The sequence below is a fragment of the Marinobacter alkalisoli genome (assembly GCF_045449795.1).
In the GTDB taxonomy this organism is placed as follows: domain Bacteria; phylum Pseudomonadota; class Gammaproteobacteria; order Pseudomonadales; family Oleiphilaceae; genus Marinobacter.
The window spans coordinates 1-112,738 of sequence record NZ_JBJJLB010000019.1; the positions used below are offsets into that span (position 1 = coordinate 1).

The 112,738-nt window shown below is 59.1% G+C and carries 105 protein-coding genes and 2 tRNA genes (1 of these 107 cut by a window edge); 80 read left to right on the forward strand and 27 right to left on the reverse strand.

Annotated elements, in window-relative coordinates:
• Positions 1–76 (forward strand) — tRNA-Val (locus tag ACJO3M_RS08690).
• 124 nt (positions 77–200) lie between these two features.
• Here ACJO3M_RS08690 and ACJO3M_RS08695 read toward each other — a convergent pair.
• A complete protein-coding gene (locus tag ACJO3M_RS08695) occupies positions 201–1,607 on the reverse strand; it encodes a 3-oxoacyl-ACP reductase (RefSeq protein ID WP_407001005.1) in 1,407 nt (468 codons plus the stop codon).
• Between the two features lie 210 nt (positions 1,608–1,817).
• Between ACJO3M_RS08695 and ACJO3M_RS08700 the strand changes: the two genes are divergently transcribed.
• The 6 genes from ACJO3M_RS08700 to oadA all read left to right on the forward strand — a co-directional run bounded on the left by ACJO3M_RS08700 (position 1,818) and on the right by oadA (position 7,930).
• Positions 1,818–3,161: an acetyl-CoA C-acetyltransferase gene (locus ACJO3M_RS08700; RefSeq protein ID WP_407001006.1), complete on the forward strand. Its 1,344-nt coding sequence runs from the start codon at positions 1,818–1,820 to the stop codon at positions 3,159–3,161.
• Positions 3,162–3,271: 110 nt separating this feature from the next.
• Positions 3,272–3,348 (forward strand) — tRNA-Met (locus ACJO3M_RS08705).
• Positions 3,349–3,613: 265 nt separating this feature from the next.
• Positions 3,614–3,943, forward strand: a complete 330-nt coding sequence (locus ACJO3M_RS08710; protein WP_407001007.1) for a hypothetical protein — start codon at positions 3,614–3,616, stop codon at positions 3,941–3,943.
• Between the two features lie 88 nt (positions 3,944–4,031).
• Complete coding sequence (locus ACJO3M_RS08715; protein WP_407001008.1) at positions 4,032–4,625, forward strand: CBS domain-containing protein; 594 nt, start codon at positions 4,032–4,034, stop codon at positions 4,623–4,625.
• A gap of 64 nt (positions 4,626–4,689) precedes the next feature.
• Positions 4,690–6,111: an acetyl-CoA carboxylase biotin carboxylase subunit gene (locus ACJO3M_RS08720; RefSeq protein ID WP_407001009.1), complete on the forward strand. Its 1,422-nt coding sequence runs from the start codon at positions 4,690–4,692 to the stop codon at positions 6,109–6,111.
• Positions 6,112–6,133: 22 nt separating this feature from the next.
• Positions 6,134–7,930, forward strand: a complete 1,797-nt coding sequence (gene oadA, locus ACJO3M_RS08725; protein ID WP_407001010.1) for a sodium-extruding oxaloacetate decarboxylase subunit alpha — start codon at positions 6,134–6,136, stop codon at positions 7,928–7,930.
• Here the strand turns inward: oadA and ACJO3M_RS08730 are convergent.
• A complete protein-coding gene (locus tag ACJO3M_RS08730; RefSeq protein WP_407001012.1) occupies positions 7,875–9,305 on the reverse strand; it encodes an ATP-binding protein in 1,431 nt (476 codons plus the stop codon). The genes oadA and ACJO3M_RS08730 overlap by 56 nt on opposite strands.
• Positions 9,296–10,000, reverse strand: coding sequence for a response regulator transcription factor (locus ACJO3M_RS08735; protein ID WP_407001013.1), 705 nt, complete (start codon positions 9,998–10,000; stop codon positions 9,296–9,298). Before ACJO3M_RS08735 ends, ACJO3M_RS08730 begins: the two co-directional genes overlap by 10 nt.
• 141 nt (positions 10,001–10,141) lie before the next feature.
• Here ACJO3M_RS08735 and ACJO3M_RS08740 point away from each other — a divergent pair, with 141 nt between their 5' ends.
• Genes ACJO3M_RS08740 through ACJO3M_RS08755 form a run of 4 tightly spaced genes read left to right on the forward strand, consistent with a single transcriptional unit; the run spans position 10,142 to position 14,426 of the window.
• The gene (locus ACJO3M_RS08740; protein ID WP_407001014.1) at positions 10,142–10,861 is read left to right on the forward strand and encodes a thermostable hemolysin; all 720 of its coding nucleotides are present in this window, start codon (positions 10,142–10,144) and stop codon (positions 10,859–10,861) included.
• On the forward strand, positions 10,845–13,019 hold the full coding sequence (locus ACJO3M_RS08745) for an AMP-binding protein (RefSeq protein ID WP_407001015.1): 2,175 nt from the start codon (positions 10,845–10,847) through the stop codon (positions 13,017–13,019). Before ACJO3M_RS08740 ends, ACJO3M_RS08745 begins: the two co-directional genes overlap by 17 nt.
• A complete protein-coding gene (locus tag ACJO3M_RS08750; RefSeq protein WP_407001016.1) occupies positions 13,006–13,788 on the forward strand; it encodes an SDR family oxidoreductase in 783 nt (260 codons plus the stop codon). Before ACJO3M_RS08745 ends, ACJO3M_RS08750 begins: the two co-directional genes overlap by 14 nt.
• 14 nt (positions 13,789–13,802) lie before the next feature.
• The gene (locus tag ACJO3M_RS08755) at positions 13,803–14,426 is read left to right on the forward strand and encodes a tetratricopeptide repeat protein (RefSeq protein ID WP_407001145.1); all 624 of its coding nucleotides are present in this window, start codon (positions 13,803–13,805) and stop codon (positions 14,424–14,426) included.
• 25 nt (positions 14,427–14,451) lie between these two features.
• Here ACJO3M_RS08755 and ACJO3M_RS08760 read toward each other — a convergent pair whose 3' ends face one another.
• Genes ACJO3M_RS08760 through ACJO3M_RS08775 form a run of 4 tightly spaced genes read right to left on the reverse strand, consistent with a single transcriptional unit; the run spans position 14,452 to position 19,552 of the window.
• Positions 14,452–15,939, reverse strand: coding sequence for an amidase (locus ACJO3M_RS08760; protein ID WP_407001017.1), 1,488 nt, complete (start codon positions 15,937–15,939; stop codon positions 14,452–14,454).
• Positions 15,940–15,962: 23 nt separating this feature from the next.
• A complete protein-coding gene (locus tag ACJO3M_RS08765; protein ID WP_407001018.1) occupies positions 15,963–16,970 on the reverse strand; it encodes a hypothetical protein in 1,008 nt (335 codons plus the stop codon).
• Between the two features lie 40 nt (positions 16,971–17,010).
• A complete protein-coding gene (locus tag ACJO3M_RS08770) occupies positions 17,011–18,222 on the reverse strand; it encodes an acyl-CoA dehydrogenase family protein (protein ID WP_407001019.1) in 1,212 nt (403 codons plus the stop codon).
• Between the two features lie 25 nt (positions 18,223–18,247).
• A complete protein-coding gene (locus ACJO3M_RS08775; protein WP_407001020.1) occupies positions 18,248–19,552 on the reverse strand; it encodes an acyl-CoA dehydrogenase family protein in 1,305 nt (434 codons plus the stop codon).
• A gap of 209 nt (positions 19,553–19,761) precedes the next feature.
• On the opposite strand from ACJO3M_RS08775, the gene ACJO3M_RS08780 reads away from it, so the two are divergent.
• Positions 19,762–21,516, forward strand: coding sequence for an autotransporter assembly complex protein TamA (locus ACJO3M_RS08780; RefSeq protein ID WP_407001146.1), 1,755 nt, complete (start codon positions 19,762–19,764; stop codon positions 21,514–21,516).
• 5 nt (positions 21,517–21,521) lie between these two features.
• A complete protein-coding gene (locus ACJO3M_RS08785) occupies positions 21,522–25,286 on the forward strand; it encodes a translocation/assembly module TamB domain-containing protein (protein ID WP_407001021.1) in 3,765 nt (1,254 codons plus the stop codon).
• Here the strand turns inward: ACJO3M_RS08785 and ACJO3M_RS08790 are convergent.
• The 3 genes from ACJO3M_RS08790 to ACJO3M_RS08800 are packed head-to-tail and all read right to left on the reverse strand — an operon-like array spanning position 25,283 to position 27,726.
• A complete protein-coding gene (locus ACJO3M_RS08790; protein WP_407001022.1) occupies positions 25,283–25,969 on the reverse strand; it encodes an SIMPL domain-containing protein in 687 nt (228 codons plus the stop codon). The genes ACJO3M_RS08785 and ACJO3M_RS08790 overlap by 4 nt on opposite strands.
• A gap of 28 nt (positions 25,970–25,997) precedes the next feature.
• Entirely contained in the window at positions 25,998–26,732 is a 735-nt protein-coding gene (locus ACJO3M_RS08795) for a gamma-glutamyl-gamma-aminobutyrate hydrolase family protein (protein WP_407001023.1), read from the reverse strand.
• Positions 26,725–27,726 (reverse strand): amidoligase family protein, encoded by a 1,002-nt coding sequence (locus tag ACJO3M_RS08800; RefSeq protein WP_407001024.1) that lies wholly within the window; start codon positions 27,724–27,726, stop codon positions 26,725–26,727. The genes ACJO3M_RS08795 and ACJO3M_RS08800 overlap by 8 nt, the downstream gene beginning before the upstream one ends.
• 162 nt (positions 27,727–27,888) lie before the next feature.
• Here ACJO3M_RS08800 and lexA point away from each other — a divergent pair, with 162 nt between their 5' ends.
• Both lexA and ACJO3M_RS08810 read left to right on the forward strand, forming a co-directional pair.
• Positions 27,889–28,497 carry a transcriptional repressor LexA gene (gene lexA / locus ACJO3M_RS08805; RefSeq protein ID WP_407001025.1) on the forward strand — a complete coding sequence of 203 codons (609 nt, stop codon included), beginning with the start codon at positions 27,889–27,891 and terminating at the stop codon, positions 28,495–28,497.
• Between the two features lie 33 nt (positions 28,498–28,530).
• Entirely contained in the window at positions 28,531–29,031 is a 501-nt protein-coding gene (locus ACJO3M_RS08810) for a cell division inhibitor SulA (protein ID WP_407001026.1), read from the forward strand.
• A gap of 23 nt (positions 29,032–29,054) precedes the next feature.
• Here ACJO3M_RS08810 and ACJO3M_RS08815 read toward each other — a convergent pair whose 3' ends face one another.
• Positions 29,055–29,315 (reverse strand): hypothetical protein, encoded by a 261-nt coding sequence (locus ACJO3M_RS08815; RefSeq protein WP_406988203.1) that lies wholly within the window; start codon positions 29,313–29,315, stop codon positions 29,055–29,057.
• A gap of 45 nt (positions 29,316–29,360) precedes the next feature.
• Positions 29,361–29,855, reverse strand: coding sequence for a DUF6586 family protein (locus ACJO3M_RS08820; protein WP_407001027.1), 495 nt, complete (start codon positions 29,853–29,855; stop codon positions 29,361–29,363).
• A 275-nt stretch (positions 29,856–30,130) separates the two neighbouring features.
• Here ACJO3M_RS08820 and ACJO3M_RS08825 point away from each other — a divergent pair, with 275 nt between their 5' ends.
• The 23 genes from ACJO3M_RS08825 (at position 30,131) to flhB (ending at position 51,932) form a co-directional block, all read left to right on the forward strand.
• On the forward strand, positions 30,131–31,489 hold the full coding sequence (locus ACJO3M_RS08825; RefSeq protein ID WP_407001028.1) for a DUF1329 domain-containing protein: 1,359 nt from the start codon (positions 30,131–30,133) through the stop codon (positions 31,487–31,489).
• Positions 31,490–31,561: 72 nt separating this feature from the next.
• Positions 31,562–31,891 (forward strand): SOS cell division inhibitor, encoded by a 330-nt coding sequence (locus ACJO3M_RS08830; RefSeq protein ID WP_407001029.1) that lies wholly within the window; start codon positions 31,562–31,564, stop codon positions 31,889–31,891.
• A gap of 71 nt (positions 31,892–31,962) precedes the next feature.
• Positions 31,963–33,414, forward strand: a complete 1,452-nt coding sequence (locus ACJO3M_RS08835; protein ID WP_407001030.1) for a sigma-54 dependent transcriptional regulator — start codon at positions 31,963–31,965, stop codon at positions 33,412–33,414.
• 244 nt (positions 33,415–33,658) lie between these two features.
• Positions 33,659–34,885, forward strand: coding sequence for a sensor histidine kinase (locus tag ACJO3M_RS08840; protein WP_407001031.1), 1,227 nt, complete (start codon positions 33,659–33,661; stop codon positions 34,883–34,885).
• A gap of 25 nt (positions 34,886–34,910) precedes the next feature.
• Entirely contained in the window at positions 34,911–36,362 is a 1,452-nt protein-coding gene (locus ACJO3M_RS08845) for a sigma-54-dependent transcriptional regulator (RefSeq protein ID WP_407001032.1), read from the forward strand.
• A 216-nt stretch (positions 36,363–36,578) separates the two neighbouring features.
• The gene (gene fliE, locus ACJO3M_RS08850; RefSeq protein WP_407001033.1) at positions 36,579–36,947 is read left to right on the forward strand and encodes a flagellar hook-basal body complex protein FliE; all 369 of its coding nucleotides are present in this window, start codon (positions 36,579–36,581) and stop codon (positions 36,945–36,947) included.
• A gap of 15 nt (positions 36,948–36,962) precedes the next feature.
• On the forward strand, positions 36,963–38,672 hold the full coding sequence (gene fliF, locus ACJO3M_RS08855; protein WP_407001034.1) for a flagellar basal-body MS-ring/collar protein FliF: 1,710 nt from the start codon (positions 36,963–36,965) through the stop codon (positions 38,670–38,672).
• Entirely contained in the window at positions 38,665–39,717 is a 1,053-nt protein-coding gene (gene fliG / locus ACJO3M_RS08860; RefSeq protein WP_406988186.1) for a flagellar motor switch protein FliG, read from the forward strand. The genes fliF and fliG overlap by 8 nt, the downstream gene beginning before the upstream one ends.
• A complete protein-coding gene (locus tag ACJO3M_RS08865; protein ID WP_407001035.1) occupies positions 39,717–40,583 on the forward strand; it encodes a flagellar assembly protein FliH in 867 nt (288 codons plus the stop codon). The genes fliG and ACJO3M_RS08865 overlap by 1 nt, the downstream gene beginning before the upstream one ends.
• A complete protein-coding gene (gene fliI, locus ACJO3M_RS08870; protein WP_407001036.1) occupies positions 40,564–41,949 on the forward strand; it encodes a flagellar protein export ATPase FliI in 1,386 nt (461 codons plus the stop codon). The genes ACJO3M_RS08865 and fliI overlap by 20 nt, the downstream gene beginning before the upstream one ends.
• Positions 41,949–42,392, forward strand: coding sequence for a flagellar export protein FliJ (gene fliJ / locus ACJO3M_RS08875; RefSeq protein ID WP_407001147.1), 444 nt, complete (start codon positions 41,949–41,951; stop codon positions 42,390–42,392). Before fliI ends, fliJ begins: the two co-directional genes overlap by 1 nt.
• Positions 42,393–42,493: 101 nt before the next feature.
• Positions 42,494–42,799 (forward strand): STAS domain-containing protein, encoded by a 306-nt coding sequence (locus ACJO3M_RS08880; RefSeq protein ID WP_297792136.1) that lies wholly within the window; start codon positions 42,494–42,496, stop codon positions 42,797–42,799.
• Positions 42,800–42,832: 33 nt separating this feature from the next.
• Positions 42,833–44,599: an ATP-binding SpoIIE family protein phosphatase gene (locus ACJO3M_RS08885; RefSeq protein WP_407001037.1), complete on the forward strand. Its 1,767-nt coding sequence runs from the start codon at positions 42,833–42,835 to the stop codon at positions 44,597–44,599.
• A complete protein-coding gene (locus tag ACJO3M_RS08890; protein ID WP_407001038.1) occupies positions 44,596–44,943 on the forward strand; it encodes an Hpt domain-containing protein in 348 nt (115 codons plus the stop codon). The genes ACJO3M_RS08885 and ACJO3M_RS08890 overlap by 4 nt, the downstream gene beginning before the upstream one ends.
• A gap of 95 nt (positions 44,944–45,038) precedes the next feature.
• Entirely contained in the window at positions 45,039–46,256 is a 1,218-nt protein-coding gene (locus tag ACJO3M_RS08895) for a flagellar hook-length control protein FliK (protein ID WP_407001039.1), read from the forward strand.
• Between the two features lie 176 nt (positions 46,257–46,432).
• Positions 46,433–46,945 (forward strand): flagellar basal body-associated FliL family protein, encoded by a 513-nt coding sequence (locus ACJO3M_RS08900; protein WP_407001041.1) that lies wholly within the window; start codon positions 46,433–46,435, stop codon positions 46,943–46,945.
• A 38-nt stretch (positions 46,946–46,983) separates the two neighbouring features.
• Positions 46,984–47,982, forward strand: coding sequence for a flagellar motor switch protein FliM (gene fliM / locus ACJO3M_RS08905; protein ID WP_407001042.1), 999 nt, complete (start codon positions 46,984–46,986; stop codon positions 47,980–47,982).
• On the forward strand, positions 47,975–48,481 hold the full coding sequence (gene fliN / locus ACJO3M_RS08910) for a flagellar motor switch protein FliN (protein WP_407001043.1): 507 nt from the start codon (positions 47,975–47,977) through the stop codon (positions 48,479–48,481). The genes fliM and fliN overlap by 8 nt, the downstream gene beginning before the upstream one ends.
• A 10-nt stretch (positions 48,482–48,491) precedes the next feature.
• Positions 48,492–48,959 (forward strand): flagellar biosynthetic protein FliO, encoded by a 468-nt coding sequence (gene fliO / locus ACJO3M_RS08915; protein ID WP_407001044.1) that lies wholly within the window; start codon positions 48,492–48,494, stop codon positions 48,957–48,959.
• 4 nt (positions 48,960–48,963) lie between these two features.
• Complete coding sequence (gene fliP, locus ACJO3M_RS08920; RefSeq protein WP_407001045.1) at positions 48,964–49,728, forward strand: flagellar type III secretion system pore protein FliP; 765 nt, start codon at positions 48,964–48,966, stop codon at positions 49,726–49,728.
• Between the two features lie 9 nt (positions 49,729–49,737).
• Complete coding sequence (gene fliQ / locus ACJO3M_RS08925; RefSeq protein ID WP_407001047.1) at positions 49,738–50,007, forward strand: flagellar biosynthesis protein FliQ; 270 nt, start codon at positions 49,738–49,740, stop codon at positions 50,005–50,007.
• A gap of 3 nt (positions 50,008–50,010) precedes the next feature.
• Entirely contained in the window at positions 50,011–50,796 is a 786-nt protein-coding gene (fliR, locus tag ACJO3M_RS08930; protein ID WP_406988193.1) for a flagellar biosynthetic protein FliR, read from the forward strand.
• Complete coding sequence (gene flhB, locus ACJO3M_RS08935; protein ID WP_407001048.1) at positions 50,796–51,932, forward strand: flagellar biosynthesis protein FlhB; 1,137 nt, start codon at positions 50,796–50,798, stop codon at positions 51,930–51,932. Before fliR ends, flhB begins: the two co-directional genes overlap by 1 nt.
• Positions 51,933–52,164: 232 nt before the next feature.
• Here the strand turns inward: flhB and ACJO3M_RS08940 are convergent, their stop codons facing one another.
• From ACJO3M_RS08940 to upp, 3 genes are read right to left on the reverse strand one after another with little or no spacing between them, the layout of a single operon-like run.
• Positions 52,165–53,019, reverse strand: coding sequence for a class I SAM-dependent methyltransferase (locus tag ACJO3M_RS08940; protein ID WP_407001049.1), 855 nt, complete (start codon positions 53,017–53,019; stop codon positions 52,165–52,167).
• Entirely contained in the window at positions 53,000–54,256 is a 1,257-nt protein-coding gene (locus ACJO3M_RS08945; protein WP_407001050.1) for a uracil-xanthine permease family protein, read from the reverse strand. Before ACJO3M_RS08945 ends, ACJO3M_RS08940 begins: the two co-directional genes overlap by 20 nt.
• Positions 54,257–54,258: 2 nt before the next feature.
• Positions 54,259–54,897 carry a uracil phosphoribosyltransferase gene (gene upp / locus ACJO3M_RS08950; RefSeq protein WP_406984736.1) on the reverse strand — a complete coding sequence of 213 codons (639 nt, stop codon included), beginning with the start codon at positions 54,895–54,897 and terminating at the stop codon, positions 54,259–54,261.
• A 198-nt stretch (positions 54,898–55,095) separates the two neighbouring features.
• Here upp and flhA point away from each other — a divergent pair, with 198 nt between their 5' ends.
• The 14 genes from flhA (at position 55,096) to ACJO3M_RS09020 (ending at position 69,273) form a co-directional block, all read left to right on the forward strand.
• Positions 55,096–57,261, forward strand: a complete 2,166-nt coding sequence (gene flhA / locus ACJO3M_RS08955) for a flagellar biosynthesis protein FlhA (RefSeq protein WP_407001051.1) — start codon at positions 55,096–55,098, stop codon at positions 57,259–57,261.
• A 60-nt stretch (positions 57,262–57,321) separates the two neighbouring features.
• Positions 57,322–58,623, forward strand: a complete 1,302-nt coding sequence (gene flhF / locus ACJO3M_RS08960) for a flagellar biosynthesis GTPase FlhF (RefSeq protein ID WP_407001052.1) — start codon at positions 57,322–57,324, stop codon at positions 58,621–58,623.
• Between the two features lie 103 nt (positions 58,624–58,726).
• Positions 58,727–59,539, forward strand: coding sequence for a MinD/ParA family protein (locus ACJO3M_RS08965; RefSeq protein ID WP_407001053.1), 813 nt, complete (start codon positions 58,727–58,729; stop codon positions 59,537–59,539).
• Positions 59,540–59,569: 30 nt separating this feature from the next.
• Positions 59,570–60,316 carry an RNA polymerase sigma factor FliA gene (locus ACJO3M_RS08970; protein ID WP_407001054.1) on the forward strand — a complete coding sequence of 249 codons (747 nt, stop codon included), beginning with the start codon at positions 59,570–59,572 and terminating at the stop codon, positions 60,314–60,316.
• A 140-nt stretch (positions 60,317–60,456) separates the two neighbouring features.
• Positions 60,457–60,840 carry a chemotaxis response regulator CheY gene (gene cheY, locus ACJO3M_RS08975; RefSeq protein ID WP_012136125.1) on the forward strand — a complete coding sequence of 128 codons (384 nt, stop codon included), beginning with the start codon at positions 60,457–60,459 and terminating at the stop codon, positions 60,838–60,840.
• Between the two features lie 21 nt (positions 60,841–60,861).
• Positions 60,862–61,647: a protein phosphatase CheZ gene (locus ACJO3M_RS08980; protein WP_407001056.1), complete on the forward strand. Its 786-nt coding sequence runs from the start codon at positions 60,862–60,864 to the stop codon at positions 61,645–61,647.
• A gap of 16 nt (positions 61,648–61,663) precedes the next feature.
• The gene (locus tag ACJO3M_RS08985; RefSeq protein ID WP_407001057.1) at positions 61,664–63,742 is read left to right on the forward strand and encodes a chemotaxis protein CheW; all 2,079 of its coding nucleotides are present in this window, start codon (positions 61,664–61,666) and stop codon (positions 63,740–63,742) included.
• Positions 63,743–63,774: 32 nt separating this feature from the next.
• Positions 63,775–64,938, forward strand: coding sequence for a protein-glutamate methylesterase/protein-glutamine glutaminase (locus ACJO3M_RS08990; RefSeq protein WP_407001058.1), 1,164 nt, complete (start codon positions 63,775–63,777; stop codon positions 64,936–64,938).
• Entirely contained in the window at positions 64,938–65,678 is a 741-nt protein-coding gene (locus ACJO3M_RS08995; protein WP_406984744.1) for a flagellar motor protein, read from the forward strand. The genes ACJO3M_RS08990 and ACJO3M_RS08995 overlap by 1 nt, the downstream gene beginning before the upstream one ends.
• Positions 65,679–65,693: 15 nt before the next feature.
• Positions 65,694–66,479, forward strand: a complete 786-nt coding sequence (motD, locus tag ACJO3M_RS09000; RefSeq protein WP_407001059.1) for a flagellar motor protein MotD — start codon at positions 65,694–65,696, stop codon at positions 66,477–66,479.
• A 170-nt stretch (positions 66,480–66,649) separates the two neighbouring features.
• On the forward strand, positions 66,650–67,447 hold the full coding sequence (locus ACJO3M_RS09005; protein WP_406985028.1) for a ParA family protein: 798 nt from the start codon (positions 66,650–66,652) through the stop codon (positions 67,445–67,447).
• Positions 67,440–68,189 (forward strand): chemotaxis protein CheW, encoded by a 750-nt coding sequence (locus tag ACJO3M_RS09010; protein WP_407001060.1) that lies wholly within the window; start codon positions 67,440–67,442, stop codon positions 68,187–68,189. Before ACJO3M_RS09005 ends, ACJO3M_RS09010 begins: the two co-directional genes overlap by 8 nt.
• Positions 68,190–68,318: 129 nt before the next feature.
• Positions 68,319–68,807, forward strand: coding sequence for a chemotaxis protein CheW (locus ACJO3M_RS09015; protein WP_406984747.1), 489 nt, complete (start codon positions 68,319–68,321; stop codon positions 68,805–68,807).
• Positions 68,808–68,880: 73 nt separating this feature from the next.
• The gene (locus tag ACJO3M_RS09020; RefSeq protein ID WP_407001061.1) at positions 68,881–69,273 is read left to right on the forward strand and encodes a DUF2802 domain-containing protein; all 393 of its coding nucleotides are present in this window, start codon (positions 68,881–68,883) and stop codon (positions 69,271–69,273) included.
• Between the two features lie 18 nt (positions 69,274–69,291).
• Here the strand turns inward: ACJO3M_RS09020 and ACJO3M_RS09025 are convergent, their stop codons facing one another.
• Both ACJO3M_RS09025 and fliK read right to left on the reverse strand, forming a co-directional pair.
• Positions 69,292–69,597, reverse strand: coding sequence for an EscU/YscU/HrcU family type III secretion system export apparatus switch protein (locus tag ACJO3M_RS09025; RefSeq protein WP_407001062.1), 306 nt, complete (start codon positions 69,595–69,597; stop codon positions 69,292–69,294).
• Positions 69,594–70,940 carry a flagellar hook-length control protein FliK gene (gene fliK / locus ACJO3M_RS09030; RefSeq protein ID WP_407001063.1) on the reverse strand — a complete coding sequence of 449 codons (1,347 nt, stop codon included), beginning with the start codon at positions 70,938–70,940 and terminating at the stop codon, positions 69,594–69,596. The genes ACJO3M_RS09025 and fliK overlap by 4 nt, the downstream gene beginning before the upstream one ends.
• 184 nt (positions 70,941–71,124) lie before the next feature.
• Here fliK and ccmA point away from each other — a divergent pair, with 184 nt between their 5' ends.
• Genes ccmA through ccmI form a run of 9 tightly spaced genes read left to right on the forward strand, consistent with a single transcriptional unit; the run spans position 71,125 to position 78,289 of the window.
• The gene (gene ccmA, locus ACJO3M_RS09035) at positions 71,125–71,760 is read left to right on the forward strand and encodes a cytochrome c biogenesis heme-transporting ATPase CcmA (protein ID WP_407001064.1); all 636 of its coding nucleotides are present in this window, start codon (positions 71,125–71,127) and stop codon (positions 71,758–71,760) included.
• The gene (ccmB, locus tag ACJO3M_RS09040; RefSeq protein ID WP_407001065.1) at positions 71,750–72,475 is read left to right on the forward strand and encodes a heme exporter protein CcmB; all 726 of its coding nucleotides are present in this window, start codon (positions 71,750–71,752) and stop codon (positions 72,473–72,475) included. Before ccmA ends, ccmB begins: the two co-directional genes overlap by 11 nt.
• A gap of 20 nt (positions 72,476–72,495) precedes the next feature.
• A complete protein-coding gene (gene ccmC / locus ACJO3M_RS09045; protein ID WP_407001066.1) occupies positions 72,496–73,239 on the forward strand; it encodes a heme ABC transporter permease CcmC in 744 nt (247 codons plus the stop codon).
• Positions 73,240–73,243: 4 nt separating this feature from the next.
• The gene (gene ccmD / locus ACJO3M_RS09050) at positions 73,244–73,483 is read left to right on the forward strand and encodes a heme exporter protein CcmD (RefSeq protein WP_407001067.1); all 240 of its coding nucleotides are present in this window, start codon (positions 73,244–73,246) and stop codon (positions 73,481–73,483) included.
• 15 nt (positions 73,484–73,498) lie between these two features.
• Complete coding sequence (ccmE, locus tag ACJO3M_RS09055) at positions 73,499–73,930, forward strand: cytochrome c maturation protein CcmE (protein ID WP_407001148.1); 432 nt, start codon at positions 73,499–73,501, stop codon at positions 73,928–73,930.
• A 24-nt stretch (positions 73,931–73,954) separates the two neighbouring features.
• Positions 73,955–75,958 (forward strand): heme lyase CcmF/NrfE family subunit, encoded by a 2,004-nt coding sequence (locus ACJO3M_RS09060; protein WP_407001068.1) that lies wholly within the window; start codon positions 73,955–73,957, stop codon positions 75,956–75,958.
• Positions 75,955–76,491 carry a DsbE family thiol:disulfide interchange protein gene (locus tag ACJO3M_RS09065; protein ID WP_407001069.1) on the forward strand — a complete coding sequence of 179 codons (537 nt, stop codon included), beginning with the start codon at positions 75,955–75,957 and terminating at the stop codon, positions 76,489–76,491. The genes ACJO3M_RS09060 and ACJO3M_RS09065 overlap by 4 nt, the downstream gene beginning before the upstream one ends.
• Positions 76,491–76,970 carry a cytochrome c-type biogenesis protein gene (locus ACJO3M_RS09070; RefSeq protein ID WP_407001070.1) on the forward strand — a complete coding sequence of 160 codons (480 nt, stop codon included), beginning with the start codon at positions 76,491–76,493 and terminating at the stop codon, positions 76,968–76,970. The genes ACJO3M_RS09065 and ACJO3M_RS09070 overlap by 1 nt, the downstream gene beginning before the upstream one ends.
• A 41-nt stretch (positions 76,971–77,011) precedes the next feature.
• Positions 77,012–78,289 (forward strand): c-type cytochrome biogenesis protein CcmI, encoded by a 1,278-nt coding sequence (gene ccmI, locus ACJO3M_RS09075; RefSeq protein WP_407001071.1) that lies wholly within the window; start codon positions 77,012–77,014, stop codon positions 78,287–78,289.
• 27 nt (positions 78,290–78,316) lie between these two features.
• Here ccmI and ACJO3M_RS09080 read toward each other — a convergent pair whose 3' ends face one another.
• The 6 genes from ACJO3M_RS09080 to ACJO3M_RS09105 are packed head-to-tail and all read right to left on the reverse strand — an operon-like array spanning position 78,317 to position 85,271.
• A complete protein-coding gene (locus ACJO3M_RS09080) occupies positions 78,317–80,056 on the reverse strand; it encodes a BatD family protein (protein ID WP_407001073.1) in 1,740 nt (579 codons plus the stop codon).
• On the reverse strand, positions 80,050–81,852 hold the full coding sequence (locus ACJO3M_RS09085) for a VWA domain-containing protein (RefSeq protein WP_407001074.1): 1,803 nt from the start codon (positions 81,850–81,852) through the stop codon (positions 80,050–80,052). Before ACJO3M_RS09085 ends, ACJO3M_RS09080 begins: the two co-directional genes overlap by 7 nt.
• Entirely contained in the window at positions 81,845–82,891 is a 1,047-nt protein-coding gene (locus tag ACJO3M_RS09090; RefSeq protein WP_407001075.1) for a vWA domain-containing protein, read from the reverse strand. The genes ACJO3M_RS09085 and ACJO3M_RS09090 overlap by 8 nt, the downstream gene beginning before the upstream one ends.
• Complete coding sequence (locus tag ACJO3M_RS09095) at positions 82,885–83,352, reverse strand: DUF4381 domain-containing protein (protein WP_407001076.1); 468 nt, start codon at positions 83,350–83,352, stop codon at positions 82,885–82,887. Before ACJO3M_RS09095 ends, ACJO3M_RS09090 begins: the two co-directional genes overlap by 7 nt.
• Positions 83,352–84,299 (reverse strand): DUF58 domain-containing protein, encoded by a 948-nt coding sequence (locus ACJO3M_RS09100; protein WP_407001077.1) that lies wholly within the window; start codon positions 84,297–84,299, stop codon positions 83,352–83,354. The genes ACJO3M_RS09095 and ACJO3M_RS09100 overlap by 1 nt, the downstream gene beginning before the upstream one ends.
• A gap of 9 nt (positions 84,300–84,308) precedes the next feature.
• Positions 84,309–85,271: an AAA family ATPase gene (locus ACJO3M_RS09105; protein WP_407001078.1), complete on the reverse strand. Its 963-nt coding sequence runs from the start codon at positions 85,269–85,271 to the stop codon at positions 84,309–84,311.
• 143 nt (positions 85,272–85,414) lie between these two features.
• On the opposite strand from ACJO3M_RS09105, the gene ACJO3M_RS09110 reads away from it, so the two are divergent.
• From ACJO3M_RS09110 to ACJO3M_RS09125, 4 genes are all read left to right on the forward strand, one after another.
• Positions 85,415–90,298, forward strand: coding sequence for an NAD-glutamate dehydrogenase (locus tag ACJO3M_RS09110; protein ID WP_407001079.1), 4,884 nt, complete (start codon positions 85,415–85,417; stop codon positions 90,296–90,298).
• A 66-nt stretch (positions 90,299–90,364) separates the two neighbouring features.
• Positions 90,365–91,042, forward strand: coding sequence for a carbonate dehydratase (gene can / locus ACJO3M_RS09115; protein ID WP_407001080.1), 678 nt, complete (start codon positions 90,365–90,367; stop codon positions 91,040–91,042).
• 124 nt (positions 91,043–91,166) lie between these two features.
• Complete coding sequence (locus ACJO3M_RS09120; RefSeq protein WP_407001081.1) at positions 91,167–91,340, forward strand: hypothetical protein; 174 nt, start codon at positions 91,167–91,169, stop codon at positions 91,338–91,340.
• 109 nt (positions 91,341–91,449) lie between these two features.
• Positions 91,450–92,496: a methyltransferase gene (locus ACJO3M_RS09125; RefSeq protein WP_407001082.1), complete on the forward strand. Its 1,047-nt coding sequence runs from the start codon at positions 91,450–91,452 to the stop codon at positions 92,494–92,496.
• An 87-nt stretch (positions 92,497–92,583) separates the two neighbouring features.
• On the opposite strand, the gene ACJO3M_RS09130 is transcribed toward ACJO3M_RS09125, so the two are convergent.
• Positions 92,584–93,030 (reverse strand): hypothetical protein, encoded by a 447-nt coding sequence (locus ACJO3M_RS09130; protein WP_407001083.1) that lies wholly within the window; start codon positions 93,028–93,030, stop codon positions 92,584–92,586.
• Between the two features lie 119 nt (positions 93,031–93,149).
• Between ACJO3M_RS09130 and ACJO3M_RS09135 the strand changes: the two genes are divergently transcribed.
• Entirely contained in the window at positions 93,150–94,307 is a 1,158-nt protein-coding gene (locus ACJO3M_RS09135; RefSeq protein WP_407001084.1) for a class I SAM-dependent methyltransferase, read from the forward strand.
• Here the strand turns inward: ACJO3M_RS09135 and ACJO3M_RS09140 are convergent.
• Positions 94,280–94,900, reverse strand: coding sequence for a riboflavin synthase subunit alpha (locus ACJO3M_RS09140; RefSeq protein ID WP_407001085.1), 621 nt, complete (start codon positions 94,898–94,900; stop codon positions 94,280–94,282). The two genes, ACJO3M_RS09135 and ACJO3M_RS09140, sit on opposite strands and share 28 nt — an antisense overlap.
• Positions 94,901–95,078: 178 nt before the next feature.
• Here ACJO3M_RS09140 and ACJO3M_RS09145 point away from each other — a divergent pair, with 178 nt between their 5' ends.
• The 5 genes from ACJO3M_RS09145 to ACJO3M_RS09165 are packed head-to-tail and all read left to right on the forward strand — an operon-like array spanning position 95,079 to position 99,393.
• A complete protein-coding gene (locus tag ACJO3M_RS09145) occupies positions 95,079–95,990 on the forward strand; it encodes a hypothetical protein (RefSeq protein WP_407001086.1) in 912 nt (303 codons plus the stop codon).
• A 60-nt stretch (positions 95,991–96,050) separates the two neighbouring features.
• Complete coding sequence (locus ACJO3M_RS09150) at positions 96,051–96,725, forward strand: TetR/AcrR family transcriptional regulator (RefSeq protein WP_407001087.1); 675 nt, start codon at positions 96,051–96,053, stop codon at positions 96,723–96,725.
• A gap of 59 nt (positions 96,726–96,784) precedes the next feature.
• Positions 96,785–97,291, forward strand: a complete 507-nt coding sequence (locus ACJO3M_RS09155) for a L,D-transpeptidase family protein (protein WP_407001088.1) — start codon at positions 96,785–96,787, stop codon at positions 97,289–97,291.
• A 56-nt stretch (positions 97,292–97,347) separates the two neighbouring features.
• On the forward strand, positions 97,348–98,598 hold the full coding sequence (locus ACJO3M_RS09160) for a mechanosensitive ion channel family protein (protein ID WP_407001089.1): 1,251 nt from the start codon (positions 97,348–97,350) through the stop codon (positions 98,596–98,598).
• A 12-nt stretch (positions 98,599–98,610) separates the two neighbouring features.
• The gene (locus tag ACJO3M_RS09165) at positions 98,611–99,393 is read left to right on the forward strand and encodes an S-methyl-5'-thioinosine phosphorylase (RefSeq protein ID WP_407001090.1); all 783 of its coding nucleotides are present in this window, start codon (positions 98,611–98,613) and stop codon (positions 99,391–99,393) included.
• Here ACJO3M_RS09165 and ACJO3M_RS09170 read toward each other — a convergent pair.
• Both ACJO3M_RS09170 and mfd read right to left on the reverse strand, forming a co-directional pair.
• Complete coding sequence (locus ACJO3M_RS09170; protein WP_407001091.1) at positions 99,374–100,057, reverse strand: CsiV family protein; 684 nt, start codon at positions 100,055–100,057, stop codon at positions 99,374–99,376. The genes ACJO3M_RS09165 and ACJO3M_RS09170 overlap by 20 nt on opposite strands.
• Positions 100,058–100,115: 58 nt before the next feature.
• Complete coding sequence (gene mfd, locus ACJO3M_RS09175; RefSeq protein WP_407001092.1) at positions 100,116–103,625, reverse strand: transcription-repair coupling factor; 3,510 nt, start codon at positions 103,623–103,625, stop codon at positions 100,116–100,118.
• 126 nt (positions 103,626–103,751) lie between these two features.
• Here mfd and ACJO3M_RS09180 point away from each other — a divergent pair, with 126 nt between their 5' ends.
• From ACJO3M_RS09180 to nqrM, 9 genes are all read left to right on the forward strand, one after another.
• Positions 103,752–105,263 carry a glyceraldehyde-3-phosphate dehydrogenase gene (locus ACJO3M_RS09180; protein ID WP_407001093.1) on the forward strand — a complete coding sequence of 504 codons (1,512 nt, stop codon included), beginning with the start codon at positions 103,752–103,754 and terminating at the stop codon, positions 105,261–105,263.
• Positions 105,264–105,627: 364 nt separating this feature from the next.
• Positions 105,628–106,974 (forward strand): Na(+)-translocating NADH-quinone reductase subunit A, encoded by a 1,347-nt coding sequence (locus ACJO3M_RS09185; RefSeq protein ID WP_407001094.1) that lies wholly within the window; start codon positions 105,628–105,630, stop codon positions 106,972–106,974.
• Between the two features lie 4 nt (positions 106,975–106,978).
• Complete coding sequence (locus ACJO3M_RS09190; RefSeq protein WP_407001095.1) at positions 106,979–108,184, forward strand: NADH:ubiquinone reductase (Na(+)-transporting) subunit B; 1,206 nt, start codon at positions 106,979–106,981, stop codon at positions 108,182–108,184.
• Positions 108,177–108,980 (forward strand): Na(+)-translocating NADH-quinone reductase subunit C, encoded by an 804-nt coding sequence (locus ACJO3M_RS09195; RefSeq protein ID WP_407001096.1) that lies wholly within the window; start codon positions 108,177–108,179, stop codon positions 108,978–108,980. Before ACJO3M_RS09190 ends, ACJO3M_RS09195 begins: the two co-directional genes overlap by 8 nt.
• 2 nt (positions 108,981–108,982) lie before the next feature.
• Complete coding sequence (locus tag ACJO3M_RS09200; protein ID WP_407001097.1) at positions 108,983–109,648, forward strand: NADH:ubiquinone reductase (Na(+)-transporting) subunit D; 666 nt, start codon at positions 108,983–108,985, stop codon at positions 109,646–109,648.
• Entirely contained in the window at positions 109,648–110,256 is a 609-nt protein-coding gene (nqrE, locus tag ACJO3M_RS09205; RefSeq protein WP_407001098.1) for an NADH:ubiquinone reductase (Na(+)-transporting) subunit E, read from the forward strand. The genes ACJO3M_RS09200 and nqrE overlap by 1 nt, the downstream gene beginning before the upstream one ends.
• A gap of 37 nt (positions 110,257–110,293) precedes the next feature.
• Positions 110,294–111,520, forward strand: coding sequence for an NADH:ubiquinone reductase (Na(+)-transporting) subunit F (nqrF, locus tag ACJO3M_RS09210; RefSeq protein WP_407001099.1), 1,227 nt, complete (start codon positions 110,294–110,296; stop codon positions 111,518–111,520).
• Between the two features lie 10 nt (positions 111,521–111,530).
• Positions 111,531–112,580 carry an FAD:protein FMN transferase gene (locus ACJO3M_RS09215; protein ID WP_407001100.1) on the forward strand — a complete coding sequence of 350 codons (1,050 nt, stop codon included), beginning with the start codon at positions 111,531–111,533 and terminating at the stop codon, positions 112,578–112,580.
• Between the two features lie 10 nt (positions 112,581–112,590).
• Positions 112,591–112,738, forward strand: the 5' portion of a protein-coding gene (nqrM, locus tag ACJO3M_RS09220) for a (Na+)-NQR maturation NqrM (protein WP_407001101.1). 101 nt of this gene lie beyond the right edge of the window; 148 of the gene's 249 nt are visible here — the first part of the coding sequence; it begins with the start codon at positions 112,591–112,593; its stop codon lies off the right edge, out of view.

The window sequence follows — 112,738 nt, forward strand, 5'->3', positions numbered from 1 at the left end:
GGGTGGTTAGCTCAGCTGGGAGAGCATCGCCCTTACAAGGCGAGGGTCACTGGTTCGATCCCAGTACCACCCACCATTTTCTCCCCCATGAATGCGCGTAGGAACCGAGCCATTTGGCTGTCGGTGTTTTTGCGTGCCTGTGTGGTTTGTAGGTCGGATTAGGCCCGGAGGGCCGTAATCCGACACCACTTATACCGGCGTTACTTACCAATCAACGACTGCCCACATACCCGCACAACGTTCCCGTTCACGCCGTTCGAGCCAGGGTTGCAATACCACGCGATGGCCTCGGCCACGTCGACCGGCTGGCCGCCCTGGGACAGGCTGTTCATGCGACGGCCCGCTTCTCGGATGGTCAGGGGCATGGCGGCTGTCATTTGCGTCTCAATAAAGCCAGGCGCGATGGCATTAATGGTGATGCCGTTCTTCAGCTGCTTTGCTATGGCTTCGACATAACCGATCACGCCGGACTTGGCCGTGGAGTAGTTGGTCTGGCCGAAGTTGCCGGCGATGCCGCTGATGGAAGAGATGCACACGATACGGCCATTCTCGCGCAGAAGCTCGCGATGCATCAGCTCTTCATCGATCAGTTCTTCGGCGGTGAGGTTTACCGCGATGGTCATGTCCCAGAAGTGCTCCGGCATATTGCCCAGGGTTTTGTCGCGGGTGATGCCGGCGTTGTGGACGACCAGATCGATGCCGCCAAAATGCTCTTCCGCGAAATCGGCAATCAGCTTTGGTGCGCCAGCATCGGTAATGTCACAGGCCAGGGCCTTGCCCTTGATGGCGTCGGTGACTTTCTGCAGCTCTTCCATGGCTGGCGGAATATCCAGGCCAATCACGGTGGCTCCGTCCCGGGCCAGGGTTTCAGCAATGGACGCGCCGATACCACGGGAAGCGCCGGTGACCAGGGCAACTTTACCGGACAGCGGAGCAACCGGATTGGTGGCCGGGGCCGCGGTGCTCTTGCCGATGCGGGCCACCTGGCCGGAGACATAGGCCGAGCGGGCAGACAGGAAGAAGCGGATGCTGGAATCCAGTTGTTTGTCCGCACCTGGAGCCATCCACAGCAGGTTTGCGGTCGCCCCTTTCTTGCCGATTTCCTTGCCGACGGCGCGAACGAAGCCTTCAAGCGCCTGCTGTGCAGCGGCCTGGGCCGGTTTGCGGCAGGTAGCGGGGTCCTGGCCAATGACCAGTACGCGGGCGTTGCCGCCGAGTTTCTTGATGGTCGGATGGTAGAAATCGTACAGCGCACGCAGATCGTCAGGCGATTTCATGCCCGTGGCATCAAACACCAGGGCCGAGAATTTTTCATTGATTTCGCCGCCGACATTCAGGGGCTGGGCCTTGTTGCCAGCCTTGGCGGAATCCTTCAAAGTATCCGGACCATCCGCATGATGCACCTTGGCAGCGCTGGCTCCCAGCACGCTGCCGATGGCGCTGATGGCCTTGGCGCCACTGGCGGCGCCGACCAATACATTGCCTTCGATGAATGGCTGGTCGCTGCGCTTCCAGCGATTGAGGGGAACCGGGGACGGCAAGCCAAGGGATTGGGCCGCCGTTTTGCCCACCGGCGTGTTGACGAATTTGAGGTAGATGTCAGACATAAGAGCGTTCCTTCATAGTGTGTTCAACGGTGGCCATGCAATCGGATTCACCGTGAGCAATGGTTTTGAGTCGTTGTACAGGTTAAGGATTCAGGCGGCATTTGGATTGACTCAATGCCCTGACCGGATTGTCAGGCATGCCAATGAGCCAGACCCCGTTAGCGCTAGACTGCTCCGCAATGGATACACACGTTAATACAGGATCACATCATGGCACAGGCACAGAAAACCACACAGAAGAAAACCACATCGGCCCCGCGCAAGCCAAAAACCAATGCGCCGGCCGGCGTTCGCCGCGTTGCGATTATCGGTGGTAACCGGGTTCCGTTTGCTCGCTCCAACACCGCCTACAGCAAAATCAGCAACCAGGAGCTGCTGACGTCCGCGCTGCGGGGGCTGGTGGACCGTTTTGGCCTGCAGGGCCAGCGTATGGGGGAGGTGGTTGCCGGTGCGGTGATCAAGCATTCCCGCGATTTCAACCTGACCCGTGAATCCGTGCTCAGCTCCGGCCTGGCACCCGAAACTTCCGCCTATGATGTCCAGCAGGCGTGTGGCACCGGTCTGGAGGCTGCCATCCTGGTGGCTAACAAGATTGCACTGGGACAGATTGAATGCGGCATCGCCGGAGGCACAGACACTACGTCTGACGCGCCGATTGGAGTAGGTGAGGGGTTGCGTGAAATTCTTCTCGACCTCAACCGCGCCAAAACCACCAAGGACCGTCTGAAGATTCTGGGTCGTTTCCGCCCGGGCCACTTGGTGCCGGAAATTCCGGAAAATGGTGAGCCTCGCACGGGTATGTCCATGGGCGATCACTGCCAGGTGACGGCTCACGAGTGGAAGATTCCCCGCGATGAGCAGGATCAGTTGACCTTTGATAGCCATCAGAAGCTGGCCAAGGCCTATGAAGAAGGTTTCTTTGATGACCTGATCACCCCGCTGGCGGGTCTCGACAAGGACAATATCCTGCGTCCGGACACCACGCTGGAGAAGCTGGCGACCCTGAAGCCTTGCTTTGACCGTGAAAACGGCACCATGACTGCCGCCAACAGCACCGCCCTGACCGATGGCGCCTCCTGTGTGCTACTGGCCAGCGAAGAGTGGGCCAAGGCCAATAACATGGAAGTGCAGGCCTACCTGACCTTCTCCGAAGTGGCCGCCGTGGATTTCGTGGACAAGAAAGAAGGCCTGCTGATGGCCCCGGCCTACGCCGTGCCCCGGATGCTGGAAAAGGCAGGGCTGACCCTGCAGGATTTCGATTTTTACGAAATTCACGAGGCGTTTGCCGCTCAGGTTCTGTCGACCCTGAAAGCCTGGGAAGACCCCGCTTTCTGCAAGGACCGTCTGGGCCTCGACAAGCCGCTGGGCAGCATCGATCGCAGCAAGATGAACATCAAGGGCAGTAGCCTGGCAACGGGGCACCCGTTTGCCGCCACCGGTGGCCGTATCGTCGCTACCCTGGCGAAGCTGCTGGAACAGAAAGGCAGCGGCCGTGGCCTGATTTCCATCTGCGCTGCAGGTGGTCAGGGTGTGACGGCGATCCTCGAGCGATAAGTTTTGGGCTCCAAAGGGAAAAACTGAACTTTCCCTTTGACAGACGCGGGTCCGACCCTTATCATGCGCACCTCGTTGATCGGGGGTTCCCCGGTAAACAACCAGTTTGATGCGGGGTGGAGCAGTCTGGTAGCTCGTCGGGCTCATAACCCGAAGGTCGTTGGTTCGAATCCAGCCCCCGCTACCATATTAAGAAAAGCCGGTCTTTGACCGGCTTTTCTTGTTTCTGAAGAGGGCTTTTGTGTCGCTCTCATAATCTACCCGCACTAACATTGCTATCTGCTTGCATTGTCGCTTCTTTCTGACCACATTCTTACCGTCAGATCCTCTCCCCAGCTCGTCTGCATCATGTGTTTTATTTAATTTGCATGATAAGAATTCTTCTTTCGGCGCCCTCCGGGAATGTGTTAAAACTAAAAGCGCTCTGATTAATATCAAAACCGGATATCTCTATGTCATCGACCACACGTTATAAGGGACTGTTACAGTTGGGGCTTTGCCTCCTGCTGATGACGGGCTTTACGCTGTGGTCGGCGTCCTGGAGCGCGCCCGCCTTCCACGAAGGCCAGGTTGACCAGCTCGGGGACAGCTCCCCATCGTTCCTGGTGGACAGCGGTGACAATCCTTCCGGCGATGATCCGTATTCCGCCACGCCCCAATCCTCCTCAGACGCACCTGTTGACGCAACGTCATTGCTGGTCGGGATGGGCGTGGGCGTTGTCCGGCGCATCCGTATTGTCAGCTACCCGGTACTGCCCCAGGCGCCACCCGCACTCACCTGATTCCGCTTCCATACACGCCAGTATTTGATGATCCTCGGTTGAGGACCTGCTGCGTGTGCCTGCAAGAATTAACGTGAGAACGTCCATTATGAGCAACCAATTTCAGTCCCTGCGCCTGCGCAGCCTCAATGGCACCTATTCCATTCATGGTCTCGAACCCTCGTTGAATCTGGATGTCCAAGATTCTGCAATCCATTTGCTGACGGATTTCCTGACCCGGAAACCTCCGGTCATGGATTCGCAACTGAGCGTTCCCGAAGCCCGGTCGCGAATGAACCAGGCGGATACCGCGATCAAGCTGGTGGTGAATGCGGAGGGCGACTATGTTGGGGTTATCAGCCTGGATGTCCTTAACGGTGAGGTGCCGCTGGGGCTCGCCGCTCGTCGGGGCGTCGCTGCAAGCGATATCCTGGTCCAGGACATCATGATTCGGATAAACGACCTGCCCGCCATTCACTACCGCGACCTGATAGAGGCGTCGGTGGGCGAATTGGTGTCAACATTTGATAAGACCCACAAACCCTGTCTGTTGATTATGGATGATGACCAGGAGGGCAGAGCGGCGCTCCGGGGCATGGTTCTGGCGGCAGACCTTGCCGCCCGTTCGCGGATTTCGCTGGATCTGAAGCCCCGTGCTACGTCGTTCTCGGAGATCGTCAACGCCGTGCAGGGACGGTTCTGAAGGCCTGTTCACCGGCGGCGCCGCGTGATCGCGGCGCCGTTTCATGCACTACAGGAGGTACCCAATGGCCATAAGCAAATTGCTGATTGCCAATCGTGGGGAGATCGCCGTCAGGATTGCCCGGGCCTGCAAGGAGCTGGGCATCCGTTCGGTGGCTATTTTTTCCGAGGCGGATCGTTACGCCTTGCACGTCAAGAAGGCCGATGAGTCCCATCGCATCGGCAGTGATCCGCTCGCGGGCTATCTGAACCCGCACCACATCGTGAACCTGGCGGTGGAAACCGGTTGTGATGCGCTGCATCCCGGTTACGGTTTTCTGTCCGAGAACGCCGAGCTGGCGGCAATCTGCCGGCAGCGTGGTATCACGTTTGTGGGACCATCCGCCGAGGCCATTGCTGCCATGGGTGACAAAACCCGGGCACGGCAAACGGCGCTGGCCGCCGGTGTTCCGGTAACGCCCGGTTCGGATGGCAATTTATCCGATGTGGAAGACGCGGTGAACCAGGCCGCCGCCATCGGCTATCCGGTGATGCTGAAAGCCACGTCAGGAGGCGGCGGCCGGGGGATTCGCCGCTGCGATAATGAGAAGGAACTGCGCCAGAACTACGAGCGGGTTATCTCGGAGGCCACCAAAGCCTTTGGCAGTGCCGAGGTGTTTCTGGAGAAATGCATCATCGAGCCCCGTCACATCGAGGTGCAGATTCTCGCGGACAGCCAGGGCTCCGTGGTTCATCTCTATGAACGGGACTGTTCCATCCAGCGGCGTAACCAGAAGCTGATTGAGGTGGCACCGTCACCCCAGCTGAACGACGAACAGCGTGAGTACATCGGACAACTGGCGGTGCGCGTGGCCCGGGAATGCGGTTACGTCAATGCCGGCACGGTGGAGTTCCTGTTGGATCATGACGGCAGCTTCTATTTCATGGAGATGAATACCCGGGTGCAGGTGGAGCACACCATCACCGAGGAAATCACCGGCATTGATATCATCAAGTCCCAGATTCGCATCGCCGCCGGGGAGCCGCTGGGGCTGAGCCAGGAAGACATCAGCTACCGTGGCTTTGCGGCCCAGTTCCGTATCAATGCGGAAGATCCGAAAAACGGGTTCCTGCCGAGCTTCGGACGCATCAGCCGCTACTACTCCGCCGGTGGCCCCGGGGTGCGGACCGACGCCGCCATGTACAGCGGCTACGAGATTCCACCGTACTACGATTCCATGTGCGCCAAGCTGATCGTCTGGGCCCGAGACTGGCCAGAACTGATTGAGCGTTCCCATCGGGCGCTGTCGGACATGGCCATTTACGGTGTGCAAACCACCATTCCCTATTACCAGCAGATCCTGGACCACCCGGATTTCCGGGCGGCCCGTTTTAACACCGGTTTCGTGGAACGCAACCCGCAACTGCTGGAATACAGCTCCAAGACCCGCCCTGAATCCGTTGCCGCCGCGATTGCGGCCGCTATTGCCTCCCAGGCGGGCCTGTAACTGAATATTGGAGAGAACGTTCATGAGTAAACGCAAGATTCATATTACCGACGTTATCCTGCGGGACGCCCATCAGTCCCTGATTGCCACCCGCCTGCGTACGGAGGATATGCTGCCGGCCTGCGAATGGCTGGACCAGGCCGGTTACTGGTCACTGGAATGCTGGGGTGGCGCTACTTTCGACGCCTGTGTGCGGTTCCTCAAGGAAGACCCCTGGGAACGCCTGCGCACCCTGCGCCAGGCTCTGCCCAATACCCGCCTGCAGATGCTGCTGCGCGGTCAGAACCTGCTGGGGTATCGTCACTACGGTGATGATGTGGTGGAAGCGTTTGTGGCGAAAGCCGCCGAAAACGGCATAGACGTGTTCCGGATCTTTGATGCCCTCAACGATGTGCGCAATCTGGAAACCAGCATCCGTGCCGTCAAACAGGGCGGTAAACACGCCCAGGGTACCCTGTGTTACACCGTCAGCCCGGTGCACAACACCGACACCTACCTGGAGCAGGCCAAAGCCATGGTGGATCTGGGCGTCGACAGTATTGCCATCAAGGACATGGCCGGACTGCTGACACCAGCGGCCACGGCGGATCTGGTAGGGCAACTCAAACAGCAGTTCACGGTGCCGGTGTTCCTGCATTCCCACACCACCTCCGGCATGTCGCAGATGTGTCAGTGGGCGGCAGTCGAGGCGGGGGTCGATCATATCGACACGGCGTTGTCCGCCTTTGCCGGTGGCACCAGCCATCCGCCCACCGAATCCCTGGTGGCGGCGCTGCACGATGCGGGCTATGAGACCGGGCTGGATCTGGCGTTGCTGGAGAAGGCCAACAACCATTTCCGCGACGTGCGCGGCAAATACCATCAGTTCGAGAGCGCCTATAACGGCGTTGATACCTCCGTACTGTTGTCCCAGGTGCCTGGCGGGATGATGTCGAACCTGGCCAACCAGCTCAAGGAGCAAGGCGCACTGGAGCGTATTCGTGACGTGTTCCAGGAGATCCCCAGGGTGCGGGAAGATCTTGGCTATCCGCCGCTGGTTACCCCCACTTCCCAGATCGTCGGTACCCAGGCGGTGTTCAATGTGTTGTCCGACAAGCGCTACGACACCATCACCAATGAAGTGAAGAAATACCTGCAGGGCTGGTATGGCAAGGCGCCGGCGCCGGTCAACGCCCAGCTGCAGCGCCGTGCGGTGGGCCAGGAGGAGCTGATTGATGATCGCCCCGCAGACCACATTGCCCATGAACTGGCCACGTTACAGAACGATATAGGCCAGCTTGCGGCGTCCGACGAAGACGTTCTGACCTATGCCATGTTCCCGGATCAGGGCCGCAGCTTCCTCCAGCAGCGTCAGGACGGCACGCTGAAACCGGAACCCCTGGAGCCGAAACCGACGGCGCAGTCCGCCGGTGGCGTGTCCAGCGAGTTCCGTATCACCGTGCACGGGGAAACCTATGACATCCATGTGACTGGAGCCAACCCGGTCAATGAAACCGAACGGCGCTTCTTCATGACCGTGGACGGCATGCCGGAGGAAATTCACCTGGAATCTGTCGGTGACGTTTCCGAAGGCTCTCCGAAAAAACGGCGGGCCAACGCCTCCCGCGAGGGGCAGGTCACCACAACCATGCCGGGCAACATCGTGGACGTGCTGGTACAGCCGGGAGATACCGTCAGTGCCGGCGATCCGGTACTGGTGATCGAAGCCATGAAAATGGAAACCGAGGTCAAGGCGACGGTTTCCGGCAAGGTCTCGGAAGTCTTTATTGCCAAGGGCGACCGAGTGGTTCCCGGCGAGGTGCTGATCGAGATCGAGTAGGGAACCAGATACTCACGCAAAGCCCCGTTTGATCGTCTGGGCGATTGAGCAGGGTAAGGCGGCCGCCGTGCATCTCGGCAATCCGGTGTGCGATGGCCAGGCCCAGACCAGCACCAGATCCCTGGCGCTGGTCCAGTCGAGTGAACCGACTAACGGCTTTCTCGCGCTCCTTTGTGGGAATGCCGGGGCCTTGATCGCAGATAAGTACTTGGTACCCGTTGTTGATAGGTTCCAACCGGGTATTCACGGATGTGCCCGGCGGGCTGTACTGTATGGCGTTGGCGAGTAGCGATCGCATAAGCGTGTTTACTAGCGGGGCTTGGCAACGAATCATGGCCTGCCCTACACGATCGTCCAGGGACGGTTCGATGTGTTTTTGAAGCGCGAGTGGGGCTACGTCGGCAATGCTCTGGGCGACGATGTCGGAAAGATTGCGGTCCTCCGGACTGAAGCCGGTGCCTGACTCCAGCCGGCTCAGCAACAGCATCTGTTCCACCAGATGCACCATGCGATCTACCGACGCGGTCAGGTCGCTGAACTCTCCCGGATTCTTTTCATCGATTTTTTCCAGGTTCAGGCGTAACGCCGTTAGTGGCGTGCGTAGTTCGTGTGCAGCATCGGCGGAAAAACGCCGCTCTCGCTCCAGTGCGTCGTCCAGTCGTTTCAGTAGGCCGTTTACCGCACCCACCAGACCACTGACCTCTTTGGGGGCATGACGGGTTTCCAGTGGATGTATACTCTCCGGATCCATGTGGCGGATTGGGTTTTCCAATTTGCGTAATGGGCGAAACCCAAACTGAATGGCAAAAGCGACTGCAATGACCAGCAATGGCAAAGCTGCAAGCAAAGGCAGTATGTTACTCAGCGCCAGTTCCTGGCTGAGCTCCTGGCGAATGTCCTCGCGCTGGGCTGTCCGAATCCAATAACCGGTCTGTGTATCCTGAAGCGTGAAGGTGCGCCACTTGAAACCGGTGGCCTCGGACCAGGCATAGCCCGGGTTCAGAGCCTGATCATCGTTGGCGGCGAGGGTGTCGAGTATCGGTTCGCCTGCGGCGGTCCAGACTTCAAAGGCGAGTTTTTTCTCATACTTGTGGCCGGTGCCATCGGGAAGAATTTCATCGTAGTCGCCTTCGTCCAGGGCGCCCTGTGGAAGTTGGAGGGTTTGTTTGAGCATGCCCGCCAGTTGCTCGGAAGACTGGGTAGCGGCCAGATGTTGCACCAGTCCCTGCACCACGCGGGTACTCTGGGCAAGCTCTGCATCAAACAACTCCTCCAGTTCGTGGTTGCTCTCGATGTAGCTCCACGTTGCCGCCGCTGAGGCAATCAGCATAACGATGGCGGCGACCAGCAGAATCAGCGTGCGGGTCAGGGACATTCCGACTCTCCGCAAAGGGCGGCCTGCTGGCTGTCCAACAGATAGCCCACACCCCGGATGGTACGAATCACGGTTTTACCCACACGCCTCCGCAAATGATGGATGTGGACCTCCAGGGAATTGCTCTCGGCGCCGTGGTCCCAGCCATAGAGCTGTTCTTCCAGCCGGCGGCGCGTCGCCACCTGGTCCGGGTTGCGCATCAGGTAGTGCAGTATCTGAGCCTCGCTGCGGGGCAGGTTGAAGGACTGTTCGCCGATAGTGAGCTGGCCGGAATCCGGATTCAGGCTGATGCTGCCCACACTGAGGTCTGAGGTGCCGGACTGGTTGCCGGCCAGGGCACCGCGGCGGGTCACTGCCCGAATGCGGGCTTTGAGTTCAGCCATGGCGAAGGGCTTGGTAAGGTAGTCGTCGGCGCCGGCGTCCAGCCCCTGCAGTTTTTCGTTCAGGCCCGGTCGAGCGGTGAGAATAATGATGGGGGTGGGCGTGCCCTGGTCACGCGCTCGTGCCAGCACATCCAGTCCGTCCAGTCGTGGTAGCGTCAGATCCAGAATGGCGAGATCAAAATGTTCTCCGGTCAACGCATTGAGCGCCTGCTGGCCGTCGTCCAACCAGTCAATCGTATGGTGTTCATCCCTCAGCATGGTGAGCATTGTGTTTGCCAGCATGTGATCGTCTTCCACAAGCAGAATGCGCATTCGATTGGTTCCGTGATCCGATTGGATTTCGCTTAATTCTGGCACAGAAAGCTTAACGTCGGCTTAAGAAAACAATCGGGTTCCGTTAAGCCAGTCTTAAGTCTTGCCCCTTAGTCTGGATGCCATTCAAGGGGGAATCTTATGACCGAATGTCTGACTATGCCCACCGGTATTGATCTTCGTTCCGGGGAAGCGCGACCGGTGGTGCGCTGCGGCAACCGCCATTTGTGCGAGATACGTTCACACACCGCCAGTGAGCAACGGGCCGCCGATTTTATTCGCCGGCGGTTCCAGCAAGCCTATGGCGCGCGACCGACACTGCATATGCCTCCATTGATGGCTCTATTGTCAGAACATGGCACTTTGCTGGCTGCGGTTGGACTGCGTCGAGCGGCAAGGGAACGGCTGTTTCTGGAGGATTATCTGGACCAGCCCGTTGAAATCTGCCTGCCAAACACTTTTGCCAGGCGGGACTCGGTGGTGGAAGTTGCACACCTGGCCGGTGTCGAAACCGGTATCAGCCGGCCACTGTTTGCGGCGCTGGCGGTTTGGCTGCAGCACTCGGGGGTCGAGTGGGTGGTCTGCACCGGCACCGTTCAGCTGCGGAATGGCTTCCAGCATCTGGGCATTGACGTTTTGGAGATTGGTGATGCTGACCCCGGTCGCCTGGCTGGTGCGGGCGCTGGTTGGGGCAGCTATTACCAGTGCCAGCCCCGGGTGCTGGCAATCAATGTCCGACAGGGTGTTGAAGGTTTGGGAGCCATTGGCCTGCTTCGGTATGTTCATCCTATTGAAGCCGACACGGCGGCTGTAGCGAACGCGCCCCGAATCACGGGAGGCGGCTATGGTCACTCTGCCTGAATTGTTCCAGCAGGTCGTCGCAGAGCGGCCGAACGCGACCGCGCTGGTTTCCGGCAACCTGCGGTACTCTTTTACGTCGCTCTTTCAGGCCGTGGAGGTAATTGCTGATCAGCTGCGGGCATGTGGGTTCACGCGATTGGGTCTGTGTGGCGACAATTCACCGGGTTGGGCTATTGCAGACCTGGCTTGCTTGAGTGCCGGCGTGGTGTGTGTGCCAGTTCCGCCATTTTTCTCCCCTCAGCAGCGAGACCACCTGGTTCGCTCGTCGGGCTTGCAGGCATTGTTATGGTCGGATGAGACAACAGGGCAAGTATCATTCGGACATGGCGTTTCCGCGAGCCCGTTGCAGAAATCCGAGGAGACGGTTGATCTGCCTGGGAACACTGTGAAAATCACCTTCACCTCCGGCAGCACCGGTACACCCAGAGGTGTCTGCCTCTCCCGGACGCACCTGGCTGCAACGGCAGTTGCACTGAGAGACCGGCTGCGAGCGAACGCCGGTAGCTATCATCTTTGTATCCTGCCCCTGGCCACTTTGCTGGAAAATGTCGCGGGGCTTTACCTTCCGCTGTTGCTGGGGGGCACGATTCGGGTTGAACCTCTTGCTGCGCTGGGGATGGCGGGAAGCAGTGGGGTCGACGTCAATCACCTGGCCACCTCACTGAACCATTGGCAACCCGAGTCACTGATTCTGGTGCCAGAGTTGGCGAGACTGCTTGTGCAGCTGGCAGAGAGCAGCACCCTTGACGCTCAAGGCTTCCGTTTTCTGGCCGTTGGTGGCGGCAAAGTGGCCCCGGAGCTTCTGTTGCGTGCACAGGCACTCGGGTTACCCATGTTCGAAGGTTATGGCTTGTCCGAGTGTGGCTCGGTGGTCTCGTTGAATACCCCAGCGGATAACCACCCGGGTTCCGCCGGACGTCCTCTGGATCATGTTGATGTTTGTGTTGATGAGCGGCACCGCATTCTGGTCCGTGGCAATACCTTTCTGGGGTATCTGGGCGACGCCGCGCCACAAAGCCCTTGGCTGGATACCGGGGATCTGGGGAGCCTGTCGGACGAGGGTTTTCTGACGGTGGATGGCCGCTCAAAGAACCTGCTAATCACCAGTTTTGGTCGCAACGTCAGCCCGGAATGGCTGGAAAGCGAGCTGCTTCAGGCCTTGGGTGCACAGCAGGTCGTCGTGTTCGGTGACGGTGAGGCTCAACCCCGCGCGCTGATTTTCAGGCAGCCTGACAGTTTCCCCGATTCGAGAGAGCATCTGGTCGCGATGTGTCGCCAGTTGAATGACCGGTTGCCGGATTATGCCCGGTTGGAGCACCTGTACCTGCTGCGTGCGCCGCTGTCCGTTAATAGCGGTCATCTGACGGCCAATGGCCGGCTGATGAGGCACCGCGTTCACTCCGATTTACCCCAAATCATTGCTCACAGTGACATGATTTCTACCACCCAGCCAGGAGAAACCACCATGGCATTTTTTGATCGGCTTCAGGCCGAAACCGCACAGGCCCGCACCCATGTGACCGGTGCCCCCGTTATTCAGGCTGTCCAGGGGGGACGGATGACGCTGGAGGGCTATACCTGGTTCCTGACTCAGGCCTTCCACCACGTAAAACATACGGTTCCGCTGATGATGGCGTGCGGCGGCCGCCTGCCGGAGCATCTTGAAGACGTTCGCAAGGCGCTGGTGGAGTACATTGAGGAGGAGTATGGCCACCACGAGTGGATTCTCAATGATCTGCACGCCTGTGGCGAGGACCGTGAAGAGCGCCGTGCCAGCCAGCCGGATCTGTCTATCGAGCTGATGGTGGCCTACCTCTATCACCAGATCGACCGGGGCAACCCGGCGGCGTTTTTCGGCATGGTGCAGGTGCTGGAGGGTACGTCCATTGAGTTGGCTACCCCCCTGGCTCAACAGATCCAACGGCAGTTGCAGTTGCCGGACACGGCATTCAGCTACCTGTACTCACACGGTGATTTGGATCAAGGGCATTTCGAGTTTTTCCGCGATCTGATGAGCAGCATTGCCGACCCCGGCGATCAACAGGCCATCATCGACTCTGCGCGAGTGGTCTACCGGTTGTACGGTGACATGCTTCATCGCATTCCGTTGCCGGCGGCGGTGGCAAAACACAAGGAGTCTGACCATGCAACTGCGTGACCGACGCTTCCTGTTGCTGGGCGGCACCGGTGGCATTGGTCGGGCACTGATGACCGAGCTGCTGGCGAAGGGCGCGAGGGTGCTGGTGGCTTCGCGGCAGTCTGAAGGATTGCAGTTACCCCAGGGTGCTTCTGCGGTAAAGCTGGATCTGGCGGCAACGGATCTGGAGCAGCAACTTCAGACCATCACTGACAGCTGGCCGGATATCTACGGGATTATTCACTGTGCCGGGCAGAATCAGTTTTCCGGGCTGTCGCAAACAGCGGTCTCTGCCATCGACAGTCAACTGGCGGTCAATCTGCGTAGCCCCATGCTGGTGGCTCGCCAGTTTGCCCCGCGATTCAGTGCGGCTGGCGAGGGGACGCTGGTGTTCGTCGGCTCAACCTTCGGCAGCATCGGCTATCCCGGCTACACCGCCTATTGCGCCACCAAGTTCGGGCTACGGGGATTCACCGAAGCCCTGCGCAGGGAGCTGGCAGACACCCCGGTTAAAGTGCTTTACGTAGCGCCCCGCGCCACAGCCACTGCAATGAACCCGGATGCGGTCAACCGCCTCAATCAGGCGCTTGGCAATTCGGTGGACTCACCCGAGCGGGTCGCGCGGACCATCGTTCATGCCATGGCCCGCGATCAGCGCCGTTGCTTCATGGGCTGGCCGGAGCGGCTGTTTGTGGTGATCAATGGTGTTCTGCCACGGCTGGTGGACAGGGCGATGTTCAAACAACTGCCGGTGATTCGGCGTTATCTGGAATCCGGAGCCTCCTCATGAATCGTCCTGGTTTAATGTTCGCATTGTTATTGATATTGCCGTGGGCCATGCCGCTCTGGGCCGATACCATGGAATCGGACCTTGTCCGCATCCAGCAACGCTGGGCCGAGATCCAGTATCAACTGCCGGGGGAAGAAAAGGCCAAGGCGTTCGAGGCTCTGGCCGACGACGCCGAGGCACTGGTGGCGGTCAACCCGGATCGCGCCGAGCCGCGCATCTGGCTGGCCATTGTGCTTAGCACCTGGGCAGGTGAGAAGGGCGGGCTAGGCGCACTGGGCCTGGTAAAGGATGCGCGCCGCCAGCTTGAAAAGGCGTTGGAAATTGACGCAATGGCCCTGGAAGGCTCAGCGTATACTTCCTTGGGATCACTGTATTATCAGGTCCCCGGCTGGCCGCTGGGCTTCGGTGACGATGACAAGGCGCGCCGGTATCTGCAGAAGGCTCTGGCTATCAATCCCGACGGCATTGATCCGAACTTTTTCTTTGGAGATTACCTGCTGGAGCAGGGGGAGAAGACCCGCGCCAGACAGTATCTGGAACGGGCCCTCGCGGCACCGGATCGCAACGGGCGTGAGGTCGCGGATCAGGGGCGCCGGGAGGAAATCCGGGAGAGGCTGGCGCGCCTGGCGAATTTCTGAAGGATGGACAAGCAAACCTGTATGGTCAGAAACCCACTGGTGGCGTAAAACCCGCCAGACCTTCCTGCTCCAGCAGTTCCGCAAAACGGAGCGTGGTCAGGTCTTTCCCCGGGGCGCCAATCACCTGCACGTTGAACGGCAGTCCGTCCTTGCTGCGGCCAACAGGCACCGATGTGGCAGGCAGGCCGAGGAGAGTGGCGAAGGCAATCCAGCAGAACTGGTCCATATAGGCCCTGGGCTGACCAGCGACGGAGATGCGACGCTTGAACACCGGGTGACTGTGATCATGGGGTATCGCCGTGGTGGGGGTGACCGGCGTGAGCAGCACGTCAAATTCCTCGAACAGGGTGTCGATCTCTGCGCGCGTTTTCTCCCGCGTTTCACTCACCGCTATCCACTGGTGGACTGGCTGGTTCACGCCTCGTCCGTATTCGCCGATAAACGGGGTGAGGGGGCCCAGTAATTTCAGCCACTTTTCCAGGCGCGCCACCCAGAGCATCTGCCGCCGTTGGGCGGGCTTGAGGGACGTACTCAACAGGCTGCCCAGCAAGTTGAAGTAGGGCGGCAGGATATGTTCCAGGTTGAGCAGGGGGTGCCGGGCTTGTGCAACCAGGGCGCCCCGTTGTTCGAGTTCCCGCCCCAGGGTGCGGTAACCGTTGGTCAGCTCTTCCTCCACCGGGCAAAGCGGATCTTCCAGCCAAAGGCCAACGCGGGCCTGGTCCAGGGATGAAAAGGCGGCGGGCGCCATGTTCACCGACCAGCTGCGGGTTTCGAGTGGCGTGGGGCCGGCGATGACGCTCAGCAACAGTTGCAGATCCCTGGCGGTGCGGGCCAGCGGACCCCCTTCGGCCAGGTCCGGGCGGGACTGTGTGCCGGGCGGCCCCGGAATATGGCCGCGGAAGGACACCAGCGCCCTGGACGGTTTGTGACCGAATACCCCGCAGAAGTGGGCTGGAGTGCGGATCGAGCCTGCCAGGTCGCTGCCCACCTCCAGCGGGGTCATGCCGGCGGCCAGCGCCGCGGCGGCGCCACCGGATGAACCGCCGGGGGTGTGATCGCGGTTAAAGGGGTTGTTGGTCACGCCAAACAGTTTGTTGTAGCTCTGCAGATCGGTGGCGTAGATAGGCACGTTGGTCTTGCCGATAATGATGGCGCCAGCGTCCTCAAGGCGCTGGACCACATCGGCATGGTGTTGTGGCTGATGTTCCCGCAGTGCCGGCGCGCCCGCGGTGCAGGTCATGCCCGCCACTTCCCAGGTGTCCTTCAGTGTCAGGGGCAGGCCGTGCAGCGGGCCAAGGCTGGCGCCGGATGCGCGTTTGTCATCCGCCGCTCTGGCTTTCTTCAGCGCCTGTTGTTCGTCCAGGGTAACCACGGCATTGATGGTGTCGTTGTGATGCCGGACCTGGTCCAGAAAATGTTGTGTTACGGCTTCGCTGGTGAGTGTGCCGTTGTTGAGTTCCTGTACAAGCTCATGAGCTGGCCGGTAATGCAGGGCCTGTTGTGATGAAGGCATGGATCTCGACTCTTTTGCTGTTGTTATGGCAATTCTTCGCGCCAGTGTTTGACTCGCACCTGGGTCTTGACCGCATCCAGGATTTCCAGGATCAGGTTGATCAGTGCTTCGTTTGCGACGGATTCTGCCCGGGCGTCGTCCGGATCAGGCATGAACACGTTGACGATGTCTTCAATGAAGGCGTGGTTGGACGCAGACGCCAGGTCCTCGAGGATCTGGTGAATAACGTTGGCCACGATATCGCCTACCGCTTCTTCGAGGGTTTCCTGGATGGTGGGGCCCACCACCGGCAGGTACTTCAGCCGTGACAGTTCAAGGTTTTGTTTGAGGGCGCTGTCCACCCGGTCTTCCAGATAGCTTCGCAGCGCCCCGCGGTTGGGTACATAACCTTCCTGGGCTGCCTGGGCCACCCGTTGTGAAATCCAGTCCGTCAGCATGTCCTTTCGCGGATAGACGATGTCGTGCTGGATGCGTTCAAACAGCGGCGAACCTCGCTTTACCTCCTGTTGCACGCCGGACAACACCTTGAGCACGATGCGGTCCGACAGCTCTTCCATGAAGGCCTCATAGTAGAAGTTCACGAACTGGTACACGCGCATGCTGGTGACGTCGATAATCTTGTACTGATGCAGCCGGTAAACAATAGAGATAACCCGCAGGATCCGCAGGAAGCGGAAGCTGCCGACCGGGATACAACCTACCAGGTCATACCAGTGGATGAAGGGGTAGAAATACCAGCGGTCGTAAACACTGGCCTTCACTGCGTATCCCCAGCGAAGGAAAAATTCGGTGAGGAAGATGCTGACGAAGATCAGGTCATAGAACAGGAAGTTTTCGTGGATCGGCTCGTAAAGGCCATGAAATCCTGGCGTATGTTCCGCGAAAAAGCCTTCAATGGCGCTGAAGGCGTAGACAGAATCAAAAATGATCAGGGACAGGTTGGCGATGAGCAGGCTCAGCATCAGGAAGTCGATGATGAGCCAGATCGTCTGGTGACTGGTTTTGAGGTTTTCCCGGTTGATTTTCAGCATTCAGGTGCCTGAATTCCTGTGAATTTTCACACAGGTTAGCCTATTTCAACTCTGCGGACGACTTCCCGAGCAACCGGCGGGCGATGATCAGCAACTGAATCTGCTGGGTGCCCTCGAAAATATCGAGAATTTTTGAGTCACGGGCCCATTTCTCAAGCAGTTCGGTTTCGCCATAGCCCAGGCTGCTGCACAGTTCCACACAGCGCAGGGTGATGGTGTTGCCTACGCGTCCGGCTTTGGCCTTTGCCATCGACGCTTCTTTGGAGTTGGGCAGGCCGTTGTCGGCCATCCAGGCGGCCCGCAGGGTGAGCAGCCGGGCGGCTTCCAGCTCTGCTTCAAGCCGGTGAAGCTCGCGGGTTACGGCAGGCTGGGTCCAGGTCTGGGAGCGGTAGCAGAGGTCGATGCCCGTCCGTTCCACGATATCCCGGGTGCGCTCGAGCGCGGCGCGGGCCACGCCAATGGCCATGCCGGCCACCACCGGGCGGGTGTTGTCAAAGGTCTGCATGGCGCCGGCAAACCCCTTGTCGACGCTGATTTCCGGATCCCCCAGCAGGTTTTCTTTTGGTACCCGACAGTTTTCGAAGCGGATGGCGGCGGTATCGGAAGCGCGGATGCCGAGCTTCTTCTCCAGACGCTCAACGGTCATGCCGGGAGTGCCTTTCTCAACCACGAAGGATTTGATCGCGGCCCGCCCCTTGTTGCGGTCAAGGCTGGCCCAGACCACGACGGCGTTGGCCCGCTCGCCGGCGGTCACGTAGATTTTCTCACCATTGATCACGTAGTGGTCGCCATCCTCCCTGGCCGTGGTGCGGATGGCGGCGGAGTCGGACCCGGCTCCGGGTTCGGTGATGGCCATGGCCGCCCAGGTGTCGCCCAGCCGCGCCAGTTGTTGTTCGCTGGCAACGGCGGCGATGGCGGAATTGCCCAGCCCCTGGCGCGGGATGGATAAGGCCAGGCCGACATCGCCCCAGCACAGTTCCGTCAATCCCAGTACGGTTTTCATATTAGTGCCATTGCGATTGCCCGATCCGCCACCGTTGTCACCGGAGCGCGCCAGCTTGCCGGCGCCGGCGCCGCCATCCGGCGCGCCGTCGTTCATGCCGTCCATAATGGAGGCAAACATGTCCAGTTCCTTCGGGTAGGCGTGTTCCGCCCGGTCGTATTTGCGGGAAATGGGGCGGAAGACTTCCTGGGCGACCTGCCGGGCCTGGTGAACAATCGGGGTAAATTTTTTCGGTATTTCCAGGTTCATGGTGCTACTCCAGTGTTGTTCAGGCTCAGGCGTGGACGCCGCCGGTGTGGGTGGCGACGGAGCGCAGGTCGCGATACCAGCGCTCAACCGGATGTTCTTTTACGAAGCCATGGCCACCGAGCAACTGGACGCCGTTGGTGCCGATTTCCATGGCTTTTTCACCGCACAGCAGTCTGGCCAGGCTGGCCTCCCGCTGGAAAGTCTGGCCGGTTTCCGCACGACTGGCAGCACGCCAGGCGAGCATGCGCATGCTGTCTGTCTCGATGGCCAGGTTGCTGATCATGAATGCCACCGACTGACGGTGGCTGATGGGTTCGCCAAACGCTTCCCGCTCATTGCAGTAAGGAATGACGTAATCCAGCACGGCCTGGCAGGTGCCGATGGCCAGCCCACAGCGCAACAGGGCACCGAGGTCCAGAAAAGCCTGGTAATCAAAGTCGTCATCGCCCAGCAGCGCGTCGGTGGACACTTCAACGTTGTTCAGGGTGAGCGTTACCGGCTGGGCTGCCCGCAGTCCCATGGTGGGGGCGGCCTGGTGTGTCATGCCCGGGGTATCGGCTTCCACAATAAACAGACGCGGTCGGCCGTTGAGCGCAGCGGCGATCAGCAGCAGATCGCTCTGGGCACCCAGGATGACACCGTTTTTCTCGCCATTCAGCCGGTATCCGCTGGCTGTGGTTTCGGCCGTGGTGGTCAGGTTGAGCGGGTCAAACAGCGCCCGTGGCTCGTCGATGGCGATGGTGGCGACCGGCGGACGTTCTTCGCAGAACGCCGGCAGGTAGCGTGACTGCTGTTCGCCTGTGCCCCAGCGGGTAATGGCCTGGGCAACACTGAATGGCGCCAGCAGGGCAATCGCCAGCCCCATGTCGCCCCACGCCAGTTGTTCTGCGATCAGAACGCTGGTGACGGGGGACCGGGTTTCGGCAACGCCGCCAAATTCCGTTGGTACGGCGTAAAGGGTTAATCCCAGTTCTGTTGTGGCGTCGAACACCTCGGCGGGCAGGGCTCCGGCCTCGTCGGCATCCGCAGCGGCCGGTTTCAGGGTATCCCGAGCCAGGCGGTGCAGGCTGTCCACGATCATCTGTTGGTCGTCATCCAGCGTAAGATCAAACAGCGCAGGTGCAGGTTTGCCGGGTAGGCGTTTCCTGGGCAGCCAGCTGGAGACCCGTTTGAATTCACGGCCAGCGAGAGCAAGGGTACGGAAACCGACCCGGGTGCCGTGATAGGCGGTTCTCTCGGTGGTGGTACGCAGGCCAAAGCGGTCCAGCAGCGGGTTGGCTGCAAGGCGGTTCATCATGGACAGGGCTAGTCCTATGGGATCCCTTGTCATCGTCAGTCTCCTGTGGAAGCGCGCGGGAACCCGGCGCTCCTGTTACTATCAGACAGATTGTTATTGGATAGAATCTGGTCTGATCATGGGCGTGTCGACGGCGGGAGCCATTGGCAAAACCCGCGTTGCTGGTGGTCGGTCCGGTCAATCCGTTAAACTTGCTCGTGCTGGCGCCTTCTTTCCTCATTCATAAGACGATTCAGAAACGGATGTTCTCTCATACCAGACAAGTTCGGTTTCCAGGCGCACTGCTAGGGTGTCTGCTGTGGTTGTTTCCGGTGCCGGTCCTGGCGAATCAGGTGGTGGTGAAAGTTGAAGGTGACTTTCCTCAATTGCAGGACAATGCCGACGTATTTGTCGGCGAAGTTGAAGGACGAAGTGCAGATAACCTGCGCCGTTACGCCAGTACTGCGAAGAAGCAGGTACAGCAGGCGCTGAAAGCGCTCGGCTACTACAGTCCCATCATTGAGTGGAGCGTGGCGGAAGGTGAGGGGGAGGACGCGCTGTCCGAACTGACGTTGAGGGTGGTACCCGGCGAGCCGGTGCGCATCGCCTCCCGCGAAGTGGTGATTGAAGGCCCGGCATCGGATGATGGCGGCTTTCTGGGCGCCATACCGGAGTCACCGGCGGAGGGGGACGTGCTGAACCACGGTCAATACAGCACCCTGCGGCAGTCGATCCAGAACCGCGCCCGGGTGCTGGGCTATTTTGACGGGGAGTTTGTCACCCGCAAGCTGGAGGTGGATCCGGAAAAAAGAACCGCGAACATTGTCATCCGTTTTCGCAGCGGAGAGCGGTACCGGCTTGGGGAGGTGAGCTTTGCAGAGGGGCATGGGTTTGAGAACGACCTCCTTGAACGGTTTGTCACCTTTGCTCCCGGGCAACCTTTCCATGCCGATGAAATTGCCAGGTTGAGCCGGGATCTGTCCAACAGCGGTTACTTTTCCGGAGTGGACATTGATGCGTCTCCCGGCAGTGCCGAGAACCGGGTCATTCCGGTCACGATCAACCTGAGGACCCGTCCGCCCAGGTCCGTTGCGGCCGGTGTGGGGTTCTCCACGGACGTTGGCCCGCGTCTCCGGGGCAACTGGCGAGAGCACTGGATCAACCCCATGGGCCATCGCCGGGGCGCGGAAACAGAATTGTCCGGCCCACGCCAGAGCCTCAGTACCTGGTATGAGCTGCCCCTGGATCCGCCGATGACAGATTCCATCCGCCTGAGCGCAGGGTATCAGCGTGAGGATATTGAGGATGTGGAATCCGAAAGGCTCACCTTCGGTCAGCAGTGGCAGCATCAGCTGGATTCCGAATGGATGCAGGTGGCCTCCCTGCGATGGGAGGGCGAACGCTTTCGGATCGGTGACGGTGAAGAGGACACGAGTAGCCTGTTACTGCCGGGGTTGGGCTATTCAAAACTGCACGCCAACTCGCCACTGGATCCTTCCCGGGGGTATCGGGTCCAGTTCGACGTGACCGGGGCGCACCGGGAAGTGTTGTCCGATGCGGATATTCTCCATGTGAACTTCCTGGTCCGGGGGCTGTATACCCTGGCGAATAAACACCGGTTCCTGGCGCGTTTCCAGATGGGAGCGGTGGCCACCAATCGCTTTGATGACGTGCCGCCGTCGTTGCGTTTCTTTGCAGGCGGGGACCAGAGCGTGCGGGGGTATGGCTACGAAACCCTGTCACCGGAAGATGAGGACGGCGTGGCCGTTGGTGGTCGTTACCTGATGGTGGGCAGTGTCGAATACCAGTATGAATTCATACAGAACTGGCGGGTGGCCGCTTTTGTCGATAGGGGCAACGCGGTGGACGACCTGCTCGATCCGCTGGCGACCGGGGCAGGCATGGGCATTCGCTGGGTGAGCCCGGTGGGGCCTTTGCGCCTGGATATCGCCAAGGGGTTGGATGATGAATTTGGTGGTGACTGGCGGATTCACTTCTCGATGGGGCCGGAGCTGTGACGGACGTGGAAAGGGAATCAACAACAGAGCCTGAGAGCCAGGGCACCGCCGATCACGGTAGCAAGCGTCGCAGTTGGCGTTTCTGGCTGTTGGTTGTGGTACTGACGGTTGTCCTGCTGCCGATTATCCTGGTCGCCATAGCGCTGGTGGTGCTGCGCTCTGAGGCTGGTACGGCGTGGGTGCTTGATCAGGTGCCAGGACTGCAGACCGAAGGAGACAGGGGGTCTCTGTTTGGTTACTGGGAAGCCGAATCGGTCCGGTGGCAGGGTTATGGTGTCGGACTTCGCCTGGATGCGGTGGTGGTGGACTGGTCCCCGGGCTGCCTGTTCAGCAAGGAATTGTGCCTGGACACCCTCCATGCCGATGCTATTGATCTGAAACTGCAACCTTCATCGGAACCGGAAGAGCCCCGGGAAGATATCGATCTGCCGCTGGTCAACCTGCCGTTGGGTGTGCGAATTGGCGACGTGCGTTTGGGCCCGTTCACCATGAATGACGGCAAGGTCTGGGACCGGCTGGAATTGCAAGCCGGCGGATCCGGGACCGACTGGGTGATCGACCGGGTGAATTACCGTCTGGACGAGATTGCCGTGGACGCCGCCGGACGCATGGAAACCCGTGGTGACTGGCCGCTGGACCTGAACGTGGATGTGTCGCTGCCGCCCCCCGGAGGCGATAACTGGCAACTGGCCCTGAACCTGACGGGCAGCGCCAGGGATCTCAGGGTGTCCGGACGCAGCAGCGGTTACCTCGCAGCCGCCATTGAAGGTCGGCTCGCGCCACTGGATAAACGTTTGCCCGCCAGGCTCAATCTCCAGTCGCCGTCGTTCCTCGTACTGGATACCCTGCCACCGACCCTGATCCTGGAAGACTGGCAACTGTCTGTTAATGGCAGCCTTGAAGAAGGCTTCGTTACCCGCTCCACGACCACATTGCCGGGTACGCGGGGGGGGATTGAAACCTCGCTCCGTGGCTTGCTGACGACCACCGGCGTATCGGACCTGGTGTTGGAGATGGCCGGGCCCGGTGAGGGTTCGGAACAAGGCACCCTGCAGGTTCAGGGGGATGTAAGCTGGGAGGAAACCCTGAGTGCGACTGCCAACATCGGTCTGGAGTCTTTCCCCTGGTACAGCCTGATTCCCGACTTCGAGGAGCCGCCGGTTGCTCTTCGTCGCCTGGAGGGCGAGGTCTCCTATAGTGATAACCGCTACAACGCCCGGCTGAACGCTGCCGTGTCTGGCCCCCTGGGGGATGCGGATCTTGAGACGGCCCTGGAGGGTGACCTGGAAACGGTGTCACTGACCAACCTGACGGTCAGGACCGGTGCCGGCTCTCTTACCGGTGATGCGGATATCGATTTTGCCGGGCAACTGGCCTGGAATGCCGGCCTGACCCTCGATGAGTTTAACCCCGGATACTGGGTGCCGATCCTCGAGGCCAACCTGAGCGGCGATCTCAACAGCCAGGGGAAACTGGCGGATGATGGGCTACCGGACATGGTAGCCGACTGGGAGATTTCCGGTACCTGGCAGGATAAGCCGGCCACGACCAGCGGCGAGCTGAAAGCTGTGGCGGGTGTCTGGGATGTCGCGGGCCTGAACCTTGAGGTTGGCAAAAACCGGATCCATGGTCGTGGCCGTTGGGGCTCCGAGATTGCCGGTAACCTGGATATCCAGGTGCCGGAGCCGGACATCCTGGTACCTGGGCTGGCGGGGGAGTTGAGGGCGTCTCTGACGGTCAGCGGAAGTCCCGAAGATCCCCAGGGCGAGGTGAGCGTTACCGCAAATGACCTGGTATGGCAGGACAAGGTGGCCATCTCGAATGCAGAGGTCAAAGCCAGTCTTGCCAGTGGCCTGGTTTTGGACGCCAGCGCAAGAGCGGATGCCATCCGCGCGGGTGGCCAAAGCCTGGAGCGAGTGGAGCTGGACCTGTCGGGCACGCAGCAGGAGCACCGGTTAACGGTTCGCGCGGTCCATGAAGAAGCTGACCTCAACCTGGCTCTGGCGGGCGGCGCTGGTGAAGCCTGGGACAGCTGGCGTGGTTTCCTCGACAGCGGTGAGCTCGACCTGCCGGGCCAGTCCCAGACCTGGACCCTGGAGCAGCCGGCGCAACTTGAGTATGACAACCAGGGCGCGCTGGCTCTGGGCGCCCATTGCTGGCGCTGGCAGGACAGCTCGATCTGTGGGGAAGACCAGACGCTGATGCCGAATCCGCAAGTGGCTTACCGGGTGAGTAACTTTCCGTCCCAGTCCCTTGCTTCGCTGCTCCCGGAAACCCTGCGCTGGCGTTCGCGGATCAACGCCAATATCAATCTGGCCATGACGGACCAGGGCCCGGATGGTTCGATCGCCCTCGACGCGGGGGCTGGCGAGTTCGAGGTGCTGGTTCAGGAGGACTGGGAAACATTGCGCCACGACATGTTCACAGTGGACGTGGATATGAAGCCGCAAGTGGCGGATGTGGCTGTGCGGCTGTCCGGGCCGGAACTCGGGGATTTTGCCGTCAACCTGTCGGTTGATCCGACTGCCGGGAACCGCACTGTCAGTGGTGATTTCAGTCTGGAGGGACTGGATATTGCGCTGGCTGGCGTTGTTGCCGGCCTGGACGAAGTCGAGGGCGAAATCAATGGGCAGGGGCAGCTGTCCGGACCGCTGATGAAACCGGCGGTCAATGGTGAAATCGCCCTCAGCGGTGGTCGTTTTGTGGATCCTTCGCTGCCTCTGCCACTGGAAGACGTGGTGCTCGCGCTGACGCTGAAGGGTTACTCAGCGGATCTGAGTGGTCGCTGGAAGAGCAATGACCGCAGCGAAGGCAGGTTGTCTGGCGAGCTGTCCTGGGAAACATCGCCGGCCGTGGAGGTGACCATCACCGGGGACCGCCTGCCAGTGACTTATGACCCCTATGCCCGGGTGGAGGTTGCGCCGGATATTACCCTGGCTTATCGGGACGGAGATTTGTCGGTCACCGGACGGGTGGACGTGCCCAGGGGTGAAATCGAAGTACAGGCGCTTCCGGAACAGGCGGTGTCGGTGTCAGAGGATGAGGTGATTGTGGGAGTGGAACAGGACGAACCCGCCGTTCGGTCCCTCAACATGGATGTCACCGTGGTGGTAGGGGAGGACCAGGTCACCTTCGCCGCGTTCGGGGTGACCGGCGACCTTGAGGGCACGCTGCGTATTGGCAATGACATGGATACCCGGGGATCTCTGCAGCTCAGGAACGGGCAGTACGAGGCCTACGGTCAGGAACTGGAGCTGCGCCGGGCACGGATAGTGTTTGTCGGGCCGCTTACCGAGCCATATCTGGATATTGAAGCGGTACGCCATGTGGATACCGTGGTTGCCGGGATTCGGCTCAGTGGGCCGGTCAGTGAACCGAAAACGGAAGTCTTCTCCGAGCCCTCAATGCCTCAAAGCGATGCCCTGTCTTACGTCATCCTCGGAAGACCGCCCCAGGGCCGGGGAGATGAAGGGCAAATGAGTCGTGCGGCGCTGTCGCTGGGACTTACCCAGGCCAGTAAACTCACTCAGGGAATCGGGGATGAACTGGGTATTCGCAACCTGATGCTGGAAGCGGAAGGCACGGGGGACGAGGCATCCGTTGTTGCCAGCGGTTACATCACCGATGAGCTCAGCCTGCGGTATGGGGTGGGTATCTTCGAGCCCATTACCACGGTGGCGTTGCGATATGATCTGGGCCGTTACTTCTATCTGGAAGCAGCCAGTGGCCTGGCTGCTTCCCTGGACATCTTCTACACCCGGGACTTTTAATCCAGCTCGAACGTGGCGCTGACGCTGGCCTGGAGTTCCCGGTCTCCAACACTGGACACCGCATCCGAGCGGGATTTGGCTTCCGCCATCATCATTGGCATGGGCCGGTGGCCGCCATTGACGCTGATGTTGACCACATCACCGCAGCTCTGGTCGAGCTGGCTGGCGACAAACTCACAACGGGATCTGGCATCGGCAATGGCTCGTGCCAGGGCCTCTTTTTCGAGTCCCTGCTCGTCGGAATGGTAAAAGTTCCCGGCGCCGAGGTGGTAGTCCAGCCCCAGTTTCTGGGCCTGTTCCAGCAATGGGTTGAGCAGCGTCAGGTCGTCAATCGTGAAGCTCACGGTTTGCGAGGCCACGGCCATTTTCCGGGGTTCCTGATCACGCTCCTGGACCGGCAGGGTGCGGGTGTACAGGTTGACGTCGGCATCGCTGTAATCGTTGAGCTGGTCCCGGTACTCACCGATGCTGTCACGCCACTGCCCCATCAACTCATTGACCTTGTCCGAGGCCTTGGCAGGCAGGTTGTGCTCGGCACTGGCCGTGAACTGGAGGCGGGCGCTATCGGGGGCGTATTTTACCGAACCCTCGCCGCTCAGGCTCACTTCCCCGGCCTGTGCGGCCAGCGGAATCAGGGTAGCGGCCAGGCCGGTTACGAAATGCCTTTTAAGTGCATAAAACATGGTCAGATCTCCGTTCTGGTTACAGTTGTCAGGTTGCTTCGTCGGTTTCTTCTTCCAGGCGCTCGAGCTTTCGTGCCCGGGCAGCATGGACAAAGTGGCTGAAGATGCGGCGATGGCCGCCGTGGTAAAGCAGGTATTCCGGGTGCCATTGCACGCCCATCAACCACTGGTGGCCGGTGTTTTCGATGGCCTGCACAAAGTGGTCATTGTCCAGGGCGACCACTCTCAGACCACGCCCCAGGCGTTTGATTGCCTGGCTGTGGATCCGGTTGGCGCCGATGACCGGGCTATGCATCAGGCGGCCGAGCCGGGAGTTCTTCACCAGCCTCACCGTTTGCATGGGTAGCAACAGTGGCCGGTGACGAGTGTTTATCCGCAGCGGGGTGACGTTCTGGCACAGCGAGCCGCCGTGGAACACGTTGATGAACTGTGCGCCCCGGCAGATGCCAAGCACCGGGATGTAGAGCTGTTCCGCCCTTGCCAGCAGCTTGTGATCGGTCTGGTCGCGCCGGTGGTCGTAACGGGCGGTCACGGTCGGCTGTTGGCCATAGAGCTCCGGGTGAACGTGAGTGCCGCCCGACAGTACCAGCCCATCCAGCAAGGCAACGTCTACCCTGGAGCCAGGGCGAATATAGTGGATCTTCGCCCCGTGCAAACGCAGCGCCAGACTGATCAGGCGGTGTGCGGTGCTGCGCCTTGCGGGCCCACTGATGCCGATGGTCAGCCCCGGCTGTTCGGGTGCTTCGTCGATAGGGTCAGACATAGTCCCTGTTACGCAGCCATTGCTCGCAGGTATCAAGCCAGCTCAGAGTGAGATTGCGAATGCTCAGTTTGCGGCTTTGCCGGAACATTTCTCTCAGCTCCGCCAGATCCTCGGCGTTATTGGCCAGTTGTTCCAGTACCACCCAGTCATTCCAGACGGTGGAAAAGTGCCACCGTGGATTGTCGATATCACAGTCCGGCAAGCGGTAGTGCAGGGTTGGCCGGCTCTTGATGCGCTCATCTTCGACAAATTCCGCCAGCACTGCTTTATCCAGGTGGGCGAACAGCGGCAGCAGATCCAGCGCCTTATTGCGGGTAGGGTTGTACTTCAGGTAGTCCCGCATCAGCTGTTTGATATCCGGAGCGTAGTCACCGGCAATCAGCATGTCCGTGTAGGTGCTGCTCCAGGGTTCAATATAGCTGGTGAACTTGCGACTGATGTCAATCTGATGTCTGGATTTCAGCCAGTCATACAGGATGGCGAACGCCTGGAGATAACGCACCAGGGTGTCTGCCCCGAGATCCGGAAGTTCCGGGTTAAGCTGCAGGCCAAAGGCATAGTAAAGGGTCTCTCGGCTGCCGAGGGCGCCAGCCTTTCTGAGTTCGTCGCACAGTGCTTCCACCCGCTCAAGTGACGTGAAAGGCAGCGGCGGGCTGACAATCTCCAGTGGAACGATCTTTTCCGCTGCGGCATCAATGAACTCCATGGCCTGACCGCCAAGTTCCCGCATGGACTGCGGCAGCCTCTCATCCTGAAGGTCCAGATCCTTGATAGGGTCGGAATCCAGCTCGATAGTGAACTTGCCCAGATCGGTGTCCAGCTCCGCCACATAGCGGGAGGCTTGGCGGGCTTGCCCGGACAGGAGTTTTTCGCTCAGTTGCACCAGGGTTTCGTAACTCAGTCCGGACAGTTCAATTTCAACGCCAACACGGCGTTCTTCGCCGGATTCGGTCCTGAGAATGTCTGGCATCCTGCATGCCTTTTGGTCGCTCATTCCTGTGCCTCCTCAATGGGTTGGCCTTACCATATCACAGACCGTATGTGGTGCATCCCGGCGCATGCTGACAAAAAATACAGGAACTGATCTTTACACTGGATAAAACACTGTATATAGTCAAATCACTGTATATAAAGACAGGGATAACGGGGCAACCGCATGAAGCTGACAGCAAGACAAACCCAGGTACTGGATATCATTCGGCGTTACGTTGACGAAACCGGGTATCCGCCTACCCGCGCGGAAATTGCAGCAGAACTCGGTTTTCGTTCCGCCAATGCTGCAGAGGAGCATCTCAGGGCCCTGGCCCGCAAGGGCGCCATCGAGATGGTGCCGGGGGCAAGCCGGGGTATTCGTCTGCCGGAAGCGGAGGAGGACCCCGGCCTGCCAGTGATCGGTCAGGTCGCAGCGGGCAGTCCGATCCTTGCCCAGGAGCACATAGAGGATCACTGCACCCTGCAGCCGGACTTCTTCTCTCCGTCGGCGGATTACCTGCTACGGGTTCGCGGTATGAGCATGAAGGACATTGGCATTCTTGACGGCGACCTGCTGGCGGTTCATCGCACCCAGGATGTGCATAACGGACAAGTGGTGGTGGCCCGGGTCGGGGAGGAAGTGACGGTCAAGCGCTTCCGCAAGGATGGTGCAAAGGTATACCTGATCGCAGAGAACGAGGAGTTTGAACCGATCGAGGTGGACCTCTCGGAACAGGAACTGTTCATCGAAGGGCTTGGTGTTGGTGTTATCCGTCGCTCGGACATGCACTGATCCGCAACGGTCAACTTGAAGGCGAGGCGTATCATGGAACAACTCAGTTTTAACCAGAATCTGGCTTATTCACCGGCAGCCTGTGGCTACCAGGCGTCTGCCAGGCATTCGGGGAAATCGTCCGTTGTTCGCACGGGACCTGCCCGGGGCCGGAGAGCAGACCCTGCGTCTGCGCCGGTGACTGGCAACGTAACCGAGATTATCCTGCCGGAAGGCCAGGTTGAGAATTTTCAGCTATTGTTGCCGATGCTGACTCAGCTCAACCAGGAAAAACGCTGGTTGGCCTGGATTGATCCGCCCCAGGCCCTGGTCAGTAAATGGCAGAAGATGCACGGTATTGTCGCTGGTGAATTGCTGGTACTGAGATCCACGCCGGATTACCCGGCGCGTGATCTGGCTGAGCGTGCGCTCAGCGCCGGTACCTGCCACGCGGTCGTGATGTGGACCCGGAAACTCAGCCGGGAAGCCCTGGAGACGCTGCAGAAGGCGTCCGCCCAGGGGAACAGTCACGGAGTGGTCTTGCGTCAGCGCTGATGATGCGCTGGCCGGGGGTGAAGTCAGTGAAGTGTGTAGGAAGGCTGGACGTCCTGGGTTTCCAGTTCATCCTCTTCCCAGTCGATATCGTGGGTGACGTTGCCAACCGCCTCGATGCCGGCGGCAATCATGGCTTTGGCTACCGCCATGTCGCGGTCTTCCATCATTTCGCGTGCTTCTGAAGAGAATGAAATGCGTACCAGCGGTGCGGCATCGTCATCAATGCGACGCAGGGCATAATCGCCATCGCTCAGTTGTACGATTTCAAAAAAAGATGGTGACATTCAAATAACCTTTCTGTTGATTCCTACCCTGCTGTGTCATGCGATTTACCACTCGCTGTGACGCTCTTCCAGGGTGTCAGCGAATTGTTTGAGCGCGTCGAGCAATGTGTTAAGTCCTTGTGACGACCGATCTGGTCCCGTTTCCGCAGAAACTGCAATAATGTTCTCCGCGCTGACCGTTTTCCGTGTGGCTGGCGGCTTGCCCTGGGCGGCATCCAGTTGATCCAGAAGATTCCACCAGCTTCCTGGTTGATGAGCCAATGCCAGCAGTTCCGCGATTTCCGGCAACTCGGTTCCCAGTAGTGATGCCAGGGCTGCCAGAGATTCCGGCTCTTCGTTTTTCTGCTGGTATATGCGGGCGATCATAACCAGCAACAGACTGCGGGCGCGCAACGCCAGCTCAATGGTTCCCTGGATCGCTGCTTCCCGTTGCAATGCCCGATGCGGGTCAGCGGTGTTCGCGTCGCTATCGACCTGGCGCAGCAAGGTCCTGGCCATAAACAGTTTTTGCGATACCAGTGAATGCCACTGTGATGCCATGGTTTCCTGCCAAACGGGTTGGGCGCGCAAAAGCGAGACAAGAGTGCGCTTCAGATTAATTTGACAGTCTACCATTTTCAGCGATGGATTTCCTCCCCCGTGTTGCTACCTATAGGTTTAACAAGAAAACACAAACATTAAGTTGAAACGATCGTTTGAATTTGGCAAAAAGGCTGCCCATTGAACGACATTTGCACGATTTTGATGTGTTGCCAGGGTGGGTCGCCTTGCAGAGTGTTGCGGGGTGTCATCGGTATAACGGAGGTAAGTGAGGGATGCGTAAGCAATTGGTTACAGGCGTTGCCTTATTGGCGTTGTTTGTAAGCGGCCAGGTGGCAGCGGCTGTCAGTGTGTCCGAGGCGCGGAAGCTGGACAGTGAACTGACCCCGGTGGGGGCCGAAAAGCAGGCGAACGCTTCTGGCAGCATTCCGGAGTGGACTGGTGGATTATCGCAACCACCAGCAGGCTGGGAGCCCGGTAGCGTCGAAATTAACCCTTTCCCGGAAGACGAGCCGTTGTTTGTGATTACCCGGGGGAATCTTGACCTGTACCGTGACAAGCTGACCGACGGCCATGTCCGTATGCTTGAACAGTACGGCCCGGATTTTTTCATGCCGGTCTACCAGACGCGTCGTACTGCCGCTTTTCCTGACCAGGTGTATGACAAGTTCCGCGAGAATGCAGTCTCCGCCGAGTTGCTGGACAACGGTAATGGCGTCAGGGACACCATCATGACGAGCCCGTTTCCGATTCCGAAGAATGGCCTGGAGGTGATCTGGAACCACATCCTGCGTTATCGCGGTGAGGAGATTTCGTTCCGTAGCGCCTCTGCAACGCCCCAGGTCAATGGTTCGTTCAATCAGGTGGTCAACGAGTACGATTATTTCTTCGCCTACAGCCGCAGCGGCGCGGACCTGGATGACATCGACAACAAAATCTTCTACCTGAAGACCGACACCATCGCGCCATCCAATCTGGCGGGAACCATTACGCTGGTCCACGAAACCCTCGACCAGATCCGCTCGCCCCGACTGGCCTGGCGCTACGATGCCGGATCCCGCCGCCTGCGCCGCTCTCCGAACCTGGCCTATGAAACCGACTTACCGAACTCTTCCTCCCTGCGCTCGGTTGACCAGAAGGACATGTACAACGGTGCGCCCAATCAGTACAACTGGGAGCTCAAGGGCAAGCGGGAAATCTTCGTTCCCTACAACGCCTACAAGCTGCACGATGGCGAGGTCCGCCCCGATGATGTGATTCGCCCTGGCCATATCAACCAGGAACTGACGCGTTACGAACTGCACCGGGTATGGGTGGTGGAAGCCGTCCTGCGTACGGGCATCAGCCATATATACGCCCGCCGGGTCTTTTATGTGGATGAAGACAGCTGGCAGATTCTGGCGTCCGAGGAGTACGATGCCGAGGGTAATCTGTGGCGCGTTTCCGAAGCGCACAATATCAGTTATTACAGTGAGCCGGCGTTCTGGACTACCATGGAGATGACGTACGATCTTAAAGCCAAACGCTACTACATTGACGGCCTGGATGACGGCTTCCCCGCGTACAACTTCAACCCGGGGTTCCGTGGCAACCAGTTCACCGCCTCTGCCGCCCGACGGGCTGCGCGCCGGTAGTGAGGGCGCCGGGCGGGAGAGCATCTTCCGCCCGCAGTCGGGGTCGCTCTGGTAAGCACAGGAGAATCATGAATGACAGGAACCCCGAACCATCTCAAGGTCATGGACCAACTGATCGAGGCGCTTGCCGGCGCATTGGCCGATAAGGACTGGGATCGACTGGCTGAGCTCAATAGCCAGGTAAAGGCTACGGTTGAGCCTGTGATGGCGCAACTGGAAGCGGGTGAGGTGTCGGTGGAGCCGGTCAGGGAGCGTCTGGAACGTCTCCAGACCTTCTGCGACGCCGCCAGCGCCGGGGCAGCGGAATCTCGTCAGGAGGCGGAACAGGCCCTGAAAGGAGTGAACCGTAACAAGAATGCAGCTCGCGCGTACCAAAGCGTTTCAACAAACCGCTCCAAATAGCGTCATAAAATTGACTCCCGGGCTCTTAGGGTCTTAAATACCGCACAAATCCTTCCAAGAGATTCATGTGGATGTCCAAAAATAACAAAGTGCTGGTGCTGAGCGAGGACGAATCCCGCCGCCACGATATTGTTACCGTTCTGGAGTTTATTGGCGAAGAACAGATATTTTCAGGCGAAGACGCTCGTACACTGCTGGCCAGCGGCGACTCTGAGGCGCTGGCTTCCATCAGCGTGGTCATCCTGAATGGCGAAGACCGGCAGATCAGTGAAACCGTGTCTGATCTGTGCAGCAAGCTTCAGGGTGTTCCCCTCCTGATGATAGGCGATCCGCCGCTGAAAGGCGTATCCGAAGATGATCGCGGGCGTATCATCGCCCGGATGTCATGGCCCCTTACGTACACCAAGTTCGTGGACTCGCTCTACCGCGCCCAGATCTACCACGACCAGTTCACCCGCTCCCAGAAGCGCGGCCAGCAGCGCGGCCTGCAACTGTTCCGTAGCCTCGTTGGCACCAGTCGTACCATTCAGTCAGTGCGCGAGCTGATGCAGCAGGTGGCCGATAAGGAAGTCAGTGTATTGATCACCGGCGAGTCCGGCACCGGCAAGGAAGTGGTTGCACGAAACCTGCACTACCACTCCAGTCGCCGTGAAAAGCCTTTTGTCCCGGTGAATTGCGGTGCGATCCCCGCCGAGTTGCTGGAAAGTGAACTGTTCGGTCACGAAAAAGGCGCCTTCACAGGCGCAATCACGGCACGGGTCGGGCGGTTCGAAATGGCCGAAGGGGGCACCCTGTTCCTGGATGAAATCGGCGACATGCCCCTGAATATGCAGGTGAAAATCCTGAGGGTGCTGCAGGAACGCACGTTTGAGCGCGTTGGCAGCAACCGCACCCTGTCTGCCGACGTCAGGGTGATTGCGGCCACCCACAAGAACCTCGAAGACATGATCGAAACCGGAGACTTCCGCGAAGACCTCTATTACCGTCTCAACGTCTTCCCCATTGAGATGCCATCGTTGCGGGATCGCGTCGAAGACATACCGTTGCTGATCAACGAACTGATCTCACGCATGGAAAAGGAGAAGCGCGGTTCGTTGCGATTGAATTCCGCCGCCATCATGAGTCTGTGCCGACATGAGTGGCCGGGCAACGTGCGGGAGCTGGCCAACCTGGTGGAGCGCCTGGCGATCATGCACCCTTATGGCGTCATCGGCGTTCAGGAGCTGCCCAAAAAGTTCCGCTACGTGGACGACTATGACGAAAACCGACCCATCGAGGATTCCGGCATGCCGTCCGGCATTCCGGGATTGGTGGGCCTGGATGCGCCGGCCTTGCTGCCGGTCAATGGCATCGACCTGAAGGACTACCTGTCGAACCTTGAAAAGCAGCTGATTCAGCAGGCGCTGGATGAGGCCAGTGGTGTGGTTGCCCGTGCGGCGGAGAAGCTGCGGATTCGGCGGACGACTCTGGTGGAGAAGGTTCGCAAGTATGGGCTTCGAGAGGGGGAGTCCGAGGACTCCTGACTCTCCACTCCCCAGTCAAATCATCCCGCAAAGTACACAGAATCGAAGGCGTCAAAGGTTTGTAACCCGAGGCGCCGTCGTCGTTTCTGGCCGACGTAAAATCGTCGTTTCCAGGCTGGTGATTTTTCTTTCCTGCTGAAATATAAACAAAAATTTAAGTTGGCATGATGCTGGCTTAAGTCCCCCGAAAAGAAATCATCCGTAGAGTTTGACCCGGTGTTCGGGTGAGTCAGGGGACGAGTTTATGAGTCAGCTACAGTTTGTTGTTCAGTCTTCCGCGAAGCAGGCGCAGACCAACGCCGCAGCGGATGTTAACGACAAGGTTACCGCTCTGTTTCCGGAACAGGACGACGAGGCTGTGGGTTCGGCCCTCGAACTGTTTAACCAGATGTCGCGACAGATTACCGACTCCTACCGCACGCTGGAATCCCGGGTGAACCAGCTGTCCGGAGAGCTGACCGCAGAATCGCTGCAGCGCCAGCAGGAGTTGGAAGAGAAGGAAGAACTCGCAGACCGGCTGTCGACGCTGTTGACTGCGCTACCTGCCGGCGTTGTCGTGCTGGACAGCCAGGGTGTGGTCACCCAGACCAACCCCGCGGCAATCAGCCTGCTGGGAGAGCCCTTGGATGGTGAACGCTGGGTGGATGTGATCCGCCGCTGTTTCGCGCCGCGCCGGGACGATGGTCACGAAGTGTCCCTGAAAGACGGCCGGCGGGTCAGTATCGAAATCCGGACCATGGAAAACCAGCCGGGGCAGCTGATACTGCTGACCGACCTGACAGAAACCCGTCACCTGCAATCACAGCTTGCTCACGCCCAGCGACTGTCGGCCATGGGTAAAATGGTGGCCTCCCTCGCGCACCAGATCCGCACGCCATTATCCGCCGCTATTCTCTATGGTGGCCATCTCAGCCAGGAAGACCTCGACGAAGAGATGCGCCAGCGCTGTGCGTCCCGCTTGATGTCACGGCTGACACATCTGGAACAGCAGGTGCGTGACATGCTGATCTTTGCCCGCGGGGAAACCCGGCTGGCAGAAGAGCTGTCTGCTGAGACGCTGGTCAGTGCCCTGGGGGCCGCGCTGGACGGATTGAAACTGGCGGCCGGCGTGAACGTTCATCTGGACAGCCAGGTCGACGACTGCCGGGTTATGTGTAATCGCGATGCTCTGGTCGGCGCCTGTACCAATCTGGTGAACAACAGCGTGGAAGCCGGTGCAACCCGGGTGGTGGTTCAGCTGGTTCCTGTGAAAGGCGAGTTGATGATTCGTGTTGCGGACAACGGTCCGGGGTTTGAAACCGGCCAGGCCGGACAGCTGATGGAAGCGTTCTACACCACCAAGTCTCACGGTACTGGCCTGGGGCTGGCCGTTGTTCAGGCGGTGGTAAAAGCGCACCAGGGGCGGTTTGCCATTGAATCCCCGGAGCAGGGGGGGGCGGTGGCGACCCTGACCCTGCCGCTCGTTGGTTAATCAAGAACAATCATTGGAGGCAACCATGGCCAAGGCCCAGATTCTGATCGTTGAGGACGACCATGACTTGCGGGAAGCGCTGGTTACAACCCTGGAGCTGGCAAAATTCCGGGTGCGTGAAGCTGCCAACGCCGAAGAAGCGCTGGCGCGGCTGGCGGAATCTCCAGTGGATATGGTGGTCAGCGACGTCAACATGCCTGGCATGTCCGGCCACGATCTTCTGGGGGAGGTGCAGCGGTTGTATCCCGGGCTGCCGATGATGCTGATCACCGCATACGGCCAGATCAGCCATGCGGTGTCCGCGATGCAGTCCGGCGCTATTGATTACCTGGTGAAACCCTTTGAGCCCCAGGTCCTGGTCGAAGCGGTCACCAAAGTGGTGGGCGGGCCCCGGGAGAAAGCCAGGGGGGACGAGCCGGTGGCCGAGGACCCGATCAGCAAACGCATGTTCCAGTTGGCGGCGAAAGTCGCTGCCAGTGATTCCACCGTCATGATTTCCGGCGAGAGTGGCACCGGTAAAGAGGTGCTGGCCCGCTACATTCATCAGCAATCGCCCCGCGCCGACCAGCCGTTTGTAGCGATTAACTGTGCAGCTATCCCCGAAAACATGCTTGAGGCCATCCTGTTTGGCCACGAAAAAGGCGCGTTTACCGGCGCGGTTGCTTCGTCGCCCGGTAAATTCGAGCAGGCCAATGGCGGCACCATCCTGCTTGATGAGATTTCTGAAATGGACCTGGGGCTTCAGTCCAAGTTGCTGCGTGTGCTGCAGGAGCGGGAGGTTGAGCGGGTCGGCGGTCGCAAGACCATTACCCTGGATGTACGGGTGGTTGCCACCACCAATCGTGATCTGAGTGAGTACGTCCGCGAGGGCAAGTTCCGGGAAGATCTCTATTACCGACTGACGGTGTTTCCAATGCACTGGCAACCGCTGCGGGATCGCTCCCTGGATATCATGCCACTGGCCACGGCGTTGCTGAAAAAGCACTGCCGCAAGATGAAGCTCACCGGCGTCAGCTTTGCCGGCGATGCCCGGCAGGCGTTGGTCAGCCACCCCTGGCCGGGGAACGTGCGGGAGCTGGATAATGCTATCCAGAGGGCGCTGGTGCTGCATCAGGGCAACGTGATTCATGCCAGTGACCTGTGCCTCGAACTGGGGATCAACGGTCGCGTGGATGGCAGTGCGCCGGTGATGGCTCAGGCTCCGGAGTCGGTATCTGCGCCAGCGGAGCAGGACGTCGTGTCTGCCAGTAATGCGGGCTCACCGGTCGCTGCCATAGAAGAAAGTGGCCAGGTTGCGCTTGGGGATGATCTGCGCCAGCGAGAGTTCCGTATCATCATAGACACGCTGAAAAAAGAGCGCGGTCGCCGTAATCGGGCGGCTGAGCAACTGGGTATCAGCCCCCGGACCCTTCGATACAAGCTGGCCCAGATGCGTGATGCAGGCATTGACCTGGACTCGGAGCTGGCTATGGCCTGATCCGGATTGTCTCCACTCCTTCCTCAGGGCGCCTCGCGGTGCCCTTTTTTTCTGTCAAATCCCCGTCGCTTTCCTGATTTTCATCTCAATGTGTGTCTGTAATTTAATGAAAAATAAGAAATAAATCTTGTTGGCCTGCTGTTTGCTTTCTACGGGGTAACAGAATCAGAGTTCAATGGGGTGTTGCTGAAGCAGCCAATCCCGGGGGAGTGAATAATGGTCGAACGTGCAGATATCAACAATGTGCTGTCGGAAATCCGCAACATGCGTTCGCAGATGATGCAGAACCAGCGTGTTGAACAGGACAATGACGTTCGCGGTAGAATTGATGGCCCCCAGCGTGTTGAGCAGGGCCGGGAAACCTCAAGTTTCAGCGATATGCTCAGTCAGGCCGTGGGGAGTGTGAATGAGCTGCAGCAAACCTCGAGCGACCTGAAGACGGCCTACGATATGGGTGATCCCAACGTGGACATTACCCGTGTGATGATTGCCTCCGAGAAAGCCTCGGTCTCCTTCGAAGCGCTGACCCAGGTTCGTAACCGGGTAGTGAAGGCTTACGAAGATATCATGAACATGCCGGTGTAATAGCGGAGCAGAGCCATGGCGAGCCTACCAGCAGAAACCTCCAGCGCCAACGTACCGGCAGCTTCGGATACCGATAACCGCGAGGGCCGCAGCGATCTGCTGTTCGGTTTCAATCGCCTGAATCTGCTGCGACAGATTGGCCTGATGGTAGGGCTGGCTGCCAGTGTCGCCCTCGGCGTCGCCGTCGTACTCTGGGCCCAGGAACCGAACTACCAGCCGGTGGTCGGCGATATGTCCGGTTACAATCCCCAGGACGTGACGTCCATTCTTGATCAGAGCGGCATTACCTATCGTATGGAACCCCGCACCGGCGCCCTGCTGGTACCTTCCGATGAAGTCTACAACGCCCGCCTGAAACTGGCGGCCGAGGGCGTGACCGACGAGCAGACCATAGGGTATGAGTTGCTCGATCAGGACCGTGGCCTGGGCACCTCGCAGTTTATGGAAACTGTCAGCTTCCGTCGCGGCCTGGAGGGTGAGTTGGCCCGCACCATCGCCGCCATGCGCGGGGTCCGGTCCGCCCGGGTTCATCTGGCGATTCCGGAGCGCTCGGTGTTTGTCCGTGACGCCCGCACCCCGACAGCGTCGGTATTCCTTGATGTGTTTGCCGGCCGTAAGCCGGAAAAAGAACATATCGCCGCCATCGTCAACCTGGTGGCGGGCAGTGTTCCCGAAATGAGCAAGGACAACGTGACTGTCGTCGACCAGAACGGCAACCTGCTGACCGGTCGTGAAGCAGACGGCGACAGTCGTCAGATCAAGGACCAGTTTGACTACACAACCCGTATTGAAGAGCGTCTGACCCGTCGTGTGGCCTCACTGGTGGGGCCGATTGTTGGGGATGGCCGTTTCCGGGCGGAAGTCACCGCGGATCTGGACTTCTCCTCCGTGGAGCAGGCGGAAGAGTTGTTCAACCCGGAACAACAGGCAGTTAGAAGCGAACGGGAAATGAGCGAGCAGCGCACCAACGGCGGGGCCGGTGGCGTGCCGGGTGCGTTGGCCAACCAGCCCCCGGGCGAGGCCCAGGTGCCGGAGCAGGCGGGCCAGGCCGGAGAAGGTGAAGACGGCGAGCCCGCGCCACAGCCGGTAAACGTACGACGCGAGTCCACTCGCAATTACGAGATCGACCGCACCGTCAGCTATGTCCGCCAGGAACTGGGCCGGGTAGAGCGGGTAACCGTTGCCCTGGCGGTGGATGATATGAAAGTGGTTGATCCGCAAACCGGTGAGGTCAGCTACGAACCCTGGCCGGAGCAGGAGTTGCAGCGGCTGAACATGCTGGTACGCGACGCCGTGGGCTACTCCGCCGCACGGGGTGACAGCGTCACAGTGATGAACACCGCCTTCGCCGCCGAGGAGGAAGTACAATTCGAGGCGCCGGGTTTCTGGGAGCAGCCCTGGTTCTGGGATCTGATGAAACAGGTACTGGCCGGTCTGGTTATCCTGGTGCTGGTACTCGGGCTGCTGCGCCCGACGCTCAAGAGTCTTTCCGGCGCTGGGAGGAATGAGCGTGGGGGCGATGCCGGCGGTGATTATGGTGGCGGTCTTGACGGGATTGACGGTGGCGATGAATTGCGCCAGGCCATGTCGTCACAGGATGAGCTGCTTTTGCCGGGCGCCACGGACAGCTATGATAGGCAGTTAAATGCACTGAAGGGCCTGATCGCAGAAGACCCGGCGAGGGTTGCCCAGGTGATGCGCCAGTGGGTGAATGTCGATGACTGAAGAAACCAACCGTCCGGTGGAAGGCGCCCAACAGGCGCCCCAGAAGCCGCAGCGCAAGATTCCCCGTGTTGAACAGGCTGCTATTCTGCTGATGTCACTGGGTGAGGCAGACGCCGCGGAAGTACTGAAACACATGGGCCCCAAGGAGGTTCAGCGTGTTGGTGTGGCCATGGCGCAGATGAAGGACGTCAGCAAGGACGACGTGACCTTTGTGCTGAATCAGTTTGTCGATGCGGTGGGGGGGCAGACCGGCCTCGGCGTTGGCAACGATGACTACATCCGGACCATGCTGACCCAGGCATTGGGAGACGATAAGGCATCAAGCCTGATTGACCGTATCCTGATCGGTGGCAATACCACGGGTCTGGATACTCTGAAATGGATGGAGCCCAGGGCAGTTGGCGATATCATCCGTTACGAGCACCCGCAGATTCAGGCCATCGTGATTTCCTACCTGGATCCGGACCAGGCCGCTGAAATTCTCCGTACACTGGATGACAAGGTGCGGCTGGACGTGATGATGCGGGTGGCCTCGCTGGAAAGTATTCAGCCCCAGGCCCTGCAGGAACTGAACAATATCCTCGAAAAGCAGTTCTCCGGTGGTTCCGCTGCCCAGACCAGCCGTATTGGCGGCGTCAAGCGCGCAGCCGATATCATGAACTTCATGGACCGCAGTGTTGAAGGCAACCTGATGGATTCCATCAAGGATATGGACCCGGACCTGGCCTCCACCATCGAGGATCTGATGTTTGTCTTCGACAACCTCAAGGATATCGATGACCGGGGTATCCAGGCGTTGCTGCGTGAAGTGTCATCCGAGGTATTGGTTGTTGCGCTGAAAGGCGCCGATGACGGGGTGCAGGACAAGATCTTCAAGAATATGTCCAAGCGGGCCGCCGAGCTGCTGCAGGACGATCTGGAAGCCAAGGGGCCGGTTCGCGTCAGTGAGGTCGAGGCTGCCCAGAAAGACATCATTACCATTGCCCGTCGTATGGCCGAAGCCGGTGAGATCACCTTGGGCGGAGCCGGCGAAGAAATGATGTGATGAAAGATTCCGACAAGAGCCTCAACCGGATTCCCAAGGAGCAACTGACGGCCTACGAGCGCTGGGAGTTGCCCCTGCTTGATGCCCGGGGAAACGAAGTTGCCCGGGAAGAGGAACGGGATGTCAAACCGTTGACGGCGGCGGACATCGAGGACATCCGCCAGGTTGCCCGGGAAGATGGCCACGCTGAAGGTCGCGATGCCGGCTACCAGGCCGGCTTCAACGAAGGCCGGGAGCAGGGCCATAAGGACGGTTACGATGCCGGCTTTGCGGAAGGCCGGGAGCAGGGCGCGGAACAGGGCCTGGAAGAAACCCGCAAGGAAATGGACTCCCGCATTGACCGGCTTGAACATTTGCTGGGAGAGCTGCTGATTCCGATCCGTCGTCACGAAGACGAACTGGAAACCGCCCTGGTCAACCTGACCACCATTCTTGCCCGCACTGTGGTTTACCGCGAACTGTCCATTGATTCTTCCCAGATCCGGCAGGTGGTCCGCCAGGCCATGGCTTCGCTGCCGTCCACCACAGACAATGTGCGCATTCTGGTGAATCCGGAGGACGCGGAATGGGTCAGGCAGGTGGCGGAGCGTTTTGAAGCGACCAACTCGGTAGTGGAGGATGACAGCATCCTGCGGGGTGGTTGCATGGTCGAAACCCGTCACAGCCTGGTAGACTTCACGGTGGAGAAGCGTTTTCAGAAAGCCGTTCAGGGCATGCTTGAACAGCAGCTCGGTAACGAGGAGGCTGGTGAAAGCGAAGAGCTGGATACCATGATGGGTGACCTGACCGATTTCCACCGGGACGTGCTGGACTCCGACAGTGATGACGCCAACGGGAGCGAGGACGATGACCGGGAACCTGGCTGACCGTCTGAAGCGACTTCAGGGATTTGTTGACCGCGAATCGGCCCCGGAACTGTCCGGACGCCTGACCCGCATGGTGGGCCTGACCCTGGAATGCGTGGGCTGCCCCATGGTGGTGGGCGACCGTTGCGTGATCCAGGGGCAGGGAAGCGGCAGTGTTGAAGCCGAAGTGGTCGGTTTTGAGGATGACCGGGTGTACCTGATGCCATTGACTGCCATTGAAGGTCTGCGCCCTGGTGCCAGGGTAGTGCCCTTGTCGGCGGCCAGTCGTGTGCCGGTTGGCCCCCAGATGCTGGGCCGCGTTGTGGATGGCAGCGGTGAGCCACTGGATGGCAAGGGGCCGCTGCAAGTGGAGTCCAGGGTATCCCTCAACGGCGATATTATTAACCCGCTGGACCGGGCGCCGGTGCGCGAATCCATGGATGTGGGCATCCGCGCGATCAATTCCCTGATGACCGTTGGCCAGGGTCAGCGCCTTGGTCTGTTCGCCGGCAGCGGTGTGGGCAAGAGTATGTTGCTGGGCATGATGACCCGCTTTACCGATGCGGATATCACCATCGTTGGTCTGATTGGTGAGCGGGGTCGGGAGGTCAAGGAATTTATCGAGGATATTCTGGGTGAAGAAGGCCTGGCCCGTTCCGTGGTTGTCGCTTCCCCGGCGGATGACTCCCCCCTGATGCGCCTGCGGGCCGCCATGTTGACTACGCGAATCGCCGAATATTACCGCGACAAGGGCAAGCGGGTACTGCTGCTGATGGACTCCCTGACCCGGTATGCCCAGGCCCAGCGCGAAATTGCGCTGGCAGTGGGAGAGCCGCCGGCCACCAAGGGCTATCCGCCATCGGTTTTTGCCAAACTGCCGCAACTGGTGGAGCGGACCGGTAACGGACGCCAGGGTGGTGGCTCTATTACCGCATTCTATACCGTGTTAACCGAAGGGGACGATCAGCAGGACCCCATTGCCGATGCCGCCAGGGCGATTCTGGATGGCCACATTGTGTTGTCCCGTCGGTTGGCCGAGGAGGGTCATTATCCGGCGATTGATGTGGAAGCTTCCATCAGCCGGGTCATGCCTCAGGTAACCGGGGAAGAGCACTTCGCCCGGGCACAGCGTTTCAAGCAGGTGTATTCCCGTTACCAACAGGCCAGGGATCTGATCAGTGTCGGGGCTTACGTCAAAGGTTCCGATTCCGAAACCGATTTTGCGATTACCCACATAGGCAACATGACCCAGTTCCTGAAGCAGGGGCTGAATGAGAGCGCCCCGCTGCAGGACAGTATTGACCAGTTGTTGGCGGTGGTTCCTGAGCGTCGTTCACCGGAACGCCGGAAATCCGGCGCCCCGGCACCGGCGAGAGGGGCTGAATGATGCTCCGGTCCCGGCGGCTGGCGGTGGTGCTGGACCTGGAAGAACGCAAAGAGCAGGAAGCGCTGGAAAAGATGGGTGAAGCGCGCAACCGGTATGAAGCTCAGCAGGAACAGATCGATAACCTGAACCGCTACCAGCAGGAATACCGGGAGCAGATCCGCCAGAACCAGCAGGGAGTGGTGCCGGTAGCCCGCCTCCAGGCCTGGCAGGCGTTTATCGCCCAGCTGGATCAGGTGCTCAGACAGCAACAACAGCAACTGGATATACTCGCGGAGCGGCTGGATGAATCCCGGCGGCAATGGCAGGAAGCCTGGGAGCGACGTCGCGGCATGGAAAAATACATAGAGACCTGCCGGCGGCAGGAACAACGCGAGCAAGACCTGAAAGAACAAAAACTTGCCGATGAAGCCGCCGGGCGCGCCTTTGTCCGGCGACGGCGATAATTCCACGGTTTTGTGCCGGTGTCGTGGGTGCAAAACGTCCCGACTACGCTATCCTTACCTGTACAATATCTTTTCGGAAAAATTCCCGCGGAGGATCAGGAATGCCTATTCACACGCGCCGCAGCGAGGATGGTCAGACGCTGATCATAAAGATTGACGGCCGGTTTGATTTCAGTACCCATCAGGCCTTCCGTGATGCCTATGAGCATGGTGACCAGGATATCAAGGGGTATGTGGTGGACCTGTCCGACACCACCTATCTGGACAGCTCGGCCCTCGGGATGTTACTGCTGCTTCGTGATTACGCCGGTGGCGACAGCGCCGCCATCAGTATTGAAAACTGTAACAGCGATGTTCGTCGAATCCTGGCCATTTCCAACTTCGAGCAGTTGTTTGCTATCCGCTGACAGAGGCTGGGTAAGCCCTTCGGGAGGTCCGATGTGGATGACGCACAAACCGGCAATCACTCCCTGCTGATCCTGATCGCTGATGATAGCGACAGCGATCGTCTGATCCTCAAGGCTTTGCTACGACGTCTTGGTCATGACGTTCTGGATGCTGCCAACGGTGTCGAGGCCGTTGAGCTGTTTCGTCAGGCGTCTCCCCAGCTTGTTTTTCTGGACGCCATGATGCCGCACATGGACGGCCTGGAAGCGGCGAAGAATATCAAGGCCCTGGCGGGTGAGCGTCTCGTACCCCTGATCTTTCTGACCTCCCTTTCCGATGCCGATGCGCTGGCCCGTTGCCTGGAAGCCGGTGGTGATGATTTCCTGACCAAGCCCTACAACCGGGTAATCATTGAAGCCAAGATCAATGCCTTCAATCGTATGCGCGTGATGCATCAGACCCTCAGTCACCAGCGGGATCTGATCCACGAACGCAACCGCAAGCTGACGGAGGAGCAGCACGTCGCCAAACGGGTCTTCGACAACATCGCCCACACCGGTTGTCTGGACGCTGACAGCATCCGTTTCCACGCCTCTCCGATGTCTATTTTCAATGGCGACATTCTGTTTGCCTGCCCGCGTCCCGCCGGCGGCCTGCAGATACTGATCGGTGATTTTACCGGACATGGGTTGCCGGCGGCGGTCGGGGCCATGCCGGTGGCGGAGATTTTCTATGGCATGACGGCCAAGGGGTTCAGTGGCAGCGATGTGCTGCGAGAGATCAACCAGAAACTCAAGCGTATTCTGCCGGGGGGCATGTTCTGTTGTGCGGCGATGATCCAGGCGGATTCTTCCCTTAACCAGGTGCAGGTGTGGAACGGCGGGTTGCCCGACGGCTGGTTGGTCCGTCAGGATGGTAGTCGCAGGGCGCTGCCATCGTCCCAGCTGCCACTGGGTGTGCTCGACTCCAATAGCTTCGAGGCCTCAATGACCATCATCCAGACCCGTCCCGGGGATACGCTGATGTTCATGACTGACGGCGTGCTGGAGACTGAAGGTTCCGGGGGTGACATGTTTGGCGATCGTCGGGTGATCCACGCACTGGATAAGGTCCTTGACGGTCTTCATCCTTTTGATGCGGTGATTGAGCAGGTGAAGACGTTTTCCGGCGGCCAGCTTGATCAGGATGACCTGACCCTGGTGACCCTGGATATGGCCGAAGGCGAAGACTTTGAAGCCATGTCGGAAGAGGTGCCGCTGTCAGCATTAGAGGGGCCGGCAGAATGGCGCTGCGTCTATGAGGTCAGGGACAGGACCCTCGGCCAGTTCAGTCCGTTGCCACTGTTGCTGCATATCTGCATGGAGGTGCCCGGGCTGAGACGCCGGAGTGGCGAGGTTTACACACTGCTGTCGGAGTTGTACACCAACGCCCTGGAGCACGGTATTCTCGGACTGCCGTCGGAATGGAAGAAAACCGCCGATGGGTTCGGCCATTACTACGCCGAGCGGGAACGCCGACTGAGTAACGTCAGGGAGCATTACATCAAGTTCCGATTAACCCATTCAATGACGGATTCGGGAGGACGTCTGATAGTGGTCTGTGAGGATAGCGGTCACGGATTCGACTACCAGGGTCACACCAATACCTGTGATGAAACGTCTGGTTACGCCGGTCGTGGGCTGATGTTGTTGCAGCGACTGGCGGACTCACTGACGTTCAGGGAGCGGGGCAATCACGTTGAAATCGTATATGATTGGCACTTTTCAGAGGCCGGAGACCGCAAAGTCGCGGCCATCACTCAATCCGGGGGTTCGTCATGAACGACAAGCCGCATCTTGACGAGGAAGCACTGGCGGAGCTTCAGGATGTTATGGAGGACGAGTTTGACGTATTGATCCGTACCTACATTAACGATTCTGTTGATCGGATCTCATCCATACGCCAGGCGCTTGATGCTGGTGATGCCGATGCACTCGTCAAAACCGCCCACAGTTTTAAAGGCAGTTGCGTTAATATTGGCGCGCCCCGTCTGGGCGCCCTGTGCCTGGAGATAGAGAATGCCGGGCGGGAGCAACGCTTTAACGAGGTTGCATCGCTCATGGAGGCGATTGATTCGGAATTCCGCAAGGTGCGGGAGATGCTGGAGGGCTTTCTGGTCGACTGATTGTCGACGCCCTCCAAGGATGGCATCGCTTTTGCTGTGTATCGGGTAACGAGGATTTCCTGAACTCCAACCCTGAAAAGCGGCAAGAGGTTGCCATGTCCCAGATGGTTTTACCACAAACCCAGGCCCCAGGGGGGCAGCCCGATACCGGCAGCAAAAAAGCGCCGGCGGGTCATGAAAAATCCGGCGACAGCCAGTTCGACTCGGTTTCCCGGGCGGAACAGCAGCGCCTGGACCGCAAACAGGCGGACCGGCGTGCACAGGCGGAACGTCGCGAGGATGCCCGCAACAGCCCTGACAAGCGAAAAGATGCTCCGGCAGACGCCAGGTCCCGGTCGGATGGTGCACGCGATAAGCGTACCGAAGACGGAGCACAGAGCCGTTCTTCCGGTACTGTCCGAGAGGCGGCAGTCTCAGAGGAATCCGTGACGCCAGCTGATGGCCTGGGGGAAAAACCGGCAGATGTGGACATTCCGGAAGAAATTGCATCTCTGACCTTTGCCAACCTGCAAGCGATGCTGGAGCCTGCAGGGGGGGCCTCAGGCATGGCAGGAAACTCAACGCAGTTACCAGGCAAGGCGACTGGCCAGGCACCCCTGATGCAGCGGTTTGCCGGCATTATCGCCGGGTTGCCGGGCATGCCTGGCGGCAAGCCTGGTGAGACATCGGGTTCAGGGCAGGGTATGTCAGCCAGCTTCCAGCTGACCGACGCCCTGGCGGCACTGACGCCGGAATCCGGTCGAGCTCAGGACAACACCGCTTTGTTGACCGCTGGCCGTCTGCAGACACTGGCTGATGTTCCGGGTCAGCAACTGGCCAATGCGGCTGCCAGGCTGCCAGCCGATGCCACTGGTCTCAAAGGGTATGCCACCTCGGTTGATGTGCCGGTCGGGCATGCGGAATGGGGCGATAAGATGGTGGGGAAACTGACCTGGCTGACCGCCAACAAACTGTCCGTCGCCGAAATTCATCTGACCCCGCCGGACATGGGGCCCATGGAAGTCCGCGTTCAGGTCCACCAGGAGCAGGCGAATATTACGGTACACGCGGCCAATCCGGCAGTTCGGGATCAGCTGGAACTTCACAGCCACCGCTTGCGGGATATGCTCAGTGAGCAGGGGCTGTCGCTGGAACAGTTCGATGTTGCTGACTCTGCCCAACGGCAGACCAACGGGCAGGATGCCGATGGTGAATCAGAGAACGCCGAAGGCCGGGCCCGTGATGAACTGGCTGGTGTGTCTCCCGAAGAGGCCGAGGCACACGTCAATGCCCTGGATCTCACCTGGAAAGGCGAAGTGGATATCTTCGCCTGATGTACTGTCCGGGGCCCCTGGGTCCCGGCTTTGATTCTTCTTTGCCGATCCCCTCCCACAACGCTAAACTGCTGTCCTGAATCGGGGTGTTGAGTCTGTTGGCCCGGCCTTTGCTTCATTCCCCGTATATACCCAAAAAACCATCCGGATGACGGATTTCTGGCGATTGGAAGGTTATGGCTGAAAACAACACACCTGCGGCCCCACCGGCCCAAAAGGGCAAGCTGAAGCTCATTATCCTGTTGGTTCTGGTGATTGTCCTGGCCGTGGGGCTGTCCGTGGTAGGCACCCTGTGGTTCCTCGGAGGAGGGCTGCCGGGCATGGGTGGCGGCGATGCGTCCTCTGAGGAAACCGAGGTCAGCACCTTCAGGCCCAGCGTCTACCTCGATATAGAGAAGGCAATGGTGACGACGATCCAGGCCGAAGGGGGCCGCCAGCGCTATGCCCAGGTCTTTCTTTCCCTGGAGGCGGATGGCGAACCAGCACTTGCGGCCGCCGAGCTGCATCTGCCGCTGATTCGCAGTCGGCTGGTAACCTTGCTGGGAAGCAGTGACTTCATGGAGCTGCAGACGCCGGACGGCCGGTCGGCATTGGCTGACAGCATGCTGCAGACCATTAACCAGGTGCTGGAAAATGAGGGGGAACCTCCTCTGAAACAGGTACTTTTCAGGAATTTTGTAGTGCAATAGGCCCCGGTAACGGGCGGCTTGTCAGGGCAGGAAAACGTATGCAGGACCTACTGTCACAGGATGAAATCGATGCCCTTCTCCACGGTGTGGACGATGGGGATATCGATACCTATGAAGAAACCGACGAAGCCGGTGTAAAGTCCTACGACCTTGCCAGCCAGGACCGGATCGTCCGTGGGCGAATGCCCACCCTCGAAATGATCAACGAGCGCTTTGCGCGCTATACCCGGATCAGCCTGTTCAATCTGCTCCGCCGTAACGCCGATGTGTCCACCGGTGGTGTCCAGATCATGAAGTTCGGTGAGTACATTCACACTCTGTATGTGCCCACCAGCCTTAACCTGTGCAAGATCCGCCCCTTGCGCGGTACCTCCCTGTTTGTGCTGGACGCCAAACTGGTGTTCAAGCTGGTGGACAACTTCTTTGGTGGCGAAGGCAGGCACGCAAAGATTGAAGGCCGGGAATTCACACCGACGGAAACCCGCATTGTGCAGATGGTGCTGGATCAGGTATTCCATGACATGAGGGAAGCCTGGCACGCTGTTCTTAAAGTGGATTTCGAATACCTCAGTTCGGAGGTGAATCCGGCGATGGCGAACATCGTCAGCCCCAGCGAAGTGGTGGTGGTGAGCACCTTTCATATTGAACTGGACGGCGGAGGCGGTGAGCTGCATATGGCACTGCCGTATTCCATGATCGAGCCTATTCGCGACGTACTCGATGCGGGGGTGCAGAGTGATATTGACGACATTGATGAGCGTTGGGTGAATGCTCTTCAGGAAGACATCAAGGAAGTCAATGTACCGGTCAATTCCACAGTGTGTCGGCGGCGGATATCCCTGCGCGACATTGCAAAGATGAAGGAAGGCGACATCATTCCGGTCGAGATCCCCGAGTTTCTGACGGTCACGGCCAACGGTATTCCCATTTATAAGGCCACCATGGGAACCCGTGACGGAAAACTGGCGCTGAGAATTCACGAACGGGCAACGCTGCCCAAGATCAAGAAACAACTGAAGGTGGGACGCAATGGCTGACGACGACAAAAAAGACGAGCAGGAACTCAGCGAGGACGAGAAACTGGCGGCTGAATGGGAATCCGCCATGGAAGAGTCCGGTGATGACGGCGATTCCCGCGAGGACGAGTGGGCAGCGGCGATGACAGAAGCGGAAGGCTCCGGGGAAAAAGAGGGCGCCGGCGGTGACAATGTCCGCGCAGCGCCAATGGAGGAATTCGAGGAATCTGCCGACGGTGCCCAGGGCTCGGGGATGTCGCCGGACCTGGACGTCATTATGGATATCCCGGTCACCATTTCCATGGAAGTGGGCAATACCCAGATTCCCATCCGCAACCTGCTGCAGCTGAACCAGGGCTCCGTCATTGAAATGGATCGCCTGGCAGGTGAACCGCTGGACGTGTTGGTCAACGGCACGTTGATTGCCCATGGCGAAGTGGTCATGGTGAACGAGAAATTCGGCATCCGCCTGACCGACGTTATCAGCCCGGGCGAGCGCATCAAACGGTTGCAGAAGTAACATGGCGCGAATGAGCGGAATCGTCAGCCTGCGCCGGTGTCGTCCTGCCGCGGTTGTCCTGATCGCGCTGGCGCCGCTGCTGGCACTGGCGGAAGAGGCCCCTGCAACGGAGGAAGGCAGCCGTGCCCCGGACACCCTCGTCACCATGCTGAGCCTTGGGGGCGGGTTGCTGGCGGTGATTGCTATTATCTACGGCTGTGCGTGGATTATCCGCCGCATGAACGGCATGACCGGAATGAACAACCAGGCCATGAAAGTGGTGTCGGTCATGGCGCTGGGGGCCCGGGAACGGATAGCCCTGATCGAAGTGGGCGGCAAGCAGATACTCGTGGGTGTTACCCCGTCAGCCATTCGCACCCTGCACGTATTCGAAGAACCGGTCGTGACCCCCGGACAGGGATCTTCCAGTGAATTCGCCCGCCGGTTGCAGGGCATGATCGGAAAGTCCTGGAACTCTCCGTCATCGAAGGAAGGCTGAGCCGATGATTGCGCTTTACCTGAAACGCGGCCTGGCGCTGATCCCTCTTCTTCTGCTGGCGGGCTGGAGCCCGGCGGCGCTGGCGGACCTTCCGGGCATTCCCGCCTTCACCATGACACCCGGCGAAGAACAGGGCGTCGAAGAATACTCCGTAACCCTGCAGATTGTCGCGCTGATGACCGCGCTGACGTTCCTGCCGGCCATGCTGATGATGATGACATCCTTTACCCGCATCATCATCGTCTTCTCCATCCTGCGCCAGGCCCTGGGTTTGCAGGCGACACCGTCCAACCAGATTCTTCTGGGGCTGGCCCTGTTCCTCAGTATCTTCATAATGAAGCCGGTTCTGGAAGAAGCAAACCAGGTGGGTCTGCAACCCTACATGTCGGAAGAAATTACCTCCCTGGAAGCGGTCGAACGCGCCAGCATGCCATTCCGCGAATTCATGCTGGGCCAGACCCGGGAAAGTGACCTCGGGTTGTTCATGCGCATCGCGGACGAACAGTATGACTCGCCGGAGGATGTGTCTTTCTGGGTACTGCTGCCCGCGTTCGTCACCAGCGAGCTGAAAACCGCCTTCCAGATAGGCTTTATACTGTTTATTCCTTTCCTGATCATAGACATGGTCGTGGCCAGCGTGCTGATGGCCATGGGTATGATGATGTTGTCACCGATCATCATCTCGCTGCCATTCAAGATCATGCTTTTCGTACTGGTGGACGGCTGGGCGCTGATCATGGGTACACTGGCCGCCAGTTACGGGATATAGGAGCCGCGTATGACCCCGGAAACCGTCATAGACATCGTCCGTGAAGCACTGTGGATGATCGTGTTGCTGGCTGGCGTCATCATCGGCCCTGGACTGGTGATCGGTCTGGTGGTCAGCACCTTCCAGGCCGCCACCCAGATCAACGAACAGACCCTCAGCTTTCTGCCGCGGCTGATGGTCACCCTGATCGTCATCATCGCCGCCGGCCCGTGGATGCTGACCAAACTGCTCGATCACGCGGAAGGCTTGATAACCAGCATTCCCTACCTGATTGGCTGATTGATGATACCCACCGAAATCAGTGCTGACCTGATCGGCCAGTGGGTTGGTCAGCACCTTTGGCCACTGTTCCGCATCGGCAGCTTCCTGATGGTCATCCCCATCTTCGGCACCCAGCTGGTACCGGCCAGAGCGCGCCTGGGCCTGGCCCTGCTTATCACCGTCCTCATCGTACCCCTGCTCCCGCCGGCGCCCCAGGTGGAAGCCTTCAGCGCCGACGCAGTAGTCATCACCCTGCAGCAGATCCTCATCGGCGTCGGCCTGGGGTTCGCCATGACCGCGCTGTGGCAACTCTTCGTCATCGCCGGCCAGATGATCGCCATGCAAATGGGCCTCGGCTTCGCCTCCATGGTCGACCCGGCCAACGGCGTCAACGTCCCGGTGCTGTCACAGATCTACACCATTACCATCACCCTGCTGTTCCTCGCCATGAACGGCCACCTGGTGATGTTCGAAGTCTTCATCGAAAGCTTCCGGACACTGCCCGTCGGCTTTGAAGGCCTGGGCCAAGTCGGGGTCTGGGAGTTGGCCCATCGCATCAGCTGGATGTTCGTGTCAGCCATGCTGCTGGCATTACCGGCAGTCTCCGCCGTTCTGATCGTCAGCATTGCCTTCGGCGTGATGACCCGCGCCGCGCCACAAATGAATATTTTCGCCCTGGGTTTTCCAATTGGCCTGATTTTTGGACTGTTCTCCATATGGGTGCTGCACGCCAATTTTCTGCCGCACTTTGAGCAGTACACGAGGGAAACCTTCGAGTTTATGCGGAACCTGCAGGGGCAGCCTTGATGGCTGAAGAAAACGACAACAGTCAGGAAAAAACGGAAGAGGCCACCCCCCGAAGGCTCGAAAAAGCCAAGGAGGATGGCCAGACCGCCCGTTCCAAAGAACTGGCCACCATGGCCGTGCTGATGGCCGGCGCCGGCGGCCTGCTGATGTTTGGCAGCAGCCTGGGCGCATCCCTCGAAGGCATCATGCGCGACAGCTTCGTGCTGGAACGCTCCGCCATCTTCGATACCCGCCACATGAGCATACAGCTCCTGGCATCCGCCAAAGAAGCGGCACTGGCCCTGTCACCCATCCTGATCCTGCTGCTGATCGCCGCCATCGCCGGCTCCATCGGCATCGGCGGCCTACTGTTCAGCGGCAAGGCCATAGCGCCAAAGCTCAACCGCATGGACCCGATCAAGGGCCTGAAACGCATGTTCTCCATGCGGTCCGTGATCGAACTGGTCAAAGCCATCCTGAAAGTCGGACTGGTACTGGCACTCGCCATCCTGGTTCTCAACCTGCGCACCGATGACTTGTTGAGTATCGCTGAAGAACCGGCTATACCGGCCATGGAACACGTACTCTGGACCCTCGGCTGGACCTTCTTCTTCCTGTCTGCGGCGACTATCATCATTGCTGCCATCGATGTGCCCTTCCAGATCTTCGACCACCAGAAGAAGCTGCGGATGACCAAGCAGGAGGTAAAAGACGAGTTCAAAGACACCGAAGGCAAGCCGGAGGTGAAAGGCCGAATCCGTCAGCTGCAACGCGAAATGGCCCAGCGCCGCATGATGCAGGACGTGCCTGGCGCCGATGTAGTGATCACCAACCCGACCCACTACGCGGTGGCCCTGAAGTACGATCAGACATCCATGGCGGCGCCGATCGTGGTGGCGAAGGGGGCTGATGAGATGGCCTTCAAGATCATGGAGATTGCCCGCGAGAACAAAGTCGAACTTCTGCGGACGCCGCCGCTGACCCGGGCGGTGTATCACAACACCGAGGTCGGCGGGGAGATTCCCGATGGTCTCTACATGGCCATCGCCCAGGTACTGGCCTACGTGTTCCAGCTTCGGCAGTTCCGCAAGGGGCGTGGTGACCGGCCTGGTATGCCGGACTTTCCGATTCCGCCTGATATGCGGAGGGATGTCTAAGTCTTTTTGTAGCCTGATGGTTTCGGGGGAGGGCATTTGTTGGTGGCCCTGCCAAAAAACCGCTACAAGCACGTCCGTGTGCGCTTCTCTCCGGCCATCCATGGCCTCCGAAATTTTTTGGCAGGGCCACCAACAAATGCCCCGGTAGCTCACGATATCTCGATAAAACGTAGGTCGGATTAGCGAAGCGTAATCCGAAACCGTCAGGCTACAAGACCAAAAAAACCAAAGCTCAAACCCGAGCACCAACAACCCGAACCATAGGATCATGGCGGCTTTCAGGAATCGGCAGTAAGCCGTAGAACTCACGGGGATTGTAGACGCGAACCGAAGGAAACCCGGAAGCCAGGAAATGGTCACGGGCCTGCTGATCGTCCTCGAAGTGGAAGCTGACCTGGCTGCGGGTCATGGTACCCAGGAGGCCGCCGAGGGTTTTCAGGGAGTTTCTTAGCAGCGGTTGCCTTGGCATCAGGTAGCTTTCGGACAGATATACCGAGCCGGTGCGGTCGGCCAGGATTTTGGCCAGGCGCTGCCAGAACTCGGAGATGACGTCCAGGGAGAAGTAGCTGGTCAGGCCCTCGGTGACCACCACGATGGGCTTGGTGTTGTCGAAGGCGCGGGCGACTACGGCTTCCAGGGTGTGGTCGCCGGATTCGGCCAGGATATCGATCGGGGTGACCTGGTGGTGCTCTCCGAGGTGACCTGCCGCCAGTAGACGGGCCGCTTTACGGGTGGCCATGTCGGGCAGGTCGGCTTCCACCATCTTCAGGGTGGGGTGCTTCTCCCGCAGACGGATACCTCTGGGGGACATGCCGCAGGCGATTTCCAGGACCTGGTCTACGCCGTCCTCCTGGACAGCCTGGTCAATCAGGTGGTCGATGATCAGGTGGCGTTGCAGCAGGAAAGTGCGGATGTTGCCGCCAATGGCCGCCTTGCTGGCGGTTTCGAAGGGGCTCATCAGGTGGTAGAGCCAGCGGCCCTGTTCGGTGGACAGGGCGTCGTCTGAAAGCCCGTGCCGGTGCCAGACGGCACCGGTGTAGAGGGCAGTAAAGCTGATGCCGGAACTGTCAGTCGGCTTTTTGCTCATAAATGGCCTTTCCCCAGGCTTCACGTGTGCCCGGCAGTATCAGGTTAAGGGCAATCGCCACCACGGCGCTCAGGGCGATGCCCTCGAACTGGCCGATAGCCATGCCGCCGATGCCGAACACCAGGGTGATGGCAACGATCACCAGGTTGCGCGACTGGGACAGGTCCACCTGGTGGCGAATCAGGGTGTTCAGGCCCACTACCGCGATGGAGCCGAACAGCAGGCAGAGGATGCCGCCCATGACCGGTACCGGGATGGTCTGCAGGGCCGCGCCAAATTTGCCGACAAAGGCCAGCACGATGGCAATGATCGCAGCCCACCACATCACTTTTGGGTTGAAATTGCGGGTCAGCACCACGGCGCCGGTGACTTCCGAATAGGTGGTGTTGGGCGGTCCGCCCAGCAGGGAGGCGGCGCTGGTGGCCAGGCCGTCACCCAGCAGGGTGCGATGCAGGCCAGGCTTTTCCAGGTAGTTCTTGCGGGTCACATTGCCGATGGCGAGGATGTCGCCAATGTGCTCAATGGCCGGTGCAATGGCCACCGGGATCATGAACAGGATGGCGCTCCAACTGAATGCCGGTGCGACAAAGTTCGGAATCGCAAGCCAGGGCGCTTCCTGAATGGGTGTCAGATCCACAATGCCGGCAAACGCGGAGAGGGTATAACCGACGATCACGCCAAACATGATGGGAATCAGCCGGAAAATGCCTTTTGCCCACACCGACATAATGACGGTCACCACCAGGGAAATCATCGCAATCCAGATGGCGGTGTCGTAGGGCACCAGCTCGGCGGCGCCATCGCCGCTACGGCCCGAGGCCATATGTACAGCGACTGGCGCCAGCCCCAGGCCGATCACCATGATCACCGGGCCGATCACCACAGGCGGCAGCAGGCGGGTAATGAATCCGGTACCGCGGAGTTTGACCGCGCCACTGAGGATAATATAGAGAATACCGGCAGCCATCAGGCCACCCAGGGTTTCTTCCAGGCCGAAGCGGCCCTTGGCGGCGATGACCGGGGCGATAAAGGCGAAGGAGGAGGCCAGGAAGATGGGGATCTGACCGCCGGTGACAATGTGGAAGATCAGCGTGCCGAGACCGGCGGTAAACAGCGCGACGTTGGGATCTAGGCCGGTGATCAGCGGCATCAGCACCAGTGCGCCAAAGGCCACCAGCAGCATTTGCGAGCCCGCGACAATCTGTTTCCAGGTCGGGTCGGTGGTGTGATCCTGCATGTTCAGACGTCCTTTTGCTTGGTGCCGAAAATTTTGTCGCCGGCATCACCAAGTCCGGGAAGGATATAGCCTTTTTCGTTCAGGCGCTCGTCAATTGAGGCCGTATAGATGGACACGTCTGGATGTTTCTCCAGAACCTTTTGCACGCCCTCCGGCGCGGCCACCAGAATCAGCGCGCGAATTTCGGTGCTGCCGGCCTTTTTCAGCAAATCAATGGTGGAGATCAGGGAACCGCCGGTGGCGAGCATGGGGTCGATGATCATAGCCATACGCTGGTCCAGCTCGCCCACCAGTTTTTCCAGGTAAGTGCTGGCTTCCAGGGTCTCCTCATTGCGGATCTGGCCGACCACGCTGACCCGAGCGCCGGGAATCAGGCTGAGGACACCGTCCAGCATGCCCATGCCGGCACGCAGGATCGGCACGATGGTGACTTTCTTGCCCTGGAGCTGTTCGATTTTCACCGGACCGGCCCAACCTTCGATGGTTTTTTCCTGCAGGGAGAAATCCTGGGTGGCTTCGTAAGTCAGCAGGGCGCCAACCTCCTGTGCCAGTTCACGAAAATTTTTGGTGCTGATGTCCGCGCGGCGCATCAGGCCGAGTTTGTGGCGGATCAGGGGGTGTTTAACCTCGTGGATTGGCATGGGGTCACCTTTCATCTGTCGGCTGTGGTCGGATTGGCGCAAGGATACCGTATCTGAAAGGTTGCGTCAGGCACTGAAAAGTGAAATCCCGTAAGGGCTGGTACGGATCTTGCGAAGACCCCTGCAAACGATGCGTCAGCGTCATAATTCCGACCCTTTGAATGCCGTCAGGCATGGCCACGCGGAGAGTTTCCTGGCATGGACAGAGCTTTAGTCCTGAACAACGTCAAATCCCTGACACGGGGAAACCTGGGCATACCCATCATGCTGATGGGGCTGCTGGGAATGATGATCCTGCCCATGCCGGCGTTCATGCTGGACGTTTTCTTTACCTTCAACATCACCCTGTCCATCGTGATCCTGCTGGTGTGCGTGTACGCCTTGCGGCCAATGGAGTTCGCCTCGTTCCCGACGGTGTTGCTGGTGGCTACGTTGTTGCGCCTGGCGTTGAACGTGGCCTCAACCCGGATCGTACTGCTGAACGGTCATGAGGGCGGAGATGCCGCCGGTAAGGTGATCGAATCCTTTGGTGCGGTGTTGATCGGCGGCAATTACGCCGTCGGCCTGGTGGTGTTCGCCATCCTGATGATCATCAACTTCCTGGTGGTGACCAAAGGCGCGGGCCGGGTTTCCGAGGTCAGCGCGCGTTTCACCCTGGACGCCATGCCCGGCAAGCAAATGGCCATTGACGCCGACCTGAACGCCGGGCTGATCAATCAGGAAGAGGCCAAGCACAGGCGTTCCGAGGTTGCCCAAGAGGCGGATTTCTACGGCTCGATGGACGGTGCCAGCAAGTTCGTGAAAGGTGATGCGGTTGCAGGCCTCCTTATCCTCGCCATCAACCTGATTGGTGGTATTGCTATCGGCATGTTGCAGCATGGCCTGGATTTCGGAACGGCGACACAGAATTACGCTTTGCTGACAATTGGTGATGGCCTGGTGGCGCAGATTCCTTCGCTGTTGCTGTCGACGTCAGCTGCGATCATGGTGACCCGGGTAACGTCCAGCCAGGATATGGGTGGCCAGATTCTGCAACAGATGTTCAGCGCGCCCAAGGCGCTGGCTATTGCTGCCGCTATCCTGATTATTCTCGGGCTCATCCCCGGTATGCCCCACGTTGCGTTTCTGGGGCTTGGCGGTATCGCTGCCACCGCAGCTTACCTGATCTGGCAACGTGACCGCCAGACGGTCGAGGAAGAGGGTGTATTCCCGGTACGCGGAGGCGCGCAGCCTGCGGGACGGGATATACCGCCCGGAGGGGATGGCGGAGATCAGGGGCAGGCTTTGCCTGCGCCGGGCGAAACCCGTGAACTGGGCTGGGACGACGTTGCCACCGTCGACATCGTGGGCCTGGAAGTGGGTTACCGTCTGATCCCGTTGGTGGACAAATCCCAGGGCGGTCAGTTGCTGAGTCGTATCAAGGGGGTGCGCAAGAAACTGTCCCAGGATCTGGGGTTCCTGATGCCGTCCGTCCATATTCGCGACAACCTGGACCTGATGCCGAATGTGTATCGCATCACCCTGATGGGCGTGACTCTGGCCGAGGCCGAGATTCACCCGGACCGGGAACTGGCCATCGACCCTGGCCAGGTGTTTGGCAAAATCGAGGGAATTGCAGGCAAGGATCCGGCGTTTGGCCTGGATGCCAGCTGGATTGAGCCCGAGAAGAAAGACCAGGCCCAGACCCTGGGGTATACAGTGGTGGATGCCAGTACCGTGGTGGCCACCCATCTGAACCAGATATTGCAGAAGCATGCCCACGAACTGCTTGGCCACGAAGAAACCCAGAAGTGGCTGGACCAGCTGGAGAAGGTGTCTCCCAAGCTGGCGGAAGAGCTGGTTCCAACCACCATTTCCATCAGCCTGCTGTTGAAGGTACTGCAGAATCTGCTCAAGGAAGAGGTGCCGATCCGCGATATGCGTTCCATCGCGGAGTCCATTGTGAACGTTCATCCGAAGAGTCAGGATCCGAAGCTGCTTACCACCGTTGCCCGTCAGGCCCTGCGCCGAATGATCATTCAGAGCATTTGTGGCAACGAGCAGGAGATCCCGGTGATCACCCTGGATCCAGACCTGGAACAGTTATTGCTGAAGTCAGTTCAACAGAGTCAACAATCCGGCGGTCAGGAAGACATCGGGCTGGTGCTGGAGCCGAACATGGTGGAGAAACTGCAGCGATCCCTTCAGGAGAGTGTCCAGCGCCAGGAGATGCTTGGCAAGCCAGCGATTCTGCTGGTGTCAGGCCCGTTGCGACCGGTGCTGGCGAAGTTTGCCAGTTATGGGGTGGAGCGATTGCACGTACTGTCTTACCAGGAAGTTCCGGATAACAAACAGATCACCATTGTGGCGTCCGTCGGGCAGTAAGGCCGCGGATGACAAAGCGGACAACGCAGGCACGGCGTTGCCGGTGGAGGATGAGGCATCATGAAAGTAAAACGTTTTTTTGCTCAGACCATGGCAGAGGCACTGAAGCAGGTTCGGGAACAGATGGGTCCGGACGCCGTGATACTCTCCAATCGCCGGGTGGACGGCGGTGTCGAAATTGTGACGGCGCTGGACTACGACGAAAACATGGCGCGTCAGCGTCTTGGTGATCAGGCCCGGGAGGCCACCAACGGGTCCCGTCTTGCGGAAATGCAGGCGGAACAACATCGCCGGTTGGAACAGGAACTGGGGCGTTCCCGGGACCGTATTCGCGAGGTTCGCGAGAAGCGGGCAAGCGTTGGCGCCGGGTATGCCAATAACTCGGCGTTCATCGACGATTCGGCGCTGGGGCTTGAGTCTGCCGCAACGGAGTCCGGATCGGCCGCCTCATCAGGCGCACCAGGTGGCTACTCCGATGAGCTTGCACAGATGCGGGCCGAGATCAGTTCATTACGGGACATGGTGGGGGCCCGGGCCGCCGAGCCGAAAAAGCCGGCGAACAACGCGGTTCAGCAGCGCCTGTCCGAACGTTTGCAGGAATTCGGCCTGAGCCTCGATCTGTCCGGCTCCCTGTCCCGCCGCCATAAGGGCGGGCGCCTTGACGATGGCTGGAAGCAGTCCCTGAAAATGCTGGCCACCGGGGTGAAAACCTCACGAACCGAGTGGCTGGATCAGGGGGGCGTATACGCGCTGGTTGGGCCCACCGGATCCGGTAAGACCACAACCATAGGCAAGCTTGCGGCGCGCCATGTCCTGCGCCATGGTGCGGATTCCCTGGCCCTGGTCACCACGGATCGTTATCGCGTGGCTGCCCATGAGCAGCTGTTTGTGTTCGGTCGTATCCTGAATGTGCCGGTGCGGGTGGTGGATGAGAGCCATTCCCTTGATGATATCCTCGACGAGTTGTCGGATCGCCACCTGGTGCTGATTGATACCGCCGGCCTGACCAGCACTGACAAGGGCTATGAGCAACAACTGTCAGAACTGGCCAGGAGCCATCACCGGATTCGTACGCACCTGGTAGTGTCAGCGACCAGCCAACCGCGTATTATGAAATCAGTGTGGCATTGCTATAAGATGGCTAACCTTGCGGGCTGTGTGATGACAAAAGTCGACGAAGCCCTGACCCTGGGTGAATCTTTGGGGTTTGTCATGGAGTCCGGTCTTCCCGTGGCGTATTACACGGATGGCCAGAAGATTCCCGAAGATCTGCACCACGCCGAAGCGGTGCCCCTGGTTCGACTGGCCGTGGAGCGGCTTAAAACACTCCAGCAACAGCAGGCGGTGGCAGAGGGGGCCTGAAACACTCCCCGGCCATACCGGATGACGGACTATCCGGCGTGAACAGGCGCCGTTGAAATACAACTGAGCCTTCGGTCAAACGTGGCGAGAGATAAAACCAAGTATGAGCAAACCACATCCGGTACAGGTGATTGCAGTTTCCGGCGGGAAGGGCGGCGTTGGTAAGAGCAACGTGTCAGTTAACCTGGGTATTGCCCTGGCCCAGAAAGGCCGTCGTGTCGTGTTGCTGGATGCTGACCTGGGTCTGGCCAACATAGATGTTCTGCTGGGTATCACCGCCAATCGCAACCTCTCGGATGTGCTGGCGGGTGATTGCGACTTGCGGGATGTCCTGGTCGATGGCCCGGGTGGTATCAAGATTGTCCCGGCCTCCTCGGGAACCCAGCGCATGACCCAGCTCACCTCCATGGAGCACGCTGGTCTGATCAATGCGTTCAGCGAGCTCGGTGACCAGATTGACGTCCTCATCGTCGATACCGCAGCGGGGATTTCCGAATCCGTCATCAGTTTCCTGAGAGCTTCTCAGGAGCTGCTGCTGGTGGTGTGTGACGAACCGACATCCATTACTGACGCATACGCTCTGATCAAGCTGATGAACCGTGAGTACGGCACCAACCGTTTCCGTATTCTTGCCAACCAGGTCCGGAACGAGCAGGAAGGGAAGCATCTTTTTGAAAAACTGACCCGGGTCACCGAGCGGTTTCTTGATGTGGCACTACAATACGTGGGTATGGTGCCTTACGACGAAGCCGTCCGGAAAGCGGTGCAGAGGCAGAAAGCGGTGCTGGATGCCTACCCCAGGGCCAAAGCGTCACTGGCGATCAGGGCTCTGGCTGAGAAGGTCGACAACTGGCCGCTGCCGTCATCTCCCCGCGGACACCTGGAATTCTTTGTGGAGCGGCTCGTCGAAGTCTGACATTGATCCTGTCACCAAAAAGCTGGATACATGACATTGACGAAAAACCTGGGAATCTACCAAAAAGCAGGCGTCGGGGGTGCTTCCCGGCTAGTGGAAGAGCATGCTCCGCTGGTGAAAAAGATCGCGTTGCACCTGATGGCCCGCTTGCCGGCCTCGGTGCAGCTGGAAGACCTGATGCAGGCCGGCATGATCGGGCTTCTTGAGGCTGCGCAGAGGTACAGCTCCACCAAGGGCGCAACCTTTGAAACCTACGCTGGTATCCGTATCCGGGGCGCCATGGTGGATGAAATCCGCAAGGGCGACTGGGTACCCCGTTCCGTTCATCGTAATGCCCGCCGTATCTCCCAGGCCATCAAGGCTGTTGAGGATCGTCTTGGTCGTGAGGCCCAGGACCAGGAAGTCGCTGAAGAGCTGGAGATGTCTCTTTCTGAATACCACTCCAGTCTGAGCGATGCCAACAGCGGCAAACTTTTTAGCCTGGATGAGCTCAATGAATCCGGCGACCTGCCGATAGAGGAAGCAGAGGCCAGTGATAATCCGCTGGACGATATTACGTCCGATGCTTTCAAGCGAAGTCTGGCGGAAGCGATTGGCGAGCTCCCCGAGAGAGAAAAACTGGTGCTCAGCCTGTACTACCAGGAGGAGCTGAACCTCAAGGAAATCGGTGCTGTCCTGGGGGTGAGTGAAAGCCGGGTCAGTCAGATCCACAGTCAGGCCGCGCTGAGGCTTCGGGGCAGGCTGACGGGCTGGCGACATGAGCCCAACGTGTATTGAGGTTGGCTGTCTGTAGCTTTTGGTAACCGGCGCTTTACAACGGGTTCAAACACCACACAATAAGCGGTTAAACCACCGGCCTGCCAGAGTCTGGCAGAAAGATAAAACGCATTCCGGGTGTGACAAAACTGGAGGTCCCATTGGACAAGAACATGAAAATCCTCATTGTGGACGACTTTTCCACAATGCGACGGATCATCAAGAACCTGCTGCGTGATCTGGGATTCACCAATACCGACGAAGCGGATGACGGCAACACCGCGTTGCCCATGTTGCAAAGCGGTAAATACGATTTCCTGGTGACTGACTGGAACATGCCGGGTATGTCCGGTTTTGATCTGCTAAAGGCTGTACGTGCCGATGAAAACCTGAAAACCCTTCCGGTTCTCATGGTCACCGCCGAAGCAAAGCGGGATCAGATTGTCGCCGCCGCGCAGGCAGGGGTGAATGGCTATGTCGTGAAGCCGTTTACCGCCGCAGTACTCAAGGAGAAGATTGAGAAAATCTTCGAACGAATCCAGTAACCAAAGGTCGGATGGGCTCTCATGAGCGATAGCAAAAAGAACCCGCAGGGCCTTGATCCGGAGGTGACGGAAAAGCTCCGCGCACAGGCCAACGAGCTGGTTGAACAGGTCAATGCCGGTGACTATGCAGGGGCTATGAACGTAATCAATGATCTCAGCGAAGTCCGGGATCAAAGCCTGTATCGGGAAGTCGGGCGGCTTACCCGCAGCCTCCACGAAGCGATTCGCAATTTCCAGATCGATCCCCGCAATGCCGAGCAGCAGGAAGCGCTGTCAAAAATGACCGATGCGTCCGATCGCCTGGAATACGTTGTGCAAATGACCGGTCAGGCTGCCAATCGCACCATGGACCTGGTCGAGGAAACCATGCCTCAGGCCCACGCTATCCGTGATGAGGCGGCGGTATTGAGAGACGAATGGCAGCGTCTGCGTCGGCGGGAAATGGAGCCGGCGGAATTCCGGGACCTCTACGGTCGGATTGACCAGTTCTTCGTAACGCTGACCCGGGATGCCGACACCATGTACAACAACCTCTCGGAAATCCTGCTGGCCCAGGATTTCCAGGACCTGACAGGGCAGGTGATCCAGAAGGTCACCGACCTGGTGAAGGAAGTGGAGGAACACCTGCTAGGCCTGGTGATGATGGCGAGTCATGTGGATCAGCTGACCGGCACCATACATGAGATTGAATCAAGCGAAGTGTCGGCAGAGCAGGGCGTTGGCCCGCAGATGAACGCCGATAAGCGTGAAGATGTGGTATCGGGTCAGGACGATGTTGACGATCTTTTGTCCAGTCTCGGTTTCTGAATTAAGAGGGTAACCCATGGCGTTTGATGCCGATGAAGAGATCCTGCAGGACTTTCTGGTTGAAGCAGGCGAGATACTTGAAAAGCTGTCTGAGCAGCTGGTGGATCTTGAACAGAATCCGGATGACAGTGATCTCCTCAACGCCATATTCCGTGGCTTCCATACCGTAAAGGGTGGCGCGGGTTTCCTTCAGCTGGAAGCCCTGGTGAACTGCTGTCACTCTGCAGAGAACGTCTTCGATATTCTCCGGAATCACAAGCGCAAAGTGGATTCGGAGTTGATGGATGTGGTGCTTGAGGTCCTGGACAACGTCAATGCGATGTTTGAGCAGGTGCGTAACCATGAGGAGCTGACGCCAGCTCCGGAAGCCCTGATTGCCGCCCTGGACGCCCTGGCTGAGCCGGAAGGTGCGTCCTCCGGGGGGACCGGTAAAGCCCCTGTGGAAACGACAAGTGACGCCGCCAGCGGTGATGATCATGGTGATATCACCGATGACGAATTCGAACAGCTGCTGGACGCGCTGGATGGTGAAAAAGCCGAAGCCGGTCCGGAAACTGCCTCTGACCCAGCAGGGGACGACAGCGCCGCCGGTGACGATGACATTACCGATGACGAGTTCGAAGCGCTGCTGGACGAGCTCCATGGCAAGGGGCAATTCGCCGGTGCGCCGGCCGGTGATGCTGATATCGAGCCACCGACCGAGTCCGGTGATCAGGCCAGCAAGGGCAATGACGATCTGATCACTGACGATGAATTCGAGAAGCTGTTGGATGACCTCCACGGCAAGGGCGGCGGCCCCACGGCTGAGAGCAGCCCGAAGGCGGCCAGCAAGCCCGCGCCCGATACTGCGAAGTCGGCGCCGGCCGCCAAAGCGGAGACGCCCGAGAAAGCCGAAACCCGAGCACCCGCGGCATCGAAAGAACAGGCGCCCGCAACTGAGACCTCTGTCCGGGTGGACACCAAGCGCCTCGACGACATCATGAATATGGTCGGCGAGCTGGTGCTGGTGCGTAACCGCTTGCAGCGTTTGGGCGCCGCAAGCGAAGACGAGCACATGCACAAGGCGGTGTCGAATCTCGATGTAGTCACCACGGACCTCCAGTCAGCGGTGATGCAGACGCGGATGCAGCCGATCAAGAAAGTCTTTGGCCGCTTTCCCCGGGTGGTGCGGGACCTTGCCCGGAGCCTCAAGAAAGAAGTCAGCCTGGTGATGCACGGGGAAGACACTGACCTGGACAAGAACCTGGTGGAAGCCCTCTCGGACCCCCTTGTCCACCTAGTTCGTAACTCGGTAGACCATGGTATCGAAGCGCCGGATGTCCGTGAAAAGGCTGGCAAACCCCGGTCCGGTACAGTGACCCTGAATGCCGAGCAGGAAGGGGATCATATCCTGTTGTCCATCGAGGATGACGGTGCCGGCATGGATCCCGAGGTGTTGCGTCGTAAGGCCGTTGAAAAAGGCTTATACGATCAGGACGCCGCGGACCGGCTTACCGAAAGCGAGTGTTTCAACCTGATCTTTGCCGCCGGCTTTTCAACCAAGGACCAGATTTCCGATGTGTCCGGCCGTGGTGTCGGCATGGACGTGGTAAAAACCAAGATCGGCCAACTGAACGGTCAACTGAACGTGGAATCGGAGCTTGGCAAAGGCTCGCGAATCGTCATTAAAGTGCCGCTGACCCTGGCCATCATGCCTACGCTGATGATCATGCTGGGTGAACAGTCGTTCGCGCTGCCACTGGTGAATGTGGTGGAGATCTTCCATCTGGATCTCAGCAAGACCAACATCGTCGATGGCCGCGAGTGCATCGTGGTGCGGGAGAAGGTCTTCCCGCTGTTCCACGTCAAGCGCTGGCTGGTGAAGGGCGCGTCCGCTGAACCGGAGCCGGAGAACGCCCACGTTGTCATCGTCGCGATGGGCACCCGAAAAGTTGGCTTCGTTGTGGACCAGTTGATCGGCCAGGAAGAGGTGGTGATCAAGCCCCTGGGCCGAGCACTCCAGGGCACGCCGGGTATGGCGGGGGCGACGATTACCGGGGATGGGCGTATTGCCTTGATTATTGACGTTCCCAGCCTGCTTCAGCAGTACGGTTGAGGCGCACGGACCGCACGGTTTAGGAGAATGGGATGACAGTTTCTGTCCTGGTTGTTGATGACTCGGGATTTTTCCGTAAGCGTCTGACGGAAATCCTGACGGCATCCGGTCAGATCAAAGTCGTTGGCGCGGCTACCAACGGCCGGGAAGGGGTGGAGCTGGCGGAAAAGCTGCGGCCGGACGTCATCACCATGGACTACGAAATGCCGATAATGGACGGCATTTCAGCCGTTCGCGAGATCATGAAGCGCCACCCGGTGCCGGTCTTGATGTTCTCGTCCCTGACCTACGAGGGTGCCCGGGTGACGCTCGATGCCCTGGAGGCCGGTGCGGTCGATTTCCTTCCCAAGAATTTTGAGGAAATCGCCCGGGATTCCAGCCAGCTCCAGAAGATCCTGATTGGTCGTATACTGGATGTCGCCGGTAGCAGCCCGGGCGCAAAAGCCGCACCTGCTGTACCACCGGCAACAAAATCGGCCACAGCGCCCGCGCCTCGTCAGGAAAGGGAGATGCCCCGTGGGCGTCCCCGTACCGATACGCCTGCGGCTCCGGCACGTTCCACGCAACCGGAGCCCCCCGCAGAAGAGGAATCCTCCAGGCGCGCCACCCGACGGGGGCCGGCCAGGCACTACAACGTGGTGGGCATCGGCACCTCCACTGGCGGTCCGGTTGCCCTTCAGAAAGTGTTAACCGCGTTGCCGGCCAGTTTCCCCGCGCCTATCGTGCTGGTTCAGCACATGCCGGCCAGCTTCACGCCTGCCTTCGCCGAGCGTCTGAACAAACTCTGCCGCATCGAAGTGCGCCAGGCCCAGGATGGCGATGTGCTTCGGCCCGGCCTGGCCCTGCTGGCGCCCGGAGGCCGGCAGATGATGATCGAGAATCGCAGTGGCCAGGCCCGGGTGCGCATATTGCCCGGCGACGACCGTCTCAATTACAAACCCTGTGTGGATGTCACTTTTGGCTCCCTGGCCCGCAGCTTTCCCGGCAAGACCCTGGGCGTCATTCTTACCGGCATGGGGTCTGATGGCAAAGAAGGTTGCCGTTTGATGAAGCAGGGCGGATCCGTGATCTGGTCCCAGGATGAAAAATCCTCCGTGATCTACGGCATGCCCATGGCCGTTGCCAGGGCCGGGTTGTCCGATGAGGTGCTGGCCCTCAACGACATCGGTCCGCGGCTGGTGGAAGGTGTGAGTTAATGGATATTCTCAGCCTACTTGGCATCATTCTGGCGTTTGCTGCCATCCTGGGCGGCAATCTGCTTGAGGGCGGCGCCCTTAGTTCTCTGTTTAATGCTCCGGCGGCGCTGATCGTCATCGGCGGTACACTGGCTGCCACCATCCTACAGACCTCCTGGCCACTGCTGAAGCGTGCGTTTGTACAGGTGCGGTGGGTATTTTTGCCGCCCTATGTCAGTCTGGAGGATGGCATTGGCAAAGTGATCGATTGGAGCGTCAAGGCCCGCAAGCAGGGGTTGCTGGGGCTGGAGGGGCTGGCGGAAAAGGAGCCGGAACGGTTTGCGCGCAAGGGCCTCCAGTTGCTGGTCGATGGCGCCGAGACCGAGACCATTCGCAGCATCATGGAGGTGGACCTGGATTCCCGCGAACAGCGGGACCTGGAATCGGCGCGGGTATATGAAGCCATGGGTGGCTATTCGCCGACCATAGGCATCATCGGTGCCGTCATGGGGCTGATTCAGGTGATGACCAACCTGGAGGACCCCCAGTCCCTCGGCAGCGGCATCGCAACGGCTTTCGTCGCCACCATCTACGGCGTAGCTCTGGCGAACCTGCTGTTTTTCCCGGTGGCCAACAAGTTGCGCGGAATTGTGCGGGAGCGTACCCGCTACGAAGACATGATGATTGACGGCATTATCGCTATCGCGGAAGGGGAGAACCCCAAATCCATCGAACTGCGGCTGCGGGGCTTCCTGCAGTGACCGCCGGGCGGGACTATGCGGCGTCGTAGGCAACCACCTCAGGATGACCTCCACAACAAGGAGCGGTGGCTGATCTCCTATGCGGATTTCATCACCCTCCTGTTTGCCTTTTTTGTGGTCATGTACTCCGTGTCTTCCGTCAACGAAGGCAAGTACAAGGTGCTGTCGGAAACCCTGACCGGCGTTTTCAATGCACCGCAACGGTCCTTTCAGCCCATAGAGGTGGGGGACCAGTCCCGGCGTTCAGATTCCTCGTCATCCGACAGTGTCATTGTGCCCGAAGTAACCGAAGCCCCGAGTAATCCGGAACTCAGTGAGCAGGGGCGGACCGAAGCGCTGCGGGCCATGGCTGACCAGCTCGCCCTGGAATTCGATGAGCTGATTAACCAGGGCGTGGTGTCCCTGGAAAGCAATGACCGTTGGCTGGAGTTGAATCTGCCCGACAGCCTGTTGTTCAGCAGTGGCGCCGCAGAACCCCACTACGACGGTTTCGCGGTGGTTGAAAAAATCGCCGGAGTTCTGCGTAACCGGGACAACGCGGTCAAGGTGGAAGGCTTCACCGATAACCGTCCGATTCGTACCAGTGCTTTTCCCTCTAACTGGGAATTATCGGCGGCCCGGGCTGCGGCGGTGGTTCGAATGCTGACCATGGAGGGCGTGGAACCTGAACGGCTGGCCGCTGTCGGATACGGGGCGCACCAGCCGGTGGCCCGTAACGATACCGAAGAAGGCCGCCGCCGGAACCGCCGGGTGGTTTTGCTGATTTCCCGTGATGCCAGCATCCGTGGGGTGATGCGGTAATCGCGCTGCTGTTGGTTGGCATGGTTTCTGTATTGATCTTCCCTGTACCGTCTTTCGCGGCAAACACTTGCCGATAGCGTTCAAGTTGGGCGGTCCGCTGCCGATAACGATGGGTAGGGACCGCTGTGGTGCCATGGCATATCCGGGGATAAATGAGTGGAGAGCGTAACGTGCGAATCTGGGCAGTAGCCAATCAAAAAGGCGGTGTCGGAAAGACCACATCGGTGGTGGCGCTGGCCGGGCTATTGGCAGAGCGCGGCAAGCGGGTGTTGGTGGTGGACCTGGATCCTCATGGCTCGCTGACCAGCTGGTTTGGCTATGATCCCGACACCATCGCCCAGAGTGTGTTCAATCTGTTCCAGCATCAGGGCAAGGTGCCAGATGGCCTCGCCGCCCAGTTGATTACTGAAACCAGCTGCAAAGGCGTGTCATTGCTGCCGGCCAGCACCGCACTGGCAACCCTTGAGCGCCGGATGGTGGGCGTGGAAGGCATGGGGTTGATCATCTCCCGCGCACTGGCTCAGCTCTGGGATGATTTTGATTATGTGATTCTCGACAACACGCCGTCCCTCGGTGTGTTGATGGTGAATGCACTGGCGGCCGCGCAGCACCTGATTATCCCGGTACAAACGGAATTCCTGGCGATCAAGGGCCTGGAGCGCATGCTGCACACCCTGCAGATGATCATGAAATCCCAGAAGAACGAGCTGGCTTACACCATTGTTCCGACGCTTTTTGACCGTCGTACCCAGGCGTCCGTAAAAAGCCTGAACCTGTTGCGTAAAACCTATCCGGATACACTCTGGCGTTTTGCCATTCCGGTGGACACCAAATTCCGCGACGCCAGCCAGGGCGGGGTGGTGCCCTCATCCCTGGATGCCGGCACCCACGGAGTCCGGGCATACAGCAGCCTGCTCGAGGATCTGATGGCCCGTACTGGCGTGGAGCGGGAGCGCAGGCATGGCTGACGAAAAATTGACTAAGCTGGCGGATCCCGCCAGTGCCATTGCCAGTTATCTCGATGAGCTGTTGCACACGGCGACGGATACGGCGCGCCAGGACGAGGTCGCTGTTAGTGCGCCGGAAGTGGAATCGGAACCGGAACCAACGGTTGAGCCTGCGCCTCGGATTGAAATCAGCCGACCCGCGCCGGAGCCCGTCACAAAAAAGGCAGCGGACATTCAGCAGACACCTGCCCCATCGGCGCCTCAACCGGAGGTGGAGCCTGAATCGCCCCCGTCGCGTCCTGAGTGGTCTGAACAGCCTTTTGAATGCCTGATCTTTACCGTGGCGGGCCTGCAGCTGGCGGTGCCGCTGATTCTGCTGGGCGCCATTCACCGCATCGAAGAAAACATCAAGCCGATTCCCGGCAGCCCCCGCTGGTACATGGGGATCCGTGCCGATCGCGATCATAACCTGCGGGTGGTGGACACTGCGGAGTGGATCATGGCGGGGCGGGCACCCGACAATGCCCGTGACAACTATCGTTTTGTGATCCGGCTGGATAACAGCGACTGGGGACTGGCCTGTGATGATGTGGCCCAGTCCTTCACCCTGAAGCCGGATGAGGTTCGCTGGCGGACAGCTCGCAGCAAACGCCCCTGGCTGGCGGGAACCGTGGTCAATCACATGTGCGCCCTGATTGACGTGCGCACCATGGCGGATTTGCTGGTCCGGGCGGAGCGGGAGCACCACCTGGATCTCAGTTAATAAGCCGTTACTGAATGAAACCGTGCGGTGCTGGCACGGTTTGTGCCCTTAACTATAGTATTGGGCACTGATGATGATTTTTTGACGATCAGGTTGCCCGCCGGGCAGCCAAAGAGGAGAGACAACGCTATGGCATCCCCGAGCGGACACCAACATCAGGCCCAGGACGATCAGGTACTGCAGTACGTGACCTTCCGCCTGGATGACGAGACTTATGGTCTGAACGTCATGCAGATTCAGGAAGTGCTGAGATACACCGAAATTGCACCGGTTCCGGGTGCGCCGGATTATGTACTCGGCATCATCAATCTGCGTGGTAACGTGGTCACGGTGATCGATACCCGTCGCCGATTCGGTCTGGCGGACTCGGAAGTCACTGACGCGACCCGGATCGTGGTGATGGAATCCGCGGACCAGGTAATGGGAATCCTGGTGGATTCCGTGGCCGAGGTGGTGTACCTGAAAGCCAGTGAAATTGAAACTGCACCGAACGTGGGTAACGAGGAAAGTGCCAAGTTTATCCAGGGCGTGTGCAATAAGGATGGCGAACTGATCATTCTGGTCGAGTTCGACAAGATGCTGTCTGACCACGAGTGGGCTGAAATCGCGGCACTGTAATCCCGGAAACGCTTTCCGGAACAGGCCGGCATGATGGACGCCCCGGTGGTTAATCTACTTGAGGGCGTTCATCATGTTTGCAGAGTACTCTTCCCTGATTCCCTGGCTGCTGACAACAGCGGCCCTTGGCCTGCTGGCGGTGCAGGCCATTGTGCAGCGTCGTGAGATCCGTCAGCTTCGAACCCGGCTCAAGGATCGTTGTGACACCCTTGGCCGCGAACTTCATGCCACCGCCAGCGGCAGCATGGGGGTCGGCCAGCGGCTGGTAGCCTGTGAGCGTCAGCTCCATGAACTCGCCGGCGCACTGGATGAAATGCGCCAGAACGATCCCCTGCGAATTTCCTACGATGAGGCCTCAAGGCTGGTTGACCTGGGGGCGGATATCGACGACCTGATGAACACCTGTGGCATCTCCCGGCCCGAAGCGGAGCTGGTCTCTGCGCTCAGGAAGCGTGAGGCGGCTTAAGCCGGGATTCGTCGGGAGTTACTCGCTCTCCGGGGTGGTCCTGCCGGCGTCCGCCGGTGTCTTACCCTGGAGGTTGAAGGCAAACGCCAGGATTTCCGCGATGATCTGGTACAGGGTTTCCGGAATTTCCTCGTTCAGTTCCAGTCGCGCCAGGACACTGGCCAGTTCCGGATTCTCGTAGAGAGGGACGTTGTGTTCCCGGGCGATCCGGACGATTTCCTCCGCCAGTTCGTGAGTGCCCGTGGCGGCAATGGTCGGCGCGCACTTGCCATCGTATTTCAGCGCCACCGCGGCGCTGGATTGCTGCTGATCCGTTTTGCTCATGCCTTGGTGTCCACCAGTCGGTGTTCCAGTCGTGTGGTTGCTCCCCGGGGGCTGCCCCTGCGGCATTCCAGATCCGTTACCTCCAGCCCCAGTTCCGACAGGCTCTGCCGCAGGGTTGGCAGGTCCTGTTGAACCTGTTGCAGGGTGCGTTGCTTTTCCGCCCAGACGCGGGCAGACACCTGCTCCTGGCGCAGGGCCACGTCAAAATGCACCGGGCCGGCCTCGTCAAGATCCATGGCCAGGGACAGTCGCCATTCCGCGACACCGGCACGTTTCCCGCCTGTGTGTTCATTGTCTGGCTGTTCGTGCTCAATTCTCAGCTGCGCAATCCTCGGCTCACTCTGCGGCGTCACCCAGGGCAGCTCCAGTAACAGAGTGGACACCGGTGCCGGCGTGTCTGCTGTGGTGCGCGTCGATAGCACCTGGCTGTGAAGCTGGTTGACGGTGATCCGGTTGAGCATGCCGGCGAGCAGTCGCAGCATCTGCCCCACCGTGGGTGGTTCCGCAGAACCCTGTGGCGCCGGAGGCGATAACGTGTTGGGGAACTGCAGGGGGGCCTGGACCAGTTCGGGAGTCGCCAGCGGGGTCAGGCGGTTGAAGTGTTCCGGACCGCTGCCCTGGTGGCTGAGCAGTGCTGTCACAATCCGGCCCAGTGCCAGTTTGAGGTCGGGTAGGGCGGTCTCCCGACTCTGGGCGAGCCGGGCCTCGGCAAACAGCCCGCTTTCGGCAATCCACTGGCGTATCTGCTGCCCTGTCTCGTTTGCATTGCCTGGAGAGGCCAGTCCGGTACTGGCAGGGAGTCGGTTCACCAATTGCTCGATAACCTGTCGCACCGGTAGGGGCAGTGGTTGCGGCTGTCGCGCGGAGGGCGGGGTGGTTCCGCCCGTCTCTGGCCGGATACCCTGGGTCAGGCTGGAAAGAACCTTCGCCAGCCCGCCGTCGATACTCTGTTGCCATGGCAGCCGCTGGGCGAGTGCACGGGCGATACCGGCTTCCTGGGCCGGAGCGAGCTTGCCCATCAATTGCAACTCATTGCCGGCGCGCATGATTTTGACCCAGTCTCCGGGTTCCAGGGAGGTCTCGCCGATGGCGGCCTGCACGGTCAGGCTGCGGCCACGGACTTCCAGCAGCAATTGCTGCCCGGCATCCTGTTGACGACTGATGACTTCCGCGACCCGGGCCAGTACGCTTTCCCGGTTGGTGAGTTGTAACAGGTCCAGTTGCTGACGCGCCGATACGGCCCCGGAGTCCTGAGGTTGCGCTCCCCTGGTGGCCCCACCTGCGGGCGGTCTGGTTTGTTCGCCGGACGGCGGCGGTGTCGGGTTACCGTTTGGTAATTTCATCGGTGCTGTTTTGATTCTCGACAAGAGTAATCGTGTCACGGTTTCGTTATAATACGCCGCGCTGGTAACTATTGCCTGTCTGAAATCTCTGCCCCTTCCTGATTCGCGACACCTGAACGGAGGCAGAATTGAATGTCCACAACGCCGGTTGTATCCACCGCGTTGTTCCAGATCTGGGGCCCTGATGTCTGAGCCGTTACTACAGGCTGTCAATCTGCAGTGTGAGCGCGACGACCGGATGCTGTTCCGGGAACTTTCTTTCTCCATACTGCCCGGTACTCTGACCCGTGTCGAGGGCCCCAACGGTTCCGGCAAGACCACCTTGCTCAGAATTCTGGCCGGCCTGAATGATGGCTGGTCTGGTGACTTGCTCTGGCGGGGACAACCCCGGTCCCGAACTCGCGAAGAATTCGTGCGTAACATGCTGTACATTGGCCATCGCCCCGGCATCAAACCGCTGCTGACACCCATGGAGAATCTGCGTGCGCTGATGGCCGGCAGGAAAAAGGTCAGTGACAGCATGCTCGGACAGGCGCTGGCCGGCACTGGCCTGGCCGGTTTTGAAGACGTACCCTGCCGGCGCCTGTCGGCCGGACAGCAGCGACGGGTGGCGCTGGCGCGCCTGCTGATTGCCGACGAGCCCCTGTGGATTCTGGACGAAGTGTTTACCGCAATCGATATTGACGGCGTGACCGCCCTGGAATCCCTGCTGGTGCAACGAGCCCGGGATGGTGGCGCCATTGTGGTGACCACTCACCATGACCTGCAGCTGCCATCGATGCAGCGTATCACCCTGGGAGGCAGCAGCGATGACGTCTGATTCCCGGGGCGGATGGCGACCGGTTACCGAAGCGGTTGGCACCGGTCACGCCATGAAGGCGGTGTTCCTGCGTGACCTCAAGTCGGCGTTCCGGCAACGGCAGGATCTGCTCAACCCGTTGCTGTTCTTCGTCATGGTGGTGACTTTATTCCCCCTTGGTGTTAGCCCGGAAGTGTCATTTCTGCAGCAGGCGGGGAGCGGTATCCTGTGGGTAGCGGCGTTGCTGTCGGTGTTGCTCTCCCTTGATCATCTGTTCCGGCACGATTTTGATGACGGCACCCTCGAACAACTGGTGTTGCAGCCCCAGCCCCTGTTCCTTCTGGTGCTGGCCAAAGTTGTCGCCCACTGGGTACTGACCGGGCTGCCACTGGTGTTGCTGGCACCGCTTTTGGGGGTCATGGTGCATCTTGAAGGGAACTCTATCGCGGTTTTGTGTCTAACGCTGCTGATCGGAACGCCGGTTCTCAGTCTGATCGGCGCTATCGGCGCGGCACTGACCCTGGGGCTTCGGTCGGCGGGGGTACTCTTGTCTCTGCTGATCATTCCGCTGTACATTCCCGTGCTGATTTTTGGCACGGGCACCGTGGCTGCGGCGGCGGATGGCGCCCCAGTGGGTGGCTATATGGCGTTGATGGGGGCGTTCCTGGCATTGGCGGTGACGCTGGCGCCCTTCGCATCGGCTGCGGCCCTGCGTATCAGTTTGTCTAACAGTTAATAGGTAGAAGGTAACACCTGATGTGGCAAATCTTTCACAAGCTGGGGTCGCCGAAATGGTTCTTCGGCATTGCCAACCGGCTGATGCCCTGGCTGTTGTGGGGCGGGGTGGCACTGTTGTCTGCCGGCCTGATTTGGGGGCTGGCGTTTGCTCCGCAGGATTACCTTCAGGGCAACAGTTACCGGATCATCTTTATTCACGTGCCGTCGGCATTCCTGGCCCAGTCTGTTTATATCATGATGGCGGTGGCGGCGGTGGTTACCCTGGTCTGGCGTATGAAGCTGGCGGATGTTTTCGTCAAGTCGGTGGCTCCGGTGGGTGCGGTGTTAACCTTCCTCGCGCTGTTTACCGGTGCGGTATGGGGCAAGCCCACCTGGGGAACCTGGTGGATATGGGACGCCCGGCTTACGTCCATGCTGATTCTGCTGTTTCTGTATTTTGGCGTGATTGCCCTTGGCGCGGCCATTTCCGATGAGAAATCCTCGGCGCGGGCGGTTGCTGTGCTGGTGCTGGTCGGGGTGGTGAATATACCTATCATCAAGTATTCCGTGGAGTGGTGGAATACCCTGCATCAGCCCGCCACTTTCAAGCTCACGGAGAAACCCTCCATGCCCGCGGAAATGTGGGTGCCCCTGTTATTATCCGTACTGGGGCTCTATCTGGTTTTTGGCTGGTTTGCGTGCTTGCGTATGCAGACGGAAATTCTGATTCGTGAACGCCGCACCCGCTGGGTTAAAGAGCTGGTGCAGGCGGGAAGGAGCTGACGGCATGGCGTTTGATTCCCTGACTTCGTTTATTGCCATGGAAGGGCATGGCTCTTATGTCTGGACCTGTTATGGCGTTTTCTTCCTGCTGCTGGGCGGGTTGGTCTACTGGTCGCTTCGCCAGCGCCGCCAGGTTATGGCAGCCCAGCGGCGTGAGTTGGCCCGGGCGCCTGCCGGCAACATGGCTGCGGACCAAAGAGCCCGGGCCGCCAGTTTTACACGTGTGAACGTTTCTCAAGATTGAATGGCAGAAAAAACGATGCACCCGACCCGAAAAAAACGACTGACGATAGTTCTCTTCCTGCTGGCAGGGATTGCCGTTGCCGTTGGGCTTACGACGTATGCCCTGCGCCAGAATATTAACCTGTTCTACGATCCCAGCCAGATTGCCGCGGGCGATGCCCCGGTGGACGTCAGGATTCGCGCCGGAGGCATGGTCGAGGAAGGATCGGTGCTGCGGGATACGGAAAGCCTGAAGGTGGAATTCAAGGTCACCGACTTCAATTCCTCGGTGCTGGTCGAGTACACCGGCATCCTGCCGGATCTGTTCGCAGAAGGGCAGGGCGTGGTAGCCATGGGGCGGCTGAATGAGAATGGCCGTTTTGTGGCCGACCAGGTACTGGCCAAGCACGATGAGAATTACATGCCGCCGGAAGTGGCCGAGGCCCTTGAGCGCGCGTCACGACAATAAATTTTTGATGTTTGGAGAGGTCTGATGTATCCGGAACTCGGACAGTTTGCACTGATACTCGCGCTGTTGCTTGCAGTGCTCCTTTCCGTGGTCCCACTGGTGGGCTCGGTGACCGGTCGTGACACCCTGCAGGCGTTTGCGCGCCCGTTGTCCGCCGGACTGTTCGTGTTCATCGCCATTGCCTTTGCGATTCTGACCCACGCCTTCGTGACCGATGATTTCTCGGTCGCCTACGTTGCCAATAACAGCAACAGCATGCTGCCCTGGTACTACAAGTTCAGTGCGGTGTGGGGCGGCCATGAGGGGTCGCTGCTGCTCTGGATCCTGATGCTGGCAGGCTGGACTCTGGCGGTGGCCATATTCAGTCGCCGTCTGCCGTCGGTGATGATCGCCCAGGTATTGTCGGTCATGGGCATCATCTGCGTGGGTTTCCTGTTGTTTATCATCGTCACATCAAATCCCTTTGACCGCATGCTGCCAAACGTGCCGGCGGACGGTGCCGACCTGAACCCGCTGCTGCAGGACTTTGGCCTGATTATTCATCCGCCCATGCTGTACATGGGGTATGTGGGTTTCTCCGTGGCGTTTGCGTTTGCTATCGCCGCTCTTATCAATGGCCGCCTTGATGCGGCGTGGGCCCGGTGGTCCCGCCCATGGACCACGGTCGCCTGGTCGTTCCTGTCGCTGGGCATCGCTCTTGGCAGCTGGTGGGCCTACTACGAGCTTGGCTGGGGCGGCTGGTGGTTCTGGGATCCGGTTGAAAACGCCTCCCTGTTACCATGGTTGTCCGGCACCGCATTGATGCATAGCCTTGCGGTGACCGAGAAACGGGGCGTCTTCAAGAGCTGGACCGTGCTGCTGGCCATTGTCACCTTCTCCCTCAGTCTGCTGGGAACATTCCTGGTGCGTTCCGGCGTGCTGACGTCCGTACACGCATTTGCCTCCGATCCGGAGCGGGGTACTTTCCTGCTGGCGCTGTTGGCCATCACCATCATTTCCAGCCTGACCCTGTACGCGGTGCGGGCGCCGGTGGTGCATGTACGGTCGCGTTATGGCTCCCTGTCCCGGGAGATCTTCCTGCTTCTCAACAATGTGTTGCTGGTGTCAGCCACACTGCTGGTCATGATCGGCACGCTGTACCCGCTGGTTCTGGACTATCTGGACATGGGACGCCTGTCGATAGGCGAGCCCTTCTTCAGCCTGACCTTCAGCCCGCTGGCCCTGGCCGCAGGGCTGCTGTTGGGTGCGGGTATTTTCTCTCGCTGGAAGAAAACCGACGGCGGCTGGCTTGGCCGCAAACTGCTCTGGCCACTGGCGGTCAGCATTGTGGCAACGGCGGCGGTCATGGTGGTCTATGGCGGGTTCAGGCCCTGGGCCTTTGCCGGCTGTTTCGTGGCTATATGGGTCACTATGGCTACCGCCTGGGACCTCTGGGACAAGTCTTCCTCGAAGAAGGGGCGGCTGCACGGCCTCAAGAGGCAATCCAGAAGCTACTACGGCATGGTTCTGGGGCACCTCGGGCTGGCTATTACCATGGCCGGGGCAACCGTGGTGTCGAACTATGGCGTCGAGCGGGACGTGCGAATGACACCCGGTGACACTGCGATGGTCGGGGACTACCAGGTTCTCTTCACCGAAATTGGCGAACGCCGGGGCCAGAATTTCGCGGCCCAGTACGGCTCGTTTGAGGTCACACAGGATGGCCGGCATGTGGCAACGTTGCACCCGGAGAAACGGCAGTATCAGGTTCAGCGCAATGTCATGACCGAAGCCGATATCGACGCCGGACTGTTCCGGGATGTCTTTGTGGCTATAGGTGAGCGCATCAGTGACGAGGCCTGGGCCATCCGCCTGCAGTACAAACCGCTGGTGCGTTGGTTGTGGCTGGGAGCGCTGTTCATGGCCGCCGGCGGTTTCCTGGCGATTGCTGATCGGCGGTACCGTATCCGTGAGCGGGTCGCTGAAAAACGGGATTCGGGGGAAACGGGCCGTCAGGGTGATCGCGGTGTCGCAGAGGTGCTGTCATGAAGCGGGTATTGTTGTTCCTGCCACTCGTCCTGGTAATCGTCCTGGGCGTTGTGCTGTTTGCCGGGATTGGCAAGGATCCCACGCACCTGGATTCGGCATTGATCGGGAAGCCGGTTCCGGCCTTCACGCTGTCCGACCTTGCCGAGGCCGACAAACAGCTGGATGCGGAAGTTTTCAGGGGGCAGGTCTCACTGCTGAACGTCTGGGGTACCTGGTGTCCGGCCTGCCGCGACGAGCACGACGACCTGGTGTGGCTTGCCGAAGAGAAAGGCATACACATTATTGGCCTGAACTATAAGGACAATCGTGAGGATGCACTGGATTGGCTTGACCGTCTGGGGAATCCTTACGCCCTGACTATCTACGACCCCAAAGGCACCCTGGGCTTCGACCTCGGGGTATACGGCGCTCCGGAAACCTACGTCATCGACGCCGAGGGCGTGGTTCGCTATCGGCACGTGGGGGTGGTCAATGAGAAAGTCTGGCAGGAAGACCTCGAGCCCCTGGTGAAGCGTTACCGGGAGGACACCTGATGGCACGACTGGTCCTGATCCTGCTCGCTGCACTGTTCTCGTTTCAGGTAGTGGCGGACCAAGCCAACGTGCATGGTTTCGACTCACTCCAGGAAGAGCAACGCTACCGGGATCTGATTGCCGAGCTGCGATGCCCAAAATGTCAGAATCAGAATATTGCTGATTCCAATGCTCCCATTTCCAAAGACATGCGTGACAGGGTCTACCGGATGATGCGGGAAGGAGCCAGCAACGAGGAGATCGTCAACGCACTGGTGGACCGCTTCGGCGAATTCGTCCGCTACAAACCCGAAGTAGATCGCCGCACTCTATTGCTGTGGGCAACACCCGCCATCGCAGTGGGAGGTGGTTTACTGGTGGTTGCCGGCATCGTGATTCGCTCCCGCCGACGCAACAGCCAGCAACCGCCGCTGACCGCGGAAGAAAAGGCTCGTGTGGACCGGTTGCTATCCGACGATGACCGGGATACCCGCAGCTGAACTGACTACCCAACTCCCCACGGAAACTTCACGATCTTCATATGACCGATACTTTCTGGATTATCGCCGCAGCGCTCATTGTTCTGGCCCTGGCCTTTGTTGTCTGGCCACTGTTTTCCCACCGGACCGACAAACGGCAGCAGACTGATCTCCGTAATCAGAACCTGATGGCGTATCGCTCGCGCATGGCGGAACTGGAGAACGAGTACCAGGCCGGCAATCTCGATCAGGAAAACTATCAACAACTGAAAGAGGAGCTGGCGGGCAGCATGCTTGACGATGTGCCCGATGCCGACAAGACGGTGACCAGACCTGCGGTGGCCGGACGTGGCCGTCGCAGCTCGTTGGTGATTGCCTTTGTCTGTCTCTTGCTGGTGCCAGCGGCGGCGATTTTCCTTTACCAGAAATGGGGTGCGATGGACGACCTGAAACAATACCTGGCGATGCAGGAAATGATGGCATCGGATGGCGACCGCGTCGAACAGATGACGCGGCTGACGGCCCAGTTGCGGGAACGGCTGGAAGCCAAACCGGAGAACACCGAAGGCTGGGCCATGCTGGGTCGCAGTTACATGCGCCTGGAACAGTTTGAGGATGCCGCATGGGCATTTGAACGTTTGGCCGAACAGGTTGAAGACGATGACCGGGCGGAAGCCACGGCCTGGGGGTTGTCGGCCCAGGCGCTGTTCTTCAGGAGTCAGGGGGCATTGGACCCCGATGTCACACGGGCGATCGAAAAAGCGCGCGCGCTGAATCCCGATGAGGTGAATTCCCTTGGGTTATTGGGCATATCCTCCTTCAGCCAGGAAAACTATGAAGATGCCATCCGCTATTGGGAGCGTATTGTTGAGGCGGCGCCTGATCACCCCCAGCTTGGCTCGATTCGCCAGGGTATTAACGAAGCCTATGAACGTCTCGGGCGTGACGCCCCGCATACCGCCGCAGACGCCTTGTCCGGACCGGGGGTGACCGTCCGGATCGAGCTGTCGGAGGCCTTTGCGGGAGAAATCCCGGACGATACCACCTTGTTCGTTTTCGCCCGCAAGGCGGGTAGCCAGGGTTCGGCGCCGCTGGCAGTGGCACGGCTGAGTGCCCGCGACCTGCCGGCGGAGGTCCGTCTGGATGATGGCAATGCCATGTCACCGGACAACCGGCTCTCCGGGGCTTCCGAAGTTCTGCTGGTTGCGCGCCTGTCCCGTTCCGGCAACGCCATGCCCCAGGCCGGAGACTGGCAGGGTGAGCTGAATGATCCGGTGGCCGTGACTGATGATGAAGGGGTGGCTGCGACCCTGGTGATTGATCATCAGCTGCGGAACTGAAAAAGGCCCCATCCAGGGCCTTTTCTGTCACTGACTGATCAGTCCTGCCGGGTACAGGGGAGGCAGATCTTGTTTTTTTTCCGGGTGGTTGGCGTACTTCCCCCGCAGTTTCTTCAGGGCGGCTATCAAAGGCTTGCCGTCCCATTCCACATTACCACGATGCCTGCCGAACAGCCGCCGCTGTAGCACTTCCAGTTCCTGGGTCAGCGTGTCGTCCGCTGCAAAGCGAACGACATCGGCAGCGCTGTCAAACTGCTGGTCCTGGAAACAGCGGCAGGCCCATCTGGGTAGCAGTTCAAGCGTTCGCGCGGCTCCTGCATCCGCAGCCTGGCAAAGCTCCCGGAACAGCGCCTTTTCCTCGTGATCGACAGAAGGATGCGCCGATGTAGCAGGCTGTCGTTTCCCGCGGTTCTTCCACCAAGCGAGTGCGGTCACCAGCCAGCCGATGGCCAGTATCAGGCTGAGAATTGGCCAGAACAGGGAAGTGGGCGCAGGCTCGCTGTCCTCATCCGCCTCGCGCCTGCTTGCGGCGTTCTCCCCCTGCGTCGGATCTTCTGAGTCCCGAGCGGATGTGGAAGCCTGTCCGGGAGGGGCACTGACTGACAGGGTCCGGGCGGGAATAACGGCGATTTTCTCTTCGTCAGCTTCGGTGTCCCACCACGGAATCCGGATTTCCGGTAACACCAGATCACCGTCCTGAACCGGGACCAGTGCGGTGGTCTGTGTCAGGCTGGATGTTATGCCATCCCGGTCGCTGTCCGCAGCGCGTGCAGGCCGCTCCGGGTAGGTGCGAATGCCGGGAATGGCCTGTTCGGGGAACGGCGGCAAGGTCTCGGAAGGCAAGCCATGGGCTTCCAGTACCAGCGTCCGGGTCAGGTTTTGACCGGTGGCAAGAGTCTGCTCTTTCGGCAGGCCGGATTCCGAAAGCTCCAGTTGACTGGCCGGAAGCCAGGTATCACCGCTGAAATCGGCCGGAATGGCTTTGACGGGGATGTCGAACAGCTTTTCGCTGTCTCGGAGGAATTTCAGTTGCCCCTCGGGCGTACGGGCACGGCCCTCGAAACGGATGGCATCGAGGCTCAATTCCCCGGTCTTTTGCGGGTAAATGGCGTATCGCCTCTCAACCACGCGAAAACGGACGCCGTTGCGGTAACGACTGTATTCCCTCTGCTTACCCAGGTTTTCGATAATGGCGTCTGGATGCTCCGGCTCCGACAGTTCGCCGCGAATGAGATTGCCACTGAAAAACAGTTTTATGGTCAGGACCAGCTGTTCCTGCACATACACTTCGTCCTTGTCGGCTGACAGTTCGATGAAGCTGTCCCGAGGCTCGGATTGCTCATCGGGCGACGTTCCGCTGATAACGTTGATATCAACAGGATCGGACTGGGCATCCTGAAAGGTGAGTGCGGGAATGGTCAGCTGTCCGGTTTTTTTCGGAGCCAACTGGTAGGTCCAGGTGATTTCGCCCACCATTTCGCTATTCACGGTGCGAATACTGTAGCGCTGGTTGCGGCCGACAATGTCGAAGTTTTCTTCCACCTTGTCTATATCCGGTGAGGGCAGGCTGGAGACATCCAGGTCAAACAGATTGCCAAGGTTTACATCAATCTTCATGCTGCCCCTGACGGTCAGTGTCAGCACTTCGCCCTCGTAAAGCCGGGTGCGGTCTGGTTCCACCGTCAAGTCACTGTCGGCGCTGGCTGGGCCGGCCAGTGCGAGCAGTATGGTGATCAGAATAAAGGGGATCGCATGCCGTCTTACCATGGGGTGTCGCCCTCATCGGGTTGGGTATCTCGTTGCTGGTATTGCTGGAGAAATTTTCGTTTCAGGAGCCCGCCGGGGTCATCGGGTATTCGTCTCAACCATTGCTCCTGTCCCTGGGTCAGCGGTTCCTCGGAGAGTTCCGCTGGCGCCTGCCGGCTTTGTTCGGCAGTTTCATTCGAGCCGTCCGCTTGACCGCTACCCTGTTGTTGCTGGTCTTGTGGCGAGGACGGCTCCTGGTCCTGATTACCGCTCTGTTCGCTCTGCTGGCGCTGTTCGCTGTTCTGCTGCTGGTCCCCGGATTGGTCACCCTGCTGATTGTCCTCGCTTTGCTCGCCGGAGCCGCCGCCATTGGATTCCTGCTGTTGCTGTTGATCCTGTTGCTCATTGTTCTGCTGATCAGAATCGTTGCCTTCTCCGGAATCATTTTGCTGCTGTTGTTGCTCCAGCATTTGGCGAACGATGTCGCGGTTGAAGCGGGCGTCCTCCATGTCTGGCCGGGCCGTCAGCGCCTGATCGTAAGCACTGATCGCTTCCTCGAGTTTGCCGGACCTGGCCAGCGCATTGCCCCGGTTGTAATGGGCCCGGGGACTGTCGTTGGTGGCAAAGGAATCCACTGCAGCGTCATAGTCGCCGGCACGGTATTGGGCGGAGCCCCGCCATTGCGGGTCCTCCAGCCGCCGGGCTGCCGATTCGGGATCCGTGGCAATCATTTCCGGAGCCCGCTGGTCCTCCCGCGACCACAGTTCGGACCATTCCAGGGCAAGGGCTGGCCGGGGCGTCAGCGGAAGGATTGCAAGCAGCGCGACGGCCACGGCTCCGCGACGCCAGCCAATGAGTATCAGGGGCAGCGCCAGCCAGAGCAGCCAGTACCCATCATCCTGCCAGCGATTCACTGTCAGGTCCCGTTCACTCTCCCGCCAGTCTTCGGCATCCTCGGCCAGCAAGCCCAGGTTGCTGATATCGGTATCGTCGATGGTCAGTTGATGACTGCTACCGCCATTGCTTTGGGCCAGGTGCTGTAATGCCGACGGGCTCGCTTTGGTGATCACAATGTCGCCATTATCCCGGATGAATCCCCTTTTGGGCAGTGGAATCGGGCCGCCTTCCGCTGTGCCGACGACGAGGGTGTTGAGGGCAAAACGGCTGCCCTGGAGTTGTTGGGTAATTCGATCCTGGTAGTCATCACGGACATTGTCGGTAATCAGCAGCATCCGGCCTTTGCCCGGGGCCCCCTGTTTCAGCAGTTCCAGGCCCCTGGCAATGCCAAGATCGGCGCGATTGCCCGCCGCCGGCATGATCACCGGGTCCAGTATCTCCAACATACCGGTGATGGTTCTCCGGTCATCGGTCAGAGGGCTGACGGCGTGGGCATCGGCGGCATAGACCACCAGAGCGGTAAGGCTGCCTTCCCGTTGCCTGAGAATATCGCGAATTTTACGTTTGGCCAGTGTCAGCCGGTCCGGCTCCACGTCGGTCGAGAGCATGGAGAGGGACAGATCCAGTACGATTACCAGGCTGTCGTTCTGTTGCTGCAGTGGTGTCGGCGCCTGTCGCCAGGCCGGTCCGGCCAGGGCGATGGAGAGAATCAGCAGTGCCGCCGCGGCAGCCAATACAGGGGAGCGTGTCCGCGAGCCTGATTGACCAAACCGGCTGATGAGCGGGCGTAGCATTGGTTCGGGAATAACACGCGACCAACCGCTGTCGCTCTGGCGTGCCTTGCGGTAGAGCAGGGGCAAGAGCGGTATTGCCAGGATCAGCAGTAGCCACAATGGGCGCAGGAAATGGAAATCAGCCATGGGGAGACCTCTGCGCTATGCCGTCGGGGCGTTCACCACCGGATGAGCGTCGTCGGCCGGTGGCCCGGGCCAGTTTAACCAGTTGCAGCAGCAACCACAGCAGAACCGCTGCTGCAGCGGGCCAGACATACAGGTCGGTGACCGGGCGATAGTGTTTGCCCTCCAGCTCGATGGGTTCAAGCTGGTCGATGTTCTCGTAGATCAGTTCCAGTTCCGGCAGGCTGCGGGCACGGAAGTACTCACCGCCTGTCTGTTCCGCCATGCGCTCCAGCAGGGCCTCATCCAGGTCGCGAGAGGGGTTCACCTGCCTCGATCCGAGCAGACCGCGTTGCACCATTGATTCGGCCCCGATGCCGATGGTGTAGATACGCACACCGGTCGCCTTAGCGATTTCGGTGGCCTTGTCCGGGGTGATCTCACCGGCGGTGTTGGCGCCGTCGGTTAACAGTATTACCACTCGTTGTTCCTGGGGGCGGTCTCTCAGGCGCTTGACGGCCAGGCCGATGGCATCGCCAATGGCTGTAGCGCGTCCGGCCATACCGATACCGGATTCGTGCAGCAGCGTTCGGACAGTGGCCAGGTCAAACGTCAGCGGGGCCTGGATGTAGGGCTCGGTGCCGAACAGCAACAGCCCGAGGCGGTCCCCTTCACGGCGCTGGATGAAATCGTCAACGACCCGTTTGACGGCCTGCAGGCGGTTGATGCCCCGCCCCTGAATGATCATGTCCTGTTCGTCCATGCTGGGTGAGATATCCACCGCCAGTAACAGGTCGCGACCGCTGACCGGCAACTGAACCGGTTCGCCCACGTGCTGTGGTCTTGCGGCCGCGATCACCAGCAACAGCCACATGACCAGTAACATCGCAGCCTGCCACCAGGGCAGCCGGTTCCCGCTGCGGCTGACTCCGGGAAGCTCGGACAGCCAGTGACCCACCGGAAACACCGGCGCATCGACAGACTGCTCGGTGCGCCTTGTAAGCTTCACCAGCAAAGGCGCCAGCACCAGTATCAGTACCCAGGGATAGGCGAGATTCAGCATTTCTGACCCTCCAGCCAGGCTTGTGCGAACGCCAGCGCCTGATCCGGCTCGGCGTCCGCTACCGGCTGCCAGCTGCTGTTAATCATGGCATCCACAACGGGGCGAGCTGAAGCACGTTCTTCCGGACTGGTACGGATCAGGAAGTCAGCCCACCGCTGCCCACTCATCGCTTCAGGACGTTCGGCGGGATACCGTTCCCGGGCACACTGCTTCAACAATGTATTGAGCTGCGCAAACCACTGCGGTTCCCGTGCTGCGTGACTGGCGAGCTGGTCAAGTTCCCGACGGGCAACCCTGAGCCAGCGGTTCTTTCTGCGCTTGCGACGGACGAGCAGCAATCCTGCGATCACCAGCAGCAGACCAAGTGCCAGCAATGCCCACCAACCCGGTGCAGGCGGCCAGATGCCGCCGGTTTCCGGCAGATGTATGTCACGGAGCTGGCTTAGCGGATCCTGTTCCATCAACCGATCCTCCCTCGCGGACCCAGCAAGGATTGCAGGATTACTGCAGGTTCTTCGCCGGTCATCACTGTGGCCGGAGTCACGCCGGAGGTACGGAAGCAGTCCGCCAGTTGTGTTTCATGGTGTGCCACTTTGTCGTGCCAGGCCTGCTGGAAACGTGGGTTGTCGGCATCGAACCAAACCGGGCCATCGTCACCGGCAACCGCAAACCGCCCGCTTTCCGGCAAGTGAAGTTCCAGGGGATCCGCAATGCGTAGCGCGCTGACGGTGTTGTGTCTGGCCAGGGCGCCAAGCAGCCGGGAAGTTTCGGCACTGATGGTGAGGAAGTCACTGAGCACGAAGATGCGGCTACCGGTATGGGCGACACGGCGGGCTTCCCGCAGGGCGGTGTCGAGATTGGCTGTCAGTGATGACACCTGGAGATCGGGACTTTGCCTGGTTTCCGGCGTTTTCTGCTGCCTGGCCAGGGTGTCGAGCAACTGGAGTACTGATTTCTTGCGGCGGGCAGGACGTAGTACGGTCAGTTCCCTGCCGTTGAAGACGATGCCGCCCACCTGATCGCCGGACCACAGCGCCAGCCATGACAGGATGCCGGCAAGCTGGGCGCAGCGCACCTGTTTATAGGCGCCGGTGCTGGCAAAGAACAGGCTCGGGCCCAGGTCGCATAACAGCAGGACGGGGCGTTCCCGTTCCTCCTCGTAAAGCTTGGTGTGTGGCGACTGGCGCCGTGCGGTCACCCGCCAGTCAATACTGCGAATATCGTCTCCCGGCTGGTATTGCCGGACCTCGGCAAACGCCATGCCCCTGCCGCGCATGGGGGACCGTTGAAGGCCCGCCTGCTTGCTGCGCACGGGGCGGGCAGACGGGAGCTTCAGGGCACGGGCATCGGCCTGGAGACGGATCAGACCGGAAAGGTCGATATGGATGGCGTCTTGCGTTTGCATCATCGGTTTTGATCAGGCGGTGACAGGGACATGATCGATCAGTCTCTGGATCACTGCATCGGCGGTCATGCCTTCGGCCTCGGCTTCGAACGTCAGCAGGATGCGGTGACGGAGCACATCAAACGCAATGTTGCGGACATCGTCCGGGCTGACATAATCACGGCCTTCCAGCCATGCCAGGGAACGGGCGCAGCGGTCCAGGGCGATGGTACCCCTGGGGCTGGCGCCGAAGGCGGTCCAGCGGGCCAGTTCCGGGTCCAGGCCTTGTGGGTCACGGGTTGCCAGTACCAGTGCCAGCAGGTATTGCTCGACCGGTTCCGCCATATAGATATCCGCAATTTCACACCGTGCCTGGAACACCTGATCCGCACTCAGGCGAACAGCGGCGGTAGGCTGACCCTGGCGGTAATCGTTCCGGGCCAGGTGGAGGATAGCCCTTTCGGCATCGGCGGAGGGGTAGTCAATCACCACGTGCATCAGGAACCGGTCCAGCTGCGCCTCCGGCAGTGGATAGGTGCCTTCCTGCTCGATTGGGTTCTGGGTCGCCATCACCATGAATAGCGGATCAAGCGGGAAAGTGCGCATGCCCACGCTGACCTGTCGTTCGCCCATGGCCTCCAGCAGTGCCGACTGCACCTTGGCGGGCGCCCGGTTGATTTCATCGGCAAGCACCAGGTTATGAAAGATGGGGCCGTGCTGGAATTCAAACTGGCCGGTTTCGGCGCGATAGATTTCGCTGCCGGTGACATCCGATGGCAGCAGGTCCGGCGTGAACTGGATGCGGTGGAAATCTCCGTCCAGATGATCGGCCAGTGCCTTGATCGCAGTGGTCTTGGCCAGACCGGGAGCGCCTTCGACCAGCAGGTGTCCGTCGGCGAGCAGGGCGATCAGCAGCCGGTCCACCAGTTTTTCCTGGCCTATAATCCTTTTCGCTAACTGAGACCGGAGTTCCCCAAACGTATGCTGTAGTGACATGGGCAGTGGTTGTTCCTGTGTGGAGGCTCTTTACCTAAGTATTTGCCGCAGTTTTCGCATCTGGGCGGCAAAAATCAAGGGCTTGACTATGCTTATGTGACAATACCCTGATTACGTTTAATTCACACTTACTGAGGTCGACTATGAATGCGCTGACGGTTGCCAGCAAGGAACAGTTTTTTGAACAGCTGGCTGATGCTTTCGCTCAGAAAATCGCGAAGACGGAAGCAAAGAAAATCAGTGAATTTGCCAAGCAGCATTACGCCCATATTCCCCTTGAAGAATTGGTGAGTCGACGATTCTCGGATACCTACGGCGCCATCCTTGCAGCCTGGCAGTTCCTGCAAAAACGTGGCACCGAGAAGACGCCGGTATCGGTTTTCAACCCGGATCTGGAGAGCGATGGCTGGCAGTCGACCCATACCGTCATCTTTATCCTGCATCCGAACATTCCGTTCCTGATTGATTCTATTCGCATCGCCATCAATCAACGGGAGATCGGCACACACTCGATCCAGCATTCCATCCTGCGGGTGGATCGCGATGAGGGTGGCAAGCTCCAAAAACTGCACTCCACCAAGAAATCGAGCGCGGGGTCCGAGTACGAGGCATTCATCGTTCTGGAAATTGACCGCCACAGTGATCCGGCCGATCTCAAGGAGCTGGAAGATGTCCTGCAGACCATTCTTCATGAAGTGAGAATTGCGGTTGAGGATTTCCCGGTGGTGACCGGCAAGGTGAATGAAATTATCTCCGAACTGGATGCCACCAATGCCGGGATCAGTGACGAAGACAAGGAGGAGGCTCGGGCATTCCTTAACTGGCTGGTCTCTGACCGGTTCACCTTTCTGGGGTACGACGAATACGATTTCGCCAAAGACAAAAGCGGCATGGTGGTCCGTCGCGTGGAGAATTCCGAACTGGGGATTCTGCGGGTCAACAACGAACGCCCCGACAAGGTTCGGCTGAACGAACTGCCCCAACGCACACGCCACGAAATGACCCGTAGCGATGACATTTTCATCTTTGCCAAATCAGCACAGCGGTCGCGGGTTCATCGCCCGGCGTACCCGGACTACATCGCGGTCAAAAAATTCAACAGCAAGGGCGAAGTGGTTGGTGAGCGGCGCTTCCTGGGCCTGTATACATCCCGCGCCTACAACGAACGCCCGGATGAAATCCCGCTGCTGCGGCGCAAGTTCCAGACCGTAATGAAAAAATCCGGTTTTCTGCGGGACGACTACGCTGGCAAGGAACTGGAACAGATCCTGACCCTTTATCCACGGGATGAGCTGTTCCAGATTGAGCCCCAGGAATTGCTCACTGTTGCCAAGAATATCCTCTATATCCAGGAGCGTCGTCGCATCGAACTGTTCATGCGGGAAGATGTGTACGGCCAGTTCGTGACCTGCCTGGCGTTCTTCCCGAGGGATATCTACAACACCGAGTTACGCCTGAAGGTAGAGCAGGTTCTGCTGGACCGGCTGGAAGCCGAAGACATTGAGTTTGTCACCCATTTTTCAGAGTCTGTGCTGGCGCGGGTGCAGTTCACCATTCGCGTGCCCCAGGTTGAGAATCGCCAACTGCCCATTGCCGAAATTCGCGAGAAGGTGATTGAGTTGGCCCAGTCCTGGCGCGACGGGCTGGCCGAGGCGCTCAACGAAGTCTACGGCGAAGAGCAGGGTAACGAGTTGTACCGGTTATATTCCGGCGGCTTCCCGGCCAGCTATACCGATATGTTCTCCCCCCGGCGCGCCGCCATCGACCTGGAGCACATCACCGGCGCCGCCGATGGCCAGCTCACGATGAGTTTCTACCGCGCCCTGGAAGAGGAAGAGAATACCCTTCATTTCAAGCTGTTCTATGCGAATGAGCCGTTGCCCCTGTCGGACGTAATGCCTGTTTTCGACAACCTGGGGTTCCGGGTGATCGGGGAACATCCCTTCGAGGTGACCGACCGTAACGGCAAGGTCGTGTGGATCCACGATTTCACCCTCCAGGCGTACAGTGGCAATGTGGTGGATATCCACCGTATTCGCCCGATTTTCGAGGACCTGTTCCGCCGGGTCTGGTATGGCGATGCGGAAAACGATGCCTTTAACCGGTTACTGCTGTCTTCCTACATGAGCTGGCGGCAGATTGCCCTGTTACGGACTTACGCCCGTTACATGAGGCAAATTCGTTTCTCCAACAGTCAGACCTTTATTTCCAACACCCTGGTCAATCACGTGGATCTGGCCCAGGCACTGCTGGAGTTCTTCGAGGTCCGCTTCAATCCGGATCGCTACCAGAGCGAGGGCAAGAGCAGGGCAGCGCAACAGAAGCTGGAGATCGAGTTCAGCGCCGGGCTGGATGCGGTCGAGAACCTGAGCGAGGACCGGGTTCTGCGGCTGTACCTGGAGTTGATGCAGGCGACCCTGCGAACCAACTACTTCCAGCTTGATGATCAGGGCAGCAACAAACCCTACATCAGTGTGAAGTTTGATCCGACCCAGATCCCCGACGTGCCGCTTCCGCTGCCGATGTTCGAGATCTTTGTGTATTCACCCCGGGTGGAGGGTGTGCATCTGCGCGGCGGCAAGGTGGCCCGGGGCGGGCTGCGCTGGTCAGACCGGTTCGAGGATTACCGCACAGAAATTCTCGGGCTGGTGAAGGCCCAGCAGGTGAAGAATGCGGTGATTGTGCCGGTGGGTGCCAAGGGCGGTTTCGTCGCCAAGCGCCTCCCCGATCCTGCGGACAGGGAAGCCTTCCAGGCCGAGGGTATCAGGGCCTACAAAACATTCATCCGGGGGCTGCTGGACATCACCGATAATCTGGTGGATTCGGGCATTGAGCCGCCGGAGCGGGTTATCCGTCACGATGAGGACGACCACTATCTGGTTGTAGCGGCGGATAAGGGCACCGCAACCTTCTCCGACATCGCCAATGGCCTGTCGGCGGAATACGGTTTCTGGATGGGCGATGCCTTTGCCTCCGGTGGCAGTAACGGCTATGACCACAAGAAAATGGGGATAACCGCCCGGGGTGCCTGGGTGTCCGTTGAGCGACACTTCCGCGAGATCGGCATCAATCCGGCTCTCGATGAGTTTACCGCCATCGGTATCGGTGACATGGGCGGTGACGTGTTCGGTAACGGGCTGCTGTGTTCCGAGAAGACCCGCCTGGTGGCTGCCTTCAATCACGTTCATATCTTTATCGACCCGACACCGGATGTCGAGAAGAGCTATAAGGAGCGCAAGCGGCTGTTCGGGCTTCCCCGCTCCGCCTGGACGGATTACGACAGCAAGCTGATTTCCAAGGGTGGCGGTGTCTTCAGTCGCAGTGCCAAGTCGATACCGGTCAGCCCGGAAATGAAGAAACTGCTGGGTATCAAGTCGGACCGGGTGCCGCCGAATATGCTGATTACTCACATCCTGAAGGCCCAGGCGGACCTGTTGTGGATTGGCGGTATTGGCACCTACGTGAAAGGCCGGAACGAATCCCACGGCGATGTCGGTGACAAGGCCAATGACGGCCTGCGCATCAATGGTGCCGAGCTTCGTTGCAAGGTGGTCGGCGAGGGCGGCAACCTGGGGATGACCCAGCTTGGCCGCATCGAGTTTGCGCTTAACGGCGGACGCCTGAATACCGATTTCATCGACAACTCCGGCGGCGTTGACTGCTCAGACCATGAAGTGAACATGAAGATCCTGCTTAACCGGGCTGTGGCCCTGGGGGATCTCACCTCCAAGCAGCGCAACATCATGCTGGAGGACATGACCGACGATGTATCTGCTCTGGTGCTGAAGAATAACTACCGTCAGACCCAGGCCATCAGTATCGCCAATGAAGAGGCGAGCACGCGGATGGAGGAATATCGCCGGTTGATGAACACCATGGAAAGCGAGGGAAAACTCAACCGTTCTCTGGAATTCCTGCCGGATGACGAGACCCTGTCCGAGCGCAAGCTGGACAAGAAGGGGCTGACGCGCCCGGAGCTGTCGGTGCTGATCTCCTACGTAAAGGGCGATCTTAAACAGGCGCTGATCGACAGCACGCTTCCCGATGAACCGTTGCTGGCGGGTGAAATGTACAAGGTGTTTCCCCAGGCGTTGACCCGCAAGTTCTCCCGGGAGCTGGGCGAGCACCAGTTACGGCGGGAAATTATTGCCACCCAGATCGCCAATGACATGGTCAACCACATGGGCATTACCTTTGTGGAGCGCCTGTCGCAGTCCACGGGGGCGGACTCTGCCTCCATCGCTCTGGCGTGGATTATTGCCCGGGATGTGTTCCGGCTGGATACTTGGTGGGACAAGATCGAATCCCTGGATTTCCATATTCCGGCGCCGCTGCAGATGGAGCTGATGAACGATTTGATGCGGTTGATCCGTCGTTCGGTGCGCTGGCTGCTGCGGAATCGTCGTGCCGAACTCAGCATCCAGACCCATATGGAGCGCTTTGCTGACAGTGTGTGGAAAATTACCGCCGATCTGCCCGACTATCTGGGCGAGCAGGCGCGGGCTCACTGGGACAAGCGGTTCACCCAACTGACCGCAGCGGGGTTGCCGAAAGAGTTGGCTTCGGTGCTTTCAGGCACCAATTATCTGTATTCCTCTTTGGGCATTATCGAAGCCCGCGAGGCAACGGGTATGCCCCTGAAGACCGTAGCCAACCTTTACTATGACCTCGGTGAAAAGCTGGATCTGAGCTGGTTTGCCAATGCGATTGCGGCATTGGTTCCGGTCTCTCACTGGCAGGCCCTGGCCCGGGAAAGCTTCCGCGAAGACCTGGACTGGCAGCAACGGGCGCTGACCACCGGCGTACTCAAGCTCGCAGGCAAACCCGGCGAAGTGCCGGCTTGCGTGGACAACTGGATGGCCCGGCATGCCACCATGATCAGTCGCTGGAAATCCATGCTGGCGGAGCTAAAGGGGGTTCGCGAACCTGAGTACGCCATGTTCTCCGTGGCCCTGCGGGAGTTGCTGGATCTGGCCCAGGCGACCATGCACAGTTCTCATGGTGATGACGATGCTGCGACCAACTGAGTATTGCGTTAATCCGCTGATTACCGTTCAATTCCGTTATCTGAATCACTAGCGGGAGAAAGGTATATGGGGCAGCTGGATCATCTTCTGAAAAATAACGAGTCCTGGGCGGATGGCATAAAGGCGCGGGACCCCGAGTTTTTCAATCGCCTGGCGAATCAGCAGGCGCCTGAATACCTCTGGATTGGTTGCGCGGACAGCCGCGTGCCCGCCAACCAGATTGTCGATTTGCTGCCCGGAGAGCTGTTTGTTCACCGGAACGTGGCGAACGTAGTGGTCCATACCGACTTCAACTGTCTGTCTGTACTCCAGTTCGCCATTGACGTGCTTAAGGTCAAGCATGTGTTGGTGGTGGGGCATTACGGTTGCGGTGGTGTCCGGGCGGCCTTGCTGAACGAAGGTTTCGGACTGATCAGCAACTGGCTGCGTCATGTTCAGGATGTGCGGGACAAATACATACCCGTGCTCGACGAGATCTCCAGCGAACAGGATCGGGTTGATCGCCTGTGTGAACTCAACGTGGTTGAGCAGGTAGGGCACGTGTGCCAGAACAGCATTGTGCAGGAGGCCTGGCGTCGCGGTCAGCCGTTGACGGTCCACGGATTTGTCTACGATGTTGCTGACGGTTTGTTACGGGATATGGGGCTGTCCATTTCCGGTGAGCAGGAGCTTGAGGGCGTGCAACAGAACAGCGTGGATGAGCTGATTCTGCGTCCGGTACGTGCCAGTCGCCAGGCAAAGTAATTCAGAAGCTGTCAATTTGCGTCAAAAAATCGTGATGAGGGTCACTTGTTGACCCCCGTCGTCATCACAGATAGCCTCCTGTGGTTCCGGTACACTTGTACCGTTGTCAGTCAGGAGGTGAGCCATGCGAGAATTGATGCAAAAAGCTCTGAATGCATTGAATCAGCGCAAGAGCGCAGAAGATTCTGTCGAGCATAACCACAGGCGCGAGCAACCCCGTCCACCCGCACAACGGGAAGACTGGGGAATGTCTCCGGAAGACGCCCTGCGGGTCGGTACCGTGGCACGGTACAAGTAAGCGCATTCCTTTCATAGCTCCCCGGCCTGGAGTTTGATGGACCGAGACTCCAGGTCCGAATCCGGTTAGAGTATGCCGCCTGTAAACCAGTTCGGGATATTCCAAACCAATGTCTGCATTACCCAATGCCCATGAGGCCCTGCTCAGAAATCGCGACCTGATCCGTGGGCGCCTTGCCCTGATCGGGCTCTCCGATGCCGCCCTGTTGTCCCGTTTACCTGACGGTGGGCTGGCGATGACCGAACACGCGGGAGTATTTGCCCAGTTTCCAGTACTGAAAGGCTGGCTCCCCGCCTTTGGTTATGACGATGGGGCCCTGCAACCGGCTTCTGCCGATACCGTGGTGATATTTCTGCCCAAGGCGCGTGCGGAATTGACCTTCCGGCTGGAGCTGGCGCGTTGGCTGGCGGACGACGGTGCCAGGCTGATCCTGATTGGTGAGAAGCGCGAGGGGATTGCCGGGGCGGTCCGGCAACTGAAGGAGGTTGCTCCCGACGCCGCCAAGGTGGATAGCGCCCGTCATTGTCAGGTGTGGTTGGCTGAGTCGTTCACGCCGGTGTCCGCCTTTGACCTTGAGGTCTGGAAGCAGTGGCACACCGTGGAATGTGCAGGGATAAAAGTGGATGTGGCCGGCTTGCCTGGCATCTTCAGCGATGGGGAGCTGGATGACGGCACGGCGATGTTACTGCATAGCCTGGCAGAGCAACCTCTTTCTCGCGGGCATGCACTGGATTTTGCCTGCGGGGCCGGTGTTATTGGCAGCTGGATTCAGTGCTGGCAGCGGGCGCAGGGTGTTGAACCTTCCCCGGTTGATGCGGTAGACGTCCAGTCCCAGGCGGTGATCTGCGCGAAGGCGACATACGCCAATGCCCGTGCCGTTGGGGACGTTGTGGCGTCTGACGGGTTGGCGGGCGTGACCCGGAAGTATCGTGCCATAGTGACCAACCCCCCGTTTCACGCCGGGGTGCGGACAGACATTTCAATGACTGAACGTTTTCTGCAGCAGGCCGCTGTCCACTTGCAGCCGGGGGGCGAGCTGAGGCTGGTGGCCAACAGTTTTCTGCCCTATGAGGCGCTGATGGCCAAGTGCATTGGTCCGGTGACGCGACTGCAATCCGACAAGCGTTTTACCGTGTATTCCGCCAGGCGCCGGTAACCGGCGGAACGTTTCTGCAGACGAAAAAAAGCCCCTGGGGTGAGGGGCAAAAAGGCTGTTTCCAAAAGAAAGGGAGACAACCTGAAATCATTCTTCCCGGCTGGTGTCGTCCTGCTCGCGGGCGGTGCGACGCGGCGTCAGCTCCCGTACCTGTTCAAGCAGGCGGCGGGCTTCGGATTCGGCGCGGTTGCGGGCTTCGGTCAGCTTGGGCTTGACCTCGGCCTCGTAGGTTTTGCCCGCCTTGTCGGTAAAGTAGGCGGTCATCATGTTGGCGTCCCACCACAGTTTCTTGCGCAGGTCGTAGGTGGCGACATCCAGGCGCAGGGTCAGTTCGCGGAACGTCGGGTTCTTGCTGCGAATCTGGCTGACAACGTCAGACAGGCTGCGGGGCTCGGATACGTCGGCGCCCATGTTACTCAGAACCTTTTTCAATTCGGCGGATGCCTTGTCGAGCTGCGGGCGCAACTGGCCTTCAACGCGTTTGCCGGCTGCCTGGACAGACTCAAAGCGGTTCTTGATGGAATCGCGGATCATAGTGGCTCTCTCATCTGAATCGGTTGCAAATCAACTTGAAGGGCACTTTAGGGTTAATTTCTAGAATAATCAGCCTAGAATGGTCCCGCTCTGTAAAACCGCCTGATTTGGTGCCCGAAATGACAAGTGACACCCTGCAAACGCCGAAAGGCGCTCTGACCCTGAAACGCCCTGGCAACACGGATCGCAGCCTCCGGGCCTGGGATGCTGCCGATGAGTTGCTGCTGGAACAGATGTATGCCCGGATGCCGGAGGGTGTCGGTTCGCGGGTGCTGGTGGTGGATGACCAGTTCGGTGCGCTCACCCTGGGGCTCAGCAGCCTGGCACCGGAATCATTGGCAGACAGCGCCAGTCTGTCAGAGGCCCTGGTCCTGAACGGGCGCCTGAACGGAGAGGTCAGCGTGGCAGCCCCGAAGAGCTGGCTGACGCCGCCAGAAGGCCTTTTTGATGTCATCGTCATGCGGATTCCCCGGCAGTTGGATTATTTGAGCTGGCTGCTGCGCTGGGCAAACGAGGTGCTGGCTCCCGACGGCGTCCTGATTGCCGGCGGTATGATCAAACACCTGCCGGACCGGAGTGCCGAGGTGTTCAGTGACCTGGTTCAGACGAAGCAGGTCTGCCCCGCCCGCAAGAAGGCCCGCGTGGTGATCTGTGGGCCGGGCGAGCAGGGGCTGGAAGGTTGGCAGGGGCAGTGGAAAGGCTACCCGTTGGGTGAGGGCGGTAGTGTGAGTGGTCTTCCCGCCGTATTTGCCCGGGAGCGTCTGGATATCGGTACCCGGCTGTTGTTGCCGGACGTTCGCCAGGCAGCCGCGAAGCTGGCGCCCGGGTCAAGGGTGCTGGACCTGGCCTGCGGCAACGGCGTTCTCGGGCTTGAGGCGTTGGCCGCCCAGCCGGCGCTCAGCGTGATGTTCAGTGATGTGTCCAGTCAGGCCGTCGCCAGTGCGCGGCACAATGTTGAAAGGTTGGCGCCGGATGTGGAGGCCCGCTTCTGTCATGGGGACGGGGTTCCGGAAGACGCGGGAGCGTTTGATCTGATCCTGCTCAACCCGCCATTCCATGAGGGCGGTGTGGTGGGCGATCACATCGCGCTGCGATTATTTCAGCAGGCTGCCCGGCATCTGGCGAAAAGCGGGCAGTTGTTGATGGTGGGTAACCGGCACCTGGGTTATCACCGCAGCCTGAAGCGGTATTTTCCTGTGGTTACCCAGTTGCAGGCCGATCCCAGATTCGTGGTGTTTTCAGCCCGCCATCAGTCCCTGGGAGCGGGGCGGTCATAACCCAGCCTGTCGAGGGTGTCCACAATGGTCTGGGTCTGGCTGTCGATCTCGATATTAACCACATCACCTTCCCGAATATCGCCAAATGTGGTGGCCCTCAGGGTTTCCGGGATCAGGTGGACGTTAAAGCGATTGCCGGCCACCTCGCCAATGGTCAGGCTGGCGCCGTTGATGGCGATGTAGCCCTTGGGAAAGATGTACCTTGCCCAGGCCTCCGGCACTTCAAACTCGATGGTGACGTTGTTCTCAGGCCGCTCAATGGATGCCACGGTCGCGGTGGTGTGGACGTGGCCCGATAGCAGGTGGCCGCCGATTTCATCACCGATGCGCGCTGCCCGTTCGAAGTTCACCCGGTCGCCCCGGGTCAGCTTTCCCAGTGTGGTCAGCCTCAGGGTTTCCTGCATGGCATCGAAGTACAGGAAGTCGCCTTCCTGACGTGTGACGGTCAGACAGGCTCCGTTAATCGAGACGGAAGCGCCAATGGTCACGCCTTCAGTCCGGTCGGCCGGGAGCTGGATGGCGTAAGTGTTCAGCCCGGGGGCCGTGGACACTTCCCGAATGGTGGCAACGCCTTGAACAATGCCAGTGAACATGAACTAACCTCTTTGTGGGGCCGGCAGCTTCGGGCCGGCGACATACCGGCAAAGCATAGCGACCTGGTGTCTCGATGCCAAGGGGTCAAGGTTATCGTAAAGTGGCCGATACCCGGGTATTGGATAACCATAAGGCCGTCTCGACCGGCCACAAGCAAGGATTTGGTTGGCAGGGGCTATGGCAGAAAAACGACAGACAGCGGAGAAACCCGGAGAGCCGGTGTTGCGGCAGGGCCGTGCGGCGGATCCTGTGCCTGCGGCCGGTGCTCCGAATGTGCCTGCCGAAGCCGGGAGCGATGCCCGCCTGGCCGGACAGTCTTTCCCATCGACCGATCGGGCGACGGAGGCTGCGCCAGAGGCCGATAAGCGGTCAATGGAAGCGACAAGCGCCGACGAAGGGCAGGCAGACGCCACAGAATCCTCGGAGGAGCCGGCAGCCATTGAAAAGGCCCTGGCGGAGTCCCGGCAGAGGAAGCTGCGGTTGATGCTGAAGCAGTGCGACCGCGTACTACTGATGGACTTTGACACCCTTGCCATGTCGGGATGGCCCGACAATTACTCTCTCGCCAAAGCCAGGCGCAGTCGGGATCTTTGGCTGTTCGGTGCGCTGGTGGCTGCGCTGATTTTCCTCAGCGGGCTGACAGGGTTTGTGCCGGCATGGATTGCTGGTGGCGGCTTTGGTGCGTTCACTATTATCCTCATGCTGGGGGTGCCGGCCGTTCGCCGAGTCTACACCTCGCGCCCGTCCTACCTTGATCTCATCGTGATGCGACAGCGGTTGTTGCGGGACGCCCGCAAGCATATCGAGCATCTGGAAGGAAAGGAGGGGCTGGTCTGGCAGTGTGCCCGCATGGCGGAGTTCAACGCAGCCCTGCGTTCGTCGCGATTCAGTGAGCTGCTGGCCTTGTCGGAGCACCGGACCCTGGCCCGGAACATGACTCGCCGCGAGTATGTCCGGCTTTATCTGATCTACCTGCTGGAGGCGGAAAAAGCCTACGATCGGGTACAGAAAGCCTTTTTTGATGGCAATCAGGAGGCGATTGACCGGGGTTGGGCGTCAGTGGCGGCATCACCCGAGCAGAGAGCTTGACATGACGGTGTCTCAAACGTATGTTTCAAACAGACGTTTGCTAGAGGCACTGATAACAATATGGCTCAGTCTGATACCGTTGACCGCATCCTGGATGCCGCCGAGGAGCTGTTTGCAGACCGGGGGTTCTCCGAAACTTCGCTGCGGATGATTACCAGCAAGGCTAAAGTAAATCTGGCCGCTGTCAATTATCACTTTGGCTCAAAGAATGCCTTGATCCACGCCGTGTTTGCCCGGTTCCTGACGCCGTTTTCCTCCACCCTGGAAACGTCGTTTGATGAGCTGGAGGAGCGTTGTGAGGGCAAGCCGCCCACTCTTAATCAGACCCTCTGGGCATTGACGGAAAGCGCCGTGCGCATGCCCCAGCGCAACGAGAAGGGCATTTCCATCTTCATGCGCCTGCTCGGGCTCGCCTATACCCAGTCCCAGGGTCACCTGCGCAAGTTCCTGGAGCAGGAATACAGTCAGCCTTTCAGTCGCTTTATGGGGCTACTAAAAGAAGCCACGCCGCAATTGTCGGCGGTGGATCGATACTGGCGGATACAGTTCATGCTCGGGGCCACCGCGTTCACCATGTCCAGTAGCGATGCATTGCGGGATATTCTCGAGAACAAGCTGGGTGTTGAAACCTCCGTCCAGGAAATTGCTGCACGTCTGGTGCCGTTCCTGGCTGCTGGCATGCAAGCCGAGGACGCCATGCTGGTGCCGTCATTCGGTCAGGCTCCGGTTGCCTGACTTGTCCTGTCTCGGTTAGGCTTCAGCACTGGCATTGTCGGTCGGGAGCTTAACTGCAGATGAACTCGCCAGAGGGGGGCTTTCCCCATCTCCACATCAGTGTCGCGTCCCAGTCGCTGGCGCTGATTAGCGCCGGTGGCGAACCGCTGTTTCAAGCCCCGGTGTCCACGGCCCTGAACGGTCCGGGAGAGCAAAACGGTAGCGGTTGCACTCCCCGCGGCAGGCATTATATTCGCGCCATGGTGGGCGAGGGGCGGCGGCAAGGTACTGTGTTTGTTGCCCGGCGACCAACTGGTGAAATCTACACCCCTGAACTCGCCGCCCGCCATCCTGAGCGGGACTGGATTCTCTCCAGGATTCTCTGGTTGTGCGGTTGTGAATCGGGTATAAACCGTGGCCCCGGGGTCGATAGTTTCCGACGCTTCATCTACATTCATGGCACGCCGGATACCGAACCCATGGGGGAGCCCAGATCCCATGGCTGCATCCGCATGCGCAATACCGATGTAATCAGGCTTTATGATCTGGTCACTCCGGGCACTCTCGTTACCATCGAAGAATCCTGAACGTCGCGCATTGGTGCGGCCCTGCTGGCATTGATATTTTACGACTGAGGACGTCCATGATCGGGGAACTGCAAGCCGCCATTGATGGCTGGATTGAAAATTGGGAACTGCTTTCCGAAAGCTGGCGGGTGGGTGTTGTTGTTTTCGCCCTGGTGTTCGGAACCGCAACTGTGGCTTATGTTGCCGGCCATGTCGTGGACGCACTTGAAAAGCGTCTCAGTAAAACCAGGAACCTGTGGGACGATGCGTTTCTTCACGCGGCGCGCAAGCCGGTGGTGGCATTCGTCTGGATTCAGGGGGTTTATTGGGCGGCGGAAGTCGCCTATCACTATTCCGAGGCAGAGATTTTTGCGGTCAACGAACATCTGCTCAGGATCGGTTTTATCTGGGTGCTGGTGTGGGCCATTCTTCGTTTCGTGAAGGAAGGTGAGAGCATTCTTGTCTCCCCGATGAAAATGAAGAAACCGATGGATTACACCACGGTTAATGCCATCAGCAAGCTGTCCCGCGCGGTGGTGATCATTACAGCGGTACTGATCATCATGCAATCCATGGGTTACAGTCTTTCCGGTGTGCTGGCGTTCGGTGGCGTGGGGGGTATTGCCGTCGGCTTTGCCGCCAAGGACCTGCTGGCGAACTTTTTCGGCGGTTTCATTATTCACCTGGACCGACCCTTCAAGGTGGGTGACTGGGTGCGTTCCCCGGACCGCAACATCGAGGGTACCGTTGAGCACATCGGCTGGCGACTGACCACTATCCGGACTTTCGACAAGCGTCCGCTGTATGTCCCAAATGCTACGTTCACCACGATTGCCGTGGAAAATCCATCCCGCATGAGTCACCGCCGTATCTCGGAGACCATCGGCATCCGCTACGCTGATGTTCGTGAGATGGCCACCATCGTCTCCGAAATTCGCACCATGCTGGAAAATCACGAGGAGATTGAGAGTAGCCAGACCCTGATCGTGAATTTCCTGGCGTTCAACGCCTCGTCCCTGGACATCATGGTGTACACCTTCACCAAGACCACCCAATGGGTGAAGTATCACGAGGTGAAGCAGGATGTGTTGCTGAAAATCAGTGAGATTATCGAGGGCCATGGTGCGGAAGTGGCGTTCCCGACGCGCACCTTGCATGTGGCGGACAGCGTGCGGCTGGCCAGCGCCGACAACGGAAAATCCGGCGCGGCCAGTGAAGATGAAGGGCCTATTGAGAACACCGATGAGGGGTCGGACAAATCCCATGCCTCCCAGCGCACCCGGTCCGGATCCGCTGCGGAAGCGACGGGGGGCGGCAATGGTGATTGACGGGAGCGAGGCATGACGAACGAACAGACACCGGCGGCAGTCGGCATTATCGGCGGAACGGGACTGACCACCCTGTCCGGACTGGAAATCACCGGCGAGCGCGAATTGGACACTCCGTGGGGCAAGCCTTCATCGGCTCTGGTTGAGGGCCGATTGGGCAATCAGCCTGTCATTTTCCTGTCCCGTCACGGCAATCCTCACCGCATTCCGCCGCATCAGGTGAACTACCGGGCGAATCTCTGGGCCTTGCACCACGCTGGCGTCAGGACCGTGGTCGGTGTTAATGCCGTGGGGGGGATTCACAAGGCCATGGGGCCTGCCCACATCGTGATTCCGGATCAGATTATTGATTATACCTGGGGCCGCGGGAGCACTTTCTTTGAAGGTGAGCTAGAGGAAGTAACCCACATCGACTTCACCTTTCCCTACGCCAAGCCTGCTCGACAGGTGCTGGGTGAGGCGGCAAGAGCGCTGGATCTGTCGTTTTCCGATTTCGGTGTCTATGGGGCAACCCAGGGACCGCGTCTGGAAACGGCAGCGGAAATTGCCCGGATGGAGCGGGACGGGTGCGACCTGGTCGGCATGACCGGTATGCCCGAAGCGGCGCTGGCTGCCGAGCTCAAGATGAATTACGTGTGTCTGGGGCTGGTGGTCAATTGGGCGGCTGGCAAATCCGATCACATCATTACGATGGAAGAGATTGAGGCCGCCATTGAGAAGGGAATGTCCGGGGTGAAGCGGATTCTTGAGGAATCCATGGCCGGGCTGGGGGCGCTCAGCCCTCAACCGGCCTGAAGAACACCAGAACTCCGATGGTGGGGGAGTCCAGGAAATGGATTTCCTCGCTGCGCATACGACGTGTCTCGCGGATCCAGGTAAGAAGCTCCGCCGGGGGAGCGCTGTCTGCCGGTTGCTGTGCAATCCCCTCAGTACTCTCCTGAACGGGATAAGCCGCATTGGCGGCCGACTGCCAGTGGTTGAGGTTCACGTTCACGTGCAGGTAGCGTTGGCGGTCAATCGTAATCTGGCCTTCCACTTCACGGTGGCCGGCGCCCGCCAGCCAGTCACCAACGGCGATCTGCATCGGTTCGCCGTCGTAGTCCGGCGGGAATGACTGGTACCAGCCTGCTGTCATCAGTACCCGGTAACGCCCGCTGTTCTCCAGGCGTTGGGCGACGGACTGCAATCTCAGGTCGCTGTCGGGCGCCAATCGGAGCGTTGTGCCCACGCTGCCGTCCTCGCGGATTACCTTCATCTGTTTCGAAACATTGGTCGCCGGCTCGGGCATCCGGCTGGCCATGTGTTCCTCAACGTTTCCAGGATCAACAATCCGTTCAACAATGACGATTTCCGCCCGGTAGAGGTGTCCCTCCTGAGCAGTGGCAAGCAACGGCGCAAGCGCCAGCAGGGCAGCGGTGAAGGTGATCAGGGCCTTTCCGGGCAGGTCATAACCGGGCATTCGCAAGGGCTTTACTCCACAATGTCAGTTGCTATCGTTTGGCGGGCAGGTCCGAAATTCAGGGAGTCAACTGCCCGAGCATGTCGGAAATGCCGTCGAGTTTACCATTGGTTGAGTCATCCTTCAGCCGGAACCGGAAACTGTTGGCTCCTTCCAGGCGGTACTGGTCTGGTGCGGATTGCACTTTTTTAACCAGAACGAGAGGGTCGACTGGTGTCGATGCCCCAAACTCCAGCCGGGCCCACTCCTTGCCAGCGTCGATCTTGACGATACCAAGGGCTTCCGCCCGCAGCCGAAGTTCACTCTGATGGATCAGGTTTTTGGCCGGGTCCGGTAATAATCCGAAGCGGTCAATCATCTCAACCTGAAGTTCTTTTAATTCATCTTTATTGCTGACGCTGGCGATGCGCTTGTAAAGCATCAGCCGGTTATGGACGTCCGGGAGGTAATCGTCCGGGATCAGCGCGGGTATGCGCAGGTTCATCTCGGTGCCGTGGCTCAGGGGCAGGTCGGCGTTGGGGGTGCGGCCCTCGCGGATGGCCTTGACCGCCTCATCCAGCAGCTGCATGTACAGGGTGAAGCCAATACTCTCGATCTGACCGCTCTGCTCCTCACCGAGCAGCTCGCCGGCGCCACGGATTTCCAGGTCGTGAGTGGCCAGCATGAAGCCGGCGCCCAGATCCTGGGCCTCGGAAATGGCTTCCAGGCGCTTTTTCGCGTCGGTGGTGATCGATCGCGGCGGTGGTGTCAGCAGGTAGGCGTAGGCCTGGTGGTGCGAGCGGCCAACCCGGCCCCGCAACTGATGCAGCTGAGCCAGGCCGAACTTGTCGGCACGTTCAATGATGATGGTGTTGGCGCTGGGGATGTCGATGCCGGTTTCCACAATGGTGGTACACACCAGCACGTTGAAGCGCTTGTGGTAGAAATCCGACATGATCTGTTCCAGTTCGCGTTCCCGCATCTGGCCATGGGCCACGCCCACACGGGCTTCGGGAATGAGTCGGCGCAGGTCTTCGGCGGTTTTCTGGATGGTGGTCACGTCGTTGTGGAGGAAGTACACCTGGCCGCCCCGCAGAATTTCCCGCAGGATGGCTTCCTTGACCATGGCGTCATCGCGCTGGCGCACGAAGGTTTTCACTGACAGCCGGCGCGCCGGGGGCGTGGCGATAATGGACAGATCCCGCAGGTGGCCCATGGCCATGTTCAGGGTGCGGGGAATCGGCGTGGCGGTGAGCGTCAACATGTCCACTTCCGCCCGTAGCGCCTTGAGTTTTTCCTTCTGCTGCACGCCGAAACGGTGTTCCTCGTCAATGATCACCAGTCCCAGGTTTTTGAATGTGACGTCGCCCTGCAGCAGTTTGTGGGTGCCGATCACGATATCCGCTTTGCCGGCTTCGATCGCTTCCATGGCTTTGCTGGTCTGGGCGCCGCTGCGGAAGCGGCTGAGCAGTTCCACGTTCACCGCTGTATCGGAGAAGCGGTCACGGAAGGATTCGTAATGCTGCTGTGCCAGCAGTGTCGTCGGCACCAGGACCGCTACCTGTTTACCGGAGAACGTCGCCATAAACGCCGCACGCATGGCCACTTCGGTTTTGCCAAAGCCCACATCGCCACAAACGAGTCGATCCATGGGCCGTTCGCTGGTCATGTCCTCGAAAACGGATTCAATGGCCACCTGCTGATCCGGGGTTTCCTCGAAGGGGAAGCCGGCGGCGAAGGCGCGGTAGGCTTCCTGGGGGTCTTCGAAGGTGAATCCTTTGCGGGCCTCGCGGCGGGCGTAGACATCCAGCAGTTCGGCGGCGGTGTCGCGGATTTTCTCCAGGGCTTTCTGTTTGGCGTTGCTCCAGCGCTCGGTACCGAGTTTGTGAAGAGGGGCGTGTTCAGTGTCGGAACCGGTGTAGCGCGAGATCAGGTGAAGGCTGGACACCGGAACGTACAGTTTCGAGCCGCCGGCGTACTCAAGCATCAGGAACTCGCTGGCTTCGCCTTCCACGGTGATGGTTTCCAGGCCCTTGTAGCGGCCGACCCCGTGGTCGATGTGAACCACTGGCGCTCCGATGCGCAGCTCGGACAGGTCGCGGTAGCCGGAATCGTCCACTTCCGTAGGTTTTTCCCGGCGACGGCGCTGCAGTACCCGCTCGCCGAACAGGGCGGTTTCGGTGACCAGTGCCAGGTGTTCTCCTGGCAGCACCAGTCCCTGTTCCATGGGAGCGATGGTGATACCCAGCGGGCAATCGGTGTCTTCCAGGAACGCCTGCCAGTTATTCAGCGTTGCCGGTTTTACATTGTGGTCAGCCAGGTTGTCGATCAGGGCTTCCCGGCGACCGGAGGACTCCGCGCACAGCAGCACGCGCCCGCCGAAAGCTTCAATGAACCGTTTCAGACGAGCGGCGGGGTCCGCTGCACGACCATCCATGGCGACGTCGGGTAGTTCGTCGGTGCTGCAATTCTCGGAGCCGGCGGCGCTTGCCGTAGTGGTCGTGAGGGTAACCCGGGGAAAACGCTTGAGCTGCCCGAACAGCTCGTCCTGCTGCAGGAACAGCTCGGTCGGCGGCAGGATCGGACGCAAGCGGTCATGGCGCCGGTCTTCATATCGCGCCCGGGTATCCGCGTCAAAGTGGGCGATGGCGTCGTTCAGGCCGTCAGCGGTGAAAACGTGAGTGCCTTCCGGCAGGTAGTCGAACAGCGTCGCTGATTCATCAAAAAACAGCGGCAGGTAGTATTCGATGCCCGGAGGCGTGATGCCCTGGCTGACGTCCTGGTAGATCGGGGCGTCCTTGTCGGCATTGGGAAAATGCTCGAACCAGCGGTTGCGAAAACCGGAACGGGCCTCCTTGTTCCACGGAAATTCGTTGGCCGGCAACAGTTCGATCCTGTTGATACGATCAATCGAACGCTGGGTTTCCGGGTCAAAGGTGCGCAGGGTCTCGATTTCGTCATCAAAAAGGTCGATCCGGTAGGGTTGCGTCGCGCCCATCGGAAAAATATCAAGAATGGCGCCGCGAACGGCGTATTCACCGTGTTCGTAGACATTCTCGGTGTGACGGTAGCCAGCGGATTCCAGTTGCAGGCGCCACTCGTCTATTTCCAGTGTCTGTCCCACCTCCAGTAGCAGGGTGTTGCCCTGAAGGTATTGAGCCGGGGGCAGGCGATGCATCAGGGTGCGTGCCGGGACCACCAGAACCCCGTGGCGGGTTGATGGCAGGCGGTGCAGCGTGCGAATCCGGCGGGATGTAATGTCCTGGTGAGGCGAAAACAGATCGTAGGGCAGGGTTTCCCAGTCTGGCAGTGAAAGCAGCTCAAGGCCCGATCCGGTTACGGCCGTGCCGTCTTCCTCGGCTGGCAGCCCGAGGTAGAAGCGCATGGCCTGTTCAAGGCGAATGGCCTCGTCGGTGCTGCGGGTAATGACCAGCGTCAGGCCCCGGTGCCGGTTTGCGCTTTCGCAAATGGCCAGTGCATCGCTGCTGCCGTGCAATTGGCCCCATGTGCGGTGGTCGGCAGCCTTTGCCGGGAATTCCGGAGCCACCAGGGCAGGGCGGGAGCGTAGTGAGGATGCACCGTCAGTCATGGGCGTTTGTCTTCTCCTGCAGTTTAAGTCCGGGGCGGCGAGGCGCGTATTCTACCGGTCGCAACGGTGGCTGTCATGGTAGGTATGCCGGCAGTATTTGCGGTCTGGCATTTTAAGTTGGATAATATGCGCCCAACTTTTCCAAGTGCCAACTGCAGAGGTTCAAGCGTGAGTCACGAACAGATTAACCAGCACCTGTCTAACTGGACTGAGAGAGAATCCACTGCGGAAGCCATGATTCCGCTGATCGGCCGCCTATACCGCAAGAATAATGTGGTTACTTCCGTATACGGCCGCTCCATCATCAATCAGTCAGTTATCGGCATCATTCGTGCTCACCGTTTCGTCCGTCAGGTAGAGGACAGCGAGCTGTCGGTTCACGACACCCTGCCGATCCTGCAGGCCATGGACAGCATGGACCTGGGGCGTGCCCATGTGGATATTGGCAAGCTGGCGGTCAAGTTCAAGGCTGAAGGCGGCTCGCTGGAGGAATTCCTTAACCGCGAGATTGGTCCCGTTGTGGGGCAGTACGCGACCCAGTCCGAGGAAGATGCCGGGAACGGCACAAAGGACGTGGTCCTGTATGGCTTTGGTCGCATCGGTCGTCTGCTGGCGCGCATCCTGATCGAGAAAGCCGGTGGCGGTAACAACCTGCGCCTGCGTGCGATTGTGGTTCGTCAGGGCGGTGCCGAGAACGATCTGGAGAAGCGTGCCAGTCTGCTGCGCCGCGATTCCGTGCACGGTCCCTTCGACGGCACGATCACCGTGGATGAGGAAGATTCGGCGCTGATCGCTAACGGCAACTACATCAAGGTGATCTACTCCAAGGGGCCGGATCAGGTCGACTACACCCAGTACGGTATCAATAACGCCATCGTTGTTGATAACACCGGTATCTGGCGTGACGAAGATGGTCTGGGGCTGCACCTGAAATCCAAGGGGGTCAGTCGGGTCATTCTCACTGCACCCGGCAAGGGCGACATCAAGAACATCGTCTACGGCATCAACAACGACTGGATCACCGACGAAGACAAGATTCTGTCGGCCGCTTCCTGTACTACAAATGCGATCACTCCGGTGCTGAAAGCGATCAACGACGAGTTTGGTATCGAGGATGGTCACGTTGAAACGGTCCACTCCTATACCAACGACCAGAACCTGATCGATAACTACCACAAGGGTAGCCGTCGTGGTCGTAGTGCCGCTCTCAACATGGTTATTACTGAAACCGGCGCTGCCAAGGCGGTTGCCAAGGCTTTGCCGGAACTGAAGGGTAAGCTCAGCGGCAATGCCATCCGGGTTCCGACCCCGAACGTATCCATGGCCATCCTCAATCTGAACCTGAAAGCGGATGTGAGTGTCGAGAGCGTGAATGAATACCTGCGCGAAATGGCGCTGCATTCCGAGCTGCAGAAGCAGATTGATTTCGTGAACTCCCCGGAAGTGGTGTCCACTGATTTCGTTGGATCTCGACACGCCGGTATTGTTGATGCCCAGGCGACGATTGCCGGTGGCAAGCGTGTGATCCTGTACGTGTGGTACGACAACGAGTTCGGTTACAGTGCCCAGGTGGTCCGCTGCGTCAACCAGATGGCCGGTGTGACATATCCGATCTTCCCGAAGCGTGCTCGCGACTGATGCTTTAGTGGTAGAGCGCCTGACGGCCTTTCGCAGTGGCAAATTGTTCAGAAACCCCGCCAGCTTTTGCTGCCGGGGTTTCTTTTTGGCCCGAATTCCACCATGGTCGTGTTACGTTCATGCGCAAACTCCGCCGGGTTTCTGGTGGAAATAGGATGACATAATCTCTATAATTGGCGCGATTTTGGGTACGTCTGGCACCCGTTTCTCATCTTTCCCTTTTGCCGAAAGCAAGGTGAACCTCAACCTGTAAGCTTTCGCTGCGTCGGTGCAGCCATCCTGGTGCATCCCGGCAAGGGAATCTGGGCCACAGGGACCGACGTTACAAATCCATCGAATAGTTTCTGATGATTGGATAAGGCTAATGATCAAGATCAAAAAAGGCCTGGATCTTCCCATCAGCGGCGCTCCTGAGCAGACCATTACTGACGGCAAACCCGTTCGCCACGTGGCGTTGATCGGTTTTGACTATAACGGCATGAAGCCGACGATGGCTGTAAAAGAGGGAGACCGTGTCAAGCGCGGTACGCTGCTGTTCACGGACAAGAAGACCGAAGGCGTGCGTTATACCTCCCCGGCTGCCGGTGTGGTAAAAGAGATCAATCGTGGTGAGCGTCGTGTTTTCCAGTCGATTGTCATCGAGATCGATGGTGACGATGCCGAAACCTTCGCTCGCTATAACGAGGCGGACCTGGCCGGCCTGGAGCGGCAGCAGGTCGTCGATAACCTGGTGGAATCCGGGTTGTGGACCACGCTGAGGACACGTCCTTACAGCAAGGTGCCGGCTATCGATACGGCCCCTCATTCCATTTTTGTGTCTGTGATGGATACCAACCCGCTGGCTGCTGACCCGACCGTTATCATCCGGGAAAACAGCGCGGCGTTTGAAAAAGGCCTGAAAATCCTGAGCAAGCTGACCACTGGCAAGGTGTTTGTCACCGGTAAGCCTGGCTCGGATGTGCCTGTTCCCAAAACGGATAGCGTCGAAGTTCACCAGTTTGATGGTGTTCATCCGGCCGGTAACGTAGGCACCCATATCCATTACCTTGACCCGATTGCCGGTGACAAGGTGGTCTGGTCGATTGGCTACCAGGATGTGATCGACATTGCCAGGCTGTTTGAAACCGGAGAACTGCCGGTGGAGCGGGTGGTTGCCATTGGTGGTCCCAAGGCTCTTAAGCCGCGTCTTATCCGCACTCGTATTGGCGCTAACCTGAACGAGCTGCTGAAGGACGAATTGGCCACCGACTGCGATGTACGCATGATCTCCGGCTCGGTGTTCGGCGGTCGTCGTGGTGACGGTCCCTGTGCTTATCTTGGTCGTTTTGCCAACCAGATATCTGTTCTGGAAGAGGGCTATAAACGTGAGTTCATGGGCTGGCTGTCTCCGGGGCCGAACAAGTTCTCGGTGCTGAACATCTACCTGTCCAAGCTGGCACGCAGCAAGCTTTTCAACTTCACCACCACCACTAACGGCAGTGAACGCGCCATGGTGCCGGTGGGCACGTATGAAGAGGTCATGCCCCTGGATATCCTGCCGACTCAGCTGCTGCGCTCGCTGATTGTGGGCGACACGGAAACGGCACAGAAGCTGGGTGCACTGGAACTGGATGAAGAAGATCTGGCGCTGTGTACCTTCGTGTGCCCGGGTAAATACGAATACGGTCCGATTCTCCGCGAGAACCTGACCCGAATCGAGATCGAGGGCTAATACGATGGCAATCCGACAGTTTCTCGATGGCATCGAGCATCACTTTGAAAAAGGTGGCAAGTACGAGCGCTGGTACGCGCTTTACGAAGCCGTCGATACCATTTTCTACACGCCTGGCAGTGTAACCTCCACCACGGCTCACGTTCGTGACGGCGTTGATCTGAAGCGCATCATGATCACCGTGTGGTTGTGTACCTTCCCGGCCATGTTCTTCGGTATGTGGAATATTGGCTTCCAGGCCAACAGCTTCCTCGCTGAAAATCCGGATGCCCTGATGGGTGACGGTGGCCTGCGTACTTCGTTTATCAGCGCCCTGGCCGGTAACGATGCTGCCAGTATCTGGGATAATTTCGTCTACGGTATGGCGTACTTCCTGCCCATTTACCTCGTGACCTTCGTTGTAGGTGGTTTCTGGGAAGTGCTGTTTGCCACCGTTCGCCGCCACGAAGTCAACGAAGGCTTCTTCGTGACCTCCGTGTTGTTTGCCCTGATCTGCCCGCCGGATCTTCCGTTGTGGCAGGTGGCTTTGGGTATCACCTTCGGTGTGGTGATCGGTAAGGAAGTATTTGGCGGTACCGGCAAAAACTTCCTTAACCCGGCCCTTACCGGCCGAGCGTTCCTTTACTTCGCGTATCCGGCGCAGATCTCCGGTGATACTGTCTGGACCGCTGTGGATGGCTTCAGCGGCGCTACGGCGTTGAGCTGGGCTGCCAGTGGCGGTTTGGAAGCTCTTGAGGCGCAGATCGGCTGGATGTCAGCGTTCATGGGCACCATTCAGGGCTCCGTGGGTGAAACCTCCACGCTGGCAATTCTGATCGGTGGTCTTATCCTGCTGGTGATGAAAATTGCGTCTTACCGTATTGTGGGGGGCGTCATGATCGGCATGATCGCTATGACGCTGCTGTTGAACATTATCGGTTCCGACACCAACCCGATGTTTGATGTGCCGGCACACTGGCACCTGGTCATGGGCGGTTTTGCCTTTGGTATGATGTTCATGGCGACTGATCCTGTGTCCGCTGCCATGACTAATACCGGTCGCTGGTGTTTCGGTATCCTTGTGGGCGTGATGACGGTGCTGATTCGTGTCGTGAACCCGGCGTTCCCGGAAGGCATCATGCTGGCAATCCTGTTCGCCAACCTGTTCGCACCGCTGATGGACCACTATGTGGTTCAGGCCAACATCAAACGGAGGCTTGCTCGTGGCTAAAGCTAAAGAAACCGTCTCCAGAACGCTGATTGTTGCCCTGGTACTGAGTATTGTCTTCTCGGTAGTGGTTTCCACTGCCGCGGTGTCGCTCAGACCTGCTCAAATCAAGAACCAGAATCTGGATATCAAAACCAACATCCTGGCGGCCGCCGGCATGTTGCAGGAAGGTGCCAGCGCCGACGAAATTGAGGAGGAGTTCTCTCGTTTTGATGTGCGTCTGCTGGACCTGGACAGTGGGGAATACGTCGAGCCATCCGAGGTCGGCGTAGAGGATCCGATGAAGTACGACATGTACAAAGCGGCTTCTGATCCTGCCATGTCTACCAACATTCCGTCGTCGGAAGACAAGGCAGGTATCAAGCGCCGTCCGAATGTGGCCAAGATCTACACACTCTCAGAGAATGGTGAAGTGAAACGTGTGGTCCTGCCTGTGCACGGGTACGGCCTCTGGTCTACCCTTTATGGATTTGTCTCCCTGAAGGGTGATGCTAACACCATCGAAGGACTCGGTTTCTACGCTCACGCAGAGACCCCCGGTCTTGGCGGCGAGGTGGACAACCCCCGCTGGAAAAGTCAGTGGGTCGGAAAGGAAGTCTACGGTGACGAGATGGAAGAGCCTCAGATCCGTCTGGTTAAAGGTGGCGTAAGCGCGGATGCTGCCAACAAGGAGCATAAGGTCGATGCGCTCTCCGGTGCGACCCTGACGAGCCGCGGTGTGCAACAGCTGGTTAATTACTGGATGAGTGATCGTGGCTACGCACCGTTCCTGAAAAAACTTCGTGAAGGGGAGGTCTGATCATGGCAGACGCTTCAGCCAAACAGGTTCTCTTCGAACCGATTTTCAGTAACAACCCGATCGCGTTGCAGATTCTGGGTATCTGCTCCGCGCTGGCAGTAACGACCAGCATGAACGTTACGCTGGTTATGTGCATGGCGGTTACCGCGGTAACAGCCTTTTCCAACCTGGCGGTTTCCCTCGTGCGTGCCCAGATTCCGGGTAGTATCCGGATCATCGTTCAGATGACCATCATCGCATCGTTGGTTATTGTGGTTGACCAGATACTCAAGGCCTATGCCTATGAGATTTCCAAGCAACTTTCAGTATTTGTTGGTCTGATTATCACTAACTGTATCGTGATGGGGCGTGCGGAAGGTTTCGCCATGAAGAACGGCCCCTGGCTGAGCTTTCTGGACGGCATCGGTAACGGCCTGGGCTACTCGGTGCTGCTGATTTTCGTTGCATTCTTCCGTGAACTTCTGGGCGCCGGTTCGCTGTTTGGTGTCTCACTGATGCCGGTGGTGAATGAAGGTGGCTGGTATGTGCCGAATGGTCTCTTGCTGCTGCCGCCGAGCGCATTCTTCATCATTGGTCTGGCGATCTGGGGCCTGCGTACCTGGAAACCGGAGCAGGTGGAAGAGCCTGACTACAAGATGTCTCGCCACACCGCCAAGGAGGCCTTCTGATGGAACATTATATCAGCTTGATTCTGAAGGCCGTTTTTGTTGAAAACATGGCGCTGGCCTTCTTCCTGGGGATGTGTACCTTCCTGGCGATCTCCAAGAAGATTGAGGCAGCTGTTGGTCTCGGTATTGCCGTGGTGGTCGTACTCACCGTAACCGTGCCCGTTAACAACCTGCTGTATAACAGCATTCTCCGCGAAGGCGCGCTTGACTGGGCAGGTCTCCCCAATGTTGACCTGAGTTTTCTCGGCCTGTTGACCTATATCGGCGTTATCGCGGCGATTGTCCAGATCATGGAAATGGTGTTGGACAAGTACATCCCCGCGCTATACGCCGCACTGGGGGTGTTTCTGCCGCTAATTACGGTGAACTGCGCCATCCTTGGTGCGTCGCTGTTCATGGTTGAGCGGGACTACACCTTTGGTGAGAGTGTGGTGTACGGCTTTGGCGCCGGTTTGGGCTGGGCTCTGGCCATAGTTGCCCTGGCTGGTATCCGTGAGAAACTGAAATACAGTGACGTGCCGGAAGGTTTACGTGGGCTGGGCATCACCTTCATTACTGTTGGTTTGATGTCCCTGGGCTTCATGTCATTCTCCGGTATTTCACTGTAATCAACCCGGTGATTCGGTTTAACGAAAAGGCGAGACCATGAGTACAGAAATTATTCTCGGCGTGGTCATGTTCACCGTTATCGTACTGGCTCTGGTCGCGATCATCCTCGCGGCCCGTTCCAAGCTGGTAAGCACCGGTGATGTGACTATCGAAGTCAATGACGACCCGGAACACACCCTGACGACAGAAGCGGGTGGCAAACTTCTGGGTACGTTGGCAAATAACGGCATTTTCCTGTCATCTGCCTGTGGCGGTGGCGGTACCTGTGCCCAGTGCAAGTGTAAGGTTCTGGAAGGGGGCGGCGCGATGCTTCCCACGGAAAAGACCCATTTCACCAACCGCGAAGAGAAAGAAGGCTGGCGCCTGTCCTGCCAGGTTCCTGTTAAGCAGGACATGAAGGTGGAAGTGCCGGAAGAATTCTTCGGCGTCAAGAAGTGGGAGTGCGAGGTTATCTCCAACCACAACGTGGCGACCTTCATCAAGGAACTGGTGTTGAAGCTGCCTGAGGGTGAGGAAGTGGACTTCCGTGCCGGTGGGTACGTCCAGTTGGAGTGTCCTCCCTACGAGATCGATTTCAAGGACTTCGTTATCGAGGAAGAGTTCCACGAAGACTGGGATAAGCACAATATCTGGCGTTACAAGGCGGTTAACAAGGAAGAGACTATTCGTGCCTATTCCATGGCGAACTATCCGGAAGAGAAGGGGGTGCTCAAATTCAACATCCGTATCGCCACGCCACCTCCTGGCACGGATTATCCGCCGGGCATCATGTCGAGCTACGTGTTCGACCTGAAGCCGGGTGACAAGGTGACCGTGATGGGGCCGTTTGGTGAGTTCTTCGCCAAGAAGACCGACGCCGAAATGGTGTTCATTGGTGGTGGTGCCGGTATGGCGCCGATGCGCTCCCATATTTTTGATCAGCTCAAGCGCCTGAATTCCAAGCGCAAGATCAGCTTCTGGTACGGTGCCCGGAGTGTCCGCGAGATGTTCTACGTGGAAGACTTTGACGGTCTGGCCGAGGAAAATGACAACTTCGAGTGGCACGTAGCCCTGTCCGACGCGCTGCCGGAGGATAACTGGGAAGGCCCGACAGGGTTTATCCACAACGTCTTGTATGATAAGTACCTGAAGGACCATCCGGCCCCTGAAGACTGTGAGTACTACATGTGTGGGCCCCCCATCATGAACGCGTCTGTGATCAAGATGCTGAAGGATCTTGGTGTCGAGGACGAGAACATCATGCTGGATGACTTCGGAGGTTAAATCTACCAAGATGACATCCCGCATGTTTAGGCCCGTCAGGGTGGCAATGCTCAGCGTCGTTGTGGCGCTGGGTGTTACTGCGCTGGCGGGTTGTTCGTTTGAGCCCGAAGAAAAAGTCTGGGAGATTGCCGGCCCGGTGTTTGGTACCCAGTACCATATCAACGTCGTATTGACTGACAATGAGTCCCGCCTTGAAACTTTGGCAAGTGGCATAGAGCAGGTTCTTGAAGATGTGGATGCGTCCATGTCCACCTGGCGAGAGGATTCAGAGCTTTCCCAGCTCAACCGTCGGGAGGATCAGTCGAATTGGATTGAGCTCTCGGAGCCGCTTTACGAAGTGCTCGCCACGGCGACGCGGGTGTCCAGTTTTACCAATGGGGCTTTTGACGTCACCATTGGGCCTGTTGTTAACCTCTGGGGGTTCGGGCCTGAAGCCAGACCGGATATGGTCCCTGACGAAGAGGAACTTAAATCAAGGCTTGATGCCACAGGCTATGAGAACATTGAGCTGAGGCCTGATCCGCCGGCATTCAGAAGCCATCGTCGTCAGTACATTGACCTGTCGGCGATCGCCAAGGGTTATGGCGTGGATGCGGTTGCCCGTTATCTTGAAGAGGCGGGCGTGGACGCGTATCTGGTCGAAATCGGTGGCGAAGTTCGCGTTAACGGTCGCAAACCCAATGGCGATGCCTGGCGTCTGGCCATTGAGCAGCCGGTGTCCGAACGTCGTCAGATCAATCGTGTCGTGGCGTTGGATCACCAGGCGATGGCGACATCCGGGGACTATCGTAACTATTACGAATCGGAAGGACGTCGTTATTCACATACAATTGACCCTGAGACCGGTAAGCCAATTCGGCACAAACTCGCTTCCGTAACGGTGATCGCCGAAAACACCATGCTGGCGGATGCGCTGGCGACCGGTTTCAACGTCATGGGCCACGAGCGAGCACAGGCACTAGCCACCCGTGAAAACATGGCGGCTTACTTCATCGTACGCGGTGATAACGGGTTTGAGACTCACTACACGCCCGCATTTACCGCGTACCTGGCAGATTAGGGGAGGGCTTATGGGTACCTTTCTGTTGGTTTTACTGATTGTTTCCGTGTTGGTGGCAGCCATGTCGATCGGCGTGATCTTTGGCCGCAAGCCGATTAGTGGTACCTGCGGCGGTATTGGCGCCCTGGGTATCAGTAAGTCCTGTGACATATGTGGCG

What these genes read in the sequence shown, in the direction of transcription:
- ACJO3M_RS08695 (WP_407001005.1), bottom strand. Translation starts at nt 1,607, where the DNA reads ATGTCTGACATCTACCTCAAATTCGTCAACACGCCGGTGGGCAAAACG.
- ACJO3M_RS08700 (WP_407001006.1), top strand. Translation starts at nt 1,818, where the DNA reads ATGGCACAGGCACAGAAAACCACACAGAAGAAAACCACATCGGCCCCG.
- ACJO3M_RS08710 (WP_407001007.1), top strand. Translation starts at nt 3,614, where the DNA reads ATGTCATCGACCACACGTTATAAGGGACTGTTACAGTTGGGGCTTTGC.
- ACJO3M_RS08715 (WP_407001008.1), top strand. Translation starts at nt 4,032, where the DNA reads ATGAGCAACCAATTTCAGTCCCTGCGCCTGCGCAGCCTCAATGGCACC.
- ACJO3M_RS08720 (WP_407001009.1), top strand. Translation starts at nt 4,690, where the DNA reads ATGGCCATAAGCAAATTGCTGATTGCCAATCGTGGGGAGATCGCCGTC.
- oadA (WP_407001010.1), top strand. Translation starts at nt 6,134, where the DNA reads ATGAGTAAACGCAAGATTCATATTACCGACGTTATCCTGCGGGACGCC.
- ACJO3M_RS08730 (WP_407001012.1), bottom strand. Translation starts at nt 9,305, where the DNA reads ATGTCCCTGACCCGCACGCTGATTCTGCTGGTCGCCGCCATCGTTATG.
- ACJO3M_RS08735 (WP_407001013.1), bottom strand. Translation starts at nt 10,000, where the DNA reads ATGCGCATTCTGCTTGTGGAAGACGATCACATGCTGGCAAACACAATG.
- ACJO3M_RS08740 (WP_407001014.1), top strand. Translation starts at nt 10,142, where the DNA reads ATGACCGAATGTCTGACTATGCCCACCGGTATTGATCTTCGTTCCGGG.
- ACJO3M_RS08745 (WP_407001015.1), top strand. Translation starts at nt 10,845, where the DNA reads ATGGTCACTCTGCCTGAATTGTTCCAGCAGGTCGTCGCAGAGCGGCCG.
- ACJO3M_RS08750 (WP_407001016.1), top strand. Translation starts at nt 13,006, where the DNA reads ATGCAACTGCGTGACCGACGCTTCCTGTTGCTGGGCGGCACCGGTGGC.
- ACJO3M_RS08755 (WP_407001145.1), top strand. Translation starts at nt 13,803, where the DNA reads ATGTTCGCATTGTTATTGATATTGCCGTGGGCCATGCCGCTCTGGGCC.
- ACJO3M_RS08760 (WP_407001017.1), bottom strand. Translation starts at nt 15,939, where the DNA reads ATGCCTTCATCACAACAGGCCCTGCATTACCGGCCAGCTCATGAGCTT.
- ACJO3M_RS08765 (WP_407001018.1), bottom strand. Translation starts at nt 16,970, where the DNA reads ATGCTGAAAATCAACCGGGAAAACCTCAAAACCAGTCACCAGACGATC.
- ACJO3M_RS08770 (WP_407001019.1), bottom strand. Translation starts at nt 18,222, where the DNA reads ATGAACCTGGAAATACCGAAAAAATTTACCCCGATTGTTCACCAGGCC.
- ACJO3M_RS08775 (WP_407001020.1), bottom strand. Translation starts at nt 19,552, where the DNA reads ATGACAAGGGATCCCATAGGACTAGCCCTGTCCATGATGAACCGCCTT.
- ACJO3M_RS08780 (WP_407001146.1), top strand. Translation starts at nt 19,762, where the DNA reads ATGTTCTCTCATACCAGACAAGTTCGGTTTCCAGGCGCACTGCTAGGG.
- ACJO3M_RS08790 (WP_407001022.1), bottom strand. Translation starts at nt 25,969, where the DNA reads ATGTTTTATGCACTTAAAAGGCATTTCGTAACCGGCCTGGCCGCTACC.
- ACJO3M_RS08795 (WP_407001023.1), bottom strand. Translation starts at nt 26,732, where the DNA reads ATGTCTGACCCTATCGACGAAGCACCCGAACAGCCGGGGCTGACCATC.
- ACJO3M_RS08800 (WP_407001024.1), bottom strand. Translation starts at nt 27,726, where the DNA reads ATGAGCGACCAAAAGGCATGCAGGATGCCAGACATTCTCAGGACCGAA.
- lexA (WP_407001025.1), top strand. Translation starts at nt 27,889, where the DNA reads ATGAAGCTGACAGCAAGACAAACCCAGGTACTGGATATCATTCGGCGT.
- ACJO3M_RS08810 (WP_407001026.1), top strand. Translation starts at nt 28,531, where the DNA reads ATGGAACAACTCAGTTTTAACCAGAATCTGGCTTATTCACCGGCAGCC.
- ACJO3M_RS08815 (WP_406988203.1), bottom strand. Translation starts at nt 29,315, where the DNA reads ATGTCACCATCTTTTTTTGAAATCGTACAACTGAGCGATGGCGATTAT.
- ACJO3M_RS08820 (WP_407001027.1), bottom strand. Translation starts at nt 29,855, where the DNA reads ATGGCATCACAGTGGCATTCACTGGTATCGCAAAAACTGTTTATGGCC.
- ACJO3M_RS08825 (WP_407001028.1), top strand. Translation starts at nt 30,131, where the DNA reads ATGCGTAAGCAATTGGTTACAGGCGTTGCCTTATTGGCGTTGTTTGTA.
- ACJO3M_RS08830 (WP_407001029.1), top strand. Translation starts at nt 31,562, where the DNA reads ATGACAGGAACCCCGAACCATCTCAAGGTCATGGACCAACTGATCGAG.
- ACJO3M_RS08835 (WP_407001030.1), top strand. Translation starts at nt 31,963, where the DNA reads ATGTCCAAAAATAACAAAGTGCTGGTGCTGAGCGAGGACGAATCCCGC.
- ACJO3M_RS08840 (WP_407001031.1), top strand. Translation starts at nt 33,659, where the DNA reads ATGAGTCAGCTACAGTTTGTTGTTCAGTCTTCCGCGAAGCAGGCGCAG.
- ACJO3M_RS08845 (WP_407001032.1), top strand. Translation starts at nt 34,911, where the DNA reads ATGGCCAAGGCCCAGATTCTGATCGTTGAGGACGACCATGACTTGCGG.
- fliE (WP_407001033.1), top strand. Translation starts at nt 36,579, where the DNA reads ATGGTCGAACGTGCAGATATCAACAATGTGCTGTCGGAAATCCGCAAC.
- fliF (WP_407001034.1), top strand. Translation starts at nt 36,963, where the DNA reads ATGGCGAGCCTACCAGCAGAAACCTCCAGCGCCAACGTACCGGCAGCT.
- fliG (WP_406988186.1), top strand. Translation starts at nt 38,665, where the DNA reads ATGACTGAAGAAACCAACCGTCCGGTGGAAGGCGCCCAACAGGCGCCC.
- ACJO3M_RS08865 (WP_407001035.1), top strand. Translation starts at nt 39,717, where the DNA reads ATGAAAGATTCCGACAAGAGCCTCAACCGGATTCCCAAGGAGCAACTG.
- fliI (WP_407001036.1), top strand. Translation starts at nt 40,564, where the DNA reads ATGACCGGGAACCTGGCTGACCGTCTGAAGCGACTTCAGGGATTTGTT.
- fliJ (WP_407001147.1), top strand. Translation starts at nt 41,949, where the DNA reads ATGCTCCGGTCCCGGCGGCTGGCGGTGGTGCTGGACCTGGAAGAACGC.
- ACJO3M_RS08880 (WP_297792136.1), top strand. Translation starts at nt 42,494, where the DNA reads ATGCCTATTCACACGCGCCGCAGCGAGGATGGTCAGACGCTGATCATA.
- ACJO3M_RS08890 (WP_407001038.1), top strand. Translation starts at nt 44,596, where the DNA reads ATGAACGACAAGCCGCATCTTGACGAGGAAGCACTGGCGGAGCTTCAG.
- ACJO3M_RS08895 (WP_407001039.1), top strand. Translation starts at nt 45,039, where the DNA reads ATGTCCCAGATGGTTTTACCACAAACCCAGGCCCCAGGGGGGCAGCCC.
- ACJO3M_RS08900 (WP_407001041.1), top strand. Translation starts at nt 46,433, where the DNA reads ATGGCTGAAAACAACACACCTGCGGCCCCACCGGCCCAAAAGGGCAAG.
- fliM (WP_407001042.1), top strand. Translation starts at nt 46,984, where the DNA reads ATGCAGGACCTACTGTCACAGGATGAAATCGATGCCCTTCTCCACGGT.
- fliN (WP_407001043.1), top strand. Translation starts at nt 47,975, where the DNA reads ATGGCTGACGACGACAAAAAAGACGAGCAGGAACTCAGCGAGGACGAG.
- fliO (WP_407001044.1), top strand. Translation starts at nt 48,492, where the DNA reads ATGAGCGGAATCGTCAGCCTGCGCCGGTGTCGTCCTGCCGCGGTTGTC.
- fliP (WP_407001045.1), top strand. Translation starts at nt 48,964, where the DNA reads ATGATTGCGCTTTACCTGAAACGCGGCCTGGCGCTGATCCCTCTTCTT.
- fliQ (WP_407001047.1), top strand. Translation starts at nt 49,738, where the DNA reads ATGACCCCGGAAACCGTCATAGACATCGTCCGTGAAGCACTGTGGATG.
- fliR (WP_406988193.1), top strand. Translation starts at nt 50,011, where the DNA reads ATGATACCCACCGAAATCAGTGCTGACCTGATCGGCCAGTGGGTTGGT.
- flhB (WP_407001048.1), top strand. Translation starts at nt 50,796, where the DNA reads ATGGCTGAAGAAAACGACAACAGTCAGGAAAAAACGGAAGAGGCCACC.
- ACJO3M_RS08940 (WP_407001049.1), bottom strand. Translation starts at nt 53,019, where the DNA reads ATGAGCAAAAAGCCGACTGACAGTTCCGGCATCAGCTTTACTGCCCTC.
- ACJO3M_RS08945 (WP_407001050.1), bottom strand. Translation starts at nt 54,256, where the DNA reads ATGCAGGATCACACCACCGACCCGACCTGGAAACAGATTGTCGCGGGC.
- upp (WP_406984736.1), bottom strand. Translation starts at nt 54,897, where the DNA reads ATGCCAATCCACGAGGTTAAACACCCCCTGATCCGCCACAAACTCGGC.
- flhA (WP_407001051.1), top strand. Translation starts at nt 55,096, where the DNA reads ATGGACAGAGCTTTAGTCCTGAACAACGTCAAATCCCTGACACGGGGA.
- flhF (WP_407001052.1), top strand. Translation starts at nt 57,322, where the DNA reads ATGAAAGTAAAACGTTTTTTTGCTCAGACCATGGCAGAGGCACTGAAG.
- ACJO3M_RS08965 (WP_407001053.1), top strand. Translation starts at nt 58,727, where the DNA reads ATGAGCAAACCACATCCGGTACAGGTGATTGCAGTTTCCGGCGGGAAG.
- ACJO3M_RS08970 (WP_407001054.1), top strand. Translation starts at nt 59,570, where the DNA reads ATGACATTGACGAAAAACCTGGGAATCTACCAAAAAGCAGGCGTCGGG.
- ACJO3M_RS08980 (WP_407001056.1), top strand. Translation starts at nt 60,862, where the DNA reads ATGAGCGATAGCAAAAAGAACCCGCAGGGCCTTGATCCGGAGGTGACG.
- ACJO3M_RS08985 (WP_407001057.1), top strand. Translation starts at nt 61,664, where the DNA reads ATGGCGTTTGATGCCGATGAAGAGATCCTGCAGGACTTTCTGGTTGAA.
- ACJO3M_RS08990 (WP_407001058.1), top strand. Translation starts at nt 63,775, where the DNA reads ATGACAGTTTCTGTCCTGGTTGTTGATGACTCGGGATTTTTCCGTAAG.
- ACJO3M_RS08995 (WP_406984744.1), top strand. Translation starts at nt 64,938, where the DNA reads ATGGATATTCTCAGCCTACTTGGCATCATTCTGGCGTTTGCTGCCATC.
- motD (WP_407001059.1), top strand. Translation starts at nt 65,694, where the DNA reads ATGCGGCGTCGTAGGCAACCACCTCAGGATGACCTCCACAACAAGGAG.
- ACJO3M_RS09010 (WP_407001060.1), top strand. Translation starts at nt 67,440, where the DNA reads ATGGCTGACGAAAAATTGACTAAGCTGGCGGATCCCGCCAGTGCCATT.
- ACJO3M_RS09015 (WP_406984747.1), top strand. Translation starts at nt 68,319, where the DNA reads ATGGCATCCCCGAGCGGACACCAACATCAGGCCCAGGACGATCAGGTA.
- ACJO3M_RS09020 (WP_407001061.1), top strand. Translation starts at nt 68,881, where the DNA reads ATGTTTGCAGAGTACTCTTCCCTGATTCCCTGGCTGCTGACAACAGCG.
- ACJO3M_RS09025 (WP_407001062.1), bottom strand. Translation starts at nt 69,597, where the DNA reads ATGAGCAAAACGGATCAGCAGCAATCCAGCGCCGCGGTGGCGCTGAAA.
- fliK (WP_407001063.1), bottom strand. Translation starts at nt 70,940, where the DNA reads ATGAAATTACCAAACGGTAACCCGACACCGCCGCCGTCCGGCGAACAA.
- ccmA (WP_407001064.1), top strand. Translation starts at nt 71,125, where the DNA reads ATGTCTGAGCCGTTACTACAGGCTGTCAATCTGCAGTGTGAGCGCGAC.
- ccmB (WP_407001065.1), top strand. Translation starts at nt 71,750, where the DNA reads ATGACGTCTGATTCCCGGGGCGGATGGCGACCGGTTACCGAAGCGGTT.
- ccmC (WP_407001066.1), top strand. Translation starts at nt 72,496, where the DNA reads ATGTGGCAAATCTTTCACAAGCTGGGGTCGCCGAAATGGTTCTTCGGC.
- ccmD (WP_407001067.1), top strand. Translation starts at nt 73,244, where the DNA reads ATGGCGTTTGATTCCCTGACTTCGTTTATTGCCATGGAAGGGCATGGC.
- ccmE (WP_407001148.1), top strand. Translation starts at nt 73,499, where the DNA reads ATGCACCCGACCCGAAAAAAACGACTGACGATAGTTCTCTTCCTGCTG.
- ACJO3M_RS09060 (WP_407001068.1), top strand. Translation starts at nt 73,955, where the DNA reads ATGTATCCGGAACTCGGACAGTTTGCACTGATACTCGCGCTGTTGCTT.
- ACJO3M_RS09065 (WP_407001069.1), top strand. Translation starts at nt 75,955, where the DNA reads ATGAAGCGGGTATTGTTGTTCCTGCCACTCGTCCTGGTAATCGTCCTG.
- ACJO3M_RS09070 (WP_407001070.1), top strand. Translation starts at nt 76,491, where the DNA reads ATGGCACGACTGGTCCTGATCCTGCTCGCTGCACTGTTCTCGTTTCAG.
- ccmI (WP_407001071.1), top strand. Translation starts at nt 77,012, where the DNA reads ATGACCGATACTTTCTGGATTATCGCCGCAGCGCTCATTGTTCTGGCC.
- ACJO3M_RS09080 (WP_407001073.1), bottom strand. Translation starts at nt 80,056, where the DNA reads ATGGTAAGACGGCATGCGATCCCCTTTATTCTGATCACCATACTGCTC.
- ACJO3M_RS09085 (WP_407001074.1), bottom strand. Translation starts at nt 81,852, where the DNA reads ATGGCTGATTTCCATTTCCTGCGCCCATTGTGGCTACTGCTGATCCTG.
- ACJO3M_RS09090 (WP_407001075.1), bottom strand. Translation starts at nt 82,891, where the DNA reads ATGCTGAATCTCGCCTATCCCTGGGTACTGATACTGGTGCTGGCGCCT.
- ACJO3M_RS09095 (WP_407001076.1), bottom strand. Translation starts at nt 83,352, where the DNA reads ATGGAACAGGATCCGCTAAGCCAGCTCCGTGACATACATCTGCCGGAA.
- ACJO3M_RS09100 (WP_407001077.1), bottom strand. Translation starts at nt 84,299, where the DNA reads ATGATGCAAACGCAAGACGCCATCCATATCGACCTTTCCGGTCTGATC.
- ACJO3M_RS09105 (WP_407001078.1), bottom strand. Translation starts at nt 85,271, where the DNA reads ATGTCACTACAGCATACGTTTGGGGAACTCCGGTCTCAGTTAGCGAAA.
- ACJO3M_RS09110 (WP_407001079.1), top strand. Translation starts at nt 85,415, where the DNA reads ATGAATGCGCTGACGGTTGCCAGCAAGGAACAGTTTTTTGAACAGCTG.
- can (WP_407001080.1), top strand. Translation starts at nt 90,365, where the DNA reads ATGGGGCAGCTGGATCATCTTCTGAAAAATAACGAGTCCTGGGCGGAT.
- ACJO3M_RS09120 (WP_407001081.1), top strand. Translation starts at nt 91,167, where the DNA reads ATGCGAGAATTGATGCAAAAAGCTCTGAATGCATTGAATCAGCGCAAG.
- ACJO3M_RS09125 (WP_407001082.1), top strand. Translation starts at nt 91,450, where the DNA reads ATGTCTGCATTACCCAATGCCCATGAGGCCCTGCTCAGAAATCGCGAC.
- ACJO3M_RS09130 (WP_407001083.1), bottom strand. Translation starts at nt 93,030, where the DNA reads ATGATCCGCGATTCCATCAAGAACCGCTTTGAGTCTGTCCAGGCAGCC.
- ACJO3M_RS09135 (WP_407001084.1), top strand. Translation starts at nt 93,150, where the DNA reads ATGACAAGTGACACCCTGCAAACGCCGAAAGGCGCTCTGACCCTGAAA.
- ACJO3M_RS09140 (WP_407001085.1), bottom strand. Translation starts at nt 94,900, where the DNA reads ATGTTCACTGGCATTGTTCAAGGCGTTGCCACCATTCGGGAAGTGTCC.
- ACJO3M_RS09145 (WP_407001086.1), top strand. Translation starts at nt 95,079, where the DNA reads ATGGCAGAAAAACGACAGACAGCGGAGAAACCCGGAGAGCCGGTGTTG.
- ACJO3M_RS09150 (WP_407001087.1), top strand. Translation starts at nt 96,051, where the DNA reads ATGGCTCAGTCTGATACCGTTGACCGCATCCTGGATGCCGCCGAGGAG.
- ACJO3M_RS09155 (WP_407001088.1), top strand. Translation starts at nt 96,785, where the DNA reads ATGAACTCGCCAGAGGGGGGCTTTCCCCATCTCCACATCAGTGTCGCG.
- ACJO3M_RS09160 (WP_407001089.1), top strand. Translation starts at nt 97,348, where the DNA reads ATGATCGGGGAACTGCAAGCCGCCATTGATGGCTGGATTGAAAATTGG.
- ACJO3M_RS09165 (WP_407001090.1), top strand. Translation starts at nt 98,611, where the DNA reads ATGACGAACGAACAGACACCGGCGGCAGTCGGCATTATCGGCGGAACG.
- ACJO3M_RS09170 (WP_407001091.1), bottom strand. Translation starts at nt 100,057, where the DNA reads ATGCCCGGTTATGACCTGCCCGGAAAGGCCCTGATCACCTTCACCGCT.
- mfd (WP_407001092.1), bottom strand. Translation starts at nt 103,625, where the DNA reads ATGACTGACGGTGCATCCTCACTACGCTCCCGCCCTGCCCTGGTGGCT.
- ACJO3M_RS09180 (WP_407001093.1), top strand. Translation starts at nt 103,752, where the DNA reads ATGCGCCCAACTTTTCCAAGTGCCAACTGCAGAGGTTCAAGCGTGAGT.
- ACJO3M_RS09185 (WP_407001094.1), top strand. Translation starts at nt 105,628, where the DNA reads ATGATCAAGATCAAAAAAGGCCTGGATCTTCCCATCAGCGGCGCTCCT.
- ACJO3M_RS09190 (WP_407001095.1), top strand. Translation starts at nt 106,979, where the DNA reads ATGGCAATCCGACAGTTTCTCGATGGCATCGAGCATCACTTTGAAAAA.
- ACJO3M_RS09200 (WP_407001097.1), top strand. Translation starts at nt 108,983, where the DNA reads ATGGCAGACGCTTCAGCCAAACAGGTTCTCTTCGAACCGATTTTCAGT.
- nqrE (WP_407001098.1), top strand. Translation starts at nt 109,648, where the DNA reads ATGGAACATTATATCAGCTTGATTCTGAAGGCCGTTTTTGTTGAAAAC.
- nqrF (WP_407001099.1), top strand. Translation starts at nt 110,294, where the DNA reads ATGAGTACAGAAATTATTCTCGGCGTGGTCATGTTCACCGTTATCGTA.
- ACJO3M_RS09215 (WP_407001100.1), top strand. Translation starts at nt 111,531, where the DNA reads ATGACATCCCGCATGTTTAGGCCCGTCAGGGTGGCAATGCTCAGCGTC.